The sequence below is a fragment of the Aliiruegeria lutimaris genome (assembly GCF_900099935.1).
Taxonomy (GTDB): Bacteria; Pseudomonadota; Alphaproteobacteria; order Rhodobacterales; family Rhodobacteraceae; genus Tropicimonas; species Tropicimonas lutimaris.
In genome coordinates this window covers 1-83,827 of record NZ_FNEK01000024.1, presented here as the reverse complement: position 1 = coordinate 83,827, position 83,827 = coordinate 1, and the positions used below count along the sequence as shown (strand labels likewise).

Annotated in this window: 69 protein-coding genes, 1 tRNA gene and 1 pseudogene; 28 read left to right on the top strand and 43 right to left on the bottom strand. The window is 64.4% G+C overall.

Features of this window, described 5'->3' with window-relative positions; all coding sequences use genetic code 11:
- The 3 genes and pseudogenes from BLR85_RS13105 to BLR85_RS13095 form a co-directional block, all read left to right on the top strand.
- Positions 1-234, top strand: a pseudogene (locus BLR85_RS13105) (enolase C-terminal domain-like protein); the annotation flags it as partial.
- An 18-nt stretch (positions 235-252) separates the two neighbouring features.
- On the top strand, positions 253-1,278 hold the full coding sequence (locus tag BLR85_RS13100) for a zinc-dependent alcohol dehydrogenase (protein ID WP_093156562.1): 1,026 nt from the start codon (positions 253-255) through the stop codon (positions 1,276-1,278).
- Positions 1,279-1,283: 5 nt separating this feature from the next.
- Complete coding sequence (locus BLR85_RS13095) at positions 1,284-2,054, top strand: SDR family NAD(P)-dependent oxidoreductase (RefSeq protein WP_093156558.1); 771 nt, start codon at positions 1,284-1,286, stop codon at positions 2,052-2,054.
- 324 nt (positions 2,055-2,378) lie between these two features.
- On the opposite strand, the gene BLR85_RS13090 is transcribed toward BLR85_RS13095, so the two are convergent.
- Both BLR85_RS13090 and chrA read right to left on the bottom strand, forming a co-directional pair.
- Positions 2,379-3,257, bottom strand: coding sequence for a Vgb family protein (locus tag BLR85_RS13090; protein WP_093156555.1), 879 nt, complete (start codon positions 3,255-3,257; stop codon positions 2,379-2,381).
- Positions 3,258-3,329: 72 nt separating this feature from the next.
- Positions 3,330-4,568 carry a chromate efflux transporter gene (gene chrA, locus BLR85_RS13085; protein WP_093156552.1) on the bottom strand — a complete coding sequence of 413 codons (1,239 nt, stop codon included), beginning with the start codon at positions 4,566-4,568 and terminating at the stop codon, positions 3,330-3,332.
- Between the two features lie 459 nt (positions 4,569-5,027).
- Here chrA and BLR85_RS13080 point away from each other — a divergent pair, with 459 nt between their 5' ends.
- Positions 5,028-10,010 (top strand): 2-oxoacid:acceptor oxidoreductase family protein, encoded by a 4,983-nt coding sequence (locus tag BLR85_RS13080; protein WP_093156571.1) that lies wholly within the window; start codon positions 5,028-5,030, stop codon positions 10,008-10,010.
- A complete protein-coding gene (locus BLR85_RS13075; RefSeq protein WP_093156549.1) occupies positions 10,007-12,766 on the top strand; it encodes a sulfide/dihydroorotate dehydrogenase-like FAD/NAD-binding protein in 2,760 nt (919 codons plus the stop codon). Before BLR85_RS13080 ends, BLR85_RS13075 begins: the two co-directional genes overlap by 4 nt.
- Positions 12,767-12,932: 166 nt before the next feature.
- On the opposite strand, the gene BLR85_RS13070 is transcribed toward BLR85_RS13075, so the two are convergent.
- The 7 genes from BLR85_RS13070 to BLR85_RS13040 form a co-directional block, all read right to left on the bottom strand.
- On the bottom strand, positions 12,933-13,952 hold the full coding sequence (locus BLR85_RS13070; RefSeq protein ID WP_093156546.1) for an alcohol dehydrogenase catalytic domain-containing protein: 1,020 nt from the start codon (positions 13,950-13,952) through the stop codon (positions 12,933-12,935).
- A 137-nt stretch (positions 13,953-14,089) separates the two neighbouring features.
- Positions 14,090-15,592: a pyruvate kinase gene (locus tag BLR85_RS13065; protein ID WP_139188386.1), complete on the bottom strand. Its 1,503-nt coding sequence runs from the start codon at positions 15,590-15,592 to the stop codon at positions 14,090-14,092.
- Positions 15,593-15,779: 187 nt separating this feature from the next.
- A complete protein-coding gene (locus tag BLR85_RS13060; RefSeq protein WP_093156541.1) occupies positions 15,780-16,535 on the bottom strand; it encodes an ABC transporter ATP-binding protein in 756 nt (251 codons plus the stop codon).
- A gap of 89 nt (positions 16,536-16,624) precedes the next feature.
- Positions 16,625-17,380 carry an ABC transporter ATP-binding protein gene (locus BLR85_RS13055; RefSeq protein ID WP_093156538.1) on the bottom strand — a complete coding sequence of 252 codons (756 nt, stop codon included), beginning with the start codon at positions 17,378-17,380 and terminating at the stop codon, positions 16,625-16,627.
- A 13-nt stretch (positions 17,381-17,393) separates the two neighbouring features.
- A complete protein-coding gene (locus BLR85_RS13050) occupies positions 17,394-18,620 on the bottom strand; it encodes a branched-chain amino acid ABC transporter permease (RefSeq protein WP_093156535.1) in 1,227 nt (408 codons plus the stop codon).
- A gap of 4 nt (positions 18,621-18,624) precedes the next feature.
- Positions 18,625-19,647 carry a branched-chain amino acid ABC transporter permease gene (locus BLR85_RS13045; RefSeq protein ID WP_093156533.1) on the bottom strand — a complete coding sequence of 341 codons (1,023 nt, stop codon included), beginning with the start codon at positions 19,645-19,647 and terminating at the stop codon, positions 18,625-18,627.
- Between the two features lie 109 nt (positions 19,648-19,756).
- On the bottom strand, positions 19,757-21,106 hold the full coding sequence (locus BLR85_RS13040; protein WP_093156530.1) for a substrate-binding protein: 1,350 nt from the start codon (positions 21,104-21,106) through the stop codon (positions 19,757-19,759).
- Positions 21,107-21,323: 217 nt separating this feature from the next.
- On the opposite strand from BLR85_RS13040, the gene BLR85_RS13035 reads away from it, so the two are divergent.
- From BLR85_RS13035 to BLR85_RS13015, 5 genes are all read left to right on the top strand, one after another.
- Complete coding sequence (locus BLR85_RS13035) at positions 21,324-22,637, top strand: helix-turn-helix transcriptional regulator (protein ID WP_093156527.1); 1,314 nt, start codon at positions 21,324-21,326, stop codon at positions 22,635-22,637.
- Between the two features lie 334 nt (positions 22,638-22,971).
- A complete protein-coding gene (locus BLR85_RS13030; RefSeq protein WP_068315102.1) occupies positions 22,972-23,355 on the top strand; it encodes a response regulator transcription factor in 384 nt (127 codons plus the stop codon).
- Positions 23,352-23,723, top strand: coding sequence for a hypothetical protein (locus BLR85_RS29870; protein ID WP_244520720.1), 372 nt, complete (start codon positions 23,352-23,354; stop codon positions 23,721-23,723). The genes BLR85_RS13030 and BLR85_RS29870 overlap by 4 nt, the downstream gene beginning before the upstream one ends.
- 3 nt (positions 23,724-23,726) lie before the next feature.
- A complete protein-coding gene (locus BLR85_RS13020) occupies positions 23,727-26,435 on the top strand; it encodes an ATP-binding protein (RefSeq protein ID WP_093156524.1) in 2,709 nt (902 codons plus the stop codon).
- Between the two features lie 116 nt (positions 26,436-26,551).
- On the top strand, positions 26,552-27,622 hold the full coding sequence (locus BLR85_RS13015) for a FliM/FliN family flagellar motor switch protein (RefSeq protein ID WP_093156521.1): 1,071 nt from the start codon (positions 26,552-26,554) through the stop codon (positions 27,620-27,622).
- 247 nt (positions 27,623-27,869) lie between these two features.
- On the opposite strand, the gene BLR85_RS13010 is transcribed toward BLR85_RS13015, so the two are convergent.
- Positions 27,870-28,295 (bottom strand): protein tyrosine phosphatase family protein, encoded by a 426-nt coding sequence (locus BLR85_RS13010; protein WP_093156519.1) that lies wholly within the window; start codon positions 28,293-28,295, stop codon positions 27,870-27,872.
- Positions 28,296-28,417: 122 nt separating this feature from the next.
- Between BLR85_RS13010 and BLR85_RS13005 the strand changes: the two genes are divergently transcribed.
- Positions 28,418-28,747 (top strand): TraR/DksA family transcriptional regulator, encoded by a 330-nt coding sequence (locus BLR85_RS13005; protein ID WP_093156516.1) that lies wholly within the window; start codon positions 28,418-28,420, stop codon positions 28,745-28,747.
- Between the two features lie 89 nt (positions 28,748-28,836).
- The gene (locus tag BLR85_RS13000; protein ID WP_093156513.1) at positions 28,837-30,867 is read left to right on the top strand and encodes a 3-hydroxyacyl-CoA dehydrogenase family protein; all 2,031 of its coding nucleotides are present in this window, start codon (positions 28,837-28,839) and stop codon (positions 30,865-30,867) included.
- A gap of 10 nt (positions 30,868-30,877) precedes the next feature.
- On the opposite strand, the gene BLR85_RS12995 is transcribed toward BLR85_RS13000, so the two are convergent.
- Positions 30,878-31,093: a hypothetical protein gene (locus BLR85_RS12995; protein WP_093156511.1), complete on the bottom strand. Its 216-nt coding sequence runs from the start codon at positions 31,091-31,093 to the stop codon at positions 30,878-30,880.
- A 146-nt stretch (positions 31,094-31,239) separates the two neighbouring features.
- On the opposite strand from BLR85_RS12995, the gene BLR85_RS12990 reads away from it, so the two are divergent.
- On the top strand, positions 31,240-31,518 hold the full coding sequence (locus BLR85_RS12990; RefSeq protein WP_093156506.1) for a DUF2312 domain-containing protein: 279 nt from the start codon (positions 31,240-31,242) through the stop codon (positions 31,516-31,518).
- Positions 31,519-31,647: 129 nt separating this feature from the next.
- Here the strand turns inward: BLR85_RS12990 and BLR85_RS12985 are convergent, their stop codons facing one another.
- The 14 genes from BLR85_RS12985 to BLR85_RS12920 all read right to left on the bottom strand — a co-directional run bounded on the left by BLR85_RS12985 (position 31,648) and on the right by BLR85_RS12920 (position 46,398).
- The gene (locus BLR85_RS12985; protein ID WP_093156503.1) at positions 31,648-32,142 is read right to left on the bottom strand and encodes a P-loop nucleotide/nucleoside kinase family protein; all 495 of its coding nucleotides are present in this window, start codon (positions 32,140-32,142) and stop codon (positions 31,648-31,650) included.
- A gap of 26 nt (positions 32,143-32,168) precedes the next feature.
- Complete coding sequence (locus BLR85_RS12980) at positions 32,169-33,344, bottom strand: serine hydrolase domain-containing protein (RefSeq protein WP_093156500.1); 1,176 nt, start codon at positions 33,342-33,344, stop codon at positions 32,169-32,171.
- Between the two features lie 102 nt (positions 33,345-33,446).
- Positions 33,447-34,028, bottom strand: a complete 582-nt coding sequence (locus BLR85_RS12975; RefSeq protein ID WP_244520719.1) for an aspartate/glutamate racemase family protein — start codon at positions 34,026-34,028, stop codon at positions 33,447-33,449.
- A 123-nt stretch (positions 34,029-34,151) separates the two neighbouring features.
- Complete coding sequence (locus BLR85_RS12970; protein WP_093156496.1) at positions 34,152-35,030, bottom strand: hypothetical protein; 879 nt, start codon at positions 35,028-35,030, stop codon at positions 34,152-34,154.
- Positions 35,031-35,186: 156 nt separating this feature from the next.
- The gene (locus tag BLR85_RS12965) at positions 35,187-37,187 is read right to left on the bottom strand and encodes a GumC family protein (protein ID WP_093156494.1); all 2,001 of its coding nucleotides are present in this window, start codon (positions 37,185-37,187) and stop codon (positions 35,187-35,189) included.
- Between the two features lie 13 nt (positions 37,188-37,200).
- Positions 37,201-38,058, bottom strand: a complete 858-nt coding sequence (locus BLR85_RS12960) for a glycosyltransferase family 2 protein (protein ID WP_093156491.1) — start codon at positions 38,056-38,058, stop codon at positions 37,201-37,203.
- Positions 38,058-38,549, bottom strand: coding sequence for a glycosyltransferase (locus BLR85_RS12955; RefSeq protein ID WP_170844563.1), 492 nt, complete (start codon positions 38,547-38,549; stop codon positions 38,058-38,060). The genes BLR85_RS12960 and BLR85_RS12955 overlap by 1 nt, the downstream gene beginning before the upstream one ends.
- Before the next feature lie 23 nt (positions 38,550-38,572).
- A complete protein-coding gene (locus BLR85_RS12950; RefSeq protein WP_093156485.1) occupies positions 38,573-39,043 on the bottom strand; it encodes a glycosyltransferase family 28 protein in 471 nt (156 codons plus the stop codon).
- 104 nt (positions 39,044-39,147) lie between these two features.
- The gene (locus tag BLR85_RS12945; protein WP_093156483.1) at positions 39,148-40,377 is read right to left on the bottom strand and encodes a glycosyltransferase; all 1,230 of its coding nucleotides are present in this window, start codon (positions 40,375-40,377) and stop codon (positions 39,148-39,150) included.
- Between the two features lie 7 nt (positions 40,378-40,384).
- A complete protein-coding gene (locus BLR85_RS12940) occupies positions 40,385-41,311 on the bottom strand; it encodes a glycosyltransferase family 2 protein (protein ID WP_093156480.1) in 927 nt (308 codons plus the stop codon).
- Between the two features lie 14 nt (positions 41,312-41,325).
- Complete coding sequence (locus tag BLR85_RS12935; protein WP_139188385.1) at positions 41,326-42,660, bottom strand: hypothetical protein; 1,335 nt, start codon at positions 42,658-42,660, stop codon at positions 41,326-41,328.
- Between the two features lie 2 nt (positions 42,661-42,662).
- Positions 42,663-43,916, bottom strand: a complete 1,254-nt coding sequence (locus BLR85_RS12930; RefSeq protein ID WP_093156474.1) for a Coenzyme F420 hydrogenase/dehydrogenase, beta subunit C-terminal domain — start codon at positions 43,914-43,916, stop codon at positions 42,663-42,665.
- Positions 43,913-45,154, bottom strand: coding sequence for an oligosaccharide flippase family protein (locus BLR85_RS12925; RefSeq protein ID WP_093156471.1), 1,242 nt, complete (start codon positions 45,152-45,154; stop codon positions 43,913-43,915). The genes BLR85_RS12930 and BLR85_RS12925 overlap by 4 nt, the downstream gene beginning before the upstream one ends.
- Complete coding sequence (locus tag BLR85_RS12920) at positions 45,151-46,398, bottom strand: polysaccharide pyruvyl transferase family protein (protein ID WP_093156469.1); 1,248 nt, start codon at positions 46,396-46,398, stop codon at positions 45,151-45,153. The genes BLR85_RS12925 and BLR85_RS12920 overlap by 4 nt, the downstream gene beginning before the upstream one ends.
- Positions 46,399-46,565: 167 nt before the next feature.
- Here BLR85_RS12920 and BLR85_RS12915 point away from each other — a divergent pair, with 167 nt between their 5' ends.
- Positions 46,566-47,654, top strand: a complete 1,089-nt coding sequence (locus BLR85_RS12915; protein ID WP_170844562.1) for a polysaccharide biosynthesis/export family protein — start codon at positions 46,566-46,568, stop codon at positions 47,652-47,654.
- Positions 47,655-47,669: 15 nt separating this feature from the next.
- Here BLR85_RS12915 and BLR85_RS12910 read toward each other — a convergent pair whose 3' ends face one another.
- Complete coding sequence (locus BLR85_RS12910; RefSeq protein WP_093156565.1) at positions 47,670-48,287, bottom strand: response regulator transcription factor; 618 nt, start codon at positions 48,285-48,287, stop codon at positions 47,670-47,672.
- A 242-nt stretch (positions 48,288-48,529) separates the two neighbouring features.
- Here BLR85_RS12910 and BLR85_RS12905 point away from each other — a divergent pair, with 242 nt between their 5' ends.
- Positions 48,530-49,276, top strand: coding sequence for a sugar transferase (locus BLR85_RS12905; protein WP_093156464.1), 747 nt, complete (start codon positions 48,530-48,532; stop codon positions 49,274-49,276).
- Positions 49,277-49,315: 39 nt separating this feature from the next.
- Positions 49,316-51,712 (top strand): choice-of-anchor L domain-containing protein, encoded by a 2,397-nt coding sequence (locus BLR85_RS12900; RefSeq protein ID WP_093156462.1) that lies wholly within the window; start codon positions 49,316-49,318, stop codon positions 51,710-51,712.
- 347 nt (positions 51,713-52,059) lie between these two features.
- On the opposite strand, the gene BLR85_RS12895 is transcribed toward BLR85_RS12900, so the two are convergent.
- Positions 52,060-53,787: an ATP-binding protein gene (locus BLR85_RS12895; RefSeq protein WP_244520718.1), complete on the bottom strand. Its 1,728-nt coding sequence runs from the start codon at positions 53,785-53,787 to the stop codon at positions 52,060-52,062.
- A gap of 11 nt (positions 53,788-53,798) precedes the next feature.
- Positions 53,799-54,344 carry a heme NO-binding domain-containing protein gene (locus BLR85_RS12890; RefSeq protein ID WP_093156457.1) on the bottom strand — a complete coding sequence of 182 codons (546 nt, stop codon included), beginning with the start codon at positions 54,342-54,344 and terminating at the stop codon, positions 53,799-53,801.
- Between the two features lie 227 nt (positions 54,345-54,571).
- Between BLR85_RS12890 and BLR85_RS12885 the strand changes: the two genes are divergently transcribed.
- From BLR85_RS12885 to BLR85_RS12875, 3 genes are all read left to right on the top strand, one after another.
- A tRNA-Thr gene (locus tag BLR85_RS12885) sits at positions 54,572-54,647 on the top strand.
- Between the two features lie 200 nt (positions 54,648-54,847).
- The gene (locus tag BLR85_RS12880) at positions 54,848-56,245 is read left to right on the top strand and encodes a hypothetical protein (RefSeq protein ID WP_093156455.1); all 1,398 of its coding nucleotides are present in this window, start codon (positions 54,848-54,850) and stop codon (positions 56,243-56,245) included.
- Between the two features lie 150 nt (positions 56,246-56,395).
- Positions 56,396-57,409: an NAD-dependent epimerase/dehydratase family protein gene (locus BLR85_RS12875; RefSeq protein ID WP_093156453.1), complete on the top strand. Its 1,014-nt coding sequence runs from the start codon at positions 56,396-56,398 to the stop codon at positions 57,407-57,409.
- A gap of 103 nt (positions 57,410-57,512) precedes the next feature.
- Here BLR85_RS12875 and BLR85_RS12870 read toward each other — a convergent pair whose 3' ends face one another.
- From BLR85_RS12870 to BLR85_RS12855, 4 genes are all read right to left on the bottom strand, one after another.
- A complete protein-coding gene (locus BLR85_RS12870) occupies positions 57,513-58,577 on the bottom strand; it encodes a TRAP transporter substrate-binding protein (protein ID WP_093156450.1) in 1,065 nt (354 codons plus the stop codon).
- Positions 58,578-59,098: 521 nt separating this feature from the next.
- Positions 59,099-60,163, bottom strand: a complete 1,065-nt coding sequence (locus tag BLR85_RS12865; RefSeq protein WP_093156447.1) for a TRAP transporter substrate-binding protein — start codon at positions 60,161-60,163, stop codon at positions 59,099-59,101.
- 55 nt (positions 60,164-60,218) lie between these two features.
- Complete coding sequence (locus tag BLR85_RS12860) at positions 60,219-61,835, bottom strand: TRAP transporter large permease (RefSeq protein WP_093156445.1); 1,617 nt, start codon at positions 61,833-61,835, stop codon at positions 60,219-60,221.
- Positions 61,828-62,325, bottom strand: coding sequence for a TRAP transporter small permease subunit (locus BLR85_RS12855; protein WP_139188384.1), 498 nt, complete (start codon positions 62,323-62,325; stop codon positions 61,828-61,830). Before BLR85_RS12855 ends, BLR85_RS12860 begins: the two co-directional genes overlap by 8 nt.
- 262 nt (positions 62,326-62,587) lie before the next feature.
- Between BLR85_RS12855 and BLR85_RS29145 the strand changes: the two genes are divergently transcribed.
- Together BLR85_RS29145 and BLR85_RS29140 are read left to right on the top strand one after the other, a co-directional pair.
- The gene (locus tag BLR85_RS29145; protein ID WP_170844561.1) at positions 62,588-62,725 is read left to right on the top strand and encodes a hypothetical protein; all 138 of its coding nucleotides are present in this window, start codon (positions 62,588-62,590) and stop codon (positions 62,723-62,725) included.
- A complete protein-coding gene (locus BLR85_RS29140; RefSeq protein WP_170844560.1) occupies positions 62,700-62,867 on the top strand; it encodes a hypothetical protein in 168 nt (55 codons plus the stop codon). The genes BLR85_RS29145 and BLR85_RS29140 overlap by 26 nt, the downstream gene beginning before the upstream one ends.
- 46 nt (positions 62,868-62,913) lie before the next feature.
- Here BLR85_RS29140 and BLR85_RS12850 read toward each other — a convergent pair whose 3' ends face one another.
- The 6 genes from BLR85_RS12850 to BLR85_RS12825 all read right to left on the bottom strand — a co-directional run bounded on the left by BLR85_RS12850 (position 62,914) and on the right by BLR85_RS12825 (position 69,408).
- Positions 62,914-64,527 (bottom strand): hypothetical protein, encoded by a 1,614-nt coding sequence (locus BLR85_RS12850; protein WP_093156439.1) that lies wholly within the window; start codon positions 64,525-64,527, stop codon positions 62,914-62,916.
- 75 nt (positions 64,528-64,602) lie between these two features.
- Complete coding sequence (locus BLR85_RS12845; RefSeq protein ID WP_093156436.1) at positions 64,603-66,159, bottom strand: alkaline phosphatase PhoX; 1,557 nt, start codon at positions 66,157-66,159, stop codon at positions 64,603-64,605.
- Positions 66,160-66,331: 172 nt separating this feature from the next.
- Positions 66,332-66,589 (bottom strand): FeoC-like transcriptional regulator, encoded by a 258-nt coding sequence (locus BLR85_RS12840; protein WP_068310044.1) that lies wholly within the window; start codon positions 66,587-66,589, stop codon positions 66,332-66,334.
- Positions 66,590-66,597: 8 nt separating this feature from the next.
- On the bottom strand, positions 66,598-68,916 hold the full coding sequence (gene feoB, locus BLR85_RS12835; RefSeq protein ID WP_093156433.1) for a Fe(2+) transporter permease subunit FeoB: 2,319 nt from the start codon (positions 68,914-68,916) through the stop codon (positions 66,598-66,600).
- Positions 68,916-69,152 (bottom strand): FeoA family protein, encoded by a 237-nt coding sequence (locus tag BLR85_RS12830; protein WP_093156430.1) that lies wholly within the window; start codon positions 69,150-69,152, stop codon positions 68,916-68,918. Before BLR85_RS12830 ends, feoB begins: the two co-directional genes overlap by 1 nt.
- Entirely contained in the window at positions 69,091-69,408 is a 318-nt protein-coding gene (locus BLR85_RS12825) for a FeoA family protein (RefSeq protein ID WP_093156427.1), read from the bottom strand. The genes BLR85_RS12830 and BLR85_RS12825 overlap by 62 nt, the downstream gene beginning before the upstream one ends.
- Positions 69,409-69,728: 320 nt before the next feature.
- Between BLR85_RS12825 and BLR85_RS12820 the strand changes: the two genes are divergently transcribed.
- Positions 69,729-70,019 carry a putative quinol monooxygenase gene (locus BLR85_RS12820; RefSeq protein WP_093156425.1) on the top strand — a complete coding sequence of 97 codons (291 nt, stop codon included), beginning with the start codon at positions 69,729-69,731 and terminating at the stop codon, positions 70,017-70,019.
- A 330-nt stretch (positions 70,020-70,349) separates the two neighbouring features.
- On the opposite strand, the gene pnp is transcribed toward BLR85_RS12820, so the two are convergent.
- Positions 70,350-72,482 carry a polyribonucleotide nucleotidyltransferase gene (gene pnp, locus BLR85_RS12815; RefSeq protein ID WP_093156422.1) on the bottom strand — a complete coding sequence of 711 codons (2,133 nt, stop codon included), beginning with the start codon at positions 72,480-72,482 and terminating at the stop codon, positions 70,350-70,352.
- A 311-nt stretch (positions 72,483-72,793) separates the two neighbouring features.
- On the opposite strand from pnp, the gene BLR85_RS12810 reads away from it, so the two are divergent.
- The 3 genes from BLR85_RS12810 to hisD all read left to right on the top strand — a co-directional run bounded on the left by BLR85_RS12810 (position 72,794) and on the right by hisD (position 77,768).
- Positions 72,794-73,357, top strand: a complete 564-nt coding sequence (locus tag BLR85_RS12810; protein ID WP_093156419.1) for a rhodanese-like domain-containing protein — start codon at positions 72,794-72,796, stop codon at positions 73,355-73,357.
- Between the two features lie 211 nt (positions 73,358-73,568).
- The gene (gene ppc / locus BLR85_RS12805) at positions 73,569-76,274 is read left to right on the top strand and encodes a phosphoenolpyruvate carboxylase (RefSeq protein WP_212635086.1); all 2,706 of its coding nucleotides are present in this window, start codon (positions 73,569-73,571) and stop codon (positions 76,272-76,274) included.
- Between the two features lie 237 nt (positions 76,275-76,511).
- Entirely contained in the window at positions 76,512-77,768 is a 1,257-nt protein-coding gene (hisD, locus tag BLR85_RS12800) for a histidinol dehydrogenase (protein ID WP_093156414.1), read from the top strand.
- Between the two features lie 12 nt (positions 77,769-77,780).
- Here the strand turns inward: hisD and BLR85_RS12795 are convergent, their stop codons facing one another.
- The 3 genes from BLR85_RS12795 to BLR85_RS12785 are packed head-to-tail and all read right to left on the bottom strand — an operon-like array spanning position 77,781 to position 80,286.
- Complete coding sequence (locus tag BLR85_RS12795; protein WP_093156411.1) at positions 77,781-78,539, bottom strand: LamB/YcsF family protein; 759 nt, start codon at positions 78,537-78,539, stop codon at positions 77,781-77,783.
- Positions 78,536-79,552, bottom strand: a complete 1,017-nt coding sequence (locus BLR85_RS12790) for a 5-oxoprolinase subunit C family protein (protein ID WP_093156408.1) — start codon at positions 79,550-79,552, stop codon at positions 78,536-78,538. Before BLR85_RS12790 ends, BLR85_RS12795 begins: the two co-directional genes overlap by 4 nt.
- On the bottom strand, positions 79,549-80,286 hold the full coding sequence (locus tag BLR85_RS12785) for a 5-oxoprolinase subunit B family protein (protein WP_093156405.1): 738 nt from the start codon (positions 80,284-80,286) through the stop codon (positions 79,549-79,551). Before BLR85_RS12785 ends, BLR85_RS12790 begins: the two co-directional genes overlap by 4 nt.
- A gap of 153 nt (positions 80,287-80,439) precedes the next feature.
- On the opposite strand from BLR85_RS12785, the gene BLR85_RS12780 reads away from it, so the two are divergent.
- From BLR85_RS12780 to BLR85_RS12770, 3 genes are read left to right on the top strand one after another with little or no spacing between them, the layout of a single operon-like run.
- Entirely contained in the window at positions 80,440-81,402 is a 963-nt protein-coding gene (locus BLR85_RS12780; RefSeq protein WP_093156402.1) for a TRAP transporter substrate-binding protein, read from the top strand.
- Between the two features lie 58 nt (positions 81,403-81,460).
- On the top strand, positions 81,461-81,985 hold the full coding sequence (locus tag BLR85_RS12775; protein ID WP_093156398.1) for a TRAP transporter small permease: 525 nt from the start codon (positions 81,461-81,463) through the stop codon (positions 81,983-81,985).
- 4 nt (positions 81,986-81,989) lie between these two features.
- Positions 81,990-83,300, top strand: coding sequence for a TRAP transporter large permease (locus BLR85_RS12770; protein WP_093156394.1), 1,311 nt, complete (start codon positions 81,990-81,992; stop codon positions 83,298-83,300).
- Between the two features lie 218 nt (positions 83,301-83,518).
- On the opposite strand, the gene BLR85_RS12765 is transcribed toward BLR85_RS12770, so the two are convergent.
- On the bottom strand, positions 83,519-83,827 hold a 309-nt coding region (locus BLR85_RS12765; RefSeq protein WP_139188383.1), incomplete at its 5' end, for a transposase.

The following is an 83,827-nucleotide window of genomic DNA, read 5'->3' as shown; positions in this document are numbered from 1 at the left end:
TCCCGCAAACACGGCCTACCTGTCTGCTCGCACGGCATGCAGGAGTTGCACATCTCGCTGGTTTCGGCGCAGCCCAATGGCGGCTGGGTCGAGCTGCATTCTTTCCCGATCGACCGTTACACGACCCGCCCCGTCGTGCTCGAGGACAGCCTTGGCGTTGCCCCCGACACGCCCGGCACCGGTGTGAGCTTCGACTGGGACAAACTGAACGCCGCCACGCACATGGCGGCCTGAGGAGGACGAAAGAGACTCATGACTATCACGGCAGCATTCTATCGAGGGGACAAGACCTTCGAAGTGAAACAGATCGAGGCCGAGGCGCCGGGTGCCGGACAGGTCCAGATCGAAGTCGCGTTCTGCGGCATTTGCGGCACGGACCTGCACGCCTATCTCGGCCATATGGATGCCCGCATCGGCTTTGACCGGATTCTCGGCCACGAGATGTCCGGCGTGGTGAAAGCCATCGGCGAAGGTGTCGAAGGTTGGAAGGAAGGCGACCGCATCGTGGTGCGCCCGCTCGACCATTGCGGCGACTGCCCGGCCTGCAACCGCGGCCACAAGCATATCTGCCACAACCTGAAATTCATCGGCCTCGACAGCCAGGGCGCGATGCAGCAGCTCTGGAACGTGCCGGCGCACACGCTGCACGCGATCCCCGAGAATGTCTCGCTGCGCGATGCTTCCCTGATCGAACCGCTCGCCGTTGCCTGCCATGACGTGCGCATGTCGAATGTGACCGAGGGCGAAGACGTGCTCGTCATTGGTGGTGGCCCGATCGGGATGCTGGTGGCGATGGTCGCCAAGGCCGCGGGCGGCAAGGTGACGATCTCCGAAATCAACGAGAACCGGCTGGCACTCGCCAGGAAGCTCGGCTTCGAGACAATCAACCCCAAGGAGGTCGATGCAGTTGCCGAGGTGCTCGCCAAGACCGGCGACAAGGGCGCTGACGTCATCTTCGAAGTGTCGGGCACCCAGCCGGGCATCGACCTGATGACCGCCGTTGGCGCCACGCGCGCCCGTATCGTCATGGTGGCCATCCACGCGACCAAGCCGCAGGTGGACATGTTCCGCTTCTTCTGGCGCGAGCTGCAACTCATCGGCGTGCGCGTCTACGAGCCGGAAGATTACGACAAGGCAATCGCTTCCATCGCTGCCGGCGAGATCGACGCCGATGCGATGATCACGGACATCCGTCCGCTCGACAAGATCGGTGAGGCCTTCGCCGAACTGATCGCCAACCCCAACGCGATGAAATCGCTTCTCCAGATCAACGGGTGAAAAGAATGTCTGACCTGCAAATGTTCGACCTTACGGGCAAGACTGCCCTCGTGACCGGCGCCAAGCGCGGCATCGGTAAAGGTATGGCGCTTGGCCTCGCGCAGGCGGGTGCCGACATCATCGGCGTCTCGGCCTCGCTGGAAGCTGAAGGCTCCGCAGTGGGCAAGGAAGTCGAGGCCCTTGGCCGCAGCTTCAAGGGCTACTCCTGCGATTTCAGCGACCGCGCCGCTGTGACGGCCTTCGCTGCCAAGGTTCTGGAAGAGAACCCACAGATCGATATCCTGATCAACAATGCCGGTACCATCATGCGCAAGCCTGCCGCCGAGCACCCCGACGAGTGGTGGGACAAGGTGATCGAGGTGAACCTCAGCGCGCAATTCGTGCTGACGCGCGAGATCGGCCGCTCGATGATCGAGCGCGGCTCGGGCAAGATCATCTTCACCGCCTCGCTGCTGACCTTCCAGGGCGGCATCACAGTGCCGGGCTATGCGGCGTCAAAGGGCGGGATCGGCCAGCTCACCATGGCATTCGCCAATGAATGGGCATCCAAGGGTGTCAACGTCAACGCCATCGCACCGGGCTATATCGCCACCGATAACACCCAGGCGCTGCAGGACGACCCGGAGCGCTCCGTCGCCATTCTCGGCCGCATCCCGGCTGGCCGCTGGGGCAAGCCCGAAGACTTTGCCGGCCCGGCCGTTTTCCTTGCTTCGGATGCCGCCAATTACGTCCACGGCGCGACCCTGCTGGTCGATGGCGGCTGGATGGGCCGCTAAGTCAAAGAGGCGGAGCAGACAAGAACCGGGGGGCGCCGTTGGGCGGCCCCTTTGCTTTTGGCCGGTTCGAGACGCTTTTGTCTGGAAATTCGAGCATGTCGACCGTTCGCGCGGGAACGATCCTGCGGATCGTGCCTCCGGCGGAGATATTTCGAGAAAGAGGAAGCTGGACGGAAATATCTTTCCTCTTTCTCAAAATATCCCGGGGGGGCGCTCGATAGAGCGCGGGGGGCAACGCCCCCCTTTGCCGTCCCCGCCAATAGCTTCCAACGGCAAGAGTGGCATTTCAGCTTCTTCGAATAAGGGGAAAGGTTGTCGCGACGCTCAGTTCAGCGCCACGACATATTTCACCACGCGGTTATTGTCGCTGTCAGAGAAGTAATAGGCGGGGCCGCGTATGGCGACGCCTTCGGGATCGTCGAGCAGGCCGGGGCCGATACCGGCGCTGCCGGTGCCGATCACGCCGAGAAGGCTGTCGGTGGCCGGGTCTATCAGAAGCACCCGGTGGGCATCCTGGTCGGCGACGACGAGTTTGCCGAAATCGTCCACCGCGAGGTAACGCGGGCCGATGAAGCCGTATTTCGGGCCGGACAGGATTCGGAGCTGTTCGAGTTCGGAGGAGAATTGCACAAGGCGGCGGTTGAAGTTGTCGGCGACCCAGATCGTGCCATCCGGAGCCTCGGCCACATCATGCGCGCCTGGCATGCCGCCGGCGGTGGCAAGCAGTGTCTCTCCTTCGACTGCCATCAACTGGCCGGTTCCCGAGGCCATGACATAGAGGCGTCCGTTCGAATGGGCCAGCGCGCCTTCGGTGCGGGGGAAGGGACCAATAAGCCCTTCGTTAACGGGCGCGTCGCCCGATAAGTCGAATATCCCGACGGCGTTCGAACCGGTGACGGCGATATAGGCCTTGCCGTCTGGTCCGAAGGAAATGTCGTGCACATTTGGCAGCATCCCGTCGCCGAAGGTTTCCAGCAATTCGAGCGTGTCGGGGTCGAGCACGGCGATGCGGCTGCCGAATTTGTCGGCCACGTAGAGCCGTCCATCCGGTCCGAAGGCAAGGTCGTGCGGGTCGTTCAGGACTTGCGGACTGGCGCCGGCGAAGCTGGCGAAAGGGGCAGGGGCGTCTTGCGCCATGGGCGCCTGAGCGAGTGCAAGCAGGGCCAGCGCCGTTCGGCAGGCATGGCGAATTGGGTTCAACATTGCGGTCTCCGTTCCTGTTCGTCAGGGTAGCGGTGTTCTGGTACGGAGCAAGTCCCTGCTTGTTTCCGGCTGTCAGCCGAACAGCGAGAGAGCCGCCCCGCCCAGGGCGGCAATCATCACAACGATCCAGGGCGGCGTTTTCCAGCTGACCAGCAGAACGAAACAGAGCAGCGCAGGGGCGAAGCTTCGCATGTCGGTGATCGCGCTGGTGAAGACGGGCGCATAGAGGGCGGCGCCTAGGACGCCGACCACCGCGGCGTTTGTGCCCATCATCGCGGCCTGTGCGCGGGCGAGGTTGCGGAAACGGTCCCAGAAGGGCAGCGCGGCCAGCAACAGCAGGAAGCCGGGCAGGAAGATCGCCAGCAGCGCGATGCAGGCGCCGATCAGGCCGTTTGGGGCGGGCGTGACGCTTGCGCCGAGATAGGCGGCGAAGGTGAAAAGCGGGCCCGGAACAGCCTGTGCCGCGCCATATCCGGCGAGAAAGCTGTCATTGCTCAGCCAGCCGTTGCCGACGGTCTCGGCCTCCAGAAGTGGCAGGACGACATGGCCGCCGCCAAAAACGAGCGCCCCCGAGCGGAAGAAACCGTCGAACAATGCCCAGCCCTGTCCCAGGCCCGTCAGCAGTGGGAGGCTGACAAGGAGCAGGGTGAAAACGGCAAGGCAGGCAAGCGCAGAGCCGCGCGAGACCGGCACGGTGAGCATACCTTCGGGCTGCGCGGGATGGGGGCGAAGGAAGGTCAAACCGGCCAGCCCGCCCGCAAGGATCGCCGCAATCATACCGATGGCGCCGGGCAGGACGGCCAGGAGGCCCACGGCCAGCACCGCAATCGCCGCGCGCTGCCTGTCGGGGCAGAGGCTTCGGGCCATGCCGAGGACGGCCTGGGCAACGATGGCCACGGCGACGATCTTGAGGCCCGACAGCAGGCCAAGCCCAACGGTTCCGGTGAGCGAGGCCGATCCAAGGGCAAAGACCAGCAACAACAAAGCGGAGGGCAATGTGAAGGCCGCGAAGGCGGCCAGCGCCCCCAGCGGGCCGGCGCGCATCAGGCCGATTGCAAAACCCGTCTGGCTCGATGCGGGGCCGGGCAGGAACTGGCACAAAGCCACGAGGTCGGCATAGCTCCTGTCGGTCAGCCAGCCGCGGCGGCTGACGAACTCCTCCCGGAAATAGCCCAGATGTGCGATCGGGCCTCCAAAGGAGGTCAGGCCGAGCTTGAGAAAGGCGGCGAAGACCTCGCTCGGGGTGCCCGGATGTGGTTTCGGTGAGGGGCGTGGTGCGCCCGTCCGGGACTGTGTGTTTTGCTCTGTCATCGGTCCTGTTTGCCCACACGTTTCACGCAGCGGAGATTTGCAGCTTTGGCCCGGATCGCAAAGGGCGATTGCGGGGCGAAACATGCGCCGAGCAGACTCAGGAATGAATGCAACCGCAGCGCAACTATGTTGCGGTTTTTGCGGCAATTCTTTAGCTATGCAATTCTGTGGTGGCGCTATGCTCTGAAGGCATGGCGGGAATACACTACAGTCAGGCCTTTGACGTCTAGGGCAGGAAATTTTACAAATTTTATCAGAAATTTGCAAAGGCGCCGGGGTAGCGATAACAACGCCGGTTGGCAGCGAAACTATGGGCCGTTTCGGCCCTTTTTTGTGATATGCTGGCGGTTAGCTCTCTGTCCGTCCGGCTTGGTCCCCGGAATGTCTGTGTCTAATCGTGGTATGTTTGGTCGGACCTAAAAGTTGTATGTATGCGTCAAATGAAATGTGGTGGATATGATGAAAGACACTCTCGAGAAGGATCCGAAATTCCCCGGTGTACCGGCCGTCATCCACGGTAATGGCGCGATCGCGCAGGTCATGGGGCAGGTTTGCGGCGGTGTCATCGGCTATCCGATCACGCCCTCGACCGAGATCGCCGAAATCTACGAAGCGTTCCGGGCCGGAGGGGGTGTCAATATCTGGGGCCGTCACCCGTTCTTCTTTGAGCCTGAAGGCGAGCACTCGGCGCAATCCGGCGCCCTCGGTGCGGCACTGACAGGCGGGCAGTATGTATCGAACGCCTCGTCGAGCCAGGGCATCCTCTACGGGATCGAATCTCACTATGTGACCGTCGGCAAGAAAGTCGGCGGTTTTGTCATGCAGGTGGCCGCGCGTTCCGTCTCCCGCCACTCGCTGAACGTGATGGCCGGGCATGACGACGTCTATGCGCTGCTGCCGTCGGGCTACACGATCCTGTTCGGCTCCAACCCGCAGGAAGCCGCCGACCTCGCCGCGATCTCCTACAAGGTCTCCTCGATGTCGATGATCCCCGTCGCCAACGCGATGGACGGTTTCGTGACCTCGCACATGATGAGCGAATGCATGATGCCGGAAGACGATCTGCTCAAGGAGTTCGTCGGCGATCCGAACGGCCGCATTCCGTGCCCGACCGTGGCGCAGGAGATGCTCTTCGGCGCCAAGGGCCGTGTTTTCCAGCTCAAGCGGTATCTCGGCCGCCACAGCGCCGATCTTGCGCAGGGCGATTACGTGGCGCTCGTCGATTTCCTCGATGCCAATGCCGACACCGTCGAGAAGGATAACGAAGGCGCGCTGGTCGATCAGACGCTCGCCAACCTGCCCGAGGAACTGCACGCGCAATGGCGCCGGCAGTGGAAGAACGCCTTTGAGAAAGGCACCCGCCAGCGCGTTCCGGCGCAGGTGGACGTACACAACCCCGGCCTCACCGGCGGCGTGCAGAACCAGCCGGACTACCAGGCGGGCGCCGTCGATCACCGCACCCACTTCGTCCGCGACGTGCCGCGCTTCGTCCGCGAAGCGATGGACGAATATACCGCGCTGACCGGCCGCCACTACGCGCCCGTGAAGACCTTTGAATGCGAGGATGCCGAGACCGTCCTTGTGGGCCTCGGCTCTGTCACCGACGACGCCGAAGCCATCGCCGCCTATCTGCGCCGTCAGGGCCGCAAGGTGGGTGTCGTCTCTATCAAGATGCTCCAGCCCTTTCCGGAGGCCGAGCTTGTCGCCGCCCTGAAGGGAAAACGGGCCGTCACCATCCTTGAGCGTTCCGACGTCACCGCGCTGACCGGCCTTGTCAACCAGGCGCTGGTGAAGGCGGTCGAGAACGCCGCCGGGACACGCTACCCGGGCATCGAGCCGCTCAGCGAGCTGCCCAAGCTCACCACCGCGATCTTCGGCCTTGGCGCGCATGACCTGCAGCCGCGCCACCTGATCGCGGCCTATGACAACATGGACGAGCGCTGCGAACCCTTCGTCTATCTCGGCTCCCAGTTCTTCTCCAAGACGCCGAGCCCGCAGCTCGCAGCCCTTCAGGACAAGCTGCGCGCCGCCTATCCGGAAACGGAGCTGATGGCGCTGGAAACCAAGCCCAACCCGCGGCTTCTGCCCGAGGATGGCCTTCGCATCCGCTTCCATTCGGTTGGCGGCTACGGCACGATTGCCACGGGCAAACTGCTGACGGATATCCTTGCCAACGCGCTCCAGCTTCATTCCAAGGCGGCGCCGAAATATGGCTCGGAAAAATCCGGGGCACCGACGAATTACTACATCACCCTCAGCCCCGAACAGGTGAAGATCACCAACGCGGATCTTGAGGATGTCGAGGTCGTGGTTTCACCCGACCACAAGGTCTTTGCGCATTCCAATCCGCTGCGCGGGTTGGTCGAGGGAGGCACCTTCGTTCTCCAATCGCAGCTCTCGCCGCTGGAGGTTTGGGAGGAACTCCCCTCCGCGATGCGCAAATTTATTGTCGACAGGAAGATCCGCTTCTTCGTGCTCGACGGGTTCTCCATTGCCAAGAAACATGCCCCGCGTCCCGAACTTGAGACGCGGATGATGGGCATCGCCTTTATCGGCGCAATCTGTGGCAACGTGGAACGCATCACTGAAGGCGCCTCCGACGAGGCGGTGATGGAAAAGATCCGCACCCAGATCGCCAAGAAGTTCGGCGGCAAGGGGCAGGCGGTTGTCGATGGCAACATGGCGGTGATCCGCGATGGTGCGGCGGCGACGGTTCGGGTCGACTATACCGCGCCGGAATTCGTCGAGGTGACCGCAAAGGCCGATATCGAGCCGCATTTCTCTTCCGCGATCTCCGGCAACATGTGCCGCATCGCGCAAGATGCCTCTTCTGCCGGCCTGTTCGACGCCGAGTATTTCGAGGAGACCGTTGGCCGACCGACCCGCGAAGGGACCGTCGGCGAGGCACCGGTTCTGCCCGGAGTTGGCATGTTCATGCCTTCGGGGACCGCAGCGGCGCGTGACAAGGGCCTGTTCCGGCGCGATGTGCCGGTGCTTGATCCGTCGCTCTGCACGGGTTGCCTGGAATGCACCATGGTCTGCCCCGATGCCGCCATCCCGGCCACGGTTGTCGATATCGACGACCTGCTGAAGACGGCGCTCAAGGAGATCGAGATGCCTGCCGCGCAGCGCGAGACGGTGCGCGACCATATCCGCGATATCGGCGCCAATGTCCGCGCGGCCTATCTGGCCAGCAAGGAGGCCAAGGGCTTCGGCCAGCTGGTCTCAGAGGTGGTGGACTCGATGGAAGTCGAGAGCGCGGTCGTCAAGCGCAACCTCAAGCTGATGGCCGAGGGCGCGGCCCTTCTGCCGGTTTCCCGCACGCGTCCCTTCTTCGACGCGATGGAAGCGGAGCGTGGCGGTTCGGGCGGCCTGTTCGCGGTCGTCGTCGATCCGTGGAAATGCTCCGGCTGTCTGGAATGTATCGAGCTTTGCGGCCCCGGCGCGCTGAGCGTCGCCGAGCAGGACGAACCGCTGCTCCAAAAGCTCCAGGCGGAATTCGAGTTCCTGTCGAAAACGCCGAACACGCCGTCCCGCTTCATCGAACATGCCTTTGACCCGGGCGGGGACATCAAGCGCATGATGCTTGACCGCGACACCTATTACGCCACCACCGGCGGGCATGGCGCCTGTCGCGGTTGCGGCGAGGTGACGGCCCTGCGGCAGGTGGTTTCGGCCACCCACGCAATCCATGACCGCAAGCTCAAGACCCATGTCCACGAGCTTGAGGACCTGATTGCCGAGCTGGAGGCCAAGCTGCCGCAGGTTGGCGATGATGAGGCCCGCAAGGCGCGGATCACCGATGCGTTGAAGGTGCTTGAAAAGCGGCTCTTCCTGATGGAAGGCGGCCCGACCGGCAACGGCCCGGCGGCAATGGTCGTGGCGAACGCCACCGGCTGTTCCTCGGTCTATGCCTCGACCTTCCCCTACAACCCCTATCAGGACCCCTGGGTGAACTCGCTCTTCCAGGACGGCCCGGCGCTTTCCAAGGGGATCTTCGAGGGGATCACGGCGTCGACCAATGTCGACTTCAAGGCGATGCGGGTGGCGAAGCTGGAACTGGCCGATGCCTATGACACCGCCGACGAGGCCTTCCTGCGCAAGTTCGAGTGGCAGGATTACAACCCGGCTGAACGGGCGCTGCTGCCGACGGTGATCAACATCTCCGGCGACGGCGCGGCCTACGATATCGGCTTCGGCGCGCTGTCGCGGCTGCTGGCCTCCAACACGCCCGTAAAGGTGATGGTGCTCAACTCGGGCGTCTATTCCAACACCGGCGGGCAGGCCTCCACGGCCTCGCTCTCGGGGCAGGACAGCGACCTGAGCCGCTTCGGCCCGGCCTCCCACGGCAAGCAGGAAGACCGCAAGGAACTCGGCATGATCGCCGCCTTCCACCCGGAGGTCTACGTGGTGCAATCCGCCACCGCGATGCCGGGGCACTTCCTCAAGAGCCTGATGGGCTACCTGCAGCACAGCTCCAGCCCGGCCCTGCTCGATGTCTACACGCCCTGTCAGGCCGAGCACGGCATCGCCGATGCCGCGGCTGCGCAGCGCGCCAAGCTGGCCGTCGAGGCCCGCGTCGCGCCGCTCTTCGTGCATGACCCGAAGGCAGGCGAGACCATCGAGGAGCGCTTCTCGCTCGAAGGCAACCCGGCGGTGGACAAGGACTGGACCACGGTCACCATTGAGTACATCGAGGATGGCAAACTCCAGCTCAAGGAGGTCGCCCTGACACCGGCGCATTTCGCCTTCGACGAAACCCGCTTCAAGAAGCAGTTCCGTCCGCTGGCGGCCAATGTGAACGCTGTGCCGATCGAGGAGTTCATCAATCTTCCGAAAGCGGAACGCGTGGGCAAAGCACCCTATGTGCTCGCCACGGATGATGAGAAACGCCTCATCAAGCTCGAGGTTGGCAACACGGTGGTGCACCTCGTCGAGGAGCGTCGCCGCTCCTGGCGGACGCTGCAGCATCTCGCCGGCCAGGTGGTCGAGAAGCTCGACGCCGCGCATCACGCCGAGATCGACGCGCTTCAGCAGCGCTACGAGGAAGCGGTCCAGGCGAGAGAGGAATCGATGGACTCCATTGCCACCGGCATGAGTGCCCTGGCGGCGGCGTCGGGTGCCCCGGCAGCCGTCGGCATGACCGGCGCTCTGGCCCCGGTTGCGGGCTCGGCACCTGCGGCCGCGCCTGCGGCAACTGCGGGCAATGGTGGCGCGCTTCCGCATATCGCGGAGGAGGACATTGCGAAATGTTCGGACTGCAAGACCTGCTACCAGGAGATCCCGGAGCTTTTCGAACTGACCAAGATGGTCGTGGATGGGCAGGCCAAGTCGGTCGCCCGTACAATCCCCGGCGCGCTTGAGAAGATCGAGATCACCGACGAGCTCAGGGCGCGGGTCGCCAAGGTGGCCGCAAACTGCGACTCGGAGATCATCAAATGAACGTAGAGGCTTCAACCACACAGGACGAACTGTTCCAGCAACAGATCGAAGTCCTGAAGAAGCACCTGATGGCGGACCCACGCTCGCTCAGGAACATCTTCGTCGCTGACGGAACCCAGGCCATGGCCTGGGAATTCCAGCAGCCCGAGATTTCCGAGAAGTTCATCGGAGTGCTCTGGAACCTGCTGCTCAAGGAGGACGACATGTCCACCGTGCTGCAGCGTTTCCTCTGGGACCTGCCGCTCAAATACAAGCGCAAGTTCGTGCGCGCGTTGGACCAACACCTGTCGGGCCGCTACCCGATGTTCAAGGGACTGTCCGAGGGCTGGCCGGCGGAGAACTTCATCCCGCCCTACGTGCGTCCGCCGGAAGAGCGGTCCGCCGATTTCGAATTGGTGAACACGGGCTATCTCGGCTACCGCGCGCTCGGCTATTCCCTGCGTGAGGTGGACCTGTTCGTCTGGCTGGAGGTCATGCGCGACAAGCAGTGTGACGACAAGCCCTGCGAGCTGGGGGTGCTCAAGGAGCGGATCAAGAACCGCCCCGAGACGAAGATCGGCGGCTGTCCGGTCAAGATCCACATCCCCGAGATGATCGACCTTCTGGGCAAGGGCAAGATCAAGCAGGCCCTGCAGCTCATCGAAAGCTCCAACCCGCTGCCCAACGTGACGGGCCGCGTCTGCCCGCAGGAACACCAGTGCCAGGGCGTGTGCAAGCACACCAAGCGGCCGATCGAGATCGGGCAGCTGGAATGGTACCTGCCGGAGCATGAGAAGCTCGCCGATGCCGACCGTCTGGAACGTTTCAAGGGCATCATCTCGCCCTGGGAACGTGCCGAGAAGCCGCCGGTGGCGATTGTCGGCTCCGGTCCCTCTGGGCTGATCAACGCCTATCTGCTGGCCGTCGAGGGCTACCCGGTGACGGTGTTCGAAGCCTTCCACGAGCTCGGCGGCGTGCTGCGCTACGGCATCCCGGAATTCCGGCTGCCGAACTCGCTGATCGACGACGTGGTGCAGAAGATCGACCTGCTCGGTGGCAAGTTCGTCAAGAACTTCGTCGTCGGCAAGTCGGCCACGCTGAACGATCTGAAGGAAGCTGGTTTCTGGAAGATCTTCGTCGGCTCCGGCGCCGGCCTGCCGACCTTCATGAACGTTCCGGGCGAGCACCTGAACGGCGTGATGTCGGCCAACGAGTTCCTGACTCGCGTGAACCTCATGCGCGGCCGCTCGCCGGAATTCGAGACCCCGCTACCCGAAGTGAAGGACCGCCATGTCCTGATCGTCGGCGGCGGCAACACGGCGATGGATGCCGCGCGTACGGCCAAGCGGCTGGGCGGCAAGGTGACCATCGTCTATCGCCGGACCAAGGCGGAGATGCCGGCCCGTGTCGAAGAGCTGCATCACGCGCTCGAAGAGGGGATCGAAGTGGCCGAGCTGCGCGGTCCGACGGAGTTCGTCGGCGACAGCCACACCCATTTCGTCACCCACGCCATCGTCGATATCAACGAGCTGGGCGAGCCGGATGCCTCCGGGCGTCGGCGTCCGCAGGCAACGGGCGAACAGATCACCATGCCGGCCGATCTGGTCATCATGGCGCTCGGCAACAAGTCCAACCCGATCATCCCCGAGGCGGAGCCGGATCTGAAGCTCTCCAAATGGGGCACGATCGAGGTCGAGGACGGCCAGGAGACCTCCATCAAGGATGTCTACACCGGCGGTGACGCAGCGCGCGGTGGCTCCACGGCGATCCTCGCCGCGGGCGACGGTCAGGCGGCGGCGCGGCAGATCGTGGGCGACATTCCCTTCGGTGCCGAGGAGATCAAGAAACGTGTCGAGGCCGCCAAGGCCTATACCGACATGGGCCAGGCGCGTCAGTCCATCGTGATGCACCGGGACGTGGCCGATGGCATCGTCGAGATGTCGGTCTATGCGCCGGTCGTGGCCAAGGCAGCCAGGGCGGGCCAGTTCGTCCGCGTGCTCGCCTCCGAGGATGGCGAACTGATCCCGCTGACTCTGGCCGACTGGGATACCGCGAAGGGCACGATCGACATCGTGATCCAGGGCCTCGGCACCTCGTCCAAGCTCATCAACCTGATGCAGGAAGGCGAGGCCTTTGCGGGCATCGCCGGCCCGCTTGGCCGCCCAAGCCAGGTGCATGCCTACGGCGCGGACGAGACGGTCGTCTTCACCGCCGGCGGCGTCGGCCTGCCGGCGATCCTGCCGATCGCCAAGGCACATCTGGCCAAGGGCAACCACGCCACGATGATCATCGGCTTCCGCTCCGCCGGACACCTGTTCTGGACCGGCGAGGACGACCGGATGGGCAAGCTCAAGGCCAAGTATGGCGACCAGCTCGACATCATCTACTGCACCAATGACGGCACCTTCGGCGTCGGCGGCTTCGTCACCGGACCGCTCGAGGAAATGCTGAAGGACGGCAAGATGTCCAAGGGCCGGAAACTGGCCGAAGTCATCTCCGTCGGCCCGCCGATGATGATGCGCGCGGTGAGTGATCTGACGCAGCCCTATGGCGTGCCGACGGTTGTCAGCCTCAACTCGATCATGGTCGATGCCACGGGTATGTGCGGCGCCTGCATGGTGCCGGTTGTGAGAGAGGGCAAGAACGTCCGGATGCATGCCTGCATCGACGGGCCGGAATTCGACGCCCATACCGTCGAATGGGACAAGTTCATGCCCCGCTTCAACCAGTTCAAGGCACAGGAAGTGCGCAGCCTGAAAGAACATGGGCTGGCCTGAGCCGGTCGAACAGACCTGACCCTTCGGATAACGGGGGGACCGAAAAGAAAGAGCCCCGCCGAAACTCCGGCGGGGCTTTTTTCACGTCCCGTCTCACGGCGCCGGCGACGCTTTTCCACGTGATGGCGGAACGGCGCGGCCGACGGATGGCCGCGGCGTGTCGTCGTCAGGGCTCGATCAGGACCTTGGAGTCCTTCTGCGAATAGGCCGCCGGAAGCTCGGCCAGGGCGTTGTCCAGGCGCACGGATGCGGTGATGTCGGTGTGCCACTTGCCTTCGGCGAAACGAGCCTGCGCCTCGGCGATGACGGCGCCGATCTTTTCGGGCGGGGTGTTGCGCAGCCAGCTTGCCAGCCAGAACCCTTCGATCTGCTTTTGCTTGAAGATGAATTGCGGCAGTTGCGCGAGCGTGGGCGGGGTCGGCGACAGCCGGCCATAGATGATCCAGCGCGCCCGTTCCGGCATCGCAAAGAAGAGGTCGGCCGAGATCTGGTCCCCGACCGCGTCGAGCAGGATACGCGGCGCGTGGACCTCGAACAGCTCGGTGAGACGCTCTTCAAGCCCTTCACCCTCGGTCACCAGAACATCCGCCGCGCCCAGTGCCCGCAGCGCCTCGGCCTGGGCTTCGCGGCGGATGACGGCCAGCGCGCCGATGCCGTGATCCTTGCCCAGCCCGATCAGGAACTTGCCCAGCTGCGAGCCGGCAGCGGTAACCACGAAACTGTCCGCGCCATCCTCGCGCGCGATATCGAACATGGCCATGGCGGTCAGCGGGTTCACGATCAGGCCGGCGGCGTCCTCGTCGCGCAGATCAGGGCGCAGCGGGATCAACATCGGGATCGGCGCAAGGCAATACTCGGCCCAACTGCCCGAGCCGGCGGCAAAGAAGCTGACGCGCTGGCCAAGCAGCGGCGTGTCGCCCGCCACAACGGTGCCGGTGCCTTCAAAACCGGCCGCCTGATCCTTGACGCGGGATTGTCCGTAGACGCCCTTGATGAAGGCAATGTCGGACGGGTTCACCGCCGCTCGCGCAACCTTGATCAGCGCGAGGCCGGGCCCCGGCTGCGGAACGTCCATCTCCCGCAGCTCCACATAAGGCGCCAAATTGGTCAGTTCCTGCGTGGCCGGTGCGTTGGCGTAGCCGTCTTCGAGAAGGGCAAGGCCCTTCATCTTCGTTGGAATATCCATTCTGTCCTCCGTCATGACTTGCCCGAAGTCGTCATCCTGGCCCGAAAGGTCAAGGACGACACCGGGTTTCCCTGGTGTTGCTCCGGGATATTCCTGTCAATCTGCCGTGTTCGCGCGCCTTTGGGGCTCGAGCACCGTCAGAGTTGCTGCATTTCCCGCCACGAATTCAACGGACCCATGATCGCGATCCGTTTGCCGTGATGGCGTGCCATGCGGCGCAGCACTTCCTGCAGGAAGGCGATGCCCTGCGGTGCATAGGGCCCCTTGTTCAGCATCACGCATTCGGCGCGCTGGCCCATCGCGGCATCGGTCACCTCGGCTCGGCTGGCCAGCCCCTCCTTCATCAGGCTCTCCAGAACCTGTGTCGCCCAGACCGTCGGCACATGGGCGGCTGCGCACATCCACAGGATTTCCTCCTGCATCTCCGAGGTGCGGTCCATGCCCAACTCGACCGAAAGATCGCCCCGCGCGATCATCACCGCCACGGGCAGCTTGCCGCCGGCTTGCACCAACAGGCGTGGCAGGTTGCGAACTGCCAGTTCGGTTTCGATCTTCAACATCACCGCCGGCAGCGGCGCGTCGCCCAGCCGCCCTTGCAGCGCGGCGATCAGGTCGCGCACATCCTGCGGGGTCTGGACGAAGGAAAAGCCGATCGTGTCGGCATGGCGGGCGACGAAGTCTAGATCGTTCAGGTCCTTTTCCGTCAGCGCCGGAATCTCGACCGCCACGCCGGGCAAGTTTACGCCCTTGCCATGCTTGATCTTGACGCCGCTCGGGCGGACGGAGGTGACCTCGATCACGGCGCCGCTCTCATCGAGGCTCTCGACCACGCCCCCGATCTTGCCATCGTCCAGCCAGACCCGGGAGCCGATCACCAGCTTGTCGATCAGTTCCGGGTGGTTCAGCGTGGTCACCGCGAGGCCCTTACGGTCCTCGGGCAACTCGTAGACCAGGGAAATACGATCACCCGAAAAGAGCCGCTTTCCCTTGAGCTTGTCGCCGAGATCCGTGCGGACCTTTGGCCCGCCGAGATCCATGTTGATCCGGACATCGCGGCCGACCTCGCGCGAGATCGTGCGGACATGGCGGATCATCGCCGCCCACGCGGTCTCGTCGTCATGGGCGCAATTGATGCGCACCGAATTCGCGCCGGCATAGACGAACTGGCGGATGATATTCTCGTCTTCCGCGGCCTCGGTGGGCAGGGTGACCATGATCCGGGTGCCCGGCTCGCCCTGTCCGAACATCGCGTCCCGGGCGCGGGCGACGCGTTGCGGACCCTCGAAAAAAGCGGAGGCCAAGGGATAGTCCTCCGCCGGCAGTCCGGCAACGGAGGCAAGCGTGGCGCTGGCTGCGTCTAGGGTGGGGCGGATATGGCTCTCGCAGCGTCCGAGTGAGGACATGCCCAGCTCGACGAGCCCGTCCTGTATGCCGCGCAGGTCGACCTTTCGCATGGCAAGGTAGCGGGCGAGGTTTTCGGCCGAAGGAAGGAAGTCTTCGCGTTCGATCGCCGGGCGCCAGCCGTCGAGTGTCTGTCCGGCCTCGTGCTCGATCGTGTCCCGGAGCCGGGACAGGTTCGCATGCAACTCTGCGGCACTTTCGGTGGGGGAAAGTGACGGCGCGTTCGGAGACGAGTTCACGGGACACCTCCTCAAAAACGAATGATCGCGGTGGATCTTGCGGCTTTCCACAAGAATCTGGTCGTCGCCTGTTCGTTTTGCAATCTTGATCCTGCTATCGACTTCAGGTGCAACACAAAAAAAACCGGGCCACGAAGGGCCCGGCAAGGAAACCAACGGGGAAGCAGAGCTCCCCCTCGGGATTTATTCAGATCGCGAGATATTCGGACCGCAACTCCGCATTCTCCAGCACCTCGGCCGCGGTGCCGTCGAAGACGATGGAGCCGGTGTCGAGGATGACGGCACGGTCGGCCAGTTCCAGGGCGCGCACGGCGTTCTGCTCGACGATGACGGTGGTGATGCCCTGTTCCTTGATGTGGATGAGCGTCTTCTCGATTTCGTCCACGATGACCGGGGCGAGGCCCTCATAGGGCTCGTCCAGCAGCAGCACCTTGATGTCACGCGCAAGCGCGCGGGCGATGGCGAGCATCTGCTGCTCGCCGCCCGAAAGGGTCACGCCTTCCTGTTTGCGGCGCTCGCCAAGGCGGGGGAACAGGTCGTAGAGGCGGTCGATGGACCAGCCGATGGGCTCGACGATCTGGGCCAGTTGCAGGTTCTCCTCCACCGTCAGGCCAGGGATGATCGAGCGGTCTTCCGGCACGAGCCCGATGCCGCATTTGGCGGCCTGGTGGCTTTTCATCGTGTGCAGGTGCTGGTGGTCGAGCCAGATCTCGCCATAAGTGACCTGCGGGTCGTCCATCCGCGCGATGCCGCGCAGCGTGGTCGTCTTGCCCGCGCCGTTTCGGCCGAGAAGCGCCAGGATCTCACCTTCGTGCACGTTGAAGGAGATGCCCTGGATGATGTAGCTCTCGCCGTAATAGGCGTGCATGTCATAGATCGACAGGTAGGCCGGCGCGGTTGCCGCCAGGTTGGCATTCTTTGAAAAGTCCGGTTTGACGTTCATGTGTCAGCCTCCGACCCGGCCGAGGCGCTGGCCGCAAATGCGGGAGCCTCCGGCGGGGATATTTTCAGAAAGAGGAAGAATGGCGCGCATCAGGCGGCCTCGCCGAGATAGGCTTCGCGCACTTTCGGATTGCCACGGATTTTCTCGGGGCTGTCCTCGACCAAGGGTGTGCCCTGGGCGAGCACGGTGATCCGGTCGGCGAGCGAAAAGACGACATGCATGTCGTGCTCGATAATGGCGATGGTGATGTCGCGCTTCTCCTTGATCTCCTTGAGAAGGTCGATCGTGTTGTTGGTGTCGGCGCGGGCCATGCCGGCGGTAGGCTCGTCCAGAAGCAGCAGGCGCGGCTCCTGCAGCAGGCACATGGCCATCTCCAGCCGCCGTTTGTCGCCGCGCGAGAGGGAGGCGGCATGCATGTGGATCTTGTCCTGCATGTTCACCTCGGTCAGCATCTCCTCCGCATGTGCCACGATGTCCTTCTCCGAGGCGACGGACTCAAAGGCGTGCATCCGGAAGGACCCGTCGCGCTTGGCGAAGGCGGGGATGACCATGTTCTCGAACACGGTCAGGTCGCCGAAGATTTCGGGTGTCTGGAAAACGCGGCTGATGCCCATCTGGTTGATCTCGTAGGGGGTGCGTCCCAGAACCGACTGGCCGTCGAACATGACCGAGCCGGTATCCGGGATGAGCTTGCCCACGAGGCAGTTCAGCAGGGTGGATTTGCCGGCGCCGTTGGGGCCGATGATGGCGTGGACGGTGTTTTCGGCCACGGAGAGGTTCACGTCACCGAGGGCTTGCAGGCCGCCGAAGCGCTTGTTGACCCCTTTGACTTCAAGAATTCCCATGTCTCAGGTCTCCTTATTCCGCCACGTGCGGGGTTTCTTTGGGGTGATGCTCGGGATCCTTCGGATCCTCGGGCTTCTTGCCACGGCTGCGGACGAGGCGTCCGAGCCGCTGACCACCCTCGACGAGGCCGCCGGGAAGGAAGGTCACCACCAGCATGAACAGGATGCCGAGCGTCAGGTGCCAGCCCTTGCCGACGAAGGGATGCACGATGAAGACCAAGAAGTCTTCCATCCCATCGGGCATGAAGCTGAACCACTGGTGCAGCACGTTGTCGTTGATCTTCGAGAAGATGTTCTCGAAATACTTGATGAAGCCCGCGCCCAGGACCGGGCCGATGAGCGTTCCGGCACCGCCGAGAATGGTCATCAGAACGATTTCACCAGACGCCGTCCACTGCATCCGCTCGGCGCCCGCAAGCGGGTCCATCGAGGCGAGCAGGCCACCGGCCAGGCCGGCATACATGCCCGAGATGATGAAGGCGGCGAGCGTGTAGGGCTTGGGGTTGAGGCCGGTGTAGTTCAGGCGCTGCTGGTTCGATTTGACCGCGCGCAGCATCAGTCCGAAAGGCGAGCGGAAGAGACGGATGGACAGGTAGAAGACCACCAGCAAGATGGCTGCACAAAGGTAGTAGCCATTGTTGAAGGTGAATTCCCAGCCACCCAGTTTCAACTCCAGGAAGTTGTCGCGCATGGCCCAGCCGAAGAGGTGGGGCACATCCGGAAGGCCGTCGCGGTGCAGGATCTGCGGATCGTCGGCATAGACCTGAAGGCCGGTTTCACCATTGGTCAGGTTGAACTTGGGGTTCGACAGGACCGAGTAGGCAAGCGCAAAGGACATCTGTGCGAAGGCGAGTGTCAGGATCGAGAAGTAGATACCGGAGCGGCGCAGCGACACGTAGCCGATCAGCACCGAGAACAGTCCCGCCAGGATGACCGAGAACAGAATGGCCGGGACGACATTGTAGCTCAGCAGCTTGAACATCCAGACGGCGGCGTAAGAGCCCACTCCGAGGAAGGCCGCATGGCCGAAGGAGAGGTAGCCGGTGAGGCCGAACAGGATGTTGAAACCGATGGCGAGGATGCCGAAGATCACGAAGCGCTGCATCAGGTCCGGGTAGCCGGCATTGAACTGCGCCATCCCGGAATCGACGGGGAACGGGTTGAGGATGAACGGTGCGAGAAGCGTCAGGATGGCGACTACGATCAGCAGCGTCATGTCCTTCTTGTTGAGACCCAACATGTGATTAATCCTCCATCACGCCCTTGCGGCCCATCAGGCCCCTCGGACGGGTCAGCAGAACGATGATGGCGACCAGGTAGATGATGATCTGGTTGATGCCGGGAATGGTGGTGGTGGCCCAGGTGGTGGAGGCGAAGCTCTCCAGGATGCCGAGCATGAAGCCTGCGAGCACGGCGCCGGGGAGGCTGCCCATGCCGCCAACCACGACCACGACGAAGCTGAGCACGAGGAAATCCATGCCCATGTGATAGTTCGGCGGGTTGATCGGCCCGTACATCACGCCGGCGAGGCCCGCCACCGCGGCAGCAAGGCCGAACATGGTGGTGAAACGCTTGTCGATATCGATGCCGAGCAGGCCCACGGTTTCGCGATCCGCCATGCCGGCACGTACGACCATGCCGAAAGTGGTGAATTGCAGGAAGGAGAAGACGCCGCCGATGATCGCGACGGAGAAGAGGAAATAGACCATCCGCCAGATCGGGTAGGCGATTTCAAGCCCGAATGCCGCGCCTATATTGACGACACCCAGCAGCGCGTCGGGCGGCGGGGTCTGGATCGGGTTGGCGCCGAAGAAATACTTGACGATTTCCTGAAGCACGATCGCCAGGCCGAAAGTCACCAGGATCTGGTCGGCATGGGGGCGCTTGTAGAAATGCTTGATCAGGCCGCGCTCCATCGCGTAGCCGATGCCAACCATGATCGGGATGGCGATGATGACCGAAAGCGGCACCGCCCAGTCGATGATCGCACCGCCGACCTCGGGTCCGAACCAGCCTTCCACGTAGGGGGTCTTCACCTTCAGCGGATTGCCGAGGAAGTCCGTCTTGGTCTCGTCGATCGTCTCGTAGGAGAGCGAGAGCAGGCGTTGCAGTGTGACGGCACAGAACGCGCCGAGCATGAACAGCGCGCCATGGGCGAAGTTCACGACGCCGAGCGTGCCGAAGATGAGTGTGAGCCCGAGCGCGATCAGCGCATAGGCGGAGCCCTTGTCGAGCCCGTTCAGAATTTGAAGTAGGATCGCGTCCATTGTTCCCGCCTGTCAAAAGTGTCAGGGGCGCCAGCGGGGAAGCTGCCCCCGGGCGTCTCGTGAATCCGACCGCGCCATGGGCGCGGCCGGTCGTGTTTGCGCTAGTGGATTACGCGCCGTTGTTGCACTGGCCGAGGGAAGCCTCGTCGCCACCGAACATCGGGTGGTTCGGCGGGTAGGTAACCTGAGCGGCCGGGGTAACTTCGACAACCTCGAGAAGGTCGAACTCGGATTGCGGGTTCTCCTTGCCCTTCACGACGAGGACGTCCTTGAAGCACTGGTGGTCTTCGGCACGGTAGAGCGTCTTGCCGTTGCCCATGCCGTCGAACTCGAAGCCTTCGAGGGCGGCGGCGACATCGCAGGGCGCGAAGGAGCCGGCGCGGGTCACGGCATCGGCATAGAGCAGGGTCTGCACGTAGCAGGTATGCGCAGCCTGGCTCGGCGGGAAGCCGTACTTCTCACCGAAGGACTTCACGAAGGCCTTGGAGCCGTCGTCCTGCAGCGACCAGTGCCAGTTGGTCGAACCGACGATGCCCTTGATGTTCTCGCCGGCGCCGCGCGCCATCAGGCGGGAGAAGAGCGGAACGACGATCTCGAAGTTCTTGCCGTTCACCTGCTTCTCGCGAAGGCCGAACTGAACCGCGTTGGTCAGCGAGTTGACCATGTTGCCGCCATAGTGGTTCAGAACCAGAACGTCGGCGCCGGAGTTAAGGACCGGGGCGATATAGGAGGAGAAGTCCGTGGAAGCCAGCGGGGTGAGAACGTTGTTCACGGTTTCCCAGCCGAGCGCCTCGGTGGCGGCGGCGATGGATTCCTGCTGCGTCCAGCCCCAGGTGTAGTCCGCGGTCAGGTGATAGGCCTTGCGGTCGTCGCCATAGAGGTTCTTCAGCACCGGGGCGAGGGCCGCACCGGACATGTAGCCGTTGAAGAAGTGACGGAAACCGTTGGCCTTGCGGTCCTTGCCGGTGGTGTCGTTGGAGTGGGTCAGACCGGCCATGAAGATGACGCCGGCTTCCTGGCAGAGGCCCTGCACGGCGATGGCAACACCAGAGGAAGAACCGCCGGTGATCATGATCGCGCCGTCTTTTTCGATCATCGACTTGGCGGAGGCGCGGGCGGCGTCGGACTTGGTCTGGGTGTCGCCGGTGACGTATTCGACCTTCTTGCCCATGATGCCGGTGCCATCCAGCACCTTGGAAGAGAAGGTGTTCAGCATGCCGCCATCGCCGCCACCGTTCAGGTGCTCGACAGCAAGCTCGTAGGCGCGCAGTTCGTCGGCGCCCTCGTCCGCGTAGGGGCCGGTCTGCGGTACGTTGAAACCGAGGGTCACGCTGCCGCCGGTGGGGTTGTTGGTGATCGCGTAGGCCGACGACGTAAAGATCGTCGGCAGGGCCAGACCCGCGCCTGCGGCAGCGGTGGTCTTGATCGCACCCCGACGGGTGACGTTGAATTTCGACATGTAGTCCTCCCAATTTTTTTTTGTGCCTGCGGTCCTCTACGCCGGCACGACCCGTAGTCTACGAGTGGTCACATTATCAGGGTGGATTGGCAAATCTGGCAACAACTCCTTTTTTATACACGATTTTTTTGTAAAGACTTACACAATGCAACCGTATACTTTGTAAATTAATCGTCTACGCAGTGCAGAAAGCCCTTGGGAAGATGGGAAAAAGTTAATGGCACGCAGTTCTCTGACGGGCAGCCGTATCCGCGAAAGGCGGAACATGGTGGGCCGGAAACAGGCCGATCTGGCCCGGGCGGTCGGTATTTCTCCGTCATATTTGAACCTGATCGAGCACAATCGGCGAAGAATCGGGGGGAAACTGATTAACGATATTGCGCGGGAACTGGGCGTCGATGCCGCCGCGCTGACGGAGGGCGCGGAGGCGGAGCTGCTGAATACTCTGCGCGAGGCGGCGGCGGATCATGACCGCGCGGCGGAGGATCTGCCGCGGCTTGAGGAATTCGTCGGCCGCTTTCCCGGCTGGGCGCGTCTTCTGTCGGATACGCGGCGCCGCGCCGTCGAGCTGGAGCACAGCGTCGAGGTGCTGTCGGACCGCATGACCCACGATCCCTTCCTGTCGACGTCGCTGCACGAGGTGATCTCCACCGTGACCGCGATCCGCTCCACGGCGACGATCCTGGCCGAGACCCGCGACATCGACCCCGAATGGCGCGACCGTTTCCATCGCAACATGGCCGAGGAAAGCGCGCGGCTGGCCGAGAGCGCCGAGGCGCTCGTGCGCTATCTCGACGATGCCAGCGCGACCGATATCGCCGGCTCCACGCCGCAGGAAGAGCTCGATGGCTGGCTGCGGGGCAGGGGTTTCCACATCGCGGAGCTGGAACGCACGCTGGCGCTGGAGCCCGAAACCCTGGTCAATCGCAGCCCCGAATTGCAGAGCGCGGCCGCGCGGGAGATGGCGTTGGGGTTCCTCGAACGCTATCGCAAGGATGCCGAGCAGATGCCGCTCAACCCTTTCGCTGAAGCGGCCACGGCGACGGGGTTCGACCCGGCCGCGCTGTCGCTGCGTTTCGGGGTGGACCTGACGGCGGTGTTCCGGCGATTGGCGACGCTTCCGACCGAGCTTGCCGGGGCGGAGATCGGGCTGGTCACCTGCGACGGCTCGGGCACGCTGACTTTCCGCAAGCCGGTCGAGGACTTTCCCCTGCCGCGCTACTCGGCCGCTTGCCCGCTCTGGCCGCTTTACCAGGCGCTCTCGCGCCCCATGGCGCCGGTGCGCCGCCGGGTGGAAATCGGCGGGCGCAACCCGCGCGGCTTTGTCGCCTATGCCGTCTGCCAGCCGGCGCAGCCCGCCGGTTTCGACGGCCCGCAGGTGCTAGAGGCAGCGATGCTGATCCTGCCGCTGGAGATCGTGGGCGCCGAGATTGCCGAACCGCCGCAGGAAGTCGGCACCTCCTGCCGTATCTGCCCGCGCGCTGTCTGTGCCGCGCGGCGGGAGCCTTCGATCATGGCGGAGGCGTTTTGATGCCGGAGAAAAGTGGTTGGTGGACAAGGCGACCGACCGGTTATCCCACGACGAGTCCCGGAGTTCGTTCCCTACCGATATCGGGCGCTCAAGGGTGGGGGCTTTGCCCCGTGCTCTTGCGAGCACTCCCCCAGGATATTTTGGGAAAGAGGAAGGTGCCCGCAGTTTTTCCCTTTGGCCGCATTACTCAAAAGACGAAATGCCACTTAAGCTGCTTCGATTGGCCAAGACCCTCGATCATGTCATAGGCATTTTGACACCGCCGCCAGAAGCGGCATAGTGTGTGCGGGCAGGAGGTTCGGAGGAGGCTTCCGGCCTGACGGAGGGGAGCCGAATGGGCAAGCGCGTATTGTTGGTCGAAGATGAACCAAACATCATCGAGGCCATCCGTTTCATCCTGTCACGCGACGGCTGGGTGGTAGACACCCATTCCGACGGTGCATCGGCCGTGGAAGCCGTTCTGGCCAACCCGCCCGATGTGCTCGTGCTCGACGTGATGCTTCCCGGAAAATCCGGTTTCGACATTCTCAAGGAGCTGCGCGGCGTTCCCGCGACGGGCACGCTGCCCGTTTTGATGCTGACGGCCAAGGGCCAGGGGCGCGACCGGGAACTGGCCGAGCGTTACGGTGTCAATCGCTTCATGACCAAGCCCTTTGCCAATGCCGAGGTCCTTGAGGCCGTGAACGCGCTGCTCGAGGGCGCCACGGGGGCGGCGTGAACGGCGCGCCTGGAGGACCGGAGGGTCCGCAATCGGGCCAATCGGGCCGCTTGCCGGACAGCTGGGATAGCTGGGCCGAAATACCCCTCGACGGGGACGAACGCAGCCGGGTGCCGCTTTTCCTCGGCCGCGAGATCTATCGCCGTCGCCGCATCATGGATGCCGCGCGGCTTCTGCCCGCCTTCGGGACCGCGCTTTTGATGCTGCCGATGCTCTGGGCGCCCGATCACGGCACCGCCGCCGGCGCGGTTTACACCTTTCTGGTCTGGTTCCTGCTGATCATTATTGCCGCTTTACTGGCTCATCGCCTGTCCGAACCGTTGCGCAAGAGCGACAACCCGCCCGGCACGGATGGCGGGGAGCACTAGGGTATGTCCTTCAACATGCTGGTGGCGGTCTCGCTGATCTATGTCGCCTTCCTGTTCGGGGTCGCGGCCTTCGCGGAGCGGCGGACGCAACGGGTGGGGGGCGGCTGGCTCCGAACGCCGCTGGTCTACACGCTGTCGCTTTCGGTCTATTGTACGGCCTGGACTTTTTACGGCGCGGTCGGCTACGCGGCGCGCTCGGGGCTCGAATTCATCACGATATATCTCGGCCCGACGCTGGTCTTTACAGGTTGGTGGCTGTTGCTGCGAAAGCTGGTCCGGGTGGGCCGCTCGCAACGGATCACCTCCATCGCCGACATGATCTCGTCGCGCTACGGCAAGTCCAACGGTCTTGGCGTGCTGGTCACGATCCTCGCGGTGATCGGCACAACGCCCTATATCGCGCTGCAATTGCAGTCTGTTACGCTGTCTTTTGGCGTCTTCGCCAATCCCGAAAGCGAGTTCTGGGATCCGACGAACCCCGCCTCCACCGGCCTTCTGGTCGCTTTCGGGCTGGCGGTGTTCACAATAATCTTCGGTACCCGCAATCTCAATTCCAACGAGCGCCACCACGGCATTGTCATGGCCATTGCCGTGGAAGCCGTGGTCAAGCTGCTGGCGCTGATTTCGGTCGGGATCTTCGTGGTCTGGGGGCTGGCGGACGGGCCGGCGGACATACTCCAGCGTATCGACAACTCGCAGATCGCCGGCTGGGAGATCCAGCCATCGCGTTGGGCGGGGCTGATCTTCACCTCGGCCGCGGCGATCCTGTGTCTGCCGCGCATGTTCCAGGTGATCGTGGTCGAGAACGACGACGAGGCGCATCTCGCCTTCGCCTCCTGGGCTTTCCCGCTCTATCTCTGCCTGATGAGCCTCTTCGTGGTGCCCATTGCCGTTATCGGGCTGGAACAGATGCCGGAGGCCGCCAACCCGGACCTCTTCGTGCTCACGCTGCCGCTCAAGGAAGAATGGCACGGGCTGGCCATGTTCGCGTTCCTGGGCGGGTTCTCTTCGGCCACTTCCATGGTCATCGTTGCAGCGCTCGCGCTGGCCACGATGGTCTCCAACCATGTCGTCATGCCGCTCTACCTGCACCGTCACAAGGAAGGTGCTGTCGTCTCGGGCGACGTGCGCAGGGTGGTGCTTCAGGCGCGGCGCTTCGCGATCGTCGCGGTGCTGCTCTTCGGCTATCTCTACTACCGTTTCTCGGGTGGCTCGGCGGCGCTGGCCTCCATCGGCCTGATCTCCTTCGTCGGTGTCTCGCAGGTGTTGCCGGCGTTGCTGGGCGGGCTTTTCTGGCGCGGGGGCACCCGCGCGGGGGCCGCGGCGGGGCTGATCACCGGCTTTGCCGTCTGGGCCTACACGTTGTTCCTGCCGAGCTTTGGCCCCTCCGGCCCGATCGGCGGCCATATGCTGGAGAACGGCCTTTTCGGCCTCCACTGGCTCCGCCCGAACGCCCTGTTCGGCGTCGAGGGGATGGACCCGCTGATCCACGCCTTGTTCTGGTCGATCATGCTGAACACGGTCGCCTATTGCTGGGTGTCCATCATCAGCTTTCCGACGCCGCTGGAGCGGCTGCAGGGGGCGCAGGTGGTGAACGTGTTCGAGCACACCCTGGGCGCGCGCGGCTGGACGCGCGGTTCGGCGGAGGCGGAGGACCTGCTGATGATGGCGCAGCGCATCCTCGGCTCCAGCGAGGCGCAGGCGCTTTTTCACGCCGAGGCCACCCGGCAGGGCAAGGTCGGCTACCTGCCCGATACGACGCCGGAATTCCTCGATATCCTTGAGCGTGAGCTTGCGGCATCGGTCGGCGCGGCCACGGCACATGCGATGGTCGGCCAGATCGCCGGATCCTCCTCGGTGCTGGTGGAGGACCTGATCCGCGTGGCCGACGAGGCGCAGCAGATCCTGGAATATTCCAATCAGCTCGAAACCCAGTCGGCCGAGCTGGAGCGTACGGCGCGGCAGCTCCGGGAGGCAAACCAGAAACTCACCGAGCTGTCGATCCAGAAGGACGCGTTCCTCAGCCAGATCAGCCACGAGCTGCGCACGCCGATGACCTCCATCCGCGCCTTTTCCGAGATCCTGCGCGAAGGCGACATGAGTGCGGAGGAGACCGCGCGCTTCGCCGGGATCATCCATGACGAGGCGATCCGTCTCACGCGCCTTCTCGACGATCTGCTGGAACTGTCGGTGCTGGAGAATGCCCAGGTCAGCCTGAGCATCGGACCGGCGCGGCTGGTGGACATGATCGACCGGGCAATTGCCGCGACAGGCGAAATGATCGAAGTACGCGCCGAGGGTGCGATGTGCATCGAGCGCGACCGCGCACGCGAGGAGGTGAACCTGGTCTCGGATGCGGACCGGCTCACGCAGGTCTTCATCAATCTCATCGGAAATGCGCGCAAGTACTGCGATGCCGAGGCGCCGATCCTGAAGATCCGCGTGCGACAGCGAGACGGCCGCATCGTGGTTGATTTCATCGACAATGGCAGCGGTATTCCGGCGCGGAGCCAGGATATCATCTTCGAGAAGTTCTCGCGCCTGTCAGACCAGTCCGCCGCCGGCGGGGCGGGTCTGGGGCTCGCGATCTGCCGCGAGATCATGACGCGGCTGGGTGGCAATATCGAATATCTGCCCGGCCAGGGCGGCGCGGCCTTCCGCGTGAGCGTGCCGCTGGCCGAGCCGCGGGGGCTGGTTGCTGCCGCCAGCTAGGCGTTTTTTTTGATTGATCTCGGCCTTTAACCATTTCCCAAGGGAGTTCTGGTCAATCTGCCCCTGTGTGAACTGTGCGCTCCTGCCAGCCGCGCAGAAAATGGGATGAGATCGCAATGGCCGAGGAGGCCCGGGAAGAAGTTCTCAGACGCAAGGTGGAAGCCGGGCGGAACTCCGCCCCGGCCAGCCAGACCGTTTTGCCCGCCAAGGCGTTGTCGAGCGCCCTGAGCAAGGCCGCCGAGGACAGTTTCGGGCTGGCCGTCGTGGTAACAAGCTGCTCGGAACGAATCGTTTTTCTTGCCGATCTGTTGGAGCGTTTGCCGGAACAGGGGCTGCTGGCGGTTTTGGAAGGGCCGGGAGACGGGCAGGGCCTCTTGTCCATGGACGTCGAAGCGCTCTCCGCGATCATCGAGAAACAGATGACCGGTGCCGTTGCCCAGGCGCCGCCGCCATCGCGGCGGGTTACCCGGACGGATGCGGCGCTCGCGGGACGGCCTGAGGCACGGTGGGCGAGCGGATTCGGCTATTCCAGCCATGTCGAGGACCTGCGCCCGCTGGGCCTGTTGCTGGAAGAGATCGACTGCCGGATTTTCGGGCTTTCGCTCGATTTCGAGATAGGCACGCGCGAAGGCCAGCTCCTGCTCGCACTCCCGGCGGAGGGGCGCAGTGAAGCCTTGCCGGACATCGCGCCGCGCCTGTCGGTGGAAAAACCGGCGGACCCGCACTGGGAGCCTGGTCTGGAGGGGCTCGTGCTGGAGGGCGAGGTTCGGCTGGAGGCCATCCTGCATCGTTTCAAGTTGCCGATCTCCGCAATCCCATCGCTCAAGGTGGGCGACGAGATCCCGATCCCTCTCACCGCCATCGACAATGTGCGGCTCACCGGCACGGAGGAGATTCCGCTTGGCCGCTGCAGGCTCGGGCAGAGCCTGGGGCAGCGCGCGGTTCGGCTTGGGGCGGGAGAATCCGGGGCACAGCATTCTCAATCCGGCCTGTCGAACCTGGTCGGTGCCGGCGCGGGCGGCTCCGCGCCGATGGCGCAAGCGGCATTGCCCGATCCGGTTGGCATGAGCGAAGACGCCTTTGCAGCGGAACCGCTCTCCGAGGGCGGTTTGCCGGATCTCGGCGTCGCACCCATGGCGACTCCAATGGACTTGTCGGCGTTGCAAGGGTTGCCCGATATAACGTGATGGGCGCTCGTCTTGCGCTTTTCCCGGGCCGAGGGGGTAGTTGCAGGGATAGCCAGCATCGGGCAGGGTCGGTTGCAGCGCGGGTCCGGATCGTCTTAAGGCCGGCAAGGGCGGTCAGGCGTCGCTTTTGCGCAAGTTGGGGAGAGTAGAGCCATCGGCCAAGGGTAAAAGACAGGTCGGATGGCGTTTGAGCCGCGTTCGGCGTCCCGCTTCCAGGGATGTCGTAACACGTCGGAAGGCGGGCAACTTACAGTTGTGCGGCGGCTTCGAGTTGTGGGCGCAGGGCGGCCAGCGGGTAGCCGGCGCGGTTCGCCGTCTCCAGCAGGTCCCCGATGGGAACCGATTTGGCCGCGCCGAACATCCACACGATGGTCGAGCGGGTCCCGGAGGCGCAGTAGGCCAGGACCGGTCCCTCGGCGGTTTCCAGTGCCTCGCGCTGGCGTGCCACGTCGCGTACGAAATTCTCGCTTTGCGAGAGCGGGATTTCGAGGAATTTCAGCCCCGCTTCCAGCGCAGCGGCACGAATGTCGGCGGCGCGCAATCCTGGGACGATTTCCTCGTCCGGTCGGTTGCAGATGATCGTGCCGAAGCCTGCCGCCGCGATCTCCGGGATATCGTCCGGCGTGATCTGGGGCGAGACGGCATAGGCATCTGTAAGGGCGCGAATATCCATGCGCCTTGATCTGTTACTCCCGAGGGGAAATCAAGCAGCGAATTGAGTTGATTTGCGTCAAGGACGGCTCCGCGCAGGCGTCTTAGCCTGATTTGCCAATACTTGGCGCGGAGGAGTGAGCTATGACCAACATCCAGGAACGCAAGGCACAGCTTGAAGCGCGGCTGGCCGCGTTGGATGTGAAGCTGCACGAGATCGGCGCCGAACTCGACAGCCACCAATCCCGAGACTGGGAGGAACTGGCCGTCGAACGCGAAACCGATGAGGTACTGGAAGGCGAGGGGCGCGCGGGCAAGGCGGAGATCGCTGCGATCCGGGCGGCGCTCGATCGGATCGAAGAGGGCAGCTATGGCGAATGCGTCCAATGTGGCGAAGATATCGCCGAAGCTCGGCTGGACCTGCTGCCCTACACTCCGTTCTGCGCTCAATGTGCCCGCAATCTTCAGCGTTGAGCCACCACGACCGCCGCTCTTGGCCTTGTCTTCCCAGCTCGTCGCGGCTTTGATGCCCCGCAGGCAACACGCTTAAGGGGCAGCGCAAGGTGGAGCGGCTGAAGCTCGAACAATCCGGCAATGTGCTGGTCGCACGGTTGGAAACGCCGCCCGCAAACGCGCCCGGTGCCCAGGCCCGTGCGGCGCTGTTCGATCTCGTCGGTCGGGCCCTGCCCGCGTCGCGGGCACGGGCGCTGGTGATCCTGTGCTCCGGCGACGTGGCCGAGCCGGCGGCGCGTCCGCTGCCGGCAGATCCGGCTGCCGAGGACGGTCTGGCCGCGCTTTGCTCTGCATTGGAAATGCTGGAAATGCCCGTCATCATTGGGCTGCGCGGCGATGCGACCGGGGCCGGAGCGGAGCTTGCTCTCGCGGCCCATTTCCGCCTTGCCGAGGAGAATGCGCGGCTCGGCTGGCCCGATATCACGCGCGGCGGGATCGCGGCTGGCGGCGGCAGCCAGCGGCTGGCCCGGATCGTCGGGGCGGAGCGGGCTTTGGAACTTTTGCTGTCCGGCGGACCGGTCGGCGCGCTCGAAGCGGTCGAAATCGGGCTGGTCGATGGCGTGGTGCAGGGCGACCTGCAGGGCGCGGCGGTCTCGCTCGCACGCCGCCTGCTGGAAGCCGGTGCCGGGCCGCGCCGCAGCCGGGAGCGCAGCGAGGGCCTCGCCGACCGGGCGGGCTTTGTGTCCGGCGTGGCGCGGATCCGCAAGCTATGGGCGCCGGAGCCAGACTCTGCCGAGGCGCATCTGGTGGAATGCGTGGAGGCGGCGCTTGTCCTGCCTTTCGAAACCGGCCTTGCCTTCGAACTCGCCGCCGCCAAGGAGGTGAACCGGTCCGAAGCTGCCAGGGCGCTGGAACACGTGTTCAAGGCGGAAACTGCGGTTCTGCGATCCGCGGATGCCACAGCGCGTCCGCTTCGTTCGGTTGCCATTCACGGTACAACCCCGCAAGCGGCGGATCTTGGGCACGGCCTGTTGGCGGCGGGGTATGAAATCGTCCTGTCGGATGGCGATGCCAGGCGTCTGCGCGCGGGGCTCTCCCGCATCGGGGCGCGGGTTGCGGCGGCGCTTGCCGCCGGACTGCTGGACCCTGCCGGGCGGGCCGCGCAGCTTGCCCGCCTGAGCAGCGCCAGCGCGCCTGGGCACTGTGATTTGATCCTTTACGGCAGCAGCGCCCCCCGAAATGCGACTGCGAGTGGCATTGTCGGTTTTCTGCGTGAAGGGACCGTCACCCCGCAGCTGACAAATGCCGCATTGGACATGGGCGACGCCTGTGCCCTGTTCCCGGCATCTCCCGAAAACGCCGCAGGGATCTTGGAGATCCTGCCCGGGGCGCAACTTTCGCAGGAGAGCCTTGTGGCTCTTCTCCGGCTCGCGCGGCATCTTGGGTGGCAACCGGTCGTGACAAGTCGCCGGGCCACTGGCGCCATGGCCGGGCGGCTGACCGAAGCGCTGCTGCTGGCCGCCGAACACCTGCTGGAAGACGGCGCGACGCCGCGCCAGATCGATTCCTGTCTGGAGGCAGCAGGCTATGCGGAAGGACCGTTCCGGATGCTGGACCGCGCAGGGCTGCAGACTTTCCTTGCCCGTCGGCAGGCCGCCGCCGCAGGGCGCGATCCGCGCGACCGCCATGTGCCGGTTCTGGAGCGCCTTGCCGCCGCCGGCCGCTTTGGGCGCGCAGCCGGGCAGGGGTTCTACGATTACCCCGAGGGCATCCCCGAAGGCGTGGCTTCCGGCGAGGTGGACGCGCTCGTGAGACAGTTGCGGGCGGACGCTGGCGTCGTGGCGCGGGAGGTTTCGCCGGAGGAAATCCGCCGGCGCTGTCACCTCGCTCTGGTGCTGGAGGGCGTTCGCCTGCTCGAAGCCGGCTGGGCGCAGCGGGCCGCCGACATCGATCTGGTGGCGATTGGCGGGCTCGGCTATCCGCGCCGCAGCGGCGGGCCGATGTATGAGGCCGGCCAGCAGGGGCTGTCCACGCTCAGGGACCGGTTGCAGCTTCTCGCGAAGACAGAGGATGCCCGCTTCTGGACCCCGCCGGCCTATCTCGACCGGCTGATCGCTGCCGGAGAGCGACCCGGCGCGTGAAAGGCGCGCGTCAGCCGAGGAAAATACCGACGATCACCATCATCAGGCCAATGGCCGAGACGAAGAGCGAGCCGAGATTCCAGGCCACGACCTTTTGAAGTTTCGCCCGCATCACCTCGTCTTCGAGCTGCGCACGCTTGGCCCGTGCCACTGCAACCACGCAGCCGATGATGCCGGCAAGCCCGGTCAGCGAGATCGCCGCCCCGATCCAGATCAGAATTTCCATGTTTCCCTCCCGCCGCCGGTTTTCTGCCACCCTGCGCTACCGGCTCGCGGCGTCGGTTGCAACCGGCCTTGCGAGCGGGGGCGCGGCTGGTTAGATCAAGGCTTCGGCATCCATAGAATTCAACAGCGCAGGAGGCGCGGGCAGCCATGGACGAAACGAGCATCGAGGCCACGAGTGCAGGCGACGCCACCTACAAGGTGGCTGCGGGCGAGCTGCGCCAGTTCATAGAGCGTTACGAACGCCTTGAGGCGGAGAAGAAGGACGTCGCCGAGCAGCAGAAGGAAGTCATGGCCGAGGCCAAGGCGCGCGGATACGACACCAAGGTGATGCGCAAGGTGATTGCGCTGCGCAAGCGCGAGCCCGATGACATCGCCGAGGAAGAAGCGGTGCTGGAGATGTACAAGGAAGCGCTCGGCATGTCGTGACCGCCAGGTGCGGTTCCGTCTAAGAGAATACTCGGCTCGCGCGCGTTCAAAATGGCGTCGTGACATCAGCGTCGGGCCGGATCGCTGCCGTTCGATCCAAACAGCGCTTGGCGCGAACGGCTGTCTTGCTCAGGACTGGGTGTGGGTCACGATGGTGAAGCCCTCATCCGGTGAGGGCGGGGCATAATGCCTGGAGATCCGCTGAGACTGTTCGTCCGTTGCGGCAAAGGGATGAACCCCCTTGGCGTTGCGGGCGCGCAGCCTTGCCAGGCAGACCTCGTCGGGCACATCCAGAACGTGCAGGATATGATCCGCGCTTGTCCGGTTCAGAATGCCGCGCATCCAGTTGCGGGTCTCGACCGTGTTGGCCGGGAAATCCAGGACAACCGACACCCCGGCATTCAGTACCGACGCGATATGGGGCGCGATGACACCCCGGAGCCTCGCCGCACAGCGCAGGTAATCTGCGATCGAGGCGATCTCGTCGGAATAGAGCGCGTTCAGCCACACGTCCTCGGCAATCACGACGGTTCCGGCAGAGCGGCCAAGCTCTGCCGTCAGGGTGGACTTTCCCGAGGCGATCTTTCCACAGAGCAGGTGCAGCGTCGGCAATTCAGGGGACATCAAAACTCTCTTGGTCAGCTTTTCGCTTACGACGTCTCTTCGCAGAAGTGCCCGGCGACCGTCCCGAAAATCTCCAGCATCATCGCGTCCAGCGCGTCATCTTCCGGCAAGGGTTGGGAGGAGAGCTTGACAATCGTTACCTCGTTTCGCGGATCGGCATAGATCCATTGACCGTGGATGCCGATGGCGACCATCGCGCCGGGCAGGCAGTCTGGCAGGTACCATTGGTTGCGATAAGATCCCGTGGGCACAAGTACGTCGAGCCCCGTGCCGCGGCTCCATGCCTGCCGGTCGCCATTCTGCACGATATCCTCGATCCAGGCCTCGGGCACGATCTGGACGCCATTCGCCCGGCCCCCGTTGCGCATCATCTCGCCGAAACGGGCGAGATCGCGCGCGCGGGTGCAGATACCGCCCGCCGTGCGCGAGCCGTCCTCCCGGTCGACCGTGATCCAGGCATCGGCCTCCGCGCCAAGCGGGCGCCAGATCTTCTCGGAGAGAAGATCGGCCATTTTGCACCCGGCCGCGCGTTCGAGGATCCAGCCCAGCACGTCCGAATTGGGCGACACGTAATGGAAGGCCGCGCCATGCGGGCCGCTATCCTTCGGCAAGCTCGGCAGGAAGCTGTGCAGCCCGCCCTCGTAGGGGAAATCGCCCGGCGGGTTCCAGTCCATCGCCACGCGGTAGCGGGAAACATCGCCCTTCGGGTCGAGGTAATCCTCGATGAAGCGGATCGAGACAACCATGTCGAGCACGTGGCGGACCGTGGCATCGCCCCAGGCGGAGTTCGCAAGCTCGGGGATGTAGTCGGTCACTGGTTTCTCGGGATCGAGCCGGCCTTCGCCCACCAGGATCCCAGCCAGCGCGCCGGTCACGGATTTCGAGACCGAGAAGATGATATGCCGGTCCTCTGGCGCCATCAGCCCGTCATAGCTTTCATGGACGATCCGCCCCCGGTGCAGGACCAGGAGCGCGTCGGAATAGGACAGCTCCAGCGCCTCGGCGATGCTCTTGCCGGAGGGGAGCGCGAGGCGCGCCAGATCAATCGAGTTGCCCTGCTCCACCGCGCCGGCCTGCGCCGGGGCCGCAATCGGCTGGCCATGAAGCAGCCGGTCCACATGGTGAAAGCTCCACCGGCAGAAAGGGTGGGTGCGCCAGTTGGTCAGGTCTGTTTCGGTTTCGAGAGTTTCGGTCTCGGACATGGGGCAACCCTTCACAAAATCTTTTTCACACAAGCGGATAACCGTCGGGCCGTCCGTCCTCAAGCGCTCATGCGCAGCGTCGCCGATGCGCTGTTTTCCCGCTTAGGCCAATGCCCGGTCGAGTGCGGCGACCGCGTGGATCTCCGTCGTGTCGAAACAGGGCAGCGGAAGCTCTTCGGGCTCCAGCAGCAGGCCGACCTCGGTGCATCCGAAGATCACCGAATCCGCGCCCGCGGCGGCGGCGCGGTCCACGATGGCGTTCCACTGCGCGCGGGAGGCCGGTTCGACGATGCCCTTGCACAGCTCGTCATAGATCACGCCGTGCACGCAGGCACGGTCCGGAGCGGCGGGGATCATGACGTCGAGGCCGCGCGCCTTCAGCCGGCCAGTGTAGAATTCCTGTTCCATCGTGTAGGCGGTGGCCAGAAGGAGCGGCTTGCGGCGGCCCGCCTTCAGCAAGGCGTCCGCCGTCACATCGGCGATATGCAACAGGGGCACCGAAACCGCCGCCTGCACGTCGTCGGCCATCTTGTGCATCGTGTTGGTGCAGATCAGCAGCATTTCGGCGCCACCGCGTTCCAACGCCTGCGCCGCCGCTACCATGGCCTGCGTCGCCGCAGCCCAGTCGCCTTCGGCCTGATAGGCTTCGATCTCGGCAAAGTCGAAGGACCAGAGCAGCAGCATTCGCCGAATGCAGCCCGCCGAGACGTTCCCGCACATGGCGGTTGAGCAACTGGTAATAGGTGATCGTGCTTTCCCAGCTCATCCCGCCAATGAGACCGATGGTTTTCATGGCTTGTCCTTTGATCAGGGGGACAGGAAGTCGACGCCATCCATCCCGGCGATCCGCTCGATATCGGCCTCGTAACGCGCCGACAGATCCGCGACGCGCTGTTGTGTCCATCCGGGCAGGTCGAATTCTTCCTCGACCGCCTCGGGACGCGCGAACTTGTCGAGAAAGGCCGAGATGATCCGGCGCCAATGTTCCCGCCCGGAGGCCGGGTGGCCATCGAGATAGGCTTGCAGGCGGGAAAAGCCGTCCTCAGTCATCAGGCTGGCAATGAAATCGTAGTTTCCGTCCAGTTGACTCGCGTCGGGCAGGCCCGAGAGGGCCTCCAGGATGTCGAGCCAGATCAGCGGGCTGTCCTCGTTGCACCAGATGGTCAGCCTTGCATCGGGCATCGCCGCGTGCAGCCGCTCGACCATGTCCGCCCAGCTGAGCGCCTCGGGGTCGATGCGGGCGAGATAGCCCTCGAAGCTCTCCTCGGCGGCAAAACGGGCGTGCAGGGCCGGGATCAGGGTCGCGGGGTTGCGCAGGCCGAGGGCAAACTCCGCCGGCTGCCCGGGAAAGAGGTTGCGGATCCACGGCGCGCGTTCGGCCACCAGGGGATAGAGCGTTCCCTCCTGGATGGCCCGTTTCGGCACGCAGAGGAATGAGTCGTTGGAAAAGAGGACCTGTTGCGGGTGGTCGATCTCGGTGATCTCTTCAAGGATGTGGTCCTGCATTTCCTCGGTCGCCGGCTGTCCCTTGAGCTGGATCATCGCCTCGCGCAGCACCGGCCGGAAACGCCCCGGTTGCGCCACCACGATCCCCTTTTGCTGCAACTGGCTGTCATTGCGCAGCAGGCAGCGCAGGGCGCGGTCCTCGTCGGTCGAGTGCAGGCCGATGTGATAGATAACCTTCATGTCGGCCGCCCGTCCTCACGTTGCCCGGGACGCCGCCCCGGTCTCTGCGGCGCAGGTTACAAAGGCGCGGGCTCGGGAGCAAACACGATGCGGCAGGGCAGGGGCAATCCGTTGCCCTGTTGCCCTGCCGCCATTGCTATTGGGCGCTGGTGCCGTCTACCAGGCCCGGCTCAGGCCCGGATCGCCGCGCCTGGCGCGGCTGAAAACAGCGCCAATGCCTTGCGGGCAGCGGTTGGAGGCCCGTTCGAGGGTCGCGCGCGCAGCCTGTTTGTCCTCTCCGCGCCGCAACTCGACAATCGCGTAATCGGCGGCGCTGGCGACAAGGCTCGCGCTTGTCGTCTGTTGCAGGTTGCCGCCATCAATCAGAACAACGTCATGGCGAGCCGTCATCTCGGCGATGCGGCGGCGCAGGCGGGGCAGGGACATCTCGGAGCATGCGTCCCCGAAAGCCCTCTCCACATGGTAGCCGGCATTCGCCGGTGCCGCGTTCTGCGCGGGATCGATCTGGAGCAAGGCGACGGAGAGGTCGGTGCGCGAAAAGCTCTCAGCCAGCGCGTGGGCCAGCGCCGTTCCTCCGCCCGAGCCGGTACGCAACAGGGCAAGCGACCGGCCCGAACCGGCCGCTGATGTGCTGCGTGCGGGCACCAGTTGCAGCGTCGTGCGCAACCGGTCGATCTCCGGGGCAAGCCGAGCGCCGTCGCTGTCGGGATCTCCGGTAAGCACCGCGAGCGGGTCGACGCCCATCGCGGCGAGGTTCAACTCGTCGCTCCAGCGCAGGCGGCGGCTGCCAAGGCCAAGCCCGAGCGTCAGCAGGCTGGCCAGCATTCCGCCACCGACAAGGCCCATCGCGGCCTGCATCTTGGAACTGTCCTCGGCCGGTTCGTCGGGCGTCACGGCGGGCGACATGATATCTGTCAGACCGGGCGAGGTCTTGCGGCTCTCCACCCGGATCACGTCCAGCGCGGCGCGGGTGTCATCCAGCATCCGGCGGGTCTCGGAGCGTTCCTCCTCCAGAAAATCCAGTTCGACCCGCTGCGCGTTGAGTGCGCGCGCCTCCTGCCGCGCCTCCTCCAGCTCGCCGGCGACCTTCGCCAGCAGCGCAGCGATGGTCTCGATATTGTCCTCGTCGCCGGCATCGCTTTGATCGGTCAGCGCGCCGGTCTGGCCCAGCACCTGTATCTGGTTGCGGCGCTCGGCCATCGCCTTCTCCAGGATCGCGATCTCGGCGCGCTTGTCGCGCACCTGCCGCGAGGTCTCCGTGTAACGCTCCCGCAGCGTGGCCAGCTCCGCTGCCTGCCGTGCCAGCTCGATATTGATATCGGCGAGGCCACGATCCAGCAGGGTTGCACGCAGGATATGCTCGTCATTCATGTCGGCACTGGCCTGCCCGTCATTCAGGCGCATCGAGGCCAGCGTGCGCTCCACGTCTGCCTTGCGGGTGGCGAGCGTGTCGATCTGGGCGATCTTCTCGCTATGGGCCTTGGCGATGGCGAAGGAGCCATATTCGCGGCCGATTTCGAGAATGCGTCGGTCCAGCTCGCGCAATGCCTCCAACAGTTCCGCCTCCCGCCGGGTCAGCTCGGAGGAGCGCATCCGCATCTGTCGCCCGTCCGCCTCGGATTTGAGCGAGAGATAGGCGTCGGTTACCGCTCTGAGCTTTGCGGCGGCGAACGCGGCGTTCTTGCTCTTGGTGTCCAGCACGATCAGCGTATCCGAACGCTTCACGGCCACGGACTGACGCAGGTCGGAATCGGTCATCTCGGAGGTCAGCTCCGGGAAATCGGCCCTCAAAGTTTCTGCGGCGCGCGACATCACGTCGGGGCTGTTGGCAAAGGCTGTCTCGGCCTTGACGAAGCTGTCGAAGGTCTTGAGCACGCTGTCATCGCCGGAATTGTAGAGAATGCCGGCTTCCTTGGGATACACCCGCAGTACGGCCTGGCTCTCGTATGTCTTGGTGCCGCTCAAAAAGCCGGCCGCGCCGAACGCACCGCCAAGCACGAGACTGAGGGCGAACCAGGCCGACCAGCGGCCGCGCATGGCGCGCAGGAGCGGGGCGAGCGGGTTGGTGGCCGGGGCCTCCGCCGCGTGCCATGGGGCCATGGGCTCGACGTCCTGCATGGGCGCGCCCACGGGCATGGTCATGGTTCCGTCCATCATCTTGTTCTTTCGTTCAAGCCGTTGGGAGCCGGCTGGTTTCGTCGCGTTCCCAGGCGCCGTTCGGCACGGCGGGTGCGAGCTTCAGGCTGATTGCAACGGCCGCCATGACGGCGCCATAGACGGCGAAATCGAACCAACGGGCGGGGCGGCAGGCGGCGCGGAGGGCGGCTGTGCCGAAACGGCCTTGGGGTTCGGTCGCGGCGCCACAGACCCCGCCGAGACGCAGCGCGTCGGTGCCCCGGCGGCTGCGGCGGCGGATGCGGAAGAGCGCGCGGAGCGTGGTTGGAACGGCAACGGCAAAGCCCGCCTCGGGTACATAGGCGCGGCGTCTGAACGCGGTGCTGCGCGCGATATACTCGTCATCGGCCACCACTTCGGGCAACGGAAACAGGCCGCGCGTGATCTGGTTCGAAAGCGCGAAGACGCCGCCGAACTTGCCGCCGTCGAAATAGGGATTGAGCTGCCAGCCACGATAGAAGGCGCGCACCAGCGGCGTGGCGGCGGCGAGATCGGGTTCCATGCGGCCGCAGGCGACATCGGCCCGGCCTTCGAGGATCGGCGCGGCAAGGCGCATGAGGCTCGCCTCCGGCAGGCTCAGATCCGCATCGAGGCAGATGATGGCGCGCCCGATCGCCCGCTCGGCGCCAAGGTTGAGCGCGTTGGTCTTGGACGCAAAATCCGTCTCGATCACGGCGGCTGCGGGGCAGATGGAGCGGGCGGCTTGCGCGGTTTCGTCCCAGCAGCCATTGGCGATCACGATCAGCTCGATACGTCCCGCTTCGCAGGCCTCGGCCAGGGGGGCAAGGCTGCGGGCGATGACGGCGGCCTCGTTATAGGCGGGCACCAGCACGGAAACGGTTGGTTTTCGCATCAGGCGGCGCCTCGCAGGAAATGCGCCACCGCACCGATCAGGCCCGCATCCGCGCTGGCCGAGATCCGCTCGGCGGCGGGCAGGGTTGGCGCGCCGGACAGCCGGTCGAGTGCCGGGCCGAGCTCCTCGGCGCTCTCGATGACGGTCACATTGGCGAGGCTCGCCATCTCCGCCGCCGTGGCGAGCTGGTGATCGGTCCGGTGCTCGCCATGGGCGGCCAGCCGCGGCAGGATGACGATGGGCTTGCCCAGCTCGGCGGCAGTCAGGATCGAGCCCATGCCAGCATGGGAGACAATGATATCCGCCTCTTCGACGGCCCCGGCATAGGCCGCGGGGGAAAGAAAGGCGGTACAGTCCATGTTCTTGAACACTTCCTGGCTGTTCCCGCTCTGCGCGCGCACGCGCTGGTCGGGGTTGCGGGCGGCCCAGGCGTCAAGCGCCCGCAGCAGGCGGTCGAAGGGCAACTGGGTTCCCACGGTGGCGAGGATCATGGCAGCAATCCGTTGTTCAGGTTTCAGAGCACGCGGCCGTGGAAGGCGGCGGGGGTCGCGTCGGCGACGCCGGGCCATTGCGTCAGCACCTTGTCGGTGATGCGCAGCGCCAGCCGGGCGGAGATCGAAAGCTCATGTGCATTGGCGATGGAATCGACGAACATGCCGCGAATACCGAAGAGCCGCCCGAGCGCGATGGCGAGATAGCCGCCCGCGGCGCCGGTGGTGACAATCGCGTCCGGCCGAGTGCGCAGCAGGATGCGCAGCACCGCAAAGGCGCAGAACAGGAGCTTCAGCGGCTGGTCCTTGTTGGCATCGGGAAAGCTCGAAAAAGGCGCCGGGCCGACCATCTCGGCCGCGCCGGGATCGGAGCAGGCGAAATGCACCTCCGCGCCCTCGAAGGCCGGACGCAGGCGCAAAAGCTGGATCCAGTGGCCACCGCCGGAGGAGATGGCGAGCACCTTCGGGCGGTGGGTCTTTGGGGACGTGGGCATCGACGATCTCCAGTTTCGGGTTTCGATGCCCCTTTTTTAAGGGTTTGTTGACCAAGGCGGACGCCCCGCAAAGGGGCAGTCGCCGCCGCTTTGGTCTGGTGGGACTATACTTTCGAGACGGCCCGCAACTCTTCCGGATGTGCCAGCTCCCGATAGAGCGCCACGAGCCGCTCCGCCTTGGCGCTCCACAACCCTTCGCGCAGCACCTTCTGTCGCGCGCCCTGTCCCTGTCGCAACCGCAGGGCGCAATCCTCGGCGAGATGGCGGATGGATTCCGCGATATCCCTCGCATAGCGCTCCGGCTCGGTGACCGGCAGGCGGACGCCGCAGGTCTCGTCGACGATCCAGTCCGGCCCGCCCCGCGCCGCCGTGATCACTGGCAGGCCCCACCGCATCGCCTCGTAGAGCACGCCGCCCGCCGGTTCGCGGAAGGACGGGAAGCAGAAGACATCATGCGACATGTAGAGCGCCTCGACCTCCTCGCGCGGGATGCGGCCGCGAAAGCTCACCCGGTCGGCCACGCCCAGCCTTTCGGCCTCCGCGCGGCAAAGATCGATCTCCTCGCCCGCGCCGGCGCTGGTCAGGGTGACGCCGGGCAGGTCCTTCAGATGGGCCATGGCCCGCACTGCATCGCGCAGCCCCTTGGTGCGCACGCCCCGGCCGACATGGAGCAGCTTCAACGCGCCCGGTGTCGCGCTGCGGCCAACCTCCGGGGCCAGCCCGTCAATGCCCAGCTCCAGCACCGGCTCGAAACGCTGCAGCGGCACCTCGGCAAGGATCTCGCAGACATAGGGCGCCACGCCCAGCACCGCCGCCGCGCCGGAATAGCTCGCGCGCAACCACGGGTCGTTGCGAAACCGCCAGGCGTCCAGCCCGCGCAGACGGGTGAAGAGCGGCGCGCTGCCAGCCTCGCCGCGAAAGCTCTCGGGCGTGTCCAGCGCGCCGCCGAGCGGGCCGATCACGTAGGGACTGTCGAAATGGCGCAGCGGCGAGGGGTAGCGTGCGGCCTGCGGCATGAGTTGGTGGGCGATGTCGAAATGCCGCCCGTCGCCGAGGGCGGATTTCAGGAAGCCGCGCACCCGTCGGCAGAAGGCCGGCCAGGCGGGCTTGGCCATGGCATTGAACCGCTCGTGAACACGGGCAATGGCCGGCTCGGGCCAGGTGATCACCTCCGCCTTCGGCAGTTGCGCGGCCAGCGGCGTACGGCCCGGGCGCTCGAAGGACAGCACGGTCAACGCGACACGATCGGCCAGCGCCTCGGCCCATTTGAAGGCGACGAAGGCCTCGCCGACATCCGTGCCGTCGATATTTGGGGCGATCAGGAGGACGTGCATGGCTCGCTCAACCCGCCTTCGGCAGCGCCGCGCCGAGATCGGCGGTCACGCGCCGGAAATGCGCCGCCCGTGCGCGACCCGACGGGCCGGTGAGCGGCGAGAGCAGCGTCCAGGCGATGGCGCGGCTGAGGTTGAACCCGGCCAGAAGCGTCCAGCAGGCGGTGCCGCCGAGCGGGCCGAAATGCTTGGCGTGAAGTCGCACGGTGCCCTCGGTGAGCAGCACGTCCTTGCGGTGGCTGAGCTTGCGCACCGAGCCGCCGCCATGGTGGATGATCTCGCCCACGGGCGCCAGCCACAGCTCCCAGCCGGCTTGCGAGAAACGGCGGCACCAGTCCGTCTCCTCGCCATAGAAGAAGAAGCTCTCGTCGAGCAGCCCAACCACCTCCATCGCCTCGCGCCGCACCAGCATGTAGCAGCCCGAGATCACGTCGAGCGGGCGGGCATCGCGCCGGTCCCAGCGTTCCATCCGGTAGCGGTCGAAAAAGGCCCCGGGCAGGCGGGTCAGGCCGCAGGCTTGCAGCGAGAGGTTGAGCAGGGTGGGGAAGCGCGAGCCGGTGATCTGCAGGCTGCCATCGCTGTTGAGCACTCGGCAGCCCATGACGCCCGCCTCCGGATGCGCGTCCATCCAGGCGACCGAAGCCGGCAGCACCTCGCCGCGCACCAGCGTGTCGGAATTGAGCAGCAGCACATGCCGCCCCGTGGCCCGCGCCAGTGCCTGGTTGTTGGCTGCGGCGAAACCGCGGTTTTCGACGTTGCGGATCAGCTTCACCTGCGGAAAGAGGCCCTCGACCATTTCCGGCGAGCCATCCTCGGAGGCATTGTCCACCACCCAGATCTCGGCCTCCAGCCCGCCCAGCCCGGCCAACACGGTATTCAGGCAGTCGCGCAGCATGTCGCGGGTGTTCCAGTTCACGATGACAATGGAGAGGTCCATGAAAGGCTCCGGGTTCAGAAAAGGGTTTGCGGGCGGCCGATGGGCCGGACGAAATTGCGAGGCGCGGGCGCGCGGGGGGAGCGGGGTTTCGTATCCACCAGCCAGGCGCCCGAGCCGACGAGGAACATGAACAGCACGAAAAGCGCATTCCACAAGTGCACTGTGGCGGCGGCGACCGAAATACCGAACAGCGTGAAGGCCCAGGCGTGGCGGGCGTTGATCCAGTCTTTCGGCAGGTTCTTGCGCCGGCCGGCGGCGATGACGAGGCCCAGCATCAGCGCCAGCAGGAAGAAGAGCGCAGGCAGCCCGTAGCGCACGGTGATCAGCAGCCAGAAATTGTCCATGCTGTCGGACATCCAGGGCGCGCGGATCCAGTCGCCCAGGCCGATGCCGAAGATCGGGTTCCGGCCGACCTCGGCGGTGCCATAGATCCAGATGTTGATCCGGTTATAGGCGGAATGGGCCGAGAAGGTGAAATAGGAGACGAAGACGTGGAAGGGGGTGCGGTTGGAGAACAGGTCGATGGCCAGATAGACCAGCCCGAAAAAGGTGAATAGCATTCTCCAGCGCCCGGTGATGCCTTTCATGGCGCGGTCGTAACCGGCAACGAAGATCTGCATCAGCAGCACCACGTAGGGACCGCCAGAAGCGGAGATGAAGGTGGCGACCACAATGCCCATCGCCAGTGCCATGCCCTTGAAATTGGTGAGTGTTGCACGGGCGCAGATGTAATAGGCCATGGAAAAGGCCGAGGCCGAGAAGACGCCGTAGAGGATCGGGTGGTCGAAGGAGCCGAAGGCGCGTTCCAGCCCCATGCGCTTGTCGATGTAATGCGCCCGCGGGCCGCCAAAGATCGAGGCCGCGCCGTCCTTGAGGATGTGGTTGCCGGTCACTGCCTCGGGGATGGTGAAGGCGAGCATGCCGACGACGAGCGCGACGTAAGCGCGGGCCATGGCGTTGAAATCTTCCACCGAGCGGATGTAGAGCCGCCCCACCAGATAGGCGCCGAGCGCCTCGACGATGTAGATCCCGCCGGATTCGATCCCCTGCGCCAGCCCGCCCCATTTGATCAGCGCCAGCAGCGCCCAGACGGAGTGGGCGATGGCGAAGCCGTCGAAGATGTTGAGCGCGCCGCGCTTGCCGGAGATCAGTGTGAAGAGCATCGGCACGAACATCACGAGCAACACCACCCGGTAGGCCGAGAGCCGCAGCCCGCCTGCGCTGACCGAGATTGCCGTGGGCAGCACCATGCCGAGAAAGAAGAACACGACAACGATCGGCACGCCCCAAAGACGTCGCCCGTAGCCGCCCGCGTTCGCGCGGGTGGCCATATGTGCCGATGCCGCCACCTTCAGCCGCGCCCGGAAGCGGTGAGCGTCACGGGGTGACGGAGGCGATCGCGGCGGATCCGGCGCAGCGTGCCGAGGATCGATTGCGCTTTAGCCTTGAACCCGAGCCGCCGCGCCCATGTGCCGAAGCCCGAGGCGCGGCTGGCCGCGGGCACCGGCATACCGGCGAGGCGCATCGCGAAGCGGCGGCCCCAGACGGCGGCGTTGGTGGCCAGCAGGTTGGGCTGGGCGGCGGCGATCACTTCGCGCCGGCGGGCCTTGGCGACGAGCGCGCCGGAAATGATCGCTGCCTCGACCAGCGCGCGGCCGGCTTCGCTGCGTGCCACGATCAGCGAGCGGCCGGCATCGGTGTCGCCTTCGGGCGGGTTGTGCCAGGGATCGCCCACCGAGATATCGGCCAGCGCGCCCGTATGGTCGTCGCAGATCCGGCAGCGCCAGCGGCGCGAGCCCTGCAGCAGCTTGCCCCAGCCCTCGGCATAGGGGATGGCGTCGCTTGCGCGCTCCGCTCCCTCGGCGTCGATCCAGCGCGCCTGCATCAGCCCCGGCCAGCCCATGCCGCGATAGCGCAGGTCGGTGAGCTTTGCCCCCTTCGGCACGCCGAGCCGGTCGAGCAGGGTCTCGGTGGCGGTGAGCGTCGGCGCGCCGGCGCAGAAGATGGCGATGGTGAGTGGGATGGAAGCATCAAGCTCGGCGTCCAGCGCGCGGGCCTTGGCCAGGCTCGCCACGTCGCAGGGCTTGCCGATGAAGCCGGTGGGCTGTTCCTTCAGTGCCGGCAGGATCTCGGCCGGGCTGGCCTGCGCATAACGCGAGCCCGCGCCGCGCAGCAGGGCGTCGCGGTCGCGGCTGATCGAGACGGTGTTGCGGCGCGGGTCGTCCGTGCGGGCTGTGACATGGGCCACGCCGTCTACGACGCCGCTTTCTACGGCAAAGGCGGCAAGCGCGGTGGCCGCGCCGCCCGAGGAGCCGCGATGACGGATGTCCGGATCGGCGGCATAACCTTCCCAGCAGGCGAGGACCGGCCCCCAATCGGCTTCGACCGCGTCGCGCGCGGGCTGCTCCGGCGCGCCGATCCCGGCGCAGACGCCAAGCGCCGCCCGGTCTTCGGCGCCGCCCGGCGTGTTGGCAACGGGGCGGCGGCCCTCGATCTCGTCCTCGATCATGCGGATCGCGTTCGGGAACAGGCCCGCGCAGGCACCACAACCAGTGCAGAGATTGCAGGCGACAACGTCGCTGACGGATTCGATGGAACGGCTCATGCGGGGCACTCCGTTTGGGTTCGGGACGGCCGCGCCGTCAGCTTGGCGAGCTGCCAGCCGCGCAGGGCGGCAGCAGCTTCACCAAGGGCCGAAGTGGCGGCGAAAAGAGACAGCGGCCCGGCGAGGGCAAGCACGGCGAGGCCGGGCAGCAGGGCAGCGGCGCGCCAGCTATTGGCGCGAAGGGTGTCGGCGGTTCGCCCTGTGGCAACGGCCAACACCGAGAGCGGCGTGCGGGCGATGCGCAGCCCGGCGGCGGTGGCGAAGGCAGCGGCGAGCGCGAGGTTCGGGGCCATCGTGGCGCCATAGACGAGGCCGATGGCGGCGGGGGCCAGCGTGGTGAAGACCAGCGCGAATGCGAGGCCGGCAAGGGCGGCGCGGGTCAGGGCGGCTCGGGCGACGGTCTCGACGCGCGCCTCGTCGCGGGCCCGGCCAAGGGCTGGCAGCAGCAGCGAGCCGGCGGCGCGGCCAAAGATCTGCGCCGGCAGCATGGCGAGCTGGGCCGCGACGCCGTAGATGGCGAGGTCCGACCAGCTCCAGCCGGCGGCGACGATGAGCCGGTCGGCCTGAAGGGTCAGGAACATCAACCCGGCATTCAGCGCCAGCGGGGCGCCGAAAGCAAAGGCGCGCATCAGGCCCGCGCGCTCGAAGCTCAATTGCCAGCGGCGATGGGCGACGCGGTGGGAGAGCGCGACCTGGCTCGCCGCCTGCGCGGCCAGCGCGATGGGCAGGACGCGGTGATCGGCAAGCCCCGCGGCCAGAGCAGCGCCAAGCGCGGCGAGCATGGCGGCAGCGGCCCCCAGCTCGACGATGGCCAGCGGACGATAGTTGAAGATCCGCTCGGCGCGGCGATAGTCGAGATGCAGGAACCCGCGCAGGAAGGGCACCAGCGCCAGCGCGGCATAGGTTTGGGCCTGCGGGCCATCGGCAAAAGCGAGACCGAGCAGCGGCGAAAGTGCCAGCAGAACGAGTGCCAGCGCCATCCCACGCAACAGCAATGCGCCCTGCAAGTTTGCCTGCAGCCGCTCGGTCGCGCCCTCGGGCGCCTGTACGAGCAGGCGCTCGACCCCGAGATCGCTCAACATTTCCACCAGACGCAGCACGAGGGCCAGCATCATTGCCTTTCCCAGCTCCTCCGGGCCGATCAGCCGCGCCAGAAGCACCGAGCGCGCGAGCGCCAGTGCCTCGACGCAAAGCGGCACCGACCAGGCGGTGAGTTTCTGGGTTCGAGAGGCGCTCATGCCGGCAGGGCTTTCAGCGCTCCGGCAATGGCGTCCATCTGGGCCTCGGCCCGTGCCTTAACTCCCGGCAGGACTTGCGCGAGCGCGGCACTGGTCTCGCTGCGCGTGGCGACAGAGGCCGACACGCGCGCGGCAAGCGCCGCAACGTCCAATTTGCGCAGGTCGGCAACATGCCCGGCCAGCCCGCATTCCTCGAACACGCCCTCTGCCTTGTCCGAATATCCCAGCCCCAGCGTCGGCACGCCGGAGGAAAATGCCCCGATCGTGGCATGCATCCGGGCGCCGGCAAACCAGTCGAGCCGGGCAAGCACCCATTTCAGCTCCTGCGCGGAGAGTTCCCCGGGCAGCACCGCGACGCGTTCAGCGTAGGCCGGGCCGAGGCGCATGGCAAGCGCCTCGGCGGCGGCGCGGTCGCTTTCGGGGTGGCCATCGGGGCGGTGCACATGCGGAACGAGCAGCAGGCGCATGTCGGGGGCGCTGTCGAGAAGTGCGCGGGCGGCGGCCTCGATCTGGTCGCGATGGGAGGCGGCGAGGCCGAACCGGGCCTTCGAGGCCGCCGCGTCGTGCCAGAGCAACCCGCTCACGTTCAGCCCGGCCACGGGCGCGGCGCGGTCGGCGACCAACCAGTCAAGGATTTCAACGGGCAGGCCCTCGGGCGCGACGCGCGGCAGCAACACGGCCATGTCCGGGCCGCGACGATGACGGGCAGGGTCGAAATCGGCGCCGAGAAGCTCCTTGAGCATCTCCTCGCTGCGCTTGTCGCGCAGCCAGATGCCATGTGCGGCACGAAGGATCTCGGTCGCCTCGCGACGCGCCTCTTCGCTGCGGAACGGGCCGATGGTCTGCGGCAGCAGGAAAAGCGGGCGGCCACAGCGCAAGGCGAGCCGCTTGGTCATGATCATCGCCCGAAAGCGGTGCGGGCCGTAGAGATCGGTGAAGCTGTCACCGCCGGAGACATCCAGAACCGCGCGGCTCGTAGCGAGCAGGCGTGCCGAGGGGCTCGCGAGCCCGCCCAGCGGCGCGCAGAAGGACACCGTGCGCAGGCAATCGCCGCGCCACAGGCGACGGTTATGGGTGAGGCCGAAACGCTCCGTGCCATCGGCAGCAATGCGACGCCCGCTTCCGTGATCGGCCACGGCGATCCGGTCGATCCCCCGCCGCGAAAGCCCGTCCACTGCCGCCGCCGAAAGCGCACTGACCCCCTGGTTGCCCGTGTCCGGCGCGGCGTTGAGGAGCGTATACATGCCAAATCCCGTCTTTGTTCAATGAAGTGACGCAAGCGCGCCACTGGCGTTCTTTTAACCCGTGGGTGGCAATCGCGGGAGCTTGGCAGAGGGAGGGGGGCATGTCAAAAAAGTATAGTACAGGCGCCAGAAAGAGACTCCGAGCGCTTCGGGGCGGAGCAGGCAAGATGAGCAGATACCCTTTCGCCATGGCTATGGCACGGCGCCTTGTGGCGCCATTTGCGCTTGCCCTGCTGGCCGGTTGCGGCACGACGCTCGACCGCGAACACCTGAATTATGACGGCGTCGTCTCGCGCATGGCGGTCGAAGGCAACACGCCGTCCACCAGCGACGGGCCGCGTTGCTTCGGTAAGAGCATGGAGACGGGCGGCAAGGCCTCGGCAGGACCGCGGGCCAAGGGCACGGCGGCGCGCAGCTACCGCGTGGGGCCGGGCGACGAGCTGCGGTTCAACATCTTCGGCGAAGAGGGAATGCGTGACCTGACGGCGCGGGTCGATGCCGAGGGTTTCGTGCAGCTTCCCATCGTCGAGGCGGTCCGCGTCAGCGGCCGGACCACGCGCGAGATCCAGGCGGACCTGAAGGCGCTTTACGCGGTGCAGTTCCAGGAACCTTGGGTGACGGTCGAGCTGGCCCATGCCGAGAGCCACCCGATCTATTTCCTCGGCGAGTTCCGCGAGCCGGGCGTCAAACACATGGAATTCGCCACCGAGCTGATCGAGGCTCTGGCGCTGGCCGAGGGGCTGGAAGAGGATGCCTACCTGCCCGGTGCGCGGCTGATCCGGCGCGATCACGTCTGCACGGTCGATCTCGCCGCGCTGCTGCGCAATGGCGATTTCTCGCAGAATGTCTGGATGCAGTCGGGCGATATCCTGTTTGCGCCGCGCAAGGAGGACATGCGGGTTTATGTGCTCGGCGCGGTCGGCACGCCGCAGGCGGTGCCCTTTGGCGAGGATGGGCGCAGGTTGCTCGAAACCCTGTCAATGGCGGGTGGACCGGACGAGGGGGCGAGCGCGCTTGGAGATGTGCGCATCGTGCGTTCCCACTCGGCCACGCGCGGCGAGCTGATCGTGGTGGATGTGGCGGCGATGCTAAAGGGCGACAAGCTCGATTTCCCGCTGCAGCCGGGCGATGTCGTCTATGTGCCGAAGAATGCGCTCGGCTCCTGGAACCAGGCGATCGACCAGATCCTGCCGAGCCTGCAGCTCATCTCGGGGATTCTCACGCCATTCGCGCTGATTGACAGCTTGCAGAAATAGGCCGCAGGCGCGGGTTCAGAACAGCCCGGCTTCCTTGGCGATCATCGCGGCATGGGTGCGGTTCTTGGCCTCCAGCTTGCGGCAGAGCGTCTTGACGTTCATCTTGATCGTCACCTCCTGCAGGTCCAGCTCGCGCGCGATCTCCTTGTTGGCCATGCCGCGGCAGAGTCCGCCCAGCACCTCGAGTTCGCGCGGGGTCAGCTTTTCGGCAAGCGGGTGGTCGATCTCCGTTTCGTCGGGTTCGTTCATGAAGGCCACGGGGATGAATTGCTCGCCCATCGCCATGAAGCGGATCGCGTTCACCAGCGATTTCGCTCCCATCGTCTTGGGCAGAAAGCCGATTGCCCCGGCCTCCATCGCATCCTGCGCGATCTTGCGATTGGCAACGCCCGACATCAGCGCCACCGGCTTGCCGCGATTGGACTCCATCGCACGCGACAGACCCTCCAGCCCGTTCATGCCCGGCATCTGGTAATCCAGCAGGACGAGATCGTAGCCGCGCGATTCCCGCATGCTGACGCAGGCCGCGTCCAAATCCTCTACAAGCGTCAGCTCGAACCCGCCGGCATTCTCGACGAAGGCTCCCAGCGTCTCGCGCACGAGAACATGGTCATCTGCGATCAAAACGCGGATCATGGTTTAGTCTCCCTAACCTGTTTCTCTTCTAGCTGCGAAAAATCGGCGTGAAAACCGTCCGCAGTCTTCGCCCGGCGGGAGCCAAAGCGATGTGGGCTTTTCTATATAGGCCCGTTTTTTCAGCATTCCGGAGAATTCTGGGCATCGTCCAGACGCATATGAGACGAAAATATACTTCTGGATAGCTTTAAAACGCCTTCAGGCAGGAAGTGGAAACTTCCGGTGCCGCGACACACCCAATGAGGGATGCTCCATCCTTGTTTGCGCTCGAAGACGTGGCACGGCCAGCGCAGTTTAGCTCCACACCGATTTGGAGTTATCAGATGCCTGCCACTCAGAAAGTTCCTGCCTTTGTTTCCCTCGCCGCGCCGGGCATCCGTGCCGGTGAGGTGCCACTCTTCAAGCGTCCCTTCGACATACTGGCCGCCACCGCGATCCTGCTGGCCATCGCGCCGCTGCTGGCGCTGATTGCGCTCTCCATCAAGCTGGGCAGCCGCGGGCCAGTCTTCTTTCGCCAGGAGCGGGTCGGTCGCAACGGGTCTCCTTTCACCATGTGGAAATTCCGCAGCATGTATGTGGATGCCGAGGCGCGGCTGGCCGCGTTGCAGGGCGCCAGCGAACGCGACGGCGTTTGCTTCAAGATGCGTGACGATCCCCGCGTTACGGCGGTCGGCCGTCTGTTGCGCCGCAGCTCGCTCGATGAGTTGCCGCAGCTCTTCAACGTTCTGCTGGGAGATATGTCGCTTGTTGGACCGCGCCCGGCGCTGCCGCGCGAAGTCGCCCAATATTCCGCCAATGACCGCAATCGCCTTGCCGCGTTGCCCGGCATTACCGGGCTCTGGCAGGTTTCCGGCCGGGCCGACATCTCCTTCGAGGAGATGATCCGGCTCGACCTTGCCTATATCCGCGATTGCTCGCTGCTGACCGACCTGCGGCTGCTTCTGGCCACCGTGTCAGCCGTCGTGACCGCCCGCGGCGCCTACTGAGCGCCTTTCCCCATCCCCCTGTCTCCAAAGAGGTAGACTGTGACCATATCCACCAAGCTCCCCGTCGATACCACGGCCAGCGCCGAGGAGATGGCCAATGCCATGTTCGGCGAAGGCATCACCGTGATCAGCGCCACCTATACCGGCGACGACGCCTCCAGTGGTATCTACACCGACGGCAATACGGTCGCGCCCGATGTCGTGCCCGCCGATAGCGGCGTGATCCTGTCCACCGGCGCGGCGGCGGATTTCACCAATGAGGGCGGGTCGGATCAGAACAACCTGGCCACCAACACCTCCACCAATACCAGCGGCATCGATGGTGAGGCCGATCTGAGCGCCCTCGTCGGTCGCCCTGTCTATGACGCGGCGGTCTTCGAGGCGGAGTTCATCCCCGAGGGCGACACCGTCACCATGCAGCTCGTCTTCGGCTCGGAAGAATACCTGGAATGGGTGAATTCCGGCTATAACGACGTGGTCGGCATCTGGGTCAATGGTGAGTTGGCCGAGATGACCATCGGCGATGGCGCCATCTCCATCGACAACATCAACGACACCTCCAACGAGAATCTCTTCATCGACAACACCGACGGAGCGCTCAACACCGAGATGGACGGGGTGACTGTTGTGGTCACCGTGAAGGCAACAGTCCAGCCGGGGGAAGTGAACACGATCAAGATCGCCATCGCCGACGATGGCGACGCGATCTATGACAGCAACCTGCTGATCGTGGGCGACTCGATCCAGAGCGCGGTGATCGCCGAAGACGACAGCGTTACCGTCGCCAGCAAGAACGCGCAGACAATCGATCTTACCGCCAATGACGATGCGCCGGAGGGGGCGCGGATCAGCAAGATCAACGGTGTCGACGTGATCGCGGGCGACGTGGTGGCGCTGGAGAGTGGCGAGACGGTGCGCCTCAACGAGGATGGCACCGTGACCGTCACCGCCGCGCCCAATGCCCAGAACAGCACTATTTCCTACACGTTGGAAAGTCCCGAAGGCACCACCGATGTTGCCTTCCTGACCATCACCACCTCGCCGGTGGACGGCACCGCGGGCAATGACCACATGGTCGGCGGCTACACGGACGCGGACGGCCAGATCATCGACGGCGCGGACGGCGTGGACGACGTGATCTACGGCCATGGCGGAAATGACAAGATCTTTGCCGGCGAGGGCGATGACGACATCTATGGCGGCGATGGCGACGATTTCATCCGCGGCGAGGACGGCGCGGATGTGATCGAGGGCGGCGCGGGTAATGACGTGATCGATGGCGGGCAGGGCGATGACGTCATGGCGGGCGGCGATGGCGACGACAGCTATTACATCCATGACGCGGGCGATGTGCTGACCGGCGAGACCGGCGGCCATGACACTGTGCATTCCGCGCTGGATCACACGCTCGACATTGCCTTCGAGGATCTCTGGCTGATGGATGACAGTGCCGCGATCCGCGGCACCGGGAACGCCTCCAGCAACTTCATCCACGGCAATGGCAACGACAATTTCCTCCTGGGTCTGGACGGCGACGACGAGTTACTGGGCTATGACGGCAATGACGTGATCGAGGGCGGCAATGGCGCCGACAAAATCGACGGTGGCGCCGGGGCGGATACGCTCGATGGCGGCGCGGGCGACGACAAGCTCACGGGCGGAGAGGGTGCTGACCAGCTCGATGGCGGCGCCGGGCAGGACACGCTCTGCGGCGGGGATGGCGACGATATCCTGCTGGGCGGCGATGGCGCCGATATCCTGGGCGGCGGGACCGGGGCGGATCACATGGAGGGCGGTGCGGGAGACGACGAATATATCGTCGAGAATGCCGGCGACGTGGTGATCGAGGCGGCCGATGGCGGCACGGACCGCGTTCGCAGCTCGGTCGACATCGTGCTGAGCGACAATGTCGAGGACCTCTTGATGGAAGGCGACGCGATCTCGGGCACCGGGAATGCCGCCAACAACTCCATCTGGGGCAATGACGCCGACAATATCCTTTCGGGCGGTGATGGGGCGGACCGGCTTGTCGGCGGCATGGGCGACGACCTGGTCGATGGCGGCGCCGGCAATGACAGCCTCGATGGCGGTGCGGATAATGACATTCTCACGGCCGGCTCCGGCCATGACAAGCTCAAGGGCGGCTCTGGCAATGACCGCCTTGAGGGCGGCAGCGGCAATGATCGCCTCGCGGGCGGCTCGGGTGAGGATGTGTTTGTGTTCAATGCCGGCGATGGCAACGACGTTCTTTACGATTTCGAGATTGGCACCGACAGCCTGCAGTTCTCCGGGCTCTCCGAGGAGGATATCTGGGTCGAGGATTATGGCAAGGGGATCAAGCTCCACTATGGCGAGAGTGATATCTACATGCTTGGCGTGAGCGCCGAGGATTACGCCGAGTTCGATATCGGTTTCGAGGACGCCCTTGTCGCGTGAGCAAGCCGCCACCCCGTCGGTGTTGCATCGGCGGGGCAGGGCAAGGAAAAGCGGGACGTGACGGCCGTAATGGAAATCTGGCCATAGGTTGGTTGCGGAGCTTTAGGCCGTTCCGGGGCGCGCGCTTCGCGCGCGTTTACGATCCTGCGGATCGTGCCTCCGGCGGGGATATTTGCTGGAAAGATGATTGTAGACCGCGGCGTCTTCCTCTTTCCCAAAATATCCTGGGGGGAGTGCTCGCAAGAGGGCGGGGGGGAAAGCCCCCTTAAAGATGCACCGATAGCACGGAACCAGCAGGCGGACCTTTTCGTGGGGCGACCGTTAGCTTGGCAAGGCAGTCAGGGTCGTTACTCGATTGATGCCGACAGCGCACGGTCGAGCGTGTCCACCTGGCCCGACAGGGCATCGATGACCTCTTCGATGGAGTCCGCGTCCAGATACGCCGCGCTTTGCTCAAGCTGTCCGGCCAGTTCGGATACGCCAAGCGCGCCGATCAGTCCCGACATGCCCTTGAGCGCATGGGCTTCGGCGGCGGCCGCCTCGCTCTCGCCGCGCCTGAGATTGGCGGTAATCGCTGCCAGCAGGCGGCGCGCGTCGATCACGAACTCCTCCACCAGCGCGATCACCTCATTCTCGCTCATGGACTCGATCAGACCTTCCAGGATCGGATTGGAGAGATGCGCGAAAATGGCCGGGCGGGCGCCGAACTGGCGGGGCGTATGGTGATCCGGGTTGCCATGGGCGCCGAGCTCCTCGGAGATCGCGTCACGCAGGTCACCGAAGGTGATCGGCTTGCTCAGGACCCGGTCGATGCCGACCCGGGCGCTGTCCTCATGGATGGCGTCGAGCACATGCGCCGTCAACACGACGATGGGAGGGATCTTCTCGGCGGGCCAACTGTCGCGGATGATCCGCGTCGCTTCCAACCCGTCCATCTCCGGCATCGCCACGTCCATCAGCACGAGGTCGTATTTGCCGGGGGCGAATTTCTCGACCGCCTCCCGCCCGTTCTCGGCCAGTTCCGCGCTCACGTTCATCCGTTTGAGGAAGGTCAGCAGGAGCTTCTGGTTGATCTTGTTGTCCTCGGCCAAGAGGATCCGTGCGCCCTCTACCCGGGCCTTGACATCGCGGAGCCTGGCTTTGCCCTCTCCCTTCGAGGGCGGGCACGCTTCCAGCACTTCCACCGGCAGTTCGAACCAGAAGGTCGAGCCCACGCCCGGCTCGCTGAAGACACCGATCCTTCCATCGGCGCCCTCGATGATCCGACGGCTGATAGCGAGGCCGAGGCCGGTTCCCTGCGCCGCGGAGGTCAGCTTGTTGGGGACCTGGGTGAAATCCTTGAACAGGTTCTTCTGTTGCTCGGCCGAGATGCCGATCCCCTGGTCCTCGATCTCGACACGGAGCAGGGCGCCTTTCTCGTGCTCAGAGGCAAAGGCGCGCAGTTCGATCTGGCCGTCGGCCGAGTAGCGTGCGGCATTGGATACCAGATTCGACAATACCTGTCGGATGCGGGTGGCATCGCCGGCAAAAATCGGCGGCACGGTTGGCGAGATCGAACTGCGCAGCCGTGACTCGCCATCGGGCATGGAGGCGGCGGCCAGTGCCAGCACGCCGCCAATCAGGGCGCGGATATCGACCTTTTCATTTTCGAACTGGAAGGCGCCGGCCTCCATCTTGGAGAAGTCCAGCACATCATTGACGATCCGCTTCAGCGCGTCGCCGGAGGTTTTCGCGTATTCGAGAAGCTCGCGCCTGGCGGGGTCGGTCTCGTCGCCATACATCAGGTCGATCATGCCCAGCAGCCCGCCCAGCGGCGTGCGGATCTCGTGGCTCATCGTGGCGATGAAACGGGCGCGCATCGCCGACGCGGCTTCGGCCTTGTCCAGTGCAATGCGCAGTTCCGAGGTTCGCTCGGTAACCGTTCGTTCGAGGATTTCCGATTGCTGGCTGAGACTCTGGTTGGCAAGAAACAGCTCCCGGCTCTTGCCTTCCAGCAGTGCCTCAGCCTCCTTGCGCGCGGCTTTTTCGCGTTCGTACCTGCTGCGCGAAACGCGATCGTCCTGTTCGGATGCCAAGAGCCGATCTCCTACCTGCCGGTGATGTCGATCCGGAATGTCGTGCTGTTGTTCTGCGCCGGCGTGGCCTCGATGGCAATCTCCGCCGTCTCGTCAAATCGCTCGACACAGGCCTCGATCAGCCCATGACAGAAGGAGACCAGCGGGCGCGGAGAGGAATAGACCATCTGCAATTGACCCTCGCCGGTGCGATCCGTTTCGAACCGCGGCAGTTCGGCATCCGGGTAGAGCTTGAGCACCTCGACATGGATCTCCTGGTCCACGGCTTCGAGCATCTCGAAGGACGAGGATTTGTTCTCGAAGAAGGCCGGGTAATGCTGCGCGAAGAAACCCATCATCCAGTGGCCGAACTTGCGCTGCAAGAGATCCGGGCTCAGCCCGGAATGGTCGCTGAAGGCGTCCACGATCTTCACGAGTTCCGCGCAAGGGTAGTTTCCGACGGCCGTATAGGCGCCGCCATGCGCAAGATCGGCCTTGTCGATCACGGCGTCCACCACGTCTTCGCCAAACGCATCTTCCGCCATGGCGAGCAATTCGACGAATACAACGCCTTTCATGGTCCATTCCTATCGGTGTTCACGGGCCGCTATCCCAACTTATCCTACCGGTAGGGTATTTCAATCGGTGCGACATGGCACATAGGTATGCCCCCACTATACGAAAGTATGTAACGCGGGCCAACTTGGCCGAGCGCAGGCGTTCGCGGCAGTCTCGGCGCCGGCAAAAGATGGTCGACAGAGCGTCTTGCACCGGTTGAAAGCAGCCAATATACCACTGGGACGGCGCCCCTATAGCTCAGCTGGTAGAGCAACTGATTTGTAATCAGTAGGTCCGCGGTTCGAGTCCGTGTGGGGGCACCATTCCAGAAAAGCGCACCGGCCTGTGCTGGTCCTTCCGGGGGCGGGCGATGTTGGATATTGCAACCTTTCCATGTCCTTGGCCGGTGATGTCGGTTCGGCGGGTGCTGGCCTGAACGGGAAGTTGGGTGATGCAGCCGCCGTCCCGGGGCGATATTGCACGCGTGAGCGGTCGCTGAATCGCTTCCAGCAGGAGAGCCGGAATGAAATCGAGCCACTGGAACGAACGTGTCGCGGTGCTCTTGCTCCTCGTCGTGACGCTCTTCGTGACACTGGATCAATGGCGGTTGCTGCCGTTGCCGCTGCCGGTCCTTGGCATCACGGCGATGGCCGTCCTGCTCATGGCTATGCGGGTTCGGGCTTCCCGCAAGGCCTTCGTGATCGCTGCCGTCGTTCTGACCGGCCTGCTCATACTCTATGTCCCCGGTTGGAAGGACGTCGTGCGTGCGGGCCTGCGGACCGCGGCCTTCATCGCGGCGTTCTTCATGGCGCTCTCGACGCTCCGGAACGTGTCGGAAACCTCGCCGGCCATTGCCGCCGGCGGCACCTATCTTGCTGTGCAGCCCCCCGGCCGGAGATACGCGGCACTCACGCTTGGCGGTCATCTCTTCGCGCTGCTGCTCAATTACGGCGCGATCTCGCTGCTGGGCGGGCTGGCCACGGCGAGCGCCCGCGCCGAGCCGAATGCCGAAATCCGGCATCACCGGACGCGCCGAATGCTGCTCGCCATTCAGCGCGGGTTCGTTTCCTCGCTCTCCTGGTCCCCACTGGCCTTCTCCATGGCGATCACCAATGCCCTGATCCCAGGCGCCCGTTGGGCGGACGTCGTCGGGCCGGGGCTCGTGACCGCGGCGATCATCGCGGGGACCGGCTGGGCGCTCGATACCGTCTTCAAGCCACGCTTGTCGGCGCCGGCACCCCCGCGCGGCCCGGTCGAGGGCTCCTGGACAGTGCTGGTGCCGCTTCTGGCGCTGCTTGTCGGGATGGGGCTGATCGTGGGGGGGCTGCATGAGCTGAGCGGGGTTGCGGTTGTCGGCATCGTGATGCTGATCGTGCCGTTTCTGTCGCTGGGCTGGGCGGCCCTGCAGCATGCGGGCGGGGCGATGCGCTTTTCCTTTCGCGACAGGCTGCGCGATTACCTGTGGAAGGACCTGCCGGGCTATCGCGGCGAACTCACCTTGCTGACGATGGCCGGCTATATCGGAACGGTCGGTGCACCATTGCTGCTGCCCGTCGTCCCCGCGATGGGATTGGATGTAACGGGCTTGCCGTCTTGGCTGGTCGTGGTTTCCTTCGTCTGGGTTATTCCCATTCTCGGCCAGTTCGGGATGAACCCGATCCTCGCGGTCACCCTGATCGCGCCACTCATCCCCGCCGCGTCGCAACTGGGCGTCACCCCCGCTGCGCTTGTTGTCTCCATCGCGGCGGGTTGGGCGCTGAGCGGCGCCTTCTCGCCATTTACCGCGACAACCTTGCTGATCGGATCCTTTGGCGGTGTCAGCGCGCTGCATGTCGGATGGCGCTGGAACGGGATCTTCGTCCTTTGCGCCGGCATGGTACTCTCGCTCTGGGTGCTGATCTTTGCGTTTTTGCTGGCGTAGGTTATCCGGATGCCGCGCCGAAGGAGCGGCAATGACGGTCGGGTTGCGACGACGCCGCATGCACAGGGTTCCTGACATTCCCGGCGTCGTCCTCTATGACTGCGTGGGGCAACGGCGCCCGAACCAACGGATTGCAGCGGAAATACGGACATGGAACGCATCTTTATTACCGGAACCGCGGGTTTCATCGGCTATCACCTTGCGCGGCTTCTTCTGGATGAAGGGTATAGCGTCCACGGTCTCGACGGGATGACCGACTATTACGACGTGCGCCTCAAGCAGCGTCGCAACCAGAACCTGCTGCAGTTTCCGGGCTACGGCTTTACCGAGGCGATGCTGGAGGACAGCGCGGCGGTCGACGCCGCGATCGACGCTTTCAAGCCGGACGTGATCATCCACCTGGCCGGTCAGGCCGGGGTGCGTTACAGTCTCGAGAACCCGCGCTCCTATATCGATTCGAACGTTGTCGGCACTTTCAACGTCATGGAAGCGGCCCGCCGGAACGCGGTGCGTCACCTGATGATGGCCTCGACCTCCTCTGTTTACGGCGCCAACGAGCAGATGCCCTTCACCGAGACGGACAAGGCGGATAACCAGCTGACGATCTATGCAGCGACGAAGAAGGCCAATGAAAGCATGGGCCATGCCTATGCCCATCTGTGGAACCTGCCGACGACCATGTTCCGCTTTTTCACCGTCTACGGCCCCTGGGGGCGGCCGGATTTGGCGCTCTACAAGTTCGTGGATGCGATCCTCGATGGCCGACCCATCGACATCTACAACCATGGCGAGATGTTCCGAGATTTCACTTATGTGGACGATCTCGTGCGCGGTATCCGCTTGCTGATGGACGCCGCTCCCGTGCGCCCGGAAAGCTCCGAGGACATTCCCGAAGGCGACAGCCTGTCGCCGGTGGCGCCTTACCGGATCGTGAATATCGGCAATTCGGACAAGGTTCGCCTGCTCGATTTCGTCGATGCAATCGAGGCGGAACTGGGCGTTCCTGCCGTGCGCAATTATATGGATATGCAGAAAGGCGACGTGCCGGCCACTTGGGCCGATGCCAGCCTGTTGCAGGAGCTGACCGGTTACCGGCCCGCGACGGAGTTCCGCGAAGGGATCGCGCGTTTCGTTTCCTGGTTCCGGGATTATTACGGGAAATAGGGCGTTCCCGTCGACGCCACCGAGATGGGACGAAGTCGGTGAAAGAAAACAGCCCCGGAGAAGAACCCCGGGGCTGTTTCGTTTTATCTCTGTATCTGAAGCGTCAGATGCGCTGCATCAGTGAAGGCGCGCTGAAGGCCGCGGCATAGGGCTTGGCCAGGTCGAGGAAGGCATTGTAGCTCTCCAGGCATTTGGCGAAATCGGGATTGGCTGCGGCTTGTTCCTGGAGCACCTCGGCCACCGCCGTTTTCAGCGCAGCGAGGACGTCTTCGGGGAAGGCCTTGAATTCGACACCGCTATCCTGAAGCGCCTTGAAGGCCTGGATATTGAAATACTCGAACTGCGCGATGCTGACGCTCTCGGCCATCGATGCCGCGCCGCGCAGGATCGCCTGCAGATCCGGGCTGAGCGAGTCCCATGCGTCCTTGTTGACGGCAATGTTGAGGCCGGCGCCGGGCTCGTGGAAGGCCGGTGCGTAACAGATATTGGCCACCTTGTTGAGGCCGAATGCCTGATCGAGCATCGGGCCGACCCACTCGGCCGCGTCGATTGCGCCGGACTGGAAGGCCGGGAAGATCTCGGTTGGCGGCAACAGCACGGCATTGACGCCGAGCTTGCGCATGGCTTCGCCGCCAAGACCCGCAATACGCATGTTGAGACCGGAGAAGTCCTCCAGCGAGTTGATCTCTTTCTTGAACCAGCCCGCGGCCTGAACGGTGGAGTTGCCGCAATAGAGCGGCACCAGCCCGCGTTTGCCGTAGATTTCGTCAAAGAGCGCCTGCCCTTCGCCATAGCGCAACCAGGCGGACATTTCGGTGGCCGACATGCCGAAGGGGATGGTGGTGAAGAAGTGGTTCGCCGAGTTCTTGGAGGCGTTGTAGTAAGCGGTGGTGTGGCCAATCTCGACCGTGCCCTGTTGCACGGCGTCTTCCACCGCGAAGGGCGGCACCAGCTCGCCGGCCGAGTAGAGCTTCAGTTTCAGCTTGCCCTCGGCCATGGCGTTGACGGCATCGACAAAGGTCGTGGCATTGGTTCCGACGCCGGGAGCCTGGGCCGGGAAAGACGTGGGGCATTTCCACTCGATCACGCCCGAGGCAATTGCGGGTGCAGCCAGTGCGGCGGCGGGGGCGGCAAGTACCCCGGTCTTCAGGAATGAACGACGTTTCATCTGATCCTCCGATTTGCCGGGCCTCTGTCGCACCGACTTCACGTGGCAATCAACATGTGAAGCGAAGGATCGCAAGGATAGGCTACAGAAAGCCGCAGGCATTTGTCGGCCGGTGATGAAAATGCGGGCATATAGCGTATTCGGTCTGACTGAAAACCTTGGCTGCCCGGACTACCGGGAAAACAATGCGGGCGATCTGGCCGGATACGAAATTATTGTCAGTCATTCGAAGTCATAGAACGGGGCTTTGCCCCCGCGCTCTTGCGAGCGCTCCGCCAGGATACTTATTGGAAAGAGGAAAGAATGAAGTGTCTGTCTTCATCTTTCCTGAAATATCCCCGCCGGAGGCACGATCCGTAGGATCGTTCTCGCGCGCGAAGCGCGCGCCCTCGAACGGCAGCCAGGTGGGGAACCGTAACAGTCTTGGTTGGGCGTTTCCGTCGGGTGCCCGAGGGATTTGTGCAGCGATATGGCACTCCCGGCGCCCGCGCGCCGGGAGGTCGTAGGGTACGCCTGTTTGCTCAGACGCGTTGCAGCAGCGACTGGGCTGCGAAAGCGGCGTTGAACGGGCGGGCCAACTCAAGATAGGCGTTGTAGCTCTCGAGGCATTTGGCGAAATCCGGATTGGCCGCAGCCTGCTCCGCCAGAACTTCAGCCGAGGCGGTCTTGAGGGCGGCCAGCACATCCTCGGGGAAGGTCTTGAACTGGACGCCCGCTTCCTGCAGCGCCTTGAACGCCTGTGCGTTGAAATATTCGAAGCGGTTGATGTTCTCGATCTCGCAGGCGCTGGCCGCGGAGCGGATCATCTCCTGAAGATCCGGGGTCAGGCTCGCCCAGGCCTCCTTGTTGACCACCACATGCAGGCCGGAGCCGGGCTCGCTGAAGGCCGGGGCATAGCAGTAGTCCGCCACCTTGTTCATGCCGAATGCCAGGTCGAGCATCGGGCCAACCCATTCGGTCGCGTCGATGGCGCCCGACTGGAAGGCGGGGAAGATCTCGGTGGGCGGCAGCAACACCGCGTTCACCCCCAGCTTGCGCATGGCCTCGCCGCCGAGGCCCGCGATGCGCATGTTGAGGCCCGACAGGTCCTCGACGCTGGTGATCTCGTTCTTGAACCAGCCGGCAGCCTGCACGGAGGTGTTGCCGCACATGAAGGGCACGAGATCCCGCTGGCCGTAGATCTCGTCATAAAGCTCCTGCCCGCCACCAAAACGCAGCCAGGCGCCGACCTCGCCCGCGGTCAGGCCGAAGGGGATGGTGGTGAAAAAGTGGTGCGCCGAGTTCTTGCCGGCGGCGTAATAGGCGGTGGTGTGGCCGATCTCGGCAGTGCCCTGCTGGACGGCATCCTCGACGGCGAAAGGCGGGACCAGTTCGCCACCCGAGTAGAGCTTCAGCTTGAGCCGGCCCTCGGCCATCTTGTTGACGCGGTCCACGAAGGAGGTCGCGTTCGTCCCGATCCCTGGCGCCTTGGCCGGGAAGGCGGTGGGACATTTCCACTCGATCACGCCCGAGGCGAGCGCGGGCGCCGCGAGCGCGGCGGCCGGAGCGGCGAGAACACCGCTCTTGAGGAATGCACGACGTTTCATCTTCTATCTCCCAATGAGGGGCTCCTCACCCCGTTCCGGTTTGCGCATTTCCGTGTCATCCGAACAGTACCTGCGGCAGCCATGTCGCAAGCGGTGGCCACAAGAACACCACTCCGAGCGTGATCACCTGGATCAGCACGAAGGGAATGACGGCCTTGTAGATGGTCGTTGTCTTGATCTCTTCCGGGGCCGCAGAGCGGTAGTAAAACAGGGCGAAGCCGAAGGGCGGTGTCAGGAACGAGGTCTGGAGGTTGAGCGCCACCAGAACGGCGAACCAGACCGGGTCGATATCCTGCAGCAGGATCGGGCCGACCAGAGGGATCACGATGAAGACGATCTCGATGAATTCGAGGATGAAGCCCATGATGAAGATCACCAGGAGGGTGAAGAGCAGCATGGTGGTGTGGTCGCCGGGCAGGTTGCTCAGCAGCTCATGCACCCATTCGTCACCGCCGAAACCGCGGAAGACGAGCGACAGCATGGAGGCGGCAAGGATGATGCCGAAGATCATCGCCGAGATCCGGGCCGCCTGTGCGAGCGCGTCGCCGAAGACGCCGGCGCGGGTCAGCACGACGACCGCGATGATCAGGCCGGTCACCAGCATGACGGTCATCGCCAGCGCCAGCAGCGAGCCGCCCGAGAAGCTGATCTCGGCGGCGTTGAGGTTGATGCGGGCAACGCCGGAGAGGCGCAGTATCACCAGCCCGAAGCCGACCACGGCGGTCGCTGTCATGACATGGCGGAGCCAGGCCGGGCTGCTGCGGTCGCCGGGCGCCCGGGCCTGCGGGCCGCCGGGCAGGGATTGGGTGTCGCTGGCCGCGCTGACGCGGGCCGCGGTGATCAGCAGCGTACCCGCAACGCCGATGGCCGCGGCCTCGGTGGGCGTGGCAACGCCGGCGAGGATCGAGCCGAGCACGGCGAGGATGAGCAGGATGGGGGGCAGGACTTCGCGGACGAATTCCCAAGGGCCGATCGGGTCGGTTACCACGTTTGTCTTTGCCGGGGTGCGGGCGAGGCGGACCGTAACGAACAGTCCGTAAAGCGCCACCAGCAGCAGGCCGGGCAGCAGGGCCCCGGCGAAAAGATCGCCCACGGTGACGGCATCGGGGGCGAAATTGCCCGCGCGTTGTTGCGCGTCCAGATAGGCGTTGGAGACCTGATCGCCCAGCAGGATCAGGACGATGGAGGGGGGAATGATCTGCCCCAGCGTTCCGGAGGCGCAGATCAAGCCGCTCGCGGTGCTGTCGGGCACGCCGACCTGGCGCATCGCCGGCAGGCTGATCAGCCCGAGCATGACGATGGTGGCGCCGATGATGCCGGTCGAGGCGGCGATCAGCGTGGAGATCATGAGCACGGAGAGCGCCAGCGCGCGCGGGCTGCCGCCCAGCAGGCGGCTGACCTGCATCAGCGTGCGTTCGGCCACGCGCGAGCGTTCCAGCAGCACGCCCATGAGCACGAAGAGCGGCACGGCGACCAGAAGCGAGTTCTGCATCACGCCGAAGGCGCGTTGCGGATAGGCCTGCAGGAAGCTCAGGTCGAAGGCACCGAAAGCGGCGGCAATGAAAGAGACGGCCACCGGCACGCCCGACAGGATCAGCATGACGGGAATGCCCGAAAGAATGCCGCCCAGCAGGCTCAGGCCGAGAACGATCAGCCAGAAATGCTCAATCATCTTTGGGTCTTTCGAAAGAGGCGACGAAGCCTGCGATCCCCTGCAGGATCATCAGGGCGCAGGCGACAGGCAGCGTCGTCTTGACCAGGTAGAGCCCCGGCAAGCCGCCCGTTTCCACGGAGCGTTCGCGGATCGACCAGGAAAAGGCGATGTCGGGCCAGACCCACCAGATCGTCAGCCCGAAGACGGGGATCAGGAAGAAAACGGTGCCGAAACGGTCGAACCATTTCTTCGTGGCCTCGGACTGGCGCGTGCGGATGACATCGACCCGCACATGGGAATCGAGCACCAGCGCCACTGGAAGCCCCAGAACCACCAGTGCGGCGAAGCTGTAGGCGATGGCGTCCTGCAACTCGATGAACCCCACGCCGAATACATAGCGAAGGATGACCACGGCCATCTGGCCAATAAAGATCAAACCGAGAAGGAATTGGCAGATACGGCGGGTGAGGGAGTGTATCCGTGCGGCGCTTGTCGTGAGGACGGTCATCCGTTTCTCCTTGTCGTCAGCCACATGCCGAAACCGTTTGCGATCCGCAAGCCGGTCATCCGGTTTCCGCGACACAATGGCTCTCCAACCGGGGGGCGGAACGGCAAGATTCCTGTCTCAGACGAGGATTTTGGGACAGATTGTGAAAATGCGCGGGCGCAGCGTTCCGCTGCGCACATGGCAGGTTTGCGGGAAAGCATCACGAAAATCACATGTACTGCCGCTAGCTAGGCGGCGACGCGCCGCCCAAACGGAACCGACCATGAGACGACTGACCCTGACGCTTCTTCTTCTTGCTGCCGCCGGAGCGCTCACGGCGCAGGAGGCTCCCTCCGGAAAATGGCTCTACACGGAGAACTGCATCGACTGCCACGGTGAGGCAGGCGAGACGCGACGATGATGCCGCGCCCGATATCCGGGGCGCCAACCGCAGCGCGCTTGACCGGGCCTTGCCGGGATTTGACCAGATGCCGGAATTCGATTTCACCGAAGAGGAGATTCAGGCGTTGCAGGCGTATCTGAGGGATCTCGACCGCGCGTGAGCCGCGGGCCGGGCAGGGGGACGCCCCGCCCGACCGGGCCATAGGGTCACTCCGCCCAATTCAGCCGGATGTCGTGCGAGTAGCGATGTTCCGGCGGCAGCGTGGGGGCGGTGGCCTCGTCGATCCGGGCATGCACGTTGACCGGCGGTGTCACCGTCGCATCGCGACCAAACAGGAAGCTCTGCTCTGCGACCAGGACGCGGTAGGCCTTGTTGAGCATCAGCGCGCGTTCGCGCGAGGGCGCGATCAGATCGTAGACGCTCTTGCCCGCTATCGCTTCCATGTCGATGCTGCCATCTTCCTTGAACCAGCGTTCCAGCATCTCGGTATTGGAGCGGAACTCGTCGCCGCCGCCCGCACGTTGCAGGTAGAGCGCGATCTCGCCCATCTCCTCGCCGATATTGGGCACGTCCTTCTGGCTCCTGAGGTCGATATAGCCCCAGCCCGCCACGCCGGTCATCTTGCGCGGGAAGGCCCATGTCTGGTCGATATTGGCCCCGGCGGAGGTGTGGCAGCCGCGGCAAAAGAACGTCTCCTCGTTGGGCTGCCGGCGGAGCGCGCCGGTTTCATCCTCGATCCAGGCCAGCAGCGTCCAGCCCATGCCGTTGTCCATGCCCCGGTCGCCGAGATCGATATAGCGGGGCAGGTTCTCGTCGAGCTTCTCCTGGATCTCGTTGCCATAGCGCGAGGCCAGCGCCGCGATGGAGAGCTGGCGCGACTTGACCATGTAGCGCAGCTCCTTCATCCGCCGCGCCGGTTTGATCGACCCATCCTCGTTTATGCCGACATAGCGGACCGAATGGAGGAAATCCGTCCGTTCGGGATAATTCATGCGGATGACCGGCTCAGCGCTGGCCGCGCCGAGATAGGTTTCCCGACGGTCGATCTCGGACGCCATGCCAAGCGCGCCGTCGTCGTCGATATCCACGCCAATCACGGTTTCATCCACGGGCGGAAGCGAGACGCGGTCCAGATCCTGGAAGGCCATTTCCAAAAGCGCGAGATTGGCGAAATACACATCGCGACTCTCAACGCCGCTCTGGGTCGTGTAGAAAGGCGCGGGCAGGCGTATCAGCACGTCGTCGGTGGAGCCGTTCGTGGGCCAGAAGGTCGAGGGCTGCGGCTTGTAGTTGAAAGCCACCCACCACGAGCCGTCTCGCGCCAGCCCGTTCGCGTCGAAAGCCTCGGCGGCATTCTCATAACCCGCGAGATCGGGGATCCAACCCTCGAAGCCCGCGGCCTCCAGGCGGCCGCTGAGATCCGAGTAATTGTCGCCACGGGTCCATTCGAGGATTTCCGCATCCGAGATCGCGGCCACCTCGGCGGAGCGGTCCACGAAGAGGTTCACGTGGTGGTTGGTCAGCCCCGCCTCCGAGAAGGCATATTCGGCCTGCAGGTCGCCATCCTGCATGAAATTGGTCCGGGTCCGGTCGTCATTACCCTGGTGGCAGACATAGCAGGGGTTATGGCGCCCCTCGATCCGGGTGTAACACTGCGGTGGAACCGGTGCTTCGGGGTTGTAGATGCGACCGGCGGCGGCGACATCCTGCGAGCGCGGTCGGCGCTGCATCAGGTCGCTCTCGCCGAGTCCGGAAAGGTCTTCGGCGATGGCCGCCAGCGGCATCAGCAAGAAAAGGGGGAGCAGGGGCGCGCGTTTCATCGTGGTCTCCGTAAGGCAGGTAGGGCGGGAATTTCCCCGCCCTCCAATGTCGTCATTTCCGTTGGAAAGGGGCGATTACATCGAGCCTTTGCTCCACAGCCACATGGCGTTGTTCTCGTGCGCGCCGGTGTCTTCGCCGATCAGCACGTCGCCATTGGACAGCACCAGCAGGTTGTCCGGGTTGGAGATGGCGTCCACGTTGCAGGCATTGGCCTCGGCGTTCTTGTCATAGGCGCCACCGGCAACGACCGGGACCATTTTCGTCGTGTTGTAGTCGGCTTCGAGCGGGAACTCGTAGACGACGCCGCACTTGACCTCGGACACCTGGATGTCGCCCTCGGCGTCCGACATGCCCTTGGCCACTTCCGACATCGCCATGTACATGAACGGAACCGAGCCATCCTTGGCCGCGGCATAGTTGATGTTCACGCCTTCCATCTTGCGGAATTCGGCGGTCGCCCCCTTGGCGCTCGCGGCCTTGCGGCTTTCGAGGAAGGCAACGCGGCTGTCGGCGGCCTCTCCGGCGGCCCAGGCGGCAACATCCTCATCGGAGATGTAGGAGGTGGCATCGGCCTTGTAGTCGTCCGTGGTGATGCCGTCATACTCGGCGATCCAGCCTTCGATTTCGGCATTGTTGCCGGAGGCCAACTCGATCCACTCGATATCGAAACCGGTGGTGGCGGCATCGGCGCCGGACTCGGCGGACTGGGTCATCTTCGCGGCGTAGAGCGTGCCGGCCGAGAGGTCGCCTGCCGCGTCGGCGACGAACTTGTAGAAGACCACATTGGTGCCGTCATCGGAGAGATACACCGTCTTGTCGTCGGGCATGACGACCGAGTTTTCGTGGCTGTAGCGGCCCATGGAGAAGTGCTTGACCGGGGTGGCGCTGCCTGCGGGATCGGTGATCTCGACGATGTAGCCGTAGCGGTAGGGGTTCGGCCAGGCACCGACATAGCTGGCAAGGTCCTCGACGCCGTCGATATACTTGTAGTTGGGGTTGTTCCAGTCGGCGGTGTCGTCGAAATAGAGTTCTTCGGAGGTCAGCGGGGTGGACCACGGCGACAGCGTGCCGAAGCAGTTGACCCAAGTGCCCTGAACGGCGGAGAAGTCGATCATCATCGCGTCGGCTTCGTCGACCGAATAGGTGCCGTCCGCGGCGCGCATCAGCTTGACGCGGGACATGCCGCCGGGGCGGTCTTCCCAGTTGGTGAAGAGGTATCCTTCGGCGTCGCCGGTGGCGACATAGGCGTTGAAGTCGGGGTCGTTGGACACCTTGATCTCGCCGCCGGCGCCGACGATGTGACCAATCTTGCCGAAATCCCCTTCCTGGAACAGGATCTGGTATGCGCCCAAGGAGGACTTGACGCGTTTCCTGTCGTCGCCCTCCGCAACGGCCAGCGCGCGGCCAGAGAAATCGGCATTGGCGATCACGCCCACGGTTGCCTTGGCGAATTCGTTGGCCAGATCGTTGGCGGGGTGCTGGACGTTGAAGAACAGGTCTTCGCCCTGCTGGAACATTCCGGTGATTTCGCCGCCAAGCGGGACGGTGGCCACGCGGGTCAGGCTTTCGGCAAAGGCTGGGGCGGTCAGGGCGCTCGTCAGAAGAAGAGCAGAGGCAATGGACGTTTTCATGTATGTCTCCGTTGGCTGGATTCGGCGGCAACATCGCCGCTAAGTCGCGCTGGGCCCCATTGAGCAGAGCCGGGTAACGGGCATGTGACAGGGAGATGAAGAAATATTACGATCTTCGAGACGCCCGGTTTCCCGAGGCGAAGCGCACGACAGATCCGCTGGCAAGCGTCTCTCAGACAGCCCGCCGTACCACCTCATGCCATTCGTAGACCTCGAAACTCGCCGCGGTCCCGCAGCCGGAGCAATGGCCGGAGCTGTGGCAGTCGCCGCAACTGCCGGAGAAATCGTGCCGGACGACCTCGCCCTTGGCGATCCAGTGTTGGAGCATCCCGCGCAGCGCGTCCGGCGACACGCGGAAATGGTTGGACAGGTCGAGAATATTCGCCGAGCCGTGCAGTTTCAGGTAGGCCCGGATTTCCATCAACATCATGGCGCTTCCTATTCTGCGATGGTGACGGGCACGCTATTGTCCTGATCGCGTTTGCCGATCCACCGCAGCAGAAGGAAGAAACCGGCAAAGGCCAGGGCGATGCCACCGATCCACAGCATCGACGCGACGGGGTGGGCACCATAGCTGGCGAGTTGGTAGAACAGAACAGCCGAGCCGTAGCCGAGCGCGAGCGTCCACAAGCCGGCAAACATGGTCCAGCCGAGGTTGGTTTCCCGCCAGATCGCCCCAATCGTCGCCGCGCAGGGCATATAGAGAAGCACCATCAGCAGGTAGGCAAAGGCGCCGATCTTGCCGTCGAAGAGGTTGACCATGGTGCCGAAGGTGCCCACGGCGACCTCCTGCTCCTCGGCTGCCAGTTCCATGTTCTCAATGGAGCCGACATCTAGGCCCAGCGGGTCCGTCGCCATGCCGAACGCGTCGCGCAGGTTGGGCCCGATGGTGCCGAAAGCCTCCGCCACGCCTGCGCCCAGCGAGAAGGTTCCCGCGTCGTCATCTCCAGCCTGCGACATGCCCTCGTAGAGCGTGTTCAGCGTGCCGACCACAGCCTCCTTGGCAAGAATGCCGGTGAAGATGCCGACTGTTGCCGGCCAGTTGTCTTCCTCCAGCCCCATCGGCCCGAAAGCCGGCGTCAAACTGCGTCCGATCTCGGAGAGCACGGAATTGTCGCTGTCCTCGTTGCCGAAGCTTCCATCCATGCCCCAGGAATTGAGGAAGGTCAGCACCAGCACCATGGCCACGATCACCCGACCAGCATCGATGATGAAGGTTTTCAGCCGCTCCCATGTGCGCAGCAGCAGCCCGCGCAGGGTGGGCAGGTGATAGGGCGGCAGCTCCATCACGAAGGGCGCGGTTTCGCCCTGAAGCAAAGTTATTTTCAAAAGCAACCCGGTGCCGACGGCCGCGCCCAGCCCGATCAGGTAGAGCGCGAAAACGAGGTTCTGCCCGCCGGTGGGGAAGAAGGCGGCGGCGAAGAGGGCATAGACGGGCAGGCGCGCGCCGCAGGACATGAAAGGCGTCATCATGATCGTCAGCGTGCGGTCGCGCTGGTTTTCGAGCGTGCGCGTCGCCATGATCGCCGGCACGTTGCAGCCAAAGCCCACGATCAGCGGCACGAAACTTTTTCCCGGCAGGCCGATCATCCGCATGAAGCGGTCCATGACAAAGGCCGCGCGGGCCATGTAGCCGGAATCCTCCAGCACTGAGAAGAACAGGAACAGGAAGCCGACGATGGGAATGAAAGTTGCCACCGTCTGGATGCCGCCGCCGATGCCGGTGCTCAGGAGCGTGTTGAGCCAGTCCGGCAGTCCGATGGCGGAGAACAGTGCCGCGGGCGCTTCCACCAGGAGCGTGCCGGCAAGAATATCAAAGAAATCAATGAATGCGCCGCCGATGTTAATAGTGAACATGAACATCAGGTACATCACCAGCAGGAAGAACGGGATGCCCGCGGCGCGGCTGAGAACGATCCGGTCGAGCCGGTCCGACATGGTCTGGGTCAACTCGGTCGTCCTGCGCATGCTGTCGGCGGCGATGCGGGTGACGAAATCGTAGCGGCCGCAGGCGATCGCCGTGTCGGCGTCCATCTCGACCGCTTCTTCCAGGTCGGCCTGCGCCTGGGCAACGGGAACCTGCAGCGCCGGGTCGGTCATCGCGGGGCAGAGCTCGTCGCTTTCCAGGTGCTTGATGGCCAACCAGCGGGGCGATGCATTCTCGATGGAGCCGACGATGGCCGGCAAGAGTTGCGCGATGGCCGTTTCCAGCTCCGGCCCGAATTCCACGTCGCCAGAGGGCGTCTTGCCATCCCGCGCCGTCTGAACGGCCGCATCTACCAGCGCATCGACGCCGTTGCCGCTGGCGGCCACGAGCGGAACGACCGGGCAGCCCAGATGCCCGGAGAGCCTGGCGATATCGATCTCGATATGGCGCCCCTTGGCCACGTCCATCATGTTGAGCGCCACCACCATCGGCCCGCCGATCTCCAGCAGCTGCACAGTGAGGTAGAGGTTGCGCTCCAGGTTGGAGGCGTCGAGCACGTTGATGACGAGGTCGGGCTTCTCGGAGACGAGATAGTCCCGCGCCAACCGTTCATCGAGCGAGGTCGCACCGCCAGCCACGCTGAGGGAATAGACTCCGGGCAGGTCCACCAGTTCGACCTTGATGTCCCTGTGGCGGAAATCCCCGACCTTCTTTTCGACGGTTACGCCGGGCCAGTTGCCGACATGCTGATGCGTGCCGGTCAGGGCGTTGAAAAGCGTGGTCTTGCCGCAATTCGGGTTGCCGGCGATGGCAATGGTCAGATCGGCCATTACGAGACTTTCCGCACGTCGAGCGCATCGGCCTCGGTCTTGCGCAGGGTCAGGGCAAAACCGCGCACGCGGATTTCAACCGGGTCGCCCATCGGTGCGACGCGGGTCACGCTGATCTCGGCGCCGGGCGTCAGGCCCATCGACAGCAATTTCTGCCGGTAGGCCTTTCCGCTTTCAGCGAAACCAACCACGACGGCACGGTCGCCGACGGCAAGATCCTTCAGCTTGGCATTCATCGCGCACGTTCCCCTTGTCCTGCGACGGAGACACGAGGATTTTCTGGGCCATTCCCTGGCCCAGGGCAAACCGTGTCTCGCCCACGGCAACAACCATCTGGCCGCGGCCATCCTTCTGGACCACCTGCAGCACCCTGCCGGCAATAACCCCAAGATCCCCGAGCCTTTTTTCCATTGCTCTTCCCCCGCCGACGGCGGTTACCTCGACCCATTCACCGGTCGAGGTCAGTGCAAGCGGCAGCCCGTTGAGACTCATCTGCGGTTCTCCAGAAGCATCCGTTTCCACATTCTTTCGCAGACATCCAAGGAAATCCGACAAAAAGACTGTGTTTCGAATATCTATCTGACAAAAAGACTTCTTTGACTTCGATCAAGTTTGCATTTCTCCCATGCACTTCGCGCAAATTTGGGCGGCTCAAATGTGCCAATGCCATATCTGGCGTCGAAAACGGGCGCTGACAGACCACTTGCGCGGGCGGAACTGTCGCGCGCCGCATGTGACTTTCGTTTTTTGCAGGTTTACGCGGGCACGTCGTGGGCTTAGCTCCGGGACATCACAACGAAGGAAGCAGAGAGATGTCCAAGCTCACCATCATCGCCGATATCAAGGCCAACCCGGACAAGGTCGACCTCGTGAAGGCCGCGTTGCTCAAGCTCATCGAACCGACGCGCGCCGAAGAAGGCTGCATCAATTACGACCTGCACCAGGACAATGACGACCCGGCGCATTTCTTCTTCTACGAGAACTGGGAGACTCGCGATCTGTGGCTGTCCCATATGAACAGCGATCACCTGAAGGCGCACCAGGTCGCCACCGAGGGCTGCATCGAGGCCATCGTCGTGAGCGAGATGACCGTCATCGGCTGATCTTCGGCCGGGCCCGTGCCGGTGTCGGCCCGGGCTCGACCGTTGCAAGGGGGGCGCTGCCCCCCCCGCGCTCTCGCGAGCGCTCCCCCCGGGATATTTGTGGAAAGATGATCGGAAGACCCCTTCATCATCATCTTTCTCAAAATATCCCCGCCGGAGGCACGATCCGCAGGATCGTTCACGCGCGCGGAGCGCGCGCCCTTGGGACGACATGACCAAAAGACATGACCACTACGGTGCTGGAAAATGCGATCCAGTGCCCCGGCAATGAATAAAGGGCGGCGAAGTGGAAACTTCGCCGCCCTTTCAATTTCCGTGAGGCCGGGAGGCTTACGCCTCGTCGTCCTTCTTGGCCGGCTCGCCAGTTGCCTGGTCCACGACCTTCATCGACAGCTTGACCTTGCCGCGATCGTCGAAGCCCAGCAGCTTGACCCAGACTTCCTGGCCTTCCTTGAGCACATCGGAGGGATGGTTCAGGCGGCGGTTCTCGATCTGGGAGACGTGCACGAGGCCGTCACGCTTGCCGAAGAAGTTCACGAAGGCGCCGAAATCGACGATCTTCACGACCTTGCCCTTGTAGATCTTGCCTTCTTCCGGCTCGGCCACGATCGAGTAGATCATGTCATAGGCCTTTTGGATGGCTTCGGCATTCGGCGAGGCGATCTTGATGACGCCATCGTCGTTGATGTCGACCTTGGCACCCGAGGTCTCGACAATCTCGCGGATGACCTTACCGCCCGAGCCGATCACTTCGCGGATCTTGTCGGTGGGAATGTTCATTGTCTCGATGCGCGGGGCATGGGCGGAGAACTCGGACCGGCCGGCGGAAAGCGCCTTGCCCATTTCGCCGAGGATATGCATCCGTCCGTCCTTGGCCTGGGCCAGGGCGTTCTTCATGATCTCTGGCGTGATGCCGGCGACCTTGATGTCCATCTGCAGCGAGGTGATGCCGTTCTCGGTGCCGGCAACCTTGAAGTCCATGTCGCCGAGGTGATCCTCGTCGCCCAGGATGTCGGTCAGGATGGCATAGGAGCCGTCCTCTTCCAGCACCAGGCCCATGGCAACACCGGCAACGGCGGATTTGAGCGGAACGCCCGCATCCATCATCGACAGCGAGCCGCCGCAGACGGAGGCCATCGAGGAGGAGCCGTTGGACTCGGTGATCTCCGACACGATGCGGATCGTGTAGGGGAATTCGGTCGGAGCCGGCAGGACAGCCTGCAGCGCACGCCAGGCCAGCTTGCCATGGCCGATTTCACGACGGCCCGGGCCACTCACGCGGCCAACTTCACCAACCGAGTACGGCGGGAAGTTGTAGTGCAGCAGGAAGTTCGAGCGGAAATTACCGTGCAGCGCGTCGATGATCTGCTCGTCCTCGCCGGTGCCCAGCGTGGTGACCACGAGGCCCTGGGTTTCGCCGCGGGTGAACAGAGCGGAGCCGTGGGTGCGCGGCAGCAGGCCGGTTTCCACGGAGATCGGGCGCACTTGCGTGGTGGAGCGGCCGTCGATGCGCTTGCCGTTCTTGACCACGTCGCCACGCAGGATCGCGCTTTCCAGCTTCTTCAGCGCCGAGCCGAGATTGGCGTCTTCACGCTGCTCTTCGGAAAGCGCTTCGACAATCTTCGCACGGACGGCGGCAACCGTCGTGGTGCGTTCCTGCTTGTCGAGAATCGCGTAGGCAGCGCGCATGTCTTCCTCGCCGGCGGCTTTCACCGCGGCCAGCAACTCGGAGTAATCCGGCGGCTGGAAGTTGAAGGGCTCTTTCGCGCCTTCCTCGGCCAGCGAGATGATCAGGTCGATCACCGGCTGGATCTGCTCATGGGCGAAGGTCACGGCGCCGAGCATCTCGTCTTCCGAAAGCTCGTAGGCTTCCGACTCGACCATCATCACGGCGTCCTTGGTGCCGGCGACGACGAGGTCCAGGCGCTGTTCCGGGTTCAGGCGCAGCTGATCCATGTCGGCAACGTCCGGGTTCAGCACGTATTCGCCATCGCTGAAGCCGACGCGGCAGGCGCCGATCGGGCCCATGAAGGGCACGCCCGAGATCGTCAGCGCGGCAGAGGCGGCGATCATGGCGACCATGTCGGGGTCGTTGACGAGGTCGTGGCTGAGCACGGTGCACATGACGAGCACTTCATGCTTGAAGCCGGGAACGAAGAGCGGGCGGATCGGACGGTCGATCAGGCGCGCGGTCAGCGTCTCTTTTTCGGTGGGGCGGGCTTCACGCTTGAAGAAACCACCCGGAACCTTGCCGGCAGCGTAGTATTTTTCCTGGTAATGCACCGTCAGCGGGAAGAAATCCTGACCCGGCTTCGGTTCCTTGGCAAAGGTCACGTTGGCCATGACCGAGGTTTCGCCCAGCGTGGCGATCACGGAGCCGTCGGCCTGACGGGCAACCTTGCCGGTTTCGAGCGTGAGAGTCTCCTGACCCCACTGCATCGATTTTTTCACTTCATTGAACATCTATCGTATCCTGTCTGGGAGCCCTCCCGGGCGTATCCCGGGTCTCCCGTTTGATTGGCGGCCCCATTGCCGCCGACCCTTAATCCTGTTGCACGCGCCCAGGGTCAGAAGCGTCACGTCTCAGATGGGCGGGCAATACAGCAGATAAACTGCTTTGGAAAGCACTTGATTGCCGGGTTTTCCGCACGGAATCGCGAGATTTCGCGAATTTCTCGACCGACTGGACGCCGCGGCGGCCGGCTCGCGATCCCGTGTCTTTCACCCGCAGGCCAGCCTGCCTATAGTCCGCGGGAAATCACAACGAGGCGATCATGAAACTGATCCTTGCGCCCGCCGCGTTCCTGCTGTCGCTTGTCGGAGCCACCCTGGTACATGCAGCCGATCTTCCGGCGTCGAAGCAAACCGCCCTGGGCCTGTATCTTTCGGCCAGCGAGGCCGCCGGTTTCATGGCCGAGCATCCCTCCGCGATCATGATCGACGTGCGCACGCCAGAGGAGATCGACGAGACGGGCATTGCCGACGAAGTGGATGCACTGATCCCGCTGGCGATTGTCGACAAGAGCAAGCGCCTCGTCTTCAATCCCGATTTCATTCCCGGCATCGCGAAGCTGGTGCAGGATCGTGGCATCAAGGCCGATCACCCGATTGTCGTCATCTGCCGGTCGGGGAACCGCAGCGCGCAAGCCGTGGATGCGCTTTCCCAATACGGGTTCACGCAGCTTTACACGGTGACCGACGGCTACGAGGGGGATCGCGCGGCCTCCGGCCCGAACGCGGGTCAGCGCGACGTCAATGGCTGGAAGAATGCCGGGCTGCCTTGGCATAACCAGAAAGCGGCGAGCTGCGCGCCGGCCCGCGAAGGCGGCGCCTGCTGAGGCGTCCCGGCCGCGCCGGTTTTGGCTGCGCATGAACCCGGCAGATTGAGTGGAAATCCGTCAGGGCCGGCTTGGCAAATGCGTGTTTTGCGGGCAGTTTCCTTTTCGACCATTCATTGGCAATGGTCCCGCCATGTGCAGGTTTGTTTGCGCTATCACTTCCGTGTAAACCCCGCTAATGAATGGCGAAACAATTCTGGGAGTCGTCATTTTGGCACAATCCAATTCCGCCCCCGAAACCGGCGAACGCAACCCGCAATCCAATGAAGGTATCCGTTTCCTGGGTCGGATTCTTGGCCGGGTTCTGCATGCGCAGGAAGGCGGTCTTGCCTTCGACACGGTTGAAAACATCCGCCTGGCCTCTATTGAGTACCACCGCACGGGCGACGAGAATGCCTATGCCAAGCTGCAACGCACCATCGCCGGGCTGTCCGAGGAACGCACGTTGCAGGTGCTGCGGGCCTTCACCTATTTCCTGCACCTGCTCAACATGGCGCAGGATCAGGAGACGCTGGCGGAAGGGCGCAACGCGGAGTCGCAGCTCGACACGGTGCTGAAGGCTGTGCGCGATGCCGGCTATACCGAGGAGCAGATCCTGAAGTTCTTCCGGGAAGCGCTGGTCAGCCCGATCCTCACCGCGCATCCGACCGAGATCCGCCGCCAGAGCACCATGCGTTCGGAATTCTCCATCGTGCGGCTGCTGGACGAGCGCTCGCGCGCGCGCGCCGTCGGGATGGAGCATGCCGAGATCGACCGCGCCATCGAGCGCGAGATTGCCACACTCTGGCAGACGCACCTGCTGCGCCGCACCAAGCTGACAGTCAATGACGAGATCAAGAACGGTCTGGCCTATTTCGATCACACCTTTTTCCAGGCCGTGCCGAAGATCCTTGAAAGCACCCGCGAGGCGCTCGAATTCCGCCCGGGCGAGCCGGTGCCGCCCTTTCTGCGTATCGGCTCCTGGATCGGAGGCGACCGCGACGGCAACCCTTTCGTGACCGACGAGGTGCTGCGCAACGTGTTCCGAATGCAGGCCGGGCATGTGCTGACCCATTACCTGAACGAGGTGGACATGCTCTCGCGCGAGCTGTCGATCTCCACCCGTGTCGTCAAGGTGAACGACGCGGTTCTGGCGCTGTCCGATGCTTCGCCCGACGACAACCCGCACCGGGAGGACGAGCCCTACAAGCGCGTCATGATTGGTGTGTTCGCCCGTCTGGCCGCGACGTTGAAGGAGCTCGACCCGGACGCGCAGCTGCCGCGCCCCGCCTTGCCGGCGGCGGCCTACGACGGCACGGACGAACTTCTGGATGTGCTCGACGCGGTGGACGCCTCGCTGCGCGCCAACCAGGCCGCGATCATTGCCGATGGCCGGCTTCTGTCGCTGCGGCGCAAGATCCGCAGCTTCGGCTTCCATCTCTCCTCGGTCGATCTGCGCCAGAACTCTTCCGTGCACGAAGCCACGGTGGCGGAGCTGTTCGAGGCGATCGCGCCCGGTACGGATTACAGGAACCTGGACGAAGATGCGCGGATTGTACTTCTGCGCGGAGAGCTCAACTCGCCGCGCTCCCTGATCCGGCCGTTCTGGAACTACTCCGAGGCCACCGAGACGGAGCTGCGCATCTTCCGCGCCGCGCAGGAGATCATCGCCCGTTTCGGCCCGAAGGCGATTACCACCTCGATCATCTCGAATGCGCAGTCGGTCTCCGATGTGCTGGAGGTCTGCGTGCTGCTCAAGCAGGTGGGGCTGATGGACCTCGACGGGCAGTGCTCGATTTCGGTCGTGCCACTCTTCGAAACCATTGCCGACCTTCAGATGGGCCCGCAGATCGTGGCCAACCTGCTCGATCTGCCGGAATATGCCCGCGTTCTCGACAGCCAGTCCGGCACGCAGGAGATCATGCTCGGCTACTCGGATTCCAACAAGGATGGCGGGTTTGTCACCTCCGGCTGGGAGCTTTACAAGGCGGAACGTGAGCTGGTGAAGCTGTTTAAGGCGCGCGCGCTGCGGATGCGCCTGTTCCATGGCCGCGGCGGCTCTGTCGGTCGCGGGGGCGGACCGGCCCGCGAGGCGATCGTCGCCCAGCCGCCGGGCGCGGTGGACGGCCAGATCCGGCTGACCGAACAGGGCGAGGTCATCTCCTCCCGCTACAGCCATTCCGAGAGCGGCTATGCTCACCTTGAGACGCTGGTTTCCGCGACCATCGAGGCCTCGCTTTTGCCGGGCGAAGACCTCGCTACCGAAGAATCGGCCGCGATCATGGAGACGCTTTCGGAGAACGCCTTCCACGCCTATCGCGATCTGGTCTTCAATACCGAGGGGTTCCAGGATTTCTTCTGGTCCTCGACCATCATCAACGAGATCGCCGAGCTGAATATCGGCTCCCGCCCGGCCTCCCGCTCGGCCACCCGCGAGATCCGCTCCCTGCGGGCGATCCCCTGGGTGTTCTCCTGGGCGCAATGCCGGCTGATGCTTCCCGGCTGGTACGGGTTCGGCACCGCCATTCAGCAATGGATCGCGGCCAATGGCGACGGGGCAGGGGAGGAACTGGCGCGGCTCTACCGCGAATGGCCCTTCTTCCACTCGATGGTGGAAAAGGTAACTTCCGTGATCCGCAAGAGCGACCTGTCCATCGCCGCCCACTATGCCGAGCTTGTCGAGGACGAGGCGTTGCGCGAGCGGATCTTCACCCGCATCTCGGATGAATGGAATGCCACTGTCGCGGCGCTGGAGATCCTGACCGGGGAGCAACTGGAAGAGGAGCTCTCCGACCGCACGCCCTATCTCGACCCACTCAACCACATCCAGGTGGCGCTGCTCAAGAAGTCCCGGGGCCAGGAAGTCAGCGCCCGCCTGCAACGCGGCCTGCTGCTGTCGATCAATGGGGTTGCGTCGGGTCTGCGGAATACCGGCTAGGCCGGGGCGTGGGCTGGCGCCGCGCGCGATCCAGACGAGGGTAGTTCAGCGTCATTCAGGTGATGCACAGGACCAACGAATGTGCATTTGCATTTGCGCGACGGGGCGGCTTTCAGGCCGCCCCTTCCATTTTCTCCCGGATCCGGCTTGGATTGCGGGGGAGTTCTTTCTCAACGAAACAGTCGAATTTCCGGCAGACGCCATTTTTAGCCCGATATACTTTCACGAGGGACCCCGATGACGGTCACGTATCTCAAACAAGCGGACCCCCGGCCGGCCGCGGAAAACAACGATATCCGCGACATTGTCCGGATCATGCTGGCGAATATCGAGCGCGATGGCGAGCAGGCCGTGCGCCGCTACGCCGAGCAACTCGATGGCTGGCGCGGCGATATCGTGTTGTCTGATGCCAGCCGGGCGGCCGCCTGTGCGCGTGTGCCCGACGAGATGAAGGCCGATATCCGCTTCGCCCACGGCAATATCCGCCGCTTTGCCGAGGCGCAAATGGAAACCGTACGGGAGTGCGAGGTCGAGGTGATCGCGGGGCAGAAGCAGATCCCGGTTTCCAGTGCGGGCTGCTACGTGCCGGGCGGGCGCTATAGCCACATTGCCAGCGCGCTGATGACCATCACCACGGCCAAGGTCGCGGGCGTGCCGCATATCACCGCCGTCTCGCCGCCGCGCGCGGAGGGCATTCCGGATGCGATCGTCTATGCCATGGATCTCAGCGGCGCGGACCTGATCCTGAACCTCGGCGGGGTGCAGGGGGTCGCCGCCATGGCGCAGGGCCTGTTCGGCGCGCGGCCGGCGGATATCCTCGTCGGCCCCGGCAATTCCTATGTGGCCGAGGCCAAGCGCATGTTGTTTTGCGCGGTCGGCATCGACATGTTTGCCGGTCCGACGGATTCCATGGTCATCGCCGATCACAGCGCTTGCGCCGAAACCGTCGCCTGGGACCTGGTCAGCCAGGCCGAGCATGGGGCGGACAGCCCGGTCTGGCTGGTCTCGACGGATCGCAGGCTCGCCGACGGCGTCATGCTGCGCGCGCGGGAACTGGCCGGGAGCCTGCCCGAGCCCAATGCCACCGCCGCGCGGACCGCGTGGGAGGACCGGGCCGAAGTCATCCTGTGCGATACGCGGGAAGAGGCCGCGAGCGTCGCCGACAGCTATGCCCCCGAGCACCTTCAGGTGCAGGCGGAGGATCTGGACTGGTGGATGGGCCGGTTGACCGCCTATGGTTCGCTGTTTCTGGGCCAGGAGACGACCGTGCCCTTTGGCGACAAGAGCTCCGGGCCGAACCATGTTCTGCCGACGAGCGGGGCTGCGCGCTATACCGGCGGGCTGTCCGTGCACAAGTTCACCAAGACGGTGACTTGGCAGCGTTGCACCGCCGAGGCGGCGCATGAGCTGGCCCGCAGAACCGCCCGTATCAGTCGCAGCGAGGGGATGGAGGGCCATGCCCGCGCCGCCGAACTGCGGCTGAAGCGGGGATAACCCCGCCCGCCGTCAGAGCGGCGCGACCTCGTGCCCGTCTGCTTCGAGTCCGGCGCGGACGGTGCGGGCAATTTCGAGGCTTTCGGGTGTGTCGCCATGCACGCAGATCGTATCGACGCGGCAGGGCAGGTGTTTGCCGGAGGCGCAGATGATCGCCTGTTCGCGCACCATCGCCGCCATGTTCGCCGCCGCCTGCGCCCCGTCATGGATCATCGCGCCCGGCTGGGAACGGTCCACCAGCGTCGCGTCCTCGTTATAGGCGCGGTCGGCAAAGATCTCGCCAGCCCACTCGCCGCCAAGCGCCTCCATGGCCTCTTCCATCGCCGTCAGCGGCAGGATGAGGATCGTCAGGTCCGGGTCGAAATCGAGCGCGGTCTCGTAGCAGGCCCGCGCTAGCGCGGTATCCTCGGACGCCATGTTGGAAAGCGCGCCATGCAGCTTGAAATGCTGGAGCCGCCCACCCGCCGCGCGCGCCATCGCGTCGGCCGCGCCGAGCTGGTAGCGGATCATGTTGCGCAGCGAGGCCTCGGGCAGCGTCATCCGGCGGCGGCCGAAGCCCTGAATGTCCGGGAAGCCCGGATGCGCGCCAAGGTTCACGCCCTTTTCCAGTGCTGCGGCCATGGTGGACGCCATCACGTCGGGGTCGCCCGCATGCAGACCGCAGGCGATATTTGCCGAGGTAATATGTTCCAGCAGCGCGGCATCGTTGCCGATGCTCCAGCGGCCATAGCCTTCGCCCATGTCTGCGTTGAGATCGATCCGGCGGTTCATGTCTCGTCCTTATTGTCGAAAATGTCGATGGCCACCCCCGAGATCAGGTTGTGCACCATCAGGTTGTGATATGGGTTGGCTTCCTGCGCCTGCAATTGGCCGCTCGCATCTTCGTGCACCCTTTCTATCGCCCGGTGGGAGGCCAACGCCTCCTCAAGCGTCACCATGCGAAAGCGCAACCGCGCGCCGGGCGTGGCCTGCATGACGCGAGGCAGATCCTGCGGAGCGACAGTCGCGATGCGAGGATAACCGCCGATGGTCTGACATTCGGGTCCGAGCACATAAGGCGTGCCGTCGCCGGTCACCTGGATATCGCCCGGCACGATGACCTCGGACATGAGGTCGAGCCCGCCGGCAGGGCGGAAGCCTTCGCCTTCATGGCCGAGCTTCACGCCCTGGCGATTGCCCCAGGCGGTCCGGATGAAGGGCGTGGCGAGGAAGCGTTCCAGCACCTCGGCGGGAAAGAGTCCGGTTTGCGGCCCTGCAAGCACGCGGATCTCGCCGCCGCCGAAGCGGTCCTCGGATGGCAGGGCGCGCTCGCGCTGGACGGGCGCCGGGGGCGGGCCGATCGGCAGGCGCATGCCATCGGACAGAGTGGGGCCTAGCCCGGCGGTCAGATGCGCGCCGCGTCCGCCCACCTGCTGCGGCGTCTCGATGCCGCCCGCGAGATGGAGATAGGCGTAGTTTCCCTCCGTCGCGGCGCCGAGCGTCAGGCGCTGTCCGGGGGCGAGCCGGTGGCAAGCGTTCCAGCTCAGCGGCTGGCCGTCGCGGCTGGCCTTTTTCGGCGCGCCGGTAAGTGCGATCCAAGTCGGCTCCGTGACCTCGACCTCGATGCTGGAGACGATTTCCAGCGCGGCGAGGGCCGGGGGCTGGTTGAGCAGCGCAGCCCCTTCGGCCAGCGCGATGGGGTCGGCGGCGCCGCCGCGCGAAAGACCTTGAGCGAGGTAGCCGCTGCGCCCGAGGTCCTGCACGCTGGTGCCGGGGCCGGTGCGATGAAGGATCAACGTGGTCATTGGGCTGGCTCGCAACTGGCGCCGCCATGCGGTGCCTCGGTGAGGCGGTCGAAATCGCGCGCGGGCACTGCGGGAAAAAGGATCTCGTCGCCCGGTTGCAGCAGGAAGGGCTGGTCGTGATCGGGCCGGAAGCTGCGGAAGGCCGTGCTGCCGACATGACGCCAGCCGGTCGGGCTCTGGGCGGGAAAGAGCACGCATTGGCGGATCGCCAGGCAAAGCGCGCCCGGCGGCACGGCGGTTTTCAGGTCGTCATGGCGCGGCAGGTTCCAGCGTTCGGGAAGTTGGCCGAGATAGGGAAATCCGGGGGCGAAGCCGATGGCCATCACCCGCAGGCGGGCGGTCGACAGTTCCTCGATGGCGCTGTCGGCATCGGTGCCGGCCAGATCGGCGGTCGCGTCGAGTTGGGGGCCATGCGCGCCGCCATAGACGGTCGGAATCCGCCAGATCCGGTGGTTTGCCGGCAGCGGCGCGTTGTACCAGTTCCGCTCGGCCAGAAGCCCCCTGAGCCTGTCCATAAGCGCGGCATGGGGCAGTTCGTGGGGATCGAAGCGCAGATAGACGGCGCCAAGCGAGGTGGAGGTTTCCTGAACATCCGCCATCTCATCGGCCAACTCGCGGAATGCGAGGGCTGCGCGGTTGGCGGAATCGTCGAACCGGTCGGCGAATCGTACCAACAGGCCGTCGATGCCCAGCGGGGAGATCTGCGGAAAGCCCGTTTCTTGATCTGATTTCACGTCAATGCTGTCTTTTTGAACGGTTAAATGTCGATTTCTGGCGGCGTGCTGTGGGTTCAGGTTACAAAACGCTTGCAAATTGTCAACGTAATGTTCTTGATGAAATTATCAAGAACCCGGGTATGCCGGGGAGAACCACCAGGAGAGAACAAGATGATCAGGTTTGCCGCGCCGGCCATGGCCGCGCTGATGATTGCAGCGCCGCTCGCCGCCGAGACATGGGACATGCCGACGCCCTATGGCGACGCCACCTTCCACACTCAGAATATCCGTACCTTCGCCGAGGAGGTCGCCGCGGCGACCGATGGCGCGCTCGAGATCACCGTCCACTCGGCCAATTCGCTGTTCCCGCATGCCGAGATCAAGAACGCGGTGCGCTCGCGCCAGGTGCCGATCGGCGAGTTCTTCCTGTCGCGCCTGTCCAACGATGACCTCGCCTACGGCCTGGACAGCCAGCCTTTCGTGGCCACTTCCTACGAGGATGCCGCGAAGCTCTGGGCTGCGCAGAAGCCGGTGGTAACGGAGCTTCTGGCCAAGGAAGGCCTGATGCCGCTCTTCTCGGTGCCGTGGCCCGCCCAGGGGCTCTATACCAACGGCGAGATCAAGACGGTCGATGACCTCGCCGGCCTGCGTTTCCGCGCCTATAACGCCGCGCTGGAAGAATTCGCGGCACTGGCCAAAGCTGCCCCGGTACAGATCGAGGCCGCCGACATTCCGCAGGCCTTCTCCACAAGCCAGGTCGAGGCGATGATCACCTCGCCCTCCACCGGCGCCAATTCAAAGGCCTGGGATTTTGTCACCCACTACACCGCAATCGACGCCTGGGTACCGAAGAATATCGTGGTGGTGAACCAGCGCGTCTTCGACCGTCTCGACCCGGCGGTTCAGGAGGCCGTGATGACCGCTGCTGCCGCCGCCGAAACGCGTGGTTGGGAGATGTCCAAGGAAGAGGCCGCGGCCAAGACCAAGGTCATGGAAGAGAACGGCATCACCATCGTTCAACCCTCTGCGGAACTGGTTTCCGGGCTGCAGGCCATCGGCGCGGCAATGCTCGAGAATTGGAACGAGAAGGCCTCCGACGAGGCAAAAGCCATTCTCGAAGCCTACAACCAGTAATCCAATCGGCCCCCCCGCGCCTTTGCGGGGGGCCTTTTGCTTTCCGGGGGAGCCCTGAATGCGACGTGTCCTAGATGCGCTATACACCGCCGCGGGCGGGTTGGCGGCGCTCTGCATATTGGCGATCTGCCTGCTCATTTCGGCCCAGGTCGGGTTGAATATCCTCGCGCGGGTCGGAGGGCCGGCGCTCTCCTTTACCATTCCGTCCTATGCCGATTTCGCGGGCTTCGGGCTGGCAGCCGCGAGTTTTCTTGCCATGGCCTACACGCTGCGCGCGGGCGCCCATATCCGGGTGAACCTGCTGGTCTCCCGCCTGCCGCAGGGGGCACAATGGGTGGCCGAGATGCTGTCGCTAGCGCTTGGCACGGCGATGGTTGGCTATGCCACCTGGTTTTCCGTGCAGCTTCTGATGGAGAGCCTGCATTACGGCGATACCTCGCCCGGCATCATTGCCGTGCCGCTCTGGATCCCGCAGCTCACGATGGTGACCGGGCTGGTCCTGCTGACGGTTGCGCTGCTCGACACGCTGGTAGAGTCGCTGCGCAACCGCGCGCCGGTTATCATCGATTTCGGATCGGAGTGACGTGATGGCCGAACTTTCCGATCCCGTCATCTTCGGTATCCTCCTCACACTGCTGATCGCGCTTCTGGCCGCCGGCGTCTGGGTGGCGCTGTCGCTGATGATCATGGCCTTCGTCGCCATTGTTGCCTTTTCCAATGCGCCGGCCGGGCTGGTGCTGGCCACCACGCTCTGGGGGCACAGCCATTCCTGGCCGTTGGCCGCCCTGCCGCTCTTTATCCTGATGGGAGAGATCCTGCTCAGGTCCCGCCTGTCGGAGGACATGTTCTCGGGCCTCGCCCCGTGGCTCACCCGTCTGCCCGGGCGGCTCCTGCATGTGAATGTGCTTGGCTGCGCGATCTTTGCAGCGGTGTCCGGCTCCTCGGCGGCAACGGCGGCTACCATCGGGCGCATGTCGGTGCCGGAGCTCAAGGAGCGCGGCTATCCCGAGAGCCTGATCCTTGGCACGCTTGCGGGCTCGGCCACGCTCGGCTTCCTGATCCCGCCCTCGATCATCCTGATCGTCTACGGCGTGGCCACCGAGCAATCCATCGCCCGCCTCTTCATCGCCGGTGTTCTGCCGGGCATCATGCTGGTCTGTCTCTTCGGCGGCTACGTGATGGTCCGTGCCTGGATGGCGCCGGACACGATCCCGAAGGAAGACGACACGATGTCCTTGCGGGAAAAGATCGCCGCCTCGCGCCGATTGCTGCCGGTGATGCTGCTGATCGTCGGCGTGATCGGGACGATCTATACCGGCGTCGCCTCGCCGACCGATGCCGCCGCCGTGGGCGTGGTATTGGCAGCCGTGCTCGCCGTGATGACCGGCAGCTTCGGGCGCAAGGAGTTCATCGAGGCGCTGATGTCGGCCACGCGCACCTCGTGCATGATCGCGCTGATCCTGTTCGGTGCGGGCTTCCTCGCCATCGCCATGGGATTCACCGGCATTCCGCGCAACCTCGCCACCTGGATTGGCACTTTCGACCTGTCACCCCATGCGCTGCTGACGGTTCTGACGGTGTTCTTCGTGCTGCTGGGCTGCTTCCTGGATGGCATCTCGGTGGTGGTGCTCACCACCTCGATCATCTTGCCGATCGTGCAGGCGGTCGGTATCGACCCGCTCTGGTTCGGCATCTTCCTCGTGCTGGTGGTGGAGATGAGCCAGATCACCCCGCCCGTGGGCTTCAATCTCTTTGTCATCCAGGGACTGACCGGCATCGATATCCTGAGAGTCGCCAAGGCCGCGCTGCCCTTCTTCCTGTTGCTGATGCTGGGGCTGCTGCTGATCACCGTTTTCCCGGGGATCGTGACCATGCTGCCGGACGCGATGGGGAACTGAAGGAATTCATGGCGGAGGAGACACGTGCGTGTCTCCTCCGTCTGTCGGCAAGTCTGGTCGGAATGGACGCAGCTGCGGGCAGGTCTTCAGAACCTGTGGATAATCGTCAAGGTTGCATCTCACGCGCACAACGACCCGCCAGCTTTCGGGGCAACCTTGCTATCTGGCGCCCCTTCTATTTCATCGGGCCCGCTCCCAAAAAAGTCTAGCAACTGTGTCTATTCATCGAGCTTAAGACGCCATGGGGTATCGGTTTTGATGATCGCGTTAGCGATTGTGACCAACCTTCGGGCGATTGCGATGATGACGAGCTTGTGTGGCTTTCCACGCTCCTTGAGGCGTTTTGCGACCGGCTTCAGAACCGGATTGTGACAAGCGGCGGCGAGCGCGGCCTGGTACAGCACATGTCGCAATGATCTTCGTCCGCCCGCGATAACGCGTCTGCCTTGCATCGCCCCGCTGTCATGTGGGACCGGTGCCAAACCGGTCATGGCAGCAATCTCACCCGATGACATCCGGCCGAGTTC

Coding starts and splice junctions, on each gene's coding strand:
- BLR85_RS12865 (WP_093156447.1), bottom strand. CDS start 60,163: ATGAAACGTCGTGCATTCCTCAAGAGCGGTGTTCTCGCCGCTCCGGCC.
- BLR85_RS12820 (WP_093156425.1), top strand. CDS start 69,729: ATGTCCAAGCTCACCATCATCGCCGATATCAAGGCCAACCCGGACAAG.
- BLR85_RS13050 (WP_093156535.1), bottom strand. CDS start 18,620: ATGTTGGGTCTCAACAAGAAGGACATGACGCTGCTGATCGTAGTCGCC.
- BLR85_RS12965 (WP_093156494.1), bottom strand. CDS start 37,187: ATGATGGACGGAACCATGACCATGCCCGTGGGCGCGCCCATGCAGGAC.
- BLR85_RS12950 (WP_093156485.1), bottom strand. CDS start 39,043: ATGCCCACGTCCCCAAAGACCCACCGCCCGAAGGTGCTCGCCATCTCC.
- BLR85_RS12995 (WP_093156511.1), bottom strand. CDS start 31,093: ATGGAAATTCTGATCTGGATCGGGGCGGCGATCTCGCTGACCGGGCTT.
- chrA (WP_093156552.1), bottom strand. CDS start 4,568: ATGACAGAGCAAAACACACAGTCCCGGACGGGCGCACCACGCCCCTCA.
- BLR85_RS12845 (WP_093156436.1), bottom strand. CDS start 66,159: ATGAAAACGTCCATTGCCTCTGCTCTTCTTCTGACGAGCGCCCTGACC.
- BLR85_RS13030 (WP_068315102.1), top strand. CDS start 22,972: ATGGGCAAGCGCGTATTGTTGGTCGAAGATGAACCAAACATCATCGAG.
- BLR85_RS12920 (WP_093156469.1), bottom strand. CDS start 46,398: ATGTATACGCTCCTCAACGCCGCGCCGGACACGGGCAACCAGGGGGTC.
- BLR85_RS12890 (WP_093156457.1), bottom strand. CDS start 54,344: ATGAAAGGCGTTGTATTCGTCGAATTGCTCGCCATGGCGGAAGATGCG.
- BLR85_RS12915 (WP_170844562.1), top strand. CDS start 46,566: ATGAGCAGATACCCTTTCGCCATGGCTATGGCACGGCGCCTTGTGGCG.
- BLR85_RS13100 (WP_093156562.1), top strand. CDS start 253: ATGACTATCACGGCAGCATTCTATCGAGGGGACAAGACCTTCGAAGTG.
- BLR85_RS12975 (WP_244520719.1), bottom strand. CDS start 34,028: ATGCTGCTGCTCTGGTCCTTCGACTTTGCCGAGATCGAAGCCTATCAG.
- BLR85_RS12850 (WP_093156439.1), bottom strand. CDS start 64,527: ATGAAACGCGCGCCCCTGCTCCCCCTTTTCTTGCTGATGCCGCTGGCG.
- BLR85_RS13080 (WP_093156571.1), top strand. CDS start 5,028: ATGAAAGACACTCTCGAGAAGGATCCGAAATTCCCCGGTGTACCGGCC.
- BLR85_RS13045 (WP_093156533.1), bottom strand. CDS start 19,647: ATGGACGCGATCCTACTTCAAATTCTGAACGGGCTCGACAAGGGCTCC.
- BLR85_RS12790 (WP_093156408.1), bottom strand. CDS start 79,552: ATGACCACGTTGATCCTTCATCGCACCGGCCCCGGCACCAGCGTGCAG.
- BLR85_RS12990 (WP_093156506.1), top strand. CDS start 31,240: ATGGACGAAACGAGCATCGAGGCCACGAGTGCAGGCGACGCCACCTAC.
- BLR85_RS13040 (WP_093156530.1), bottom strand. CDS start 21,106: ATGTCGAAATTCAACGTCACCCGTCGGGGTGCGATCAAGACCACCGCT.
- BLR85_RS13010 (WP_093156519.1), bottom strand. CDS start 28,295: ATGGATATTCGCGCCCTTACAGATGCCTATGCCGTCTCGCCCCAGATC.
- BLR85_RS12855 (WP_139188384.1), bottom strand. CDS start 62,325: ATGACCGTCCTCACGACAAGCGCCGCACGGATACACTCCCTCACCCGC.
- BLR85_RS12860 (WP_093156445.1), bottom strand. CDS start 61,835: ATGATTGAGCATTTCTGGCTGATCGTTCTCGGCCTGAGCCTGCTGGGC.
- BLR85_RS13075 (WP_093156549.1), top strand. CDS start 10,007: ATGAACGTAGAGGCTTCAACCACACAGGACGAACTGTTCCAGCAACAG.
- BLR85_RS12955 (WP_170844563.1), bottom strand. CDS start 38,549: ATGATCCTCGCCACCGTGGGAACCCAGTTGCCCTTCGACCGCCTGCTG.
- BLR85_RS13060 (WP_093156541.1), bottom strand. CDS start 16,535: ATGAACGTCAAACCGGACTTTTCAAAGAATGCCAACCTGGCGGCAACC.
- BLR85_RS29145 (WP_170844561.1), top strand. CDS start 62,588: ATGAGACGACTGACCCTGACGCTTCTTCTTCTTGCTGCCGCCGGAGCG.
- BLR85_RS12825 (WP_093156427.1), bottom strand. CDS start 69,408: ATGAGTCTCAACGGGCTGCCGCTTGCACTGACCTCGACCGGTGAATGG.
- BLR85_RS12880 (WP_093156455.1), top strand. CDS start 54,848: ATGAAATCGAGCCACTGGAACGAACGTGTCGCGGTGCTCTTGCTCCTC.
- BLR85_RS12770 (WP_093156394.1), top strand. CDS start 81,990: ATGGCCGAACTTTCCGATCCCGTCATCTTCGGTATCCTCCTCACACTG.
- BLR85_RS12875 (WP_093156453.1), top strand. CDS start 56,396: ATGGAACGCATCTTTATTACCGGAACCGCGGGTTTCATCGGCTATCAC.
- BLR85_RS12925 (WP_093156471.1), bottom strand. CDS start 45,154: ATGAGCGCCTCTCGAACCCAGAAACTCACCGCCTGGTCGGTGCCGCTT.
- BLR85_RS12795 (WP_093156411.1), bottom strand. CDS start 78,539: ATGAACCGCCGGATCGATCTCAACGCAGACATGGGCGAAGGCTATGGC.
- BLR85_RS12780 (WP_093156402.1), top strand. CDS start 80,440: ATGATCAGGTTTGCCGCGCCGGCCATGGCCGCGCTGATGATTGCAGCG.
- BLR85_RS13015 (WP_093156521.1), top strand. CDS start 26,552: ATGGCCGAGGAGGCCCGGGAAGAAGTTCTCAGACGCAAGGTGGAAGCC.
- BLR85_RS12985 (WP_093156503.1), bottom strand. CDS start 32,142: ATGTCCCCTGAATTGCCGACGCTGCACCTGCTCTGTGGAAAGATCGCC.
- BLR85_RS12945 (WP_093156483.1), bottom strand. CDS start 40,377: ATGCACGTCCTCCTGATCGCCCCAAATATCGACGGCACGGATGTCGGC.
- pnp (WP_093156422.1), bottom strand. CDS start 72,482: ATGTTCAATGAAGTGAAAAAATCGATGCAGTGGGGTCAGGAGACTCTC.
- BLR85_RS12930 (WP_093156474.1), bottom strand. CDS start 43,916: ATGAGCCGTTCCATCGAATCCGTCAGCGACGTTGTCGCCTGCAATCTC.
- BLR85_RS13005 (WP_093156516.1), top strand. CDS start 28,418: ATGACCAACATCCAGGAACGCAAGGCACAGCTTGAAGCGCGGCTGGCC.
- feoB (WP_093156433.1), bottom strand. CDS start 68,916: ATGGCCGATCTGACCATTGCCATCGCCGGCAACCCGAATTGCGGCAAG.
- BLR85_RS12775 (WP_093156398.1), top strand. CDS start 81,461: ATGCGACGTGTCCTAGATGCGCTATACACCGCCGCGGGCGGGTTGGCG.
- BLR85_RS13070 (WP_093156546.1), bottom strand. CDS start 13,952: ATGGATATTCCAACGAAGATGAAGGGCCTTGCCCTTCTCGAAGACGGC.
- BLR85_RS12940 (WP_093156480.1), bottom strand. CDS start 41,311: ATGGACCTCTCCATTGTCATCGTGAACTGGAACACCCGCGACATGCTG.
- BLR85_RS12840 (WP_068310044.1), bottom strand. CDS start 66,589: ATGATGTTGATGGAAATCCGGGCCTACCTGAAACTGCACGGCTCGGCG.
- BLR85_RS13090 (WP_093156555.1), bottom strand. CDS start 3,257: ATGTTGAACCCAATTCGCCATGCCTGCCGAACGGCGCTGGCCCTGCTT.
- BLR85_RS12810 (WP_093156419.1), top strand. CDS start 72,794: ATGAAACTGATCCTTGCGCCCGCCGCGTTCCTGCTGTCGCTTGTCGGA.
- BLR85_RS12970 (WP_093156496.1), bottom strand. CDS start 35,030: ATGAAGGTTATCTATCACATCGGCCTGCACTCGACCGACGAGGACCGC.
- hisD (WP_093156414.1), top strand. CDS start 76,512: ATGACGGTCACGTATCTCAAACAAGCGGACCCCCGGCCGGCCGCGGAA.
- BLR85_RS12980 (WP_093156500.1), bottom strand. CDS start 33,344: ATGTCCGAGACCGAAACTCTCGAAACCGAAACAGACCTGACCAACTGG.
- BLR85_RS12870 (WP_093156450.1), bottom strand. CDS start 58,577: ATGAAACGTCGTTCATTCCTGAAGACCGGGGTACTTGCCGCCCCCGCC.
- BLR85_RS13020 (WP_093156524.1), top strand. CDS start 23,727: ATGTCCTTCAACATGCTGGTGGCGGTCTCGCTGATCTATGTCGCCTTC.
- BLR85_RS13035 (WP_093156527.1), top strand. CDS start 21,324: ATGGCACGCAGTTCTCTGACGGGCAGCCGTATCCGCGAAAGGCGGAAC.
- BLR85_RS12905 (WP_093156464.1), top strand. CDS start 48,530: ATGAGGGATGCTCCATCCTTGTTTGCGCTCGAAGACGTGGCACGGCCA.
- BLR85_RS12960 (WP_093156491.1), bottom strand. CDS start 38,058: ATGCGAAAACCAACCGTTTCCGTGCTGGTGCCCGCCTATAACGAGGCC.
- BLR85_RS12830 (WP_093156430.1), bottom strand. CDS start 69,152: ATGAATGCCAAGCTGAAGGATCTTGCCGTCGGCGACCGTGCCGTCGTG.
- BLR85_RS13055 (WP_093156538.1), bottom strand. CDS start 17,380: ATGGGAATTCTTGAAGTCAAAGGGGTCAACAAGCGCTTCGGCGGCCTG.
- BLR85_RS13095 (WP_093156558.1), top strand. CDS start 1,284: ATGTCTGACCTGCAAATGTTCGACCTTACGGGCAAGACTGCCCTCGTG.